Origin of the sequence: Pseudoalteromonas sp. JSTW (genome assembly GCF_013423925.1) — a bacterium.
Classification (GTDB): domain Bacteria; phylum Pseudomonadota; class Gammaproteobacteria; order Enterobacterales; family Alteromonadaceae; genus Pseudoalteromonas; species Pseudoalteromonas lipolytica.
On record NZ_CP058973.1, the window covers coordinates 57,672 to 173,014 of the forward strand.

The window sequence follows — 115,343 nt, forward strand, 5'->3', positions numbered from 1 at the left end:
AATCAACACTGAAATTATCCGAAAATTTAGCTCTTCCAGCTTATACTTCTTCGAGGAGCAATTGATTGCGACAGCATTTTTAATGCTGTCGCGCAAAATTTAAAAAAGCGAATTAAAATGGCAGTTGCCACGGCACTCTTTCTTTAACAAAGTAGTCTGCCTTTAACATTGCTAAATTTACATCTTTACGCTGATTTACTACGTCACCAATGATGACTAAAGCAGGCCCTGTAAAGTCTTTAAGTGCGTGTTCAACATTAATTTTTGCCAGTGTTTGGCAACATATTTTTTGTTCTGCTAACGTTCCTTTATCAACTATTGCTATCGGTGTATTAGGTTTCATACCGTGTTCAATCAGCTGCTTCACGATACTGTCAACACGCGTTAACCCCATATAAAACACTAAGGTTTGTTTTGCAGCAACAAGCTGGGACCAATTTGCTTGTTGTTGTTCATCTTTGAAGTGGGCGGTAACAAACTGCACCGATTGCGAACATGTTCTATCAGTTAAGGGGATCCCGGTATAAGCACTACAAGCACTCGCAGCTGTCACACCCGGTACAATCGCAAATGGAATATGGTGTTCAGCAAGCGCATTTGTTTCTTCTGATAAGCGCCCAAAAATAGAAGGATCCCCACCTTTTAGACGAACAACTATTTTATTTTCTTGTGCTTTTTCAACTAATAAACGACTAATACTAGCTTGTGGCATGCTATGGCAACCTTGCCTCTTACCTACAAATATAACCTCCACATTTGACGGGAAATACTGCTGTAACTCGCTACTGACTAAACAATCAACCAAAATCACATCAGCATGTTGAAGTATGCGATGTGCTTTCATGGTCAACAGCTCTGGATCGCCAGAGCCTGCACCAATCAAATAAACTTGTCCCTTTTTACAACCCTGGATGTTTAAACGTTTTGTTTGAGTATGTGAAGCGGCCAACTTAACTTTGTTAAGAAGTTCATTATGTACATTCATTACCCTTTTAAATGCCGTATTGGTAAAGGTAAACATGTGAGAAACCATCTCATTCTCCTAGGTGCTTCTGAAAACTGTTTTCAGTTAAAGCAACACTTCAATTTTATTGCCATTAATACGTGCGTCATATACTGGCAACTTGATACTGTCATCATCTAAACAGCGGCCATCACTGAGCAAGTACCGTTGCTTATAAAGCGGTGATGCGACAAAAATTTGCTCATCAGTACACCCAACTAAACCACGATAAAGTACATTTGCTTTACCAATCGGATCATAATTACCAACAGCATAGACCTGCTTTTTCTGCATTTCACAATGCATATAAAACAGCGCGATTTGTTGTTCTTGTAGATTACTATCGCGCACGAGAGCACACACGCCTGAATCCATAACCAGATCTGAAACCTCACAAACAGGTTGCCAATTTTGATTGCTATTACTCATAATTATTTCCTATGCTAACTCGCGTTTTTCTTCTAATTTCGCTGGACGAATTTGCCCTCGCTCTTCGACAAATTGAATATTTACATCTTGTTTATCGCTATTTACGAACTGACGAAAACGTTTTAATGATTCAGGGTTTTCGAGTGTCGTTTTCCATTCACACTGGTAGGTATTAACAACTCGTGCCATTTGTGCTTCAAGCTCATCTGCAACTAATAATTCATCATCAATTACCACTTTTTTTAGATAACATAAACCGCCCTCCATATTTTCTAGCCATACAGAGGTACGTTGCAGTCGATCGGCTGTTTTAATATAAAACATCAAAATGCGGTCGATGTATTTGACTAACGTGACACTGTCTAAATCGGTGGCAAACAGATCTGCATGACGTGGCTTCATTCCACCATTACCGCATACATAAAGGTTCCAGCCTTTTTCAGTTGCTATAACACCAATGTCTTTACTTTGCGCTTCTGCACACTCGCGAGTACAGCCAGAAACCGCAAATTTAATTTTATGTGGCGCTCGTAACCCTTTGTAACGATTCTCAAGGTTTATCGCCATTGTGACGCTATCTTGCTGACCATAACGACACCATGTGCTACCAACACAAGATTTAACGGTTCTGAGCGACTTACCATAGGCATGTCCTGTTTCTAAGCCTGCGTCGATTAATTGCTGCCAAATAAGAGGAAGTTGATCAACCCGAGCACCAAATAAGTCAATTCGTTGTCCCCCGGTTATTTTGGTATAAAGACCAAATTGTTTAGCGACTTGACCGATTACAATTAACTTATCAGCTGTTATTTCCCCGCCAGGAATTCTTGGTACAACCGAGTAAGTGCCATCTTTTTGCATATTGGCAAGGTAGGTGTCATTGGTATCTTGCAGCGCTACATGTTGTGGGTTTAGGACGTAGTCATTCCAGACAGAAGCCAGAATAGAGCCGACCGTTGGTTTACAAATTTCACAGCCTTTACCTTTTCCATACTCAGCTAATAAGTCAGAAAAACTCTTAATACCTTGTACTTTTATAATGTCGAATAATGCTTGGCGACTGTACGCAAAGTGCTCACAAATATCTGTCTTGATTTCAACGCCTCGTGCAGCAAGCTCACTATCAACCACATTTTTTAAAAGATTCGCACACCCCCCACAACCTGAGGCAGCTTTAGTACACGACTTCACCGATGTAATATTTGTCGCACCAGTATCAATCGCGCTGATAATATCGCCTTTAGTTACATTCAAACACGAGCAAATAGAGGCTGAAGCAGGTAAGGCATCTGCACCTAAACGCGGCTTTTCTCCAGATGAAGGTAAAATAAGTGATTCGGGGCTCTTCGGTAACTCAATATCATTAAGCATGTACTGCGATAGACTGTCGTAGTCTGATGTATCACCAATCAGCACCGCTCCCAACAAACGTGACTTATCAGCACTAACAACCATTTTTTTGTACACACCAAGAGGCTGATTTTCATAGGTATAAGTTAATGCCCCGGGGGTACGTCCGTGGGCATCACCAATTGAACCTACATCAACGCCCATCAGTTTTAACTTTGTACTCATGTCTGCGCCTGTAAAATACTCATCAGACTCATCACCAAGCACAATGTGGTTCGCAACAACTCGAGCCATTGTGTAACCTGGAGCTACTAGGCCAAATATAAAGTTATTCCAAAGCGCACATTCGCCAATTGCATAAATATTCTTATCTCTCGTTTGGCATTGGTTATTAATTACGATACCGCCACGTTCACCTACCTCTAAAGCACACTCTCTGGCTAACGTGTCGTAGGGTCTAATGCCAGCAGAAAATAAAATAAGATCAGTTTCAAGTACGTCACCATCGCTAAAGTAAAGTTGATACCGACGTTCTTTACCCGCTTGAATTTCTTGCGTTGCTTTAGAGGTATGCACATGCACGCCAAGCTCTTCTATTTTTTCTTTAAGTAATTTTCCGCCTCCAGCATCAACTTGCACCGCCATTAATTGAGAAGCAAATTCGACAACATGAGTTTCTAAGCCTAGTTGCTTTAACGCGTTTGCAGCTTCAAGACCAAGCAACCCACCCCCAATCACCACACCAACTTTACTCACTTTTGCTGACGCTGAAATAGCGTCTAAGTCATCGATAGTACGATATACCAGACAGTGTTCTTTATCTTTACCAGGAATAGGCGGTACAAATGGGTACGAACCTGTAGCAAGTACTAACTTATCATAACTATAGATGTCACCTGATACTGTAGTCACCGTTTGTTTATGACTATCAATTTGAGTAACTTTTGCACCTAAGTGAAAGTTTATACCCCAGTGTCGATAAATATTTTCGCTGGTCATCGCTAAGTCATCAGCTGTTTTTCCCGCAAAATACTCAGATAAATGCACGCGATCATAAGCAAGTCGGTTTTCACCGCTGAGTACTGTGATTTCAACAGGTTGAGCTTCACTGTTTAAGCTATGTAATTGCTCGACAAAGTGATGCCCAACCATTCCATTGCCAACAACAACTATCTTTTTTGGTGTAGACATAAATTTTCCTCAATCATCTCGTGTTAGTAGGGTTTGCTAGAACGTTGCTGCAACCCACACCCAAAACTTATTTGTATCGACTTTCGCAAAAATCTCGTCACCGGCCATATAAGTTGCATACTTAACGCCGACACTATATTGCTTACTGAAAGACGTGCTATACATGACATCAAATTCTGAGCCTAGGTCGTCATAGCCAACGATTGATTCATCTGAAGAGTAGGCGTGATAAATAAGGCTCCATTTACCATTAAGTGCGTTACCAGACACACTGGCATAAAAATCTTGCAGCCCTATTGATGGTGTCACTAAGAATTGATCTGTCCAGCCATTAAATTTATGCAAGGTAGCAAGGGGAGTTTGAAATGCTTGTTCGCCGTTATCCGAACCTAACGACTCATAACCAAGTTTGTAAGTGATATCACTTATTTTTACACCGCTCTCAAGGAGTAAATAAGTCGTATCAACACTATTTGCGCCACTTTCATTAGTTTGCAACGCATATTCTGCCGCATAAGAAACAGGGAGTTTTGCTAACATCTTTTTACCGACTAAGCGCACACCGTATGTATCCAGTGCATTATCAGTATTATTATCACTCTCTAGCAAATACCCATAAGCCGTTAATTTACCGAGCTCTGTTTTTAATGATGCATTGAGCAGATGATCTTTCGAATCAACATCTTTTTCATCCGCAAAAATACGGTTGCGTTTATTTATATATGCATAGCTGACGTTGATAGCGTCTTTTTCGTATTTAGCACTTAGCGCATCAAATGTTTGCTTATCTTGCCGCCAGCCTACATGGCCAACAAATCGATGGTTATCTAAGGTAATAACTTGTCGACCGAACTTAGCTGCAAATTGCTCGCTATTATATGCCAAGTATACTTGATCAATTTCTGTTGATTCTGGGTCCGCAATCACTGAATATTCAGTGCCTTCACCAATCCCATTATTGTAATCATCAATGAGGGCAAGTGTATTCTCCAACTCAATAAAAGCGGATATGCCACTCACCGCTTTGCTTTTAAAATTAGCTAAACTGCGCAGCGTAAGTGCTGATGAATCCTTTAAGGCGTTGTCTTGATTAACCGATTCGTAGCGTAACCTAAAGTCTGTGCTCAGAGTGCCCACTTCGGTTTCAACAGCTGCGTAAGTTTGGTTTGCAAACACGGCGACTAAAACAGGCAACGTTAATTGCTTTAGTTTCATTTTTATTACTCTTGTTGTTATAAATTAATCACAAAGCCGCCTAAAAAAGACGAACCAATCCGTTGCCTTACCGAGCTTTAAGCAAAAAAAAACCCACTCAATAACAGAATGTTCGTTTCTGTTATTGAGTGGGCTTCTTTGCCGTAGCGCTATTTAATGAATGTTAAATAGCCGGATTTTGTATTTCATGTTCATTAATACATATTGTGTGCCAAAAAAAATAACCAATATAAATCAGCAAGATAAATTAAAACATCGATTTTAGTGTTATCTAATTCACCATTGCGGTGCAATCAGTTCACAAAAATAGGGCAGGGTGTACGGTGTGAGCTAAAAGTATGCTCATTGGGTTTTAATGGTATGTTTTAATCAAACTCATAGGCTATTGCCAATTCACTCTTAACGCGTTGAAACACCTTATACTGTAGGCGAAAAATAATAACCAACGTTATTAATAGTGGCTTGAGCCTAGGCTTTCATCTATAGCAACTCGAACCTCGTAACCTGTAACGGGGGTTTACAGCTTGCATAAAAAAGCCGCAGTTTAAGTTATTAAGCTGCGGCTTTTACTAAAAGCTGAATTACGGCTTGAGTAAATGCTTTTCAAAGAAGTTAGCCATCATCGTGTGATAATGCAGAGTCGTGCCTTCACCTTCACGCAGGCTGTGAGACCGGTTCGGGTATGAGAAAAACTCGAACTGTTTATTGTGCTTAACTAATTCGTTAATTAAACGTTCTGAACCTTGGTAATGCACGTTGTCATCGCCAGTGCCGTGGATCAGCAACAATTTACCTTGCAAGTCTTTGGCAAAAGTAATTGGCGAGGTATTGTCGTAACTTTCAGGATCCGTATTTGGATTACCAGCATAACGCTCTTGATAGATAGTGTCGTACAAGCGAATATCAGGGACTGGGGCTGAAGCAATGCCCACTTTGTACTTGTCGCCATGGCGGAATAACAAGTTAAGTGTTGAGCTGCCGCCTCCTGAGTGACCCCATACGCCAACACGGTCGGTATCAATTACATCCCAGCGCTTTGCCATTGCATCAAGTGCATCCACTTGGTCGCGCACAGTGATTGAGCCAATTTTTTTGTAGATTGATTTACGCCAATCTCGGCCTTTCGGCGCACGTGTACCGCGATTATCAACCGAGGCAACAATAAAGCCTTGTTGTGTTAAGTACGACTTATACAAGTAACTGTTGCCTTCCCAGCGGTCTTGAACTGTAGAACCCCATGGCTCACCGTATACATAAAATACGATAGGGTACTTTTTGCTTTTATCCATATTAGCAGGGAACATAATGTAACCATCAAGCTCAACACCATCACGGGCATTTACTGTAAAGAACTCGTGTGTTGGTAATTGTTCAGTTGTAAGCTTTTCTTTTAGCGCTTTATTCTCAACTAAGGTTTTCACATTGCTGTGATCACTTACTTTGATGATTTCTTTCATGGGGGGTGTGCCAAACTTAGAGTAGGTATGCATTGCCCATGATGTGTCTTTCGACATGTAGTAGCTATTAGAGCCATCAAATGACTCTGGCGTTACACGCATCGGTTTTGTGCTTCCATCAAGCGATGTACGAAATAAATAACGCTGGCCCGGATCATCAGGTGAAGCTGTGAAATACATCACATTTTTATCTTCGTTTAACGCCAACATATCAATAATGTCGTATTCGCCCGGCGTTAAATCAATGATACTTTTGCCATCACGAGAAACACGATAAAGATGACGCCATCCATCTCGCTCACTGTGCCAAATAAAGAATGTGCCATCTTTTGACCAGTTAGCTTTATAGAACCACTCAATGAATGCATCGTCTTTGTCTTCAAGAATTTTAGTTAGCTGTTGCTTTTTCCAATCAAATAACCACACTTTGTTGTGGCTTTGCGGGCGATTAAGATCTTGGATCATTAATGATTCTCCCGTGCCAGCCCAGCTAATACGTGGGATATAACGGTCACGGTTATCGCCACCCAGTTCTGCCCAACGCGTTTTTTTATCACTTAAGCTTACCACACCGACTTTTACGGCAGCGTTCATTTCGCCCGCTTTTGGATACGGAAACTCTTTGAGTGTCGGATAAAGCTCGTCGGTGTTATTGATCATAGTGAAATATTTCACACCACTGGTATCAAGCTGCCAATAGGCGATAGATTTATTGTCAGGGCTCCAACGGAATCCATCTCGAATAGTAAACTCTTCTTCGTATACCCAGTCAAAGTTACCGTTAACGAGGGTGTCATTGCCATCGGTAGTTAATGCAGTAACCGCTTTGCTGCCTACTTTTTCCATGTAGATATTGTTATCACGCACATAGGCCACTTTAGAGCTATCTGGTGAGAACTTTGCGAACATTAATTTTTTAGCTTCAACGTTTTCACCACCTAATTGATACAGCGAGTCTGTCTCTAGGTTTAAAAGCCAAAAGTCACCACGGCTACGTGAACGCCAAACTTGCTCACCATTGGTAAACACCATCAGCCACTTGCCATCTTTTGACCACTGATAACTTTCAACGGTTAACGGCTCTTTTTCGCCTTCTGGGATCAGTTTTTCGTAGCTAACAAGCACTTTTCGATTTGTACCATCGGCATTATAAAAAACAATGTCGTTGCCTTTTACACCATGTTCATCGTCTTTGGCTTTATCGTCTTGTTTGTTTTTATCGCTTTCACGCTCTTCAAGCACTGTGTAACCCGTGCCGTCGTCGAGCCATGTGAAATAGGTGCTACGTTGTGCTTTAAAGTCTTTGTCTTTGTATATTTGCTCAAGCGAAAGAGGATTAGAGTTTGCGCTCACTGTTGTGGTTGTATTGGCTTGCTCAGTACTTGAGCATGCTTGTAGTCCCAAACCTGCAACAACGGCAAACGCGAGGGCTGATGTTTTTATTAAGTTCATTTTGTTATCCCTTGGTTTTAACTAACCTAGCGTAGCAAAATAAGTTAATAAAATCTGAGTTTTTATCGTATAAACAAGGGGGTTGAACTTAATCATCCCACAAAAACATACTGGCATGTTTATTAGCAATACGCAGTTCATATATATCACTACATGGTCGACTAGCGGCTCCGTAACACACATGCAGTGGTAACAAATGCTCCTCACGAGGATGATTAAAGCGTGCTGCTGGCGCCATTTGCCATTCTAATAACTTAGCGTGACGCTGTTGTTCTGTAAGCGATGTATTACCGCACACATCAACAAGCCACTGCTCAAAAGCGAGATTTTGCATTTTGATTTCGGCTGTTTCCGGTGTAAAAAAAGCGCGCATATTATGGAAAGTAAACCCTGAGCCTATAATCAATAGGTTGTCGTAATGCAGGTTTTGCAGCGCTTCGCCTATTGCTAGATGCACGTTTGGTAATAGGCTAGGGTGCAACGACAACTGCACGCAAGGTATATCTGCGTCTGGGTACATTATCTTCAAAGGGACATACATGCCATGGTCGAAGCCTCGAGTGGGGTTCAACTCACTGTCAATATGTGCAGTTGTGAGTGCTTGATGAACTTGCTCAGCAAGCGCTGGCTCACCGGGACATGGGTATTCTATAGAGTATGCAGAATCCGAAAATCCATAATAATCATATATAAGCTCAGGCGCAGTGGAAGAGGTAATATTTATTGGGTTGGCTTCCCAATGGGCACTGATCATCAAAATAGCTGATGGCTTTTTAATTTTTGCTGCAACAGATTGCAAACAGGTAACCATATCAGCATGACTGGCATCGCCTAATAGTGGCATTGGGCCGCCACCATGAGAAACAAAAAAGACGCGTGGCTTTTGCATAAACGGGCTCCTTACTTACGTTGTTATGTATAGTGCACGCACAGAGGTGCAATAGCCAGCCACATAAATGCACAGCTTAGGTGTGATTTTACACACCAACAGTTTGTAAGTACTAACTTAACAACCATGCAGCATTCATTGCGGGTATTTTCCCTTTAAGCCCCCCTTCTAATGGCTCTCGACAAAGTAAGGTTAATTGATAATACGCGTCGTAATGCTGATGAAGCTCGTTGGCAGTAACGTTAAATGGAGGACCTGAAAACTCACTCTGTTGATACTCAAACACCACAACCAATTGCTGCGCTTTATTGGCTAACTGTAAAATGTGTTGCGTGTAACGTACTCGCATTGATAATGGCAATGCCACTAATGCCGCTCTATCATACACAGCGTTTACCGTACCAAGTTGTTCAGGAGTCAATGTAAATATATCTCCCACCCACACAGTTAAATTAGCGCTCTGATAACACGTTAGTGTGCCATGGTTAGTAATCTCTGGTGTGAGGTTTAATTCTTGAAAAAGCTGCTTAATTGCAATTTCACTTAACTCAGCGCCCACAACTTTCATGCCGCTGGCTAACAAAAAATGAATATCGTGCGTTTTGCCACATAGAGGCACAAATACGGTATCGCCAGGTTGCAAACTCAAGTTGGTAAAATACTGATCCAGGTAACGATTAACATCCCCTTCATGAAATCCTATTTCATTATTTTCCCAACGATTATGCCAATGTTTTGCGTCCATCAATAACTCCTAAATAAACAACACAAATTGAGCTGATAAATATAACCCTACACCAAATAGTAAATGGGTGGTGAGAGTTTTCAAACGTGCTTGGTTTGGCTTAGCTGTATTAACAGCCATAACTCCTAATCCTAAAGCAGGTTGCATAACAAAAAATGGCATGACCGTGCTGAACAATCCGAATAAACAGGCAGGTAAAAATAGCGGTGAAGTCATCCATTCCTTACCAATCAATAACACAAAAAACAGAGAAAATAGGGCGCCGATGATGTAATGCAAAATCCAACCAACAACACATTCGCGTTCTTTAGCTTCACTGGCAGCAATATCGACATGTTTAAATTGCCCCGATGCCATAGTAAGGGCCCAACGCCCAACAAAGCAAAAATTTAATGTAGTCTGGTTAAAGCACTTTTTAAAAAAATAACTCCATATATCAATTAAAAACGTGGCAACAAGGCCAATAACTATCGCCTGAATAAATTGAAGGAAGGTCATATTTATACCAAGTAGTGAATCATAAAAAACATGATAAACAATTACAAAAATGCTAAAAACAACAATATAAACAAACTATGATTGCATAAATGAAATGATTATTGATGACATTGCACTGTTCATACATATCGTTAAACAAGGCGGAGTTACAGCAGCAGCCGATTACCTATCTGTACCAGCAGCAACAGTTTCAAGGCGATTACAACGGCTTGAACAGCGCGTTGGTGAAAAACTATTAAATCGTACTGCAAGGCAATGTACATTAACCCACGTTGGCGAAGTGTACTTTCAAAGTTACGTAGAGTTAGTGGAGCAATTTGAGCAGACTCACCATCAATTAAACGATCAAAAAGCGAAATTAACGGGCAAGCTAAAAGTACTCGCCCCCCTGAATATTAGCCATGGATTTTTAAAACCTATGTGGCTTGCCTTCACGAAACACTACCCAGAAATTCAACTTGAGTTACTGCTAAACAACCAACGTGACGATCTCAGTAAAAACCAAGCAGATATCGCTATTCGTATTGGTCCGCAAACTGATTCACACTACCAACAAAAGAAACTAGGCAGTGTCGATACATTATTTGTCTCGACAGAGCGCTATTTAAGTGACGCTCCCTCACTCAGTACCCCAGCAGATTTAAGGCAACACCGGCTTATAGGCACGACGCTCAGAAATAAATGGCAACTAAACAACCTAAAAACAGGCGAAACACAGACTTACATGTGCCGGTTTGCTAGCACATTTAACGACACCGGGTTTGTGAAATACTTAGTCTGTGATGGCCAAGGTGTGGCGTTGTTACCACGCTTTGAGATTATTGATGAGCTTAAAAGTGGACAACTCAAGCAAGTGATCCCTTTATGGCGTGGTGAAAACAGAGAGATATATGCAATTTGGCCAAGCGGGCGATTACTTAGTAAAAAAGCGGTTTGTCTAAAACAGTTCGTAACACAGTTTATTTCTGAAACACTATAGCCATGCGTATTCCATTTGTTTTGCTGTTAATAAAGCGTGCTCTTTATTTATCAGCTCTGCCACTAACGCTAAGCTCATATCAATGCCTGCAGAAATACCACCAGACGTTGTAAATTTTCCATCGGTTACCCAACGTTTATTGGCAATCACTGTCAAGTCTTTAAACATAGCAGCGAGATCACTTTGATCCTGCCAATGAGTTGTGACATTTTTTTTGCATAACAGCCCTGTTTTAGCTAACAAAAATGCGCCTGTGCAGACACTCGCAACCCGTTTTGTTGTTGATGCGGTGTGGGTTAACCACTCAATCACTGCGCTTTTTTCAAGCTCATGCGTATGGTCGCCACCAACCACTATAAACACATCAAGTTCTGGGCAATCAGCAAAGCTGTAATGGGGGTTTACACTGAATCCGCCACGCGCATTCACAGGGCCGTTAGTCTGTGCTATTAAACTTACTTGCCAATCATTGTTAGCTAAACGCTTTGCGGTGCTGAACACTTCAAACGGACCCGAAAAATCAAGCACTTCAGCATCATCATAAATGTAGATCCCAATATTCATACAATTGTTCCTATTATGTGGATTTATTTCTCAAGTAAAAAATCGTACTATGCCATTTTTGCAGAGCGTTAATAACATATTATTAAATTAGTACTGTATACAAATAAATCTTTAAGGCATTGTTAATGCGTTTATTATTATTACTGTGTGGCCTGCTTGTTGGGTGTAAATCAACAGAGCAAACAGTCACTGAAATCAGTGAAATATCGCCAGGTACCGTTTTGTATCAAGGCGAGACATCAAGACAAAATGTTGAAATGTTCGAAAGCGTGCTTGTGAATAGCAAAAACAAAATCGATACCCTAGTGATCAACAGTGAGGGCGGCGATGTTATGGCTGGTCTCCATTTAGGCGGCTTAGTTCACGAGTATCAATTAAAAGTGATCGTCCGCGAATTGTGCGCCTCATCATGTGCAAACTATGTGATAACGGCAAGCCCAGATGTTCGCGTTGAAGAGCAGGGGATCATTGGCTGGCATGGAGGAGCTTTGCAACCGTTATATGTGCCAATGGAGAAAAATACGCAAATAACAAATTACATTGCAAAGTGGCAAGAAGCAGAAAAACAATTTTTTGAAACGATTAATGTAGAACAGGCGATAACCATTATTGGGATGATGCCTGGCATAACCGAAAAACGTGATGCCCCGATATACAGTTATGATGTAAACACATTAAAACGCCTCGGTTTGCATATACAGTTTGAGGGGGAGCAAACTGGGCTATCTACCAAGGGTGAAAAAGTAGTGCAGATCTTTGAGCTTGAAGAGGCTGTGCTTAGCCATTTTTTAATGCTGAACAGAATCGTCTCGGCAGAACTAATCAACTAACTAAAAAGCCAACATGCTGTTGGCTTTCACAAACGCATACGTGCGGGATATTTACGGGATTAATCAAGCTCTAACTGCGCTCTCTCGACACTGTCACTCGGGAGCTCTTTTTGCACAGATACACCCAACTCTTTAAACTCCGACGCTTGCTTAATTAAGTTTCCTTTTCCGCGATAAAGTTGTGAAAAGGCCTTATCATAGCTTTCTTTAGCTCGATCGAGCTGTTTACCAACGCCTTCCATACTGGTTAAAAAGCCATTAAGTTTGTTGTAAAAGCGCTCAGCACGGGCGGCCAATTCTTTTGAGTATTTTGTTTGCTCTTCAAATCGCCACAGTTGCTTCACAATATTTAAACTGGTTAGCAGGGTCGTTGGTGTCGCCACCAAAATATTCTTTTCGATCGCTTGCTGATATATATCACTCTGATATTTAAGCGCTTCAACAAATGCAGACTCAATGGGGACAAACATAACGACCACCTCGGGGGAGTTAATTCCTGGGAGTCTGTCGTATGCCTTACTGGCCAATTCATTGATACGCGATTGCACCGCAGTTACATGCTCTTTAAGTGCTTGTTGTGCTTCAAGGTCATTGTCGGCATTAACGTAGCGTGTATATGCATTGAGCGAGGTTTTAGCGTCGATCACTAAATGTCGTTCTTGAGGTAAATAAACCACAACGTCGGGGCGCAGACGCCCGTCTTCAGTATTAAATGACACTTCTCGCTCATAATCGATTCCTGCGCGAAGCCCCGCGCTGTCTAAGACGTTTTCGAGCATTAACTCGCCCCAATTACCTTGTGTTTTCTTTTGCCCCTGCAAAGCGGTACTGAGCCTGTCAGCTTGTTCTGTTATGGCCTGGCTTTTTGCCTGTAAATGTAAAAGCTCAGTTTTTAATGCGGCACGTTGTTTTAAGTCTTCAACATGAATTAGCTCCATTTTATCGCGGAAGCCTTTTAACTCACCTTGAACGGGCTTTAATAACTGTTCAATACTTTCTTGGTTGAGCGTTTTAAATCGTTGTGATTTTTCTTCAAGAATTTGATTTGCTAGGTTTTCAAACTCTTTTTTGAGCTGTTCTTTACTGTCTTTTATATGATTAAGTTGTTCTTTAAAGTGCAGTTCTTTTTGTTCTAAGGTGCTGCGTAAAGTACTTAAATCGACATCGCGTTGATTTAGCATTGCTTTGGTGTCAGCGAGTTCTGCTTCAACTCGTCGCCAAAATTGATTAAATTGCTGCGCTTGCTTTTCTTGCTCGACAAAGCGGGTTTTAAAGTGTTGAGATTCATCACGTTGCTCTGCGTAATCTTGCTGTAACTGCGACAACGTTAACTGACTTTCTTGTAACTGTTGTAGCTTCTGCTCTAATTGATTCTGCTGTAACTGATGGCTATTTTCCAGTGCGACTAACTGGCTTTTTAAGCGACTCTTTTGCAACGAAAGCACAGTACCTGCAGCCAATACTCCTAGTGCACAACCGCTTGCAATCTGAAGCCAATCAATGTGGCCTAATAGCTCTGTAATCATAATGAAAACTCAATAACTTAAAGACACTTCATCATAACGAATTACATGACAGCAGAGTAGGGGAGTAGGCATAAAAAAAGCCAGCTCAAGGTGAGCTGGCTCTAACATTACTAAATTTAGTAACCAAATGGGAAATCAACATAATGCTCATGTAAACTGCAATTTAACAACAAGCATAATAATAGACGCCACTAAATTTGATTAGTTCAAAAAAAGTTTAAAAAAATTTAATTTTTTATCAGCGCCAACATCTGCTCTTCATCAAACTGAGTAAAACTCATTGATTTATCAGTAAATAATGCATCAACTAACGCTTGTTTATGCTGCTGCATTTTAAATACTTTTTGTTCAACAGAGTTGGCCATAATCAATTTATACACAAACACAGGGTTGGTTTGACCTATTCGATATGCCCGATCGGTTGCCTGTTTTTCAACTGCAGGGTTCCACCATGGGTCAAAGTGAATCACGGTATCTGCTTGGGTTAAATTTAACCCGGTGCCGCCGGCTTTTAGGCTTATTAAAAAGACTGACGATTCACCTTCGGTAAACTCTTCAATAACACGACTGCGATGTCGAGTTTGACCCGTCAACATACTAAAGGTAATTCCCAACTCGCCTAAACGTTCTGCAATCACATCTAAAGCGGTCGTAAACTGGCTAAATATAATGACTTTACGACCTTCACTTAACATAACGGGTAAATGCTTAGAGAGCCATTCAAGCTTTGCACTACCCGCCTGAGTTGTTGGATCAATAAGTTTGGGATGACAACAAATTTGTCTTAATTTTAGTAACGCGTCCAAAAACGCAAGCTTACTCTTTTGCACACCTTGTTGGGCAAACAAGTCAACCAGCTTTTGCTCTAGCGATTGCGTTATACCGGTGTAAATTTCTTTTTGTTTCGCTTCGAACTCAAACTCTTTAACCAGCTCTGTTTTCTCGGGAAGTTCTTGCGTTACCTGCGCTTTTGTCCGGCGTAAAATAAAAGGCATGATCAGCGATTTAAGTTCATCGGCTCGTTTAACATCGTTATCGCGCTCAATAGGTGTTTGAAAATATGTTTTAAAGTGCGCTTGCGAGCCCAGGAGTGAGGGCATTGCAAAGTCGAGCAACGACTTAAGCTCAAACAGGTTATTTTCGATAGGCGTGCCACTTAAGCACAATTTAAAATCGGCATTAAGGCGCTTAACCAAACGCGATACCTGCGCAGCATCATTTTTAATGTACTGGGCTTCATCCAGAATGATGTTTTCAAAATACAGTGGCGAGTAATATGCAATATCACGTTTTAATAAAGGGTACGTTGTTAAAATGCAATCGGCCTGCGATAACTGCTGGAGTTGCTCGTTTCGTAACGAACCAAATACGGTGGTGATTTTAAGGTTACACGCAAACTTATTAATTTCACTTTGCCAATTTCCTACCAAGCTGGTCGGGCAAACAATTAAAGTAGGGCCAGCTTGAGGCCGTTGTTTGGCATTCGCTAAAAAGGCAATAACTTGTAAGGTTTTACCCAACCCCATATCATCAGCCAAAATACCCCCCAACTGATGACGTTTTAAAAAGTTAAGCCAATCAACACCGTGTTGCTGATACTCTCGAAGTTGTACACCGTCATTCAATCCCTGAATATCGGACTTTTTAACCACCGGATGGGTGTTCGTTAATTCAGTTAAATATGCATCAAGGGCATCATCAACAATACTGACTTTAATTGCTTTTTGGGCGATTAACTGGGGTAAAAATGACAATGGCATGAGTATTTCATCACGCGTTTTTATATGCTCAAAACGTTCGCGGTATTCATTAAGCTGAGTAATCGCTAACTTCTCAACAACAGCAAAACGTTTACCTACGCTGAAATAATAATAACGTTCACTTTGACGATTGAGAGACTGAAAATTGTTATCCGCTGTAAAAAGTTGCTGCGTTTTTACACCAGAGATCACGATTTTACTAACTATTTGATGACCTTTTCCTCGCTCAACTTGAAGCGATATTTGCTTTAATGCTTTACTAACATCAAGTTCATCATTAATTTTCCAGCCGCGTTTAAGCAGGGTAGGGATAATTTCGAATTTCAACCAGTGTGCATGTATAACTGATTGTTTATTAAATACAAACTCGGTTTGTAAAGCCCCTTTACAAAATTCAAACCCTAAGTTCGTTAGCTCATTAACAACGGTATTCTCAAGCGATTGATTAATAATCCCCTCGGGGGCTTGGCTTAGTTCATAAAGTGAATTTTGATAGTTAAATTGAAGCGATAGACCAATATTTCCCTCATCGTTGCGTATGCTTATAACGGGAAAGACAGAACGTGATTGATTCTTTTTACTTTGCTTAAATGCATGCGGAATAACACCCTCACCAAAATTGTCATTGAGTTGTTGGTATACACGATCAAAGTTTTCGTTGTGTATCGCAGGCATGTTAGCCAATAACGCAATTTCATCTGCAGTCAAAGGAGTACGGATACGGCCAATTTTAAGTGTGTCTGGATCTAGGTAAGTCGGGGGTGTCGTTTTGAGTAACAACCAATTATCTTGCCCTGCTAGTGACAAAGATAATGAGGTTAAATCACTATTTTGCTGCCAACTAAATTCTAAGGCTTGCATGGTATCTGCTTTAATAGCCTGGCGAGAACGGCCTAAAAATAATCGTTGTGTCGCTATGAGTTGTTGTAATGCCGAAAAGCCCCATGAGCCTTTCAACTCAAGCTTACCGAGCGCGTTTTGAGAGCGGATCCAACTATATAATCTAAAGTCAGTTTCGAGTAAATCAGTCGGTGTAACAAAGCTATTTAATTGTTGTTCTGTTAAATTACGGCCTAATGTGTAGTTATGCTCAGGATCATAATTAGCAATTTTAGGGGTAAGGGTAACAGCCGATTTTTCAACATCTAAAACAAATAATAAAACATGTTTCGCTGTGTCGGTTGTTGATTGCTTTAGCGTCTTTAGCTCACTAAACCAATCATTAATAATATAGTCCTCACCATAATCGCCTGAATGCTCAATTTTTAATTTAAGCAAAACCGCAGCAATATGACGGCACTTTGTTTTTGAACCACACGTACAATGTGAATCAACTGAAAATCCGGTTGATAATTTACTGATCTCGATATGCTGGGTAAAAGTATTCCCTTCGTTACCAAACATAGAAGCATCAATCACACTAAAGTCACTACTATGCTCAAGCCAATTGATTTGGCCGTTCTGATGGTACTCTTTTGCTTTACTTAGCACATGCGGCTTAAATAGCTGCTTGATGAATCGCTCTGACAGCGGAAACTGTGTTTCTTGCTCTTGTTTGATTTCTTCAAAGATAGCTAATAAGTCATTTTTGGATAAGTTAGCAGACATAACGCTTTTAACAGTAAAAACAAAAAATAATTCTGCCAGTATATGATCTATCAGCGCCCAGCTAAAGCACTATTCCTTTATTTCGGACTGGTTGGAGCTGATTAGTTGGTAAAATTATGTTTTTGTCTAAAAAAATACAGCCAAAGAAGAAGGCTCGACTATTTAACGAACAACAAACGCACAAGATATAAACAACTTAATAACAAGGCAGGGCCTTTACAGATCACTTTTTTACTAAGGAAACAGTGAAAAGGCTTAAATAGCCTGTAAAGGGGCAGATAGTTAGTAAAAATCTGATCTATGGATGCGAATTGAGCAAATTTTAAGATATTTAGATCAGTATTTTACTAACAAAATAGGGGAAGAGATCACGCTTTTACTAACAATAAAAGCGTGACAGATCGCTATTTTACTAACTAATTAAAGCTATTTAATAACTTAGTAAGCTGCTCTAAACGCTTGTCAGTCATCACTTTATTATCGATTTTTACCGATAAATCACCGCTTTTAATGTTTCGCTGTACGGTCACAAATTCACTTTCTATGAGTGATTCACGACGGCTTGGCGTAGCGGGTTCGACTGTTAAGTACTTAGTAATGGCTAGCGCACGCTTATCATCACTGCTTATGGCGTTTATTTCGCTGTCAGTGCTGATTTCACTTACAAGGCGAGTGAATGCCTGTTCGTCACGCTCTTTCGCCGCAATAAGTTTTTTAGCCACTTCTCGGCCAACATGATTCGCTGTTGGGTAGAGGCTCAGTACAGAAGCGGGTAAATTTTCATAGGCTTTAATGGCATCCGCTATTGCTGTATGTGATACCCCTTCAATTGCTGCAATCTCACGGTACGAGCCCTTTTTGCCTTCTGCAATTAATTCATCACGGGTTTGCTGATAAGCTTGTCCAAGCTCCCACAGACTGGGGGCAATGTATTGATCAGAAGAGACCGCAAGTATTTTTGCATCTTGTTCTGTGAAATCTTCTGAACTTAGCACTAAATAGTCCGAACCACTTAAAATACACGCTTTGCGACGACGTGAGCCGGCTAAAACAAGCATTTCAGTGCCTTTATCCCAGCAAAGGGCAGGGTGTTGGTTTCGTCCGTCTTCAGCGATAGCCGGTAAAATATCAGCCACCGATTTTTCATTCAGTAACGACTGAACTCGACGGTTCTTGCCATACACTTTAGTTTTAGATTCGATTTCAGAACTTGGAATGACTTTACATACCAGGGTAATTTGGCGCGTAGGATCACTTGGCGCGGGCATGCTAATAACATCGCCAGCATTGGCTTGTTCAAGTAAAGCATCTAGACTGCTGCTTTCAATTGACGTTGAAAAAGGATCTAAGCTGGTATCATTTTTACGTTTTTTAGCCATCTTAATCATTTACCTTACTTAGCTGTATTCAATTTTGATTGGGTTGATTGCCAGTTAGAACGAATCAACATTTCAAGCTCATCAACCACATCTTTAATATTCTCTTGAGCACGTAGTAATGATTCTCTACTTGCGAGACTGTCAGACGTTTTTTGGTCAAATATGGTATTAAAAGACGATGAACTCGCCGTGATAGCGGAGCTATGGTTTATTGGGTAACTCATAACTTGACGTCCAAAGGCACTGCGCACGTCTTTAACAATATCGCGTTGTGAATGATTGCCTTTCACGTAATTTGTAACGAGAAACTGCATAAAATCCCATCCTTGATGCCCTAAAGCAGCAACCGTGTGATAGATCTCGCCTAAACGTTTTAAGTATTTATTGTTTGCATCAAAATCAACAGCTTCAGGATGAACAGGAATAAGCATCGATGTTGAAGCCATTAAAGCGTTATAAAACATAAAGTTAAGTGATGGAGCTGTATCGATTAAAATAATATCAAATTGATCTTTTACAGGCTCAATCACTTTTTCTAATAATTTATGATAGTGACGTGTTTTATCGTAACTTGAACTATCTTTTAACAGTGTGGCTGTTTCATGTTCAAAATAAAAATCATCCATACCAGAAGGTAAAATACGAATATTGGGAATGTGAGTCGGTAAAAATGAATTAGTAACAAGTTCGTCCCACGTTTCATTTTCTTCAAGCTCAATGCAATCACGCATTAAGTCACCCACAGTAATTGGATCTGGTTCACTTGGCGGGAAGAAACTCGATGATGAGCCTTGTGGATCTAAGTCAATAATACCAATTCGATACCGTTTAATATTGGTTGTAGCGAGGGCCGCTGCAATATTAACCATGCTGGTTGTTTTACCACAGCCACCTTTCAAAGAGTTAATGACAATAACTTGTAGTTTGTCATCTGTTGTGCGGTGATCTGGCTTGATATCCATGATATCTGCCATAGCGAAAATATTGACTAGCGTATAGGCATAATGTCCATTTGCACCTCGTTTGATGTTTAATTCATCAAAGTCACCATTATCATGACGTCGCTTTAACGTTCTGTTATTACAGCCTAAAAGATCTGCTGCGGCTTTTTGAGTATAGGTGCGAAGTTCTTTTTCTTCCGATTTAAGATGAGCACGATAATGTTGGATACGTCCTTCTAGCGATTTTTCAGCAACTTCAGCTGTTGCTTTTAGTAACCGGTAAGTGGCTAGCGCATTATTATTAATAGACATACTTTCTTCCTCAAAGTTATGCTTTAAGTATAATGTCCATTCAAATTGCTGTAAACAACTATTTTGTACGACATGCCTTTTATTAATAAGACATTTAAGAAAAATTTGTAATCTAATTGAAGCTAAGTATAAATAAGTAAGATTAGAATTGGTTAAAGATATAGGTATATAAGGTTAACGTGCTAAAATAGCAATCTATGTTACTGATTAACCAGAATATTATCAAAAAAAGCAGATCATGTTTTTACTTGGTTAAGATCAGATCTCTTATAACTCGCAGATCAGCTTAATACTAACTAAAAAACCAGCTGCTTAGTTATGCACAGGTTAGTCACTAGTTTATGCACATTTTTACTGCTGTAGATCACGATTTTACTAACTAAATTAGAGAGTTATGCACTGAAGCAAAATCAGAATAGTGCATTTTGTTAGTATAGATCTGATCTATAGTTGGTATAGATCAGATCTATGCTAACTCAGTAAGCATTTATCCACATGCTTTTGTAAAAATGGATTTATGTGTCGTGTTTTTTGACCTGAAAATGAATTTTAACATGACATAATATTCACTGAGTTAGTAAAATTTTGACCCATACACTATAACTTAGTAAAAATCTGATCTGAAAAGTTCTAGAATTAATCTAGTTAGTATAAAACTGATCTCAAGAAAATATTTCAGATCGGATCAAGTTTATACTAACTTAAACATTTAACTTTTTAAGTTTTATGTGTTGTTATTAACTGTCGAAGAAAAATTGGAAATAAGAACAATGAGCCGAAAGGTCAACATCTCAGTGGATAACCTCCCCGATACATTACGCGGGCAAATCCATGGGGTGGAAAGTGCAATCGATAATGAAAGTCTTGCACTGTTTACAGACAACAAAGATGTGCGCGTTTCAATTGAAAATGCAGCACATGGTTTGAGAGCTTACTCAAATACCTTTAATCATTATGATTTGTGGGGACGTTTTGTTCGTTCAGGTCATAAAAAGCTTCCGGTTGAAGAAGCACCAAAAAAGACAATTGTTACAAGAAGAATTTCAGAAAAAGTTGATGGGATTCTCTATGACGGCGAAATTAAAATTACCCCAGCAGTTGTCAGCACACGAAAAGATGGTGAAGACATTGAATATTTAGTATGGCCATCCGATCGTGAAGAAAAAGTTGAACGTGCATTAATACGTTTGGCCTCTAAAGGTAAAATTGTAAAAATTAATTTTAAATCGGGTATTCAATACGCGGTTGTTTTTTCAATGAATGAGTTGGCACAAGAATTAAAAGCGGTTGGTCAATCAATGCCGTATCCGCAGATTAAAGAATCGCTTGAAGCTCTTCAAGGTTCTAAGTTGTCATTTAAATATTCTGCAACTGACACGCGCAACTCTGATATTGATGATTCATTTTACGAGTCGAACATGAACTTTTTATCGTCGCTTCACTTTAGCGGTAAAAAAGGACAAGGCGGTAATGTAAAATGTGTGGCATGTTTAAATGCGTTTGTTCATAACATGATCGATAACCTTGAGTACAAAGGCTATTATTTTAATAGTGCTCAAGAACTGAAGCGCGGCTTATCTCGCTGGATGATGTTACGTTTGTATCATCTTTGGCGTTATGCTGCGCCAGGTAAGACATATCATTTTAGATTGTTATCAATCATGGAAAAGTACGGCTCAATTTATTCGACAGATGAAATTACTGAGAATAAATTAAAAGCGTTACGTCGTGATATGACCACAACGATGAAAGATTTAATAGAAAAAGGCGCGATATCAGAATACAACATCACAAATGTGAAAGATGATAAAACGGGTAATATTATTGATTACACTTACGAAATGCATCCGTCTGATCAATTTTGTGATGAAATTTTAGCGCTCAATAAACACAATAAACGAATTGAAATTCAAGGCGGTAAACGTATCGTTGAGAATGCTGTGTTAATTGATGAAGATAAAATAGAAGAAATAGTCGAAGATTAAATTTATATTTCTTATCTCCAATACTGTTACATGTTAAAGGCCACTAAAGTGGCCTTTTTAACATAATCAATCTGTTACTTGTTCCAAATAAAGTCGATCTACTAAAAAGTCATATTCTTTTTTACGGGGATGACTCTCAGGTTTTTGATAATCATTTAGTGCTCCAAGTTTTACATCCGGTTCTGGATTTATAAGAATGAATGGTAATGCGGCACTCACATGATATCGGTTTTGAGCAGTGTATCGCACATTAACTTGTGGACTAACACGGGTAGGTCTTCGAATTCTTAATTTATCTTTATCATTTAAACTCGCAACACGGCTTTGTTCTTGTGCAACAAGAGATTGCCAAGTATGTTGATCTATCATTCTAGGGTTAGAGTAACTCGCCGATTTATCAAGCATGGCCAATGCCATTTTTTTGGATAAAGTTTTAGTTGCATGTTTGTGCATCCATGTGAACCTGACCGAGTAGGGTGATTCAGTTTCAAAATGAATTTTACGATATGCTGCAAGCGTAATTAAATTTGGTACAGCGTTATGCACTGCTTCAAATCGAGCATCATTATTATCGATAGCGAGTATACAGTTTTTAAAGTCAGCTTTTGCTTTATTCAATTGTTGAATGCGGGCTGTAAGTTGATTTTTATCAACATCATGAAGTACCAATAACCCAGGATGACGTTTTAAAACTCGACTACTAATCCCTGGTTTTTTATAAAGGTCTAAATACGAGTTAATAATTAATTTGTGCGCTTCATCACCTTCGAACTTTTTGACAGGAATCAGTGAGGGTATTTTTTTCTCATCGTTAATATCCGTTTCTGGTAATTGATAATAAAACGCTTTTTTAAAACCAACTTGTTTTAGATCATCGCAAAATAATTGGGTTAATTCGCTGACTAAATCAAATTGACTACGAATTTCTAATTTAGAAGTCATAAGAACACATCTTACTCTAACATGAGTTAATATTACCTCAGCATCTTTGATATTAAAAGGACTAATACTCCTTAATTGCTGACCTTACATTTATTTTAAATTAAGTATGATGTGTTCTTTATTATATCCATAGCATGCTTTTTTAATATTTCAATCTGCTGTTTATTTTTATCTAAATGCAGTGTAAAGCTGAGGTTACACTGTGCCTTGTTAAAAGTAAGATGTGTTCTTTATTTTATTGCTCAATCATATTATGCAAATCTAACTTAAGCTTTTGTTTTAATTGGCTATGATATAGTTGATGTCCAATCAATCAATGCTTTGGTTTATCAAATAACTAAATAATTGAAAATAGGTGAATATAGTCCTTGAACTTACCCTGTGCATTAAGTTAGTTTTCATTAACGGTCTATGTTAGGAATGAGGAAAGAACATGCAATCGTGGAACCCAGATAGCTGGAGAAACCTGCCGATACTTCAGCAGCCAGAGTACCCAGATAAAGAAGCCCTTAAACAAGTTGAAGGGCAATTAAAAAGCGCACCGCCTTTAGTGTTTGCCGAAGAAACGCGTAGCTTATTTAAACAATTAGAAGATGTATGTGAAGGACGTGCCTTTTTACTTCAAGGTGGTGATTGTGCTGAATCATTCAGTGATTTTAATGCCGCCAATATTCGCGATACATTTAAAACTCTATTACAGATGGCTGTTGTCTTAACCTATGGCGGTAAATGCCCTGTTGTTAAGATTGCACGCATGGCAGGTCAATACGCAAAGCCACGTTCGTCAGATTACGAAACCATTGATGGGGTTTCATTACCTTCATATCGTGGTGATATTGTAAATAATTTTGAATTCACCGAACAAGCACGAATACCCGATCCACAACGTTTAATGACTGCTTATCACCACAGTGCGGCTACGTTAAACTTATTACGAGCATTTGCACAAGGTGGCCTTGCTGATTTGCATCAGGTAAATCGTTGGAATATGGGCTTTGTTGCTGCAAATCCATTAAAAGAGAAGTACCAACAACTTGCAGATCGCATTCAAGATGCGCTTGAGTTTATGGAAGTGTGTGGTATTGACTCTACGGTTGCACCAAGTTTAAAAGAAACAGATTTATTTACATCGCACGAGGCGCTATTACTTGGCTACGAAGAAGCACTAACACGTCGAGACCATTTATCAGGTGATTGGTATGACTGTTCTGCGCACTTTGTGTGGATTGGTGAACGAACTCGTCAATTAGATCATGCTCATATCGAGTTCTTTAAAGGAATTAAGAACCCAATCGGTGTAAAAGTAGGTCCTGGCATGGACCCTGACGAGTTGATTAAGTTAATAGATGCAATTAACCCAGATAATATCCCTGGTCGCTTAACATTAATCACACGCATGGGTGCAGACATTCTACCAGAAAAACTGCCAGCGCTTGTTCGTAAAGTACAGCAAGAAGGACGCAAGGTTATCTGGAGCTCAGACCCGATGCACGGTAATACTGAAAAAGCGAGCTCAGGATATAAAACACGAAGCTTTAATAATATACTTCGTGAAATTAGCCAGTTCTTTGCAGTCCATAAAGCCGAAGGCTCATACCCTGGTGGTGTTCACCTTGAGATGACCGGCCAACATGTAACTGAATGTACAGGTGGGGCATATGGGCTGTCAGATGAAGATTTAGCTCAACGTTACCGCACGCAGTGTGACCCACGTTTAAATGCAGATCAGGTATTAGAGTTAGGCTTCCTTGTTGCAGACTTATTAAAGGATGCGCGCAAGTAATCACGCTTTACTTATTAAGTATTAAAAGGCTGCATAGTGCAGCCTTTTTTATGTCCGATACTAATTATGAAGATAAGTTGGTTAGTACTTACGACGCTCAAGTCCTGTGTCAGATATAATTTTGGCTGATATTTCTTCAACAGAGTGATGTGTCGAATTCAAATATTGAATTTTTTGCTTTTTATAAAGCATTTCAACTTCGCGGACTTCGATTCGACATTGTTTTAATGATGCATATTTTGAGTTCGCCATGCGTCGCTGTCGTATATCAGCAAGTCTGACAGGGTCGATTGTTAAACCAAATAGTTTATGTTTATACGACTTCAAACATTCAGGTAGGCTGCCACGCTCTAGATCATCTTCGGTCAATGGATAGTTTGCCGCTTTTATTCCATATTGTAATGCTAAATAGAGGCTAGTAGGGGTTTTACCACTGCGACTTACGCCCACCAAAATGATATCAGCTTCAGCATAGTTTTTTATATTAGCGCCATCATCGTTTGTTAGCGCGTAGTTAACGGCATCAATTCTAAAATCATAGCTTTTTTCATGCATAGAGTGTGTACGGTGAACTTTAGGCACAGGCGCAACTTTTAGCTCTTTTGCTATTTGGTCACTGTACTGAGATAAAAAATCGTAACACACCGCACACGAAGATTTAATAATTTCACTTAGCTCATGATTCACAAAAGTGAAAAATACCAAAGGCTGTTCACCGTCGCGCTGAGCTGTTGAGTTGATTAAATTTTTAACTTCGTTTGCTTTTTTTTCTGTCTCAACGAATGGAATTGTTTTGTGATTAAAATCGACAGGGAACATCGACAATGTAGCATGGCCAAACACTTCAGAGGTGATAGCTGTTCCGTCAGAAATATAGAATGCAGTTCTCATAATTAACCTTTTTATTACCTTTATCTGCAAAATAGGGGCTTCACGGTTTACGTGAGGTCTGTTGCCAGTGTAGAATGATGGCGACCTTTTTAGAAGGTTTTCTTTCTTAACTCTCACAGTTAGTACTACAATTTGTTTTATGGAGAAAGATCCGTGCAAGAATACGTTCTCTGGTATCAAGAGCTTGGTATGCAAGATGTTCCACGTGTTGGCGGTAAAAATGCCTCACTGGGTGAAATGATCTCAAACCTAGCTAACGCTGGTGTACAAGTGCCAGGTGGTTTCGCTACAACTGCCGATGCATTTAACGAGTTCCTTGAGCAATCAGGGCTAAACTCAAAAATCCACGATATTTTAGACACATTGGATGTGGATGATGTAAATACACTCGCTAAAGTCGGTGCCGAAATCCGCCAATGGATTATCGACACACCATTCCAACCTAACCTAGACCAAGCCATCCGCGACGCATATAGCCAATTACATGGCGACGCATCTCAAGATGTATCATTTGCAGTTCGCTCATCTGCTACAGCAGAAGACATGCCAGACGCTTCATTCGCAGGACAACAAGAAACGTTTTTAAACGTACGTGGTATTGATTCAGTTATGACTGCAATCAAACACGTGTTTGCCTCACTATTCAATGACCGCGCTATCTCTTACCGAGTTCACCAAGGCTATGATCACCGTGGTGTTGCTTTATCGGCTGGTATTCAACGCATGGTACGTTCAGACAAAGCATCGTCAGGTGTTATGTTCAGTATCGATACTGAATCTGGTTTCGAAGACGTTGTGTTTGTCACATCAAGCTACGGTCTTGGTGAAATGGTTGTACAGGGTGCAGTAAACCCAGATGAATTTTATGTACATAAACCAACGCTTGCGAGCGGCAAGCCTGCAGTAGTTCGTCGTAACATCGGTTCAAAAGCAATCCAAATGATTTACTCAAGTGATGAATCACATGGTAAGCAAGTTGAAATCGTAGATGTAGATACTGCATTATCAAACAAATTCTCAATCACAGATGCCGAAGTTCAAGAACTGGCTAAGCAAGCTGTGATCATCGAAAAACATTACGGTCGTCCAATGGACATCGAATGGGCTAAAGATGGCAACGACGGTAAGCTTTACATTGTTCAAGCACGTCCAGAAACCGTTCGCTCAAATGAAGATGCCAACGTAATGGAACGTTTCCAATTAAATGGCTCGAGCAATGTTGTTGTCGAAGGGCGTGCTATTGGTCACAAAATTGGTGCTGGTACGGTACGAGTTCTTAACTCTATTGACGAGATGGACAAAGTACAGCAAGGCGATATCCTTGTTACCGATATGACCGACCCAGATTGGGAACCAATCATGAAACGTGCAGCGGCGATTGTTACCAATCGTGGTGGCCGTACATGTCACGCAGCTATTATTGCTCGTGAACTAGGTATACCTGCTGTTGTGGGTTGTGGCAACGCAACTGATTTAATTAAAGCAGGCCAAGATGTAACCGTTTCGTGTGCTGAAGGTGATACAGGTTATATCTACGAAGGCATTCTAGATTACGAAGTACTTACTTCGCGCGTTGATGAAATGCCAGAACTACCAATGAAAATTATGATGAACGTTGGTAACCCAGACCGTGCTTTCGATTTTGCCCGTTTACCTCATGCAGGTGTTGGCCTTGCACGTGTTGAGTTCGTTATCAACCGTATGATCGGTGTTCACCCTAAAGCACTATTAAACTTTGATGCGCAATCAGATGAGTTAAAAGCAGAAATTTCAGACATGATGGCTGGCTATGAGTCACCGGTTGAGTTCTACATTTCTAAGCTTGTTGAAGGTATTGCGACATTAGGGTGTGCGTTTGCACCAGAGCGTGTCATTGTTCGTATGTCTGATTTCAAATCAAACGAATACGCAAACCTAGTTGGGGGCCAGCAATATGAGCCGGAAGAAGAAAACCCAATGATTGGTTTCCGCGGTGCTGCTCGCTACATTTCTGAAGATTTCCGTGATTGTTTCGCTCTAGAGTGTGAAGCAATTAAACGCGTTCGCAACGAAATGGGTATGACAAACATCGAAATCATGATTCCATTCGTACGAACCCTTGAAGAAGGTAAGCGTGTTATCGAACTTCTTGAAGAACATGGCTTAAAACGTGGCGAAAATGGTCTTAAAGTGATCATGATGTGTGAATTACCATCAAATGCGCTATTAGCTGATGAGTTCTTAGAATACTTCGATGGTTTCTCTATTGGCTCAAACGATTTGACTCAGCTAACACTTGGTCTTGACCGTGACTCAGGTTTAATTGCACATCTTTTTGATGAGCGTAATCCTGCGATTAAAAAGCTGCTTTCAATGGCAATCCAAACTGCAAAAGCAAAAGGCAAATACGTAGGTATTTGTGGTCAAGGTCCATCAGATCATGAAGACTTTGCAGCATGGCTAGTTGAACAGGGCATTGATTCTGTATCTCTTAATCCAGATACAGTATTAGAAACTTGGTTATACTTAGCTAAAAAGCTAGCAGACTAACTATTATTTATTAAAAAAATGCCAGCGATTATGCTGGCATTTTTGTTTACTCAATTAGAAAGTATCACGATGCACTTAAGTGTTATCGTAGATTGGCAATTATCTCGCTAGTTTTTTATCTAAATAAGCACATGATTTAGTGAGTGCTTTTTGACAATAAACCAAATAGCGACGTGCCAGTGGGTAATAAAACGAAAAGCACAGTAATCCCACTATAAAAAATAGTAATGATGGGCCGGGCACAATGACAAATATCAACCCAAGTAGCATACTTAAAATACCTAAGCTTACTAATAAAATCTTTTTCATATCCCTTACTCATTTGATGCTTTAATAAACAGTATAAAAGTATTGAGACTTAAATCGATTAAAAGAGTGTTACAAACTGTAAAATCTTCAATTTAACTTAGCTATTAGCATGATATAATTTACGAAATGCCTTAATTTATCACCGTCATGATAGCAACAATAAGTCAACAACAAGTCGCTTCTGAGTTAGTCGCTAACTACCTAGAAACTATTGTAAAACAAGGTTTTTCGGGTGACACAGACGCAAGTTATTCTACGCGATTAAGCTTATCGACCGATAACAGTGTTTATCAGCAAGTACCGCAAGGAGTTATTTTTCCAAAAACGGCGAAAGATATTCAACTTGCAATGCAAATCGCCTCTCGAGATCCATTTCTGTCACTGACTTTTGGTCCTCGCGGCGGTGGCACAGGGACAAATGGTCAGTCTCTTACTCCTGGTATCGTCGTTGATTTATCTCGCTACATGCGTGAAATATTAGAAATAAATGTTGAGGAAAACTGGGTAAGAGTGCAAACAGGTGTCATTAAAGATCAGCTTAATGACTTTTTACGGCCTTATGGATTTTTCTTCGCACCTGATTTATCAACCAGTAACCGAGCAACAATTGGTGGAATGATAAATACCGATGCATCAGGGCAGGGCTCGCTTGTCTACGGTAAAACCAGTGATCATGTTTTAGGTCTGACAACATACCTAATCGATGGAACTGAAATGTCTACCTCACCCATGCCTATCGAAAAAGCACAGTTAGTTGCTGAGCAAAACTCAACAGTCGGCAAGTTGTATAAAACGGTAATGGATATTGGACTCAATAATCGTGATGCAATTTTGCAAAAATTCCCACGATTAAATCGTTTTTTAACCGGTTATGACTTAGAACATATTTTTTCTGACGACTTACAAACTTTTGATATGAGTCGTTTAATTACGGGATCTGAAGGTTCTTTAGGTATAGTTACCGAAGCCAAACTTAATATTACCCCAATTGCTGAGTTTAAAACCTTAATCAATATTAAATACGATAGTTTTGATTCAGCATTGCGTCATTCACCTTTTTTGGTCGCCGCAAATGCAACGTCTGTTGAAACAGTCGACAGTAAAGTGCTTAACTTGGCACGGGAAGATATCATCTGGCATTCAGTATCGGACTTAATAACCGATGTTGATAATAAAGATATGCAAGGCCTCAACATGGTTGAGTTTAATGCTGTATCACCGGATGATATTAAAGAAAAAATAGACACGCTATGTAGATTGTTAGATGACTGCGTTAAAAACGAAACACATGGTGTGATCGGTTATCAACTTACAAATGATAAAGCCGATATTCTAAAAATTTATGCCATGCGTAAAAAGTCTGTTGGTTTACTAGGCAATGTTAAAGGTAGTCAAAAGCCGCTCGCATTTGCAGAAGATACTGCCGTACCTCCAGAAAATTTGGCAGATTTTATTGTTGAGTTTCGTCAACTTCTTGATAGTCATCATCTTCAGTATGGTATGTTTGGCCACGTTGATGCGGGTGTTTTACATGTGCGTCCAGCCCTAGATATGTGTGATCCTGAGCAAGAAAAATTACTTCGCCATATTTCAGATGAAGTTGTAAAACTTACCGCTAAATATGGTGGTTTAATGTGGGGCGAGCACGGTAAAGGTTATCGTAGTGAGTATGGACCAGAATTTTTTGGTGAGCATTTATTTACTCAACTACGAAAAATTAAATCAGCTTTCGATCCAGACAATCGCATTAATCCCGGTAAAATATGTACACCGCTTGAAAGTAAAGACTCCCTCGTTTCTGTTGATGATCAAAAGCGAGCATGGTTTGATAAAGAAATTTCTATTGACGTTAAAACAGAATTTAATAACGCCATGACTTGTAATGGTAATGGACTTTGTTTTAACTATGATCAAAATTCTCCAATGTGCCCTTCATATAAAGTAACGGGTGACAGACGCTACTCACCTAAAGGACGTGCAGGTTTAATGCGCGAATGGTTGCGTCTTCAAGAATCAGAAAATATTGATTTAATACATGTTGAAAAAGAACTTATCAATGGAGAAGTAATCACGTGGTGGGAACGTTTTCAGCATAGCCGAGATAAGAAAAAAGGCGTTTATGATTTTTCGCATGAAGTGAAAGAGTCAATGGACGAATGTTTAGCATGCAAAGCATGTACAACAGCCTGTCCTATAAAAGTAGATGTGCCAACATTTAGATCGCAGTTTTTAAATTTCTATCACAGTTACTACGCGCGGCCATTAAAAGATTATTTAGTGGCAGGTATCGAACAAACGGCACCTGTCATGGCTAAATTTGCGAAGGTAGTGAATCCAATTGTAAATACAAAACTGGTTTCTAGTTTAATAAAAAATACAATTGGCTATGTAGATACACCAACGTTAAGTGTTCCTCAACTTTCGAAACGCGTAAACAAAAATGACATGTTCAATTTTGAATTACTTAAATCACTTACCAGTGATGAACAAGCTGAGTATGTTCTTATTGTTCAAGATCCATTTACCAGTTTTTACGAAGCTGAATTGGTTGAGAGTTTTATAAAAGTAATAAAAGCGCTGGGTAAAAAACCAATGCTGTTACCCTTTAAACCAAATGGAAAAGCCCAGCACGTAAAAGGTTTTTTAAATGAATTTAAAATTACAGCAAAAAATTCGGCTGAGTTTTTAAATTCACTTTCTGAAATAAACTCTCCATTGGTTGGTCTCGATGCGTCACTTGTTATGTGTTACCGCGATGAGTATGTATCAATACTAAAAGAAACGCGTGGTGATTTTAAAGTTGAACTTGCTCATGAGTGGTTACAAACACAAAACTTTAAAAACGTATCACTGTCGGCAAAAAGTGCTGTGCCATTTAAATTATTAAGCCACTGCACTGAAACGACAGCGATGCCAAATGCCTCAAAAGTTTGGCAAAATATTTTCTCTGATTTAGGTTTATCTTTGAGTACAACAAGTACAGGTTGTTGTGGTATGGCTGGCACTTATGGTCATGAAAAACAAAATCAAGAAAACTCACGCGCATTGTACGAAATGAGTTGGAAACCACTTATTGAAAATAGTGAACCCGAAACTATTTTGGCTACTGGATTTTCTTGCCGTAGCCAAGTAAAGCGTTACGAAAAATATAAACCAAGACATCCACTGCAATTAATAGCAGAACTGTTATAAAAAAGGCGCTTTAAGCGCCTTTTTATTTATAGCTATTCGCAATAGGCTTGGTACTCATGCCATGAATAAAAACACTGAAAAGAATTGTTGTTAACGTTACTGTCGCAATTTGTTCTTTGTTAGCAATTGTTGTATCCATAACCATTAGTGTAAATACAATTGACGCAAGACCTCTTGGTCCAAACCAGGCAAACGTCAATTTATCTTTTCTATTTAAGTCTGTGAAAAATAAAGAAAGTAATACAGGTATGATTCTAAATAAGGTCACGCTAAGTAATGCATAAAAAACAATAGGCCAAGTAATATCATTAATTATTAAATGTCCACAAACAAACCCAAACAAACACCAAATGAGTAATGCTATAAATTCTGCGATATGCTCCGAGTCTTTAACTAAAGTAAGACGAATTTTTCTTGGTGAAAAATAGTCAAACAATAACCCAGCGACAAATACGGCAATAAATCCACTACCATGAAAGTTTTGCGTTAACGAGAAGATCGCCATTACTAAACCAATCAATAAAAATGGACTACTATTGTTTGCAAAATAATGACGCGCCAAAGCAGCCTTAAGGAATGGAATAAATATCGCTGTTGCAACTGCGGCAACCAAAAACGCAACTCCCAATTCTCTAATAAAAACAACGAGAGTATCTGTTGTTGTCACAGCACTATCTGGATTCTGAACTAGCAATAATAAAACTAAAAATATTGGCACACATAATCCATCGTTTAAGCCACTTTCAGTATTGATCCCTTCTCGAATTTTTTCAGGAACCGACGAGCATTCTAAAATACCTTTGCTTAACGCCGCGTCCGTCGGAGTTAAAATAATTGCAATAAGTGCAGATTGAAATAGTGATAGCTCAGAAAATATAAATAAACCACCGGCAACCCCTGCAAGTAATGTGAGTGGTAATGCTACAAATAAAAGCAGGCTAGGGTACTGAAAACTATGCTGCAATACACTTAACTTTGATTTAGCTGCATCGGTAAATAAAAAAATACTTAGCGTTAACTCAACTAAAGGTAAAATTTCATTGAGTCCATTTTCACCAAGCTTAAATTCACTGGGTAATAAGTAAGACATTCCAATCCCGACCAATACAAAGAACATTGGTCCGGTGATTTCGGTGCGCTCAAGTTGGCGGATTGTCATTGAGTAAAATAGCAACGCACAACCAACAATGGCCAATATGGTGTATTCCATTATACTTTCCTTTTCATCCCTGACTTTGCTCTTTCTTTAATATTAGTTTGAATATAAATTTGATCTGTTGTGGCTATTTTTGCATGACCAAGATCTTCAGATAAATGTTTTAAAGGGCGAGTTTGTGCATCGTGTGTTGCACCCGTATGTCGAAGCCAATGTGCTGTGGCAGCTTCAAGTTGTTCTGCATCATCTTTAAAACCATCATCAAGTAATGATTTTTTCGCCAAGTCAAAACTTTGTTGAACTAAACGTCTAATTTGTCTAACCGTCATACCACCTTTTCCACGAATTTTGTGAACTAAAGGTTCGGCTTCATCAACTCGGGGCAGGGCGGGTAACCCACGGTATAATCGGTAACGTTTTAGGTAAGTAATAAAATCCTCACTTAATGTTACATCCCGTAATTTATTGCCTTTACCCATGATACGTAAAAACCAGAACCCATCATTATCTTGCCAAAAATGTGACATTACCGGTGACCATTGCGGCCGTTCCGACAATTCAGAAATCCGTAGATACAATCCTTTTAAGCATGCAAGCGTAAATAAGTTTCGCTCAAGATCAGGTTGTTCTTCACATAAATCACGCGTTACACCGAATACATACTCCCACTGTATATCACTTAATGTGTCTGGAATTTTAATTTGAGATTGCACAACCAAATATGGGCTATTCTTTTTTACAACAGGTACAAAGTTAGCGAATGTTTTTTCTTCTAGAATGGCAAATTTATAAAATACATTTAATGCAGTAAACATTGCAGCTAACGTTTGTTGACTAGCAATATTTTCTCTTCCGATAAAAGGGCGCCAATTAGAATTTAATCGTCGAATACCTTGTTCATCTTTGTATCGCCATTGAACTGAATTTGATAACCACGCTGATTCTGGCTCAACCATAAAATCAACATAAGCTTCAATATCTTCACGTTTTAGCTCAAAAACTGATTTTTCAGCTATGAGCCAAGACCATAAACAAAAACGTTCAAGTTCATTTCTAAATCGATTAAATGTCGCTTCGGATTTTCGACCATAAACATAAAGAAACTGATACAAAAAAGCCAAGTCATTTTTTGATTCAGCAACAGTCAATCCAACCTGGTGTATAAATGTATCAAGTTCTGGATATTCTGTTGCTAGAGTATCATCTTCTAGGTGGGCAATTTGGTAACGAAGTTGTTTTATAGTATCGACTAGAGCAACGAGCATAATGTATAAATATCTTGTAAAATAACTAGTTATAAGAGTAACACAAAGTCCGATACTGTCTAGTATTGGACTTAAGATATCCTTAAATTAACGAGTATTTTAATTACTATCTTGCCATACAATTATTCAAGGAATATGTATGAAAAAGTTTATTGCAATCAGTTTAATCATATTATCAACCGTTTTGTCGGGTTGTGCTACTACCGGCAGTGCCTCTCCGAGTGAAAAACGGGCGCTAGTCCAGAGTATGAAAACAAACACTCTAAACACATTATATGCAGAAAAACCTGATGTGAAACAACAAATTGCTAACTCAGCTGGCTATGCTGTTTTCGATAATGCCAATGTAAATGTAGTTTTGGCAAGTTTTGGCGGTGGCTACGGTGTTGTTAAAAACAACCTAACAGGTAAATCAACTTACATGAACATGGGCGAAGCAGGTTTAGGCCTCGGTTTAGGTGTTAAAGATTTCAATGTTGTTATGGTTTTTCATAATCAGGCTGCTGTAAACCGTTTCATCGAGCATGGATGGGCGTTTGGTGGCAACGCAGATGCAGCCGCTAAATATGAAGATAAAGGTGGCGCTTTAGTTGCCGAAGCGATAGCCGATCAAGTTACCGTATATTCTTTAACCGAAAATGGCTTGGCGCTTCAAGCGGTTCTTAAAGGCACTAAATTTTGGGTAGATTCTGAGCTAAATCAGTAAATAAAAAACCTTCTATAAGTGGGCTAGTTAGTACATAACGCCCACTTTTATTTATTACAGCCTATTTAACATAACGTAATTTATGGGCTTAATTTAATTGCTATATCCTAATACACTAGCTTCTGCGAAATTTCAGATTTCTTTCTCAAATCCGAATATCACTTAAAATTATTGTATAACCTCCCTATCATAGTAAGCCATTTTAGTTAGGTATGCGAAAGCTTTCGCTGACTATAAATACACTCATTTTTATGACAATACTAAAAGGAAGTCACGTGAGAAAATTATTGCTACTAATCATTATTGGATTGTTTGGTTGGGAATATTATGCAACAAATTATGGCGGCATTTCGCCAATAGACACATTACAGAGTGAAGTTATTGACCCCATTCGGACAAAGTATACTCGTAAACGTAACGGACCCTATTTAACAGATGAGAGCAAATTTGTCTGTGATGGCAGGCAATACTGTAGTGAGATGACCTCGCTTGAAGAAGCACTTTTTTTTATTAAAAACTGCCCTAATACAGACATGGATGGAGACTATGATGGTGATCCATGTGAAAACGACACAAGACTCCGCCCCTAAATATAAAATCTAAGCATGGCGCACATGCTTAGCATTATAAAATAAACTATCCCAATATACTCTGATTTAAAGATAATTGATTCGGAATATTCTTTTTTATTATAGTGAGTTCTCTTTTTTAATCCCTTAAATAATTAAAAAGTATTTACCTTCCAAATACAAAAACAGAATTTTCCTAGTTATTTTTCACTGACTTAGCGCTAAATTGATCTAAGACAACAGTCAATTTATTGGTACTGGTTAACATCTTTTTTTTATAAATAATGTTTAAACTTCAACCGATAAATTGATGAATTTTATTGATAGCTAACGACACACTTGGATGATTTCTACGTGATAAAAGCAAAAATAACTAACAACGAAGTGAAATTTTCTGAATCAGATATTCTCCTTTCGACAACCGATCTTAAAAGTCATATCACTTATGCGAATAAAGATTTCTGCAAAATCGCCGGTTATGATTTAGATGAAATGAAAGGCAAGCCACACAATCTTGTTCGCCACCCTGATATGCCAAAACTTGCTTTTGCTGACCTGTGGAAACATTTACAAAATGGCCAATCTTGGATGGGACCGGTTAAAAATCGCTGTAAAAATGGTGATTATTATTGGGTTAATGCGTTTGCGACTCCTATCAGGGATGAAAATAATCGAACAATTGAATATCAGTCAGTACGTACTAAACCAAATGATGATGTTGTAGCACGTGCCAGCAGTGAATATAAAAAAATCAATGATGGACAAAAATCTCGCGCGTTATCAAAAAAGTATGATGTAACTTTATTTATTAGCATCCTTTTAGCCGCGTGTTTTGTTACGGCTTTAGCCTCTGTTTTGATCAATGGCTTTGAAATATTGAATACGGTATTACTCATCGTTTTAGCTACTATAAATAGTCTGATGTTCTTTTGGCGTAGGCGCTACACACAGCTAATTAGTAAAGCAAAAGACATATACAATAACCCTTTAATGGCTTACTTATACTCAGGAACAAATGATGACATTGGCTATTTGAATTTAGCATTTGAAATGCAACAAGCAAAACTTAAAGCGATTGTCGGGCGTGTTAATGACGTAACAATGGGAGTAAATAATAATGCAATACAGTGCGCTGAAACTGGACACCATGTTACTGAACTATTAAGTAAACAAGCTGACGAAGTGTCACAAATTGTTATTGCGACGGAGCAAATGTCAGCGTCGATAAATGACTTATCATCGAGTACAACAGACACAAGCCAAGCAGCCGAAACGGCGATGAAATCAACAGAGCAAGGGTCACAAGCTGTACAACAAACGATTAATTCAATAAACGAGCTGGACAAAAAACTTCACTCAGCCAGCGAGCAAGTTGTGAATTTAGTGGAGGGTAATAAGCATATTGTCTCCATTTTATCGGAAATAAATGCCATAGCAGAGCAAACGAATCTATTAGCATTAAACGCCGCGATTGAATCAGCACGTGCTGGTGAACAAGGTAGAGGTTTTGCTGTCGTTGCGGGTGAAGTACGCGCCCTCGCCTCACGGACTCAGCAATCAACCGAAGAAATTAATACTGTTTTAAATCGTCTCACTGGGGCATCTAAAGAAGCACAAAATGCGATGTCTGATGGCCTCAAGTTGTCTTCAGAAAGCGTGAGTTTAGCCCATAAAAGCGGCGAAAGTTTACAACATATCAACGCACAATCGGTTAAGTTAAGCGAACTTAATAGTATTATTTCACAAGCAATTAGTGACCAATTAGCAGCCAGTCAAGCAATTGCTGCCAATATATCAGCAGCGCAAGATTTTGCGCATGAATGTACTTCGCTTGGTCATTCTGCCCAGCAATTGTGCGAAGGATTATTATCGAAAGTAACGGAGCAAACCGCACTCATTAATCAATTTAAGTAATTATGTTTATTTTAAAATCGTTATTATTACATAGCAGATGAAATGTTTCTGCTAATCGTTCGGTTTCGCTAAGAACATGTTGCCAATACTTTATACGCGTGTCGGCATCAAGTACTGTGAAGTCTGTTCTGTCTGGTATTTTATTGTAGGGTAATGACGCTATAAACTTTGCTGAAGGTGTAACCATCACCACATTATCGTAATTACGCGGTGTGATCCCCCTGCTTAGGTTTTTATCAAACCACCCTGCTTTTGGCTTATTATTAAAGTGCGGATAAAGTATTAACCCTTCATTGTGAATTGTTAAATCAAAATGGTAATCAATAATACCGCCATCTCGGTACATACCTAGCGGTGTGCCTGGTATATTTTTAATGCCTTGCATTACTAACGGAATTGAGCCTGATGCAAGTAAAGCATCGGCTAGATTAGCTTCTGTAAGCTCAACTGTTTGAGTATTAAAGGTATTATTGTCACTAAAGGACAGATTACTATTCGCAGGTTGAAACACGAAACGTTCATATTGTTTGCTCAACAACCGTCTATTTACTCTGTTAAATAGGTAACTTTTTGATAACCCCATTAGCTGCATAACTTTGTTTTCTGAAGCCGTAAAACCATTTGATTTAGCAACAATAAAATGCGCCTTAAAAACGGGGTTATTAATAATTTCTTCAATACCGTTTTCAGCAAATACATAGTTCAGAAGCAATCGTGCTTTTTCTGTTATTTCAGTTGGCTTTGCTTTGTTAGAGGAATAGCGTGTTTCGGAGTACGATTTAGCTAAGCGTGATATTGCAGCCACAGGATCATTTTGCGCAAAACAGGCCGCACGAAAAGCGCCAGCACTTGAACCTACTAAATTTAAAGGCTGTGTTCGCTGTTTAAAAAACTCGCCGAATAGGTACTTATCTAGACCGAACAAAGTAAACCATTTAGGTCCACCACTCGCACCTAAAAATGTACTAAAAAGATCTGCAGAGAGTCCCTGCTCTCGTATTGTTTTTGCAGCGGTTGGCCCTGCGTAAATATCAATCATGTACTGCTTTTCTCATCATTTTTGTTTTTGACGCCAAATACCCGGCTCAGTGTGTCCTTGTACTTTAACATGTTCGGCGTTAAATACGGGGTCTTTTCCTTCGGCACATTGCGTGTTGTAATCTTTGGTCACTGCCAATATAGTGGGTGTTAACTGTATGATAGCGATAACATTTACCACTGTCATCAACCCTAAAGCGATGTCGGCTAAATCCCATACTTGTTTAAGAGTCGCTGAGGCTCCCCAAATCATCATCGATAAGTAAAGGCCGGTATACACTGTTCGCCCAAATTTATTGTCTAGTTTAAATAAATGAAGGTTGCTTTCTGCGTAGGCGTAATTTGCAACAACTGAGGTAAATGCAAACAAGCAAATGGCCGCAGCTACAAAATAAATTCCACCAGCAGCCATATGTGCTGTCATCGCAGATTGCGTTAGGCGAATGCCTTCCATTTCGCCAGTTATATCAATATCAGCGAGTAGTATGATCACCGCTGTGCAACTACACAGCACAATTGTGTCGAAAAACACACCAAGCATTTGAATATAACCTTGCGTTACAGGATGGTTAGGTATTGGCGATGCACAACCTGCGGCATGAGGCACACTGCCTGCACCGGCTTCGTTTGAATACAGTCCTCGTTGTATACCATTTTTAATTGCGGCGCCCATGGCCCCAGCGCCCGCTTCTTGTAAGCCAAATGCAGAAAGTAAGATATCCTCAATCATTTCAGGTACCTTGCCTAGATTTAATAGAGTAATACTCACCGCAGCCAGTACAAATAAAATGCCCATTACGGGCACTACACGCTCTGCAAATCGGGCGATTGCTTTAAAGCCACCCAAAATAATGCTTCCCGCTAAAAGTGTGATCACAATCCCTGAATACAGTGTGGGGATTTCAAAAGCGTAGTTCAGAGCATCTGTTATGGTATTAGTTTGCATCGCACTAAATGTGAAGCCGTAACCAAGGAATAAACAAAAGGCAAAACACACGGCAAGCCACCGACTCGCAAGGCCTTGTTCAATGTAATAAGCAGGCCCGCCTCTAAAGTCGCCATTAGCGTCTCTTACTTTATATACTTGACCTAAAACACTTTCTGCAAAACCTGTTGCCATTCCCAGTATCGCGATAACCCACATCCAAAAGATAGCACCACTACCGCCTAACGATATTGCTACCGCAACACCGGCTAAATTACCTGTCCCTACTCGCGCAGATAACCCGGTGCACAATGCTTGAAACGAACTGATAGAATTTTTATCTGTGCTGCTGCTAGTTTTTAATAAACTGAACATATGGCGAAATTTAAGAAGCTGAATGGCTTTTAGCCGTACTGAAAACCAAATACCAGCAAACAGAAGAATATAGATGAGGAGCTGGCCGTCTCCCCACAATAGATTATTAATAGCACCGACAGCAGAATTGAACATGGTTAGCCTTTTATTGTTATTTTTTAGAATAAAAAATCACTAAAAGTGAATAGTTAGCTAACCACTTTAACTTTATTTACAAATATCTCAAGTAAGTAATGTGTTTAATTGCAGTGCGTACCCTCTAAAAACTTACGGCCTGCTGCTAATCCTAATTTATGATCAAATCGCAAGTCAGAGTCTGTGCTCCCTAATAATTTACTGCGCAGTTTGTCGCCTGCGAATATTTGCGTAATACGCACATCGCTTGGGGGATTGGCTATAAAATCAAGTTCATCTTGATACGCTTGTTCATGTTGCAATAAATAATCGATTGTTTTTGGGCAATAGCCAGACACACTCACGAGTGACCTCAATTTAGTGACCCATTCAGATTGCACTTGAAAGTCTTTATCAACCGTTCTTATAACCACAATATCGCGAGCGCCTCGCTTATAAGCTTCTTTAACAGGCAGTGGTGCAGCTAAGCCGCCGTCTAAAAACACATTATTTGCTAAGTCAGTATTTGCACTTTGAATAATGGCATCATTAGCAGCTTTGGTCGTAAACCAAGGCGTTAAGTTAACCCCATCTCTATATAAGAATGGCAGTGCACTAGACGCTTTTAGTAATGCAAGCCACTGCGTGTCTTCACCTGTCGGTGTTAAGTAATAGGGCTTACGATCAATTGCATGAGTGGCTGTTATTAACAGCTCTCGTTGGCCTAAACTTTGTGTTGCTGTTTTGAAATCAAGGGCGCGGTTTACTTCTTTGGTTTTATCAAAATACCAATCAAGATCAACAATACTTTTGCCAATTAAGCCACGCCCCAGTTGAAAAAAACGTTTATGCCGCGACAGCCCTCTAATAAGGCGTTTTGCGTAACCCTTTTGTCTGGCTAGATAACTGGTTAAGTTTTGTGAACCTGCTGATGTGCCAATAAATAAATCGAATGGATCGTAGTTTTCTTCTAACCATGCATCTAATACACCTGCGGTAAAAATCCCTCGTTGCCCGCCCCCCTCAGCAATTAATGCTGTTTTTGTTTGTGGCTCGACGTTGGCAATTGTTTGAGATTTCACGGTGCACCTTCCTAGGGTTGTAGTTAATATTGACAGTGTATTGGGTTTATTTAAATCCTTAAAATAGAATAATTAAATCAGTTCAATTCAAAAAACCGTTTAATTATGAGAAAACAGACACACAGTGTGGTGCGTAATTTACGTCATTACGCACCGTAACCGATTAACTCATTATGTTCGCAAGTATCGTCAGCGCGTGTTGTCTGTCGCTCAATTCGTACAGGTCGTTAGTAAAAATAAACTCATCAACCTGTAGCTCTTTTTTAATCATACTCAACTTATGCTTAACGCTCGCTTGACTACCTACAACAGCAAGCCCTAAAAAGCTTTCAACTTGCATTTTTTCTTGAGGTGACCACAGTCCATCCATACTTGCAATCGGCTCTTTTAACCACAATGCTTGACCGCGCATTAAGGCTAATATTCGCTGCTTTGAAGTTGTAGCCAGAAACTGTGCTTGCTCATCAGTATCAGCAGCCACAACGGGTAACCCAAGCATCACATAAGGTTTATCTAATACGTCTGATGGTTGAAACTCGCGTCGGTACAACGCTATAGCATCATGAACAAATCGTGGCGCAAAGTGACCTGCAAATGCATATGGCAACCCTTTTTTCGCTGCTAATTGAGCGCTGTATAAGCTTGATCCTAATAACCAAATAGGAACATTTGTATTTTCACCGGGAATAGCCCTAACAGGTGAGTCACCTTTATAGGGGCCTAATAAACTTTGTAACTCGGTGACTTCGTCTGCAAAATGCTCAGCACGCTGCTCATCGCGTCGCAACGCGCGACTTGTAATGGGGTCGCTACCGGGTGCACGTCCTAAGCCTAAATCAATACGACCAGGATATAGACTTTCAAGCGTGCCAAATTGCTCAGCAACAACTAAAGGAGGATGGTTAGGTAACATGACCCCGCCCGCACCGACACGGATACGCTGCGTTTTTCCTGCAACATGACCGATAAGTACTGATGTCGCCGCACATACGATGCCACGCATATTATGATGCTCAGCCATCCAAAAGCGATTAAAGCCTAGCTCATCGGCAGTTTGTGCATAGGCAACACTATTAGCAAGGGTTTGTGAAACTGTTTCGTTCTCTTTCATTGGGCTCAGTTCAAGCAATGAAAAAGGCATACCGCTTAATTCAGACATAAGCTCTCCATAATGGGGTTGATAACGTTATAATGAGTGCGAATGTGCTTTTTTCAAATGCTAATTAAGCACGGCTTTGTTGCTGTTTTTCCACTTTTAGTCCATCTGCATCAATACCACGTTTCCAGTATGCAGATGCAACAATGTGCTCACGCGCTACAGAAAAGCGACTGGTTACTAAGCGTTTAATCTCTTTAACAAGATTTGCTTCAAGCGCCATAAAAACCAAAGGCTGGGTGTTATACCCGCCACATAATTGTGCTACTTGGTCTAAAAGTTCTGTTTCTGGCTTATTGGTGACAAGCCAATGAACACTGTGATTAATAGCCGCTTTGTTTTGCTCAAGCTCAATAATATCGTCTTTATCTTCAATATGAATGAGAACATCAACATGCGCACTACTTGGAAGTACGTGCAGATAACCATTGATAGCATTGATAGATGTGAGGTCTGCAAGCATTAAATATTGAGCCTGTTCAAAATCAGTCAATTTTTTAGGACCTGGCCCAGCAATCCCTACTTCATCACCAATACATGCGTTCTTTGCCCAATTTGTCGCAGTTCCCTGATGTTGATTAATAACAAAATCCAGTGTTATAGCACGTGTTACAGGGTCAATATCACGAATTGTGTAAGAGCGCATAATTGCAGGATGCTCAGCGTTTAGATCTTGTTCTACGTGGTATTCACCTGGATGCGGAAATAACACTTTTACGTAAGCGCCTTTCGCATCGAGTGGAAAATCGACAAAGTCTGGTGAACCAACCGTGATCCGTTGTAAGTGCGGCGAAATGCGCGTGGTATTTAATACATTTGCACGACGAACTTTTTTTGCCATGTTTGTCTCCTATAAAGTTTTACACTGCCCCATTAGTTGATATAATCAACTATATACTTTTAATTGACTTTGTCAACTAACTAGGTAAATCATGTCACAAACATCACTTTCTTCAGCTTTATTTACACTGGCGCAGAGCTACCGTGTCACAGTACGTAATGCGATTAACGCGAATGAATTAGGTTTAAATGCCCTCCATGTGCGCTGTTTACACATTATTGCTGAAACCAACCACTGTACTGCTAATCATATAGTCGCTAAAACAGGCCGTGACAAAGCACAAATAGCACGGCTTATTAAAGAACTACTCAAACTCGCATTAATTACAAAATGCGCTGATGAAAATGATAAACGCTGCTTAATTTTATCATTGACAGAACAAGGGAGTGCTTTGTTCTCACGCCTAGAGGTCGCCGAGCAAGAGGTAGACAAGACTCTGTGCCAAGGGTTAACAGAGCAACAAATCAGCGAATTCATTTCGACAGCCACAATCATGATCGAAAATATTAACCGTATCGACCGTTAATCACATTGGCAAGATTACGATAAACCACTATACTGTACAAACATACAGTATAGTGGTTTTTTTATGCGTGTTATTCCTATTTATATTGAAGCAGGCGTATGTGGTTTCGAATCACCTGCGGCTCAATACAAAGAACTTGGCTTATCATTAGATCAGCTGTTAATTAAGCACCCCGATGCGACTTTTATTGGTATTGCGTCGGGAGAATCAATGCAAGGTGTCGGTATTTTTGATGGCGACTTATTGCTTGTTGATCGCGCTGAAGATGTTAAAAATGGCGATGTAATCGTCGCAAACTTAAACGGTTTATTTGTTTGTAAATTACTCGACAAACACAATGCACAGTTATTGTCAGCCTCTGCCAAGTACCCCGCAGTGCAGTTAAGAGATTCTGATGAATTTCAACTCGAAGGTGTTGTTACCCGCTCTATTCGTATGCACCGCAGTAGCAAAGAACTACTATCATGTACGCCTTAGTTGATGCAGTGGCGTTTTATGCCAGTGCAGAAAAAGTTTTTGACCCGTCGATTCGTCGTAAACCCGTTGTGGTTCTAACTAACAACGATGGCTGTATTTGTGCTGTGTGCCCTATTGCTCGCAAGCTTGCGATCCCAAAGTTTCAACCTTATTTTCAAGTTAAACAATACCTCTTTGATCATCAGGTTGTGATCCGTTCTTCTAATTATGAGCTTTACGCAAATTTAAGCGAGCGTATGATGAATGTGATAGGTCGCTTTTGTGATAACCAACACATTTATTCGATTGATGAGTCTTTTTTAAATTTTAACGGTTTTAATCCACTCATAACTGATTGGTATCGTTATGGGCATACCATTCGACGTACAGTCTGGCGTGAAACAAAACTGCCCGTGGGCGTAGGGTTTGGTCCTACGGCAACACTTGCAAAGGCAGCAAACCATGCGGCCAAAAAACTACCGGGGTTTGATGGTGTTGCCGTCATAGATTCTGAGTCTTCACGGGTCAATATTTTACGCGCCATGGATATACAAGATGTATGGGGCGTGGGAAAACGGTTAGCTAAAAAGCTAAAGTTAATGAACATTAACACCGCACTTGATCTTGCACAGCAAGACCCCCGAAAAATGAAACGCTTATTTAGTGTAGTACTTGAGCGTACCGTTAATGAACTATGTGGCAAACGCTGTTTGAGCTGGGATGATGTACGCCAAGATAAAAAAGAAATTTTTTCAACACGTAGCTTTGGTGAGCGCGTAACAGATCCCATAACGCTAAAAACCGCATTGATTAATCACAGCGCTATTGTAGCGCGTAAACTACGCGCTCAAGGGTCGCTGACTCAACGTTTACTGATATTTGTCGCCAGTTCACCACACCAACAAGGCTACTACAAAAAATCGTATATTTATGAGTTCAATATCGCCACCGCCGACAGCCGTGTATTTGCTAATGCAATTAGCGAGGTATTCGAGCAGTTATACAAACCCAATGTGCTTTTTTACAAATGTGGTGTTGGCGCACTAGAGCTTACAAGCCACATGTTCCAACAACCCGACTTATTTCAAGCCTCCATCGATAACCCCAAGTTAATGCAATGCTTAGACAAAATAAATGCCCGCTTTGGCATCGGCACATTAGCCATAGCCAGTGAAACGTCTAGCGCTGACTGGCATATGAAACGAGAGTATTTATCACCCCATTACACAACACGCTGGTATAACTTGCCAAAAATACACTGTTAAAAGTAATGCAGTAGCTGTAGTTTAAATTGCTGCTCTGATACTTGCCAATCTTGATATACAAAAGAGCTTCTGAATCCCCAATTTTGCGCTAAGGCAATTTGCCAATGCGCAGAAAACTCAATGTGCTTGTCACTGCGGGGCTCATTGAACAGCCATAATGCTTGGCCTGATAAAGCTAACTTTTGTGACGCTGTCACTTGCCATATAGCACCGGCCTCGCTGCCTAAAGCAAATGAAAGCGAATCAATTAACGAACCTGTTTGCAACAAAGACGACGCTAAAATATAGCTTTGAAAATGGTTGGCATCACCAAAGGATTTACCGTATCCACCTTGAATAAAGCTACGGCCAGCTCGCTTTTTTAACGTGGGTTGGCGGTCATAACCAACGCGGACATTCCAAGACCAAGAATCAAAAAGTCGATTGTCAGGTGCTAAAGACATGGCATCTATCACATATAAACGCTCTAAAAAAAGGCGCTCGTTGTTATCAATACTCGCCTCTACATCAAAAAAGCTGATTTGGGCGCCGGGTATAAAGCCCCCTGCATTATCTAATAAATCGTGATAAGCAACACGATAACTTAAACCAACACGGTTGGCGCTATTTTCATAGTGGCTAACCACAGCACCAATACGCGCAGAGCCATGTCCCTGCTCGGGACTAACGCGCGGTATTTGGGGTGGCTCAAAGGGTGAAACAACATGATATTGGCTTCGTTGATGAAGAAGTCGCGTTAATCGTGGGGCTATTTCGTCGCGAGCAAGACCTTGATCATAGTACTGATAATTAAGCCATTCATAGGCCATTTCGAGTACTGGCACAGCATCTTTAGCCGAAAGTGATAAATCATGCAAAGGTTTTCCATCACGTAATGCTTGTGCCATGACAAGTTGTTCATCGGTTAACTGGCTTTCATAATTAAGTAACTTGGTGCCCGACGCTGCGCGATATTTAGGGGGCTGTAATAACCCATATTGCTTTAATGCAGCAACTGTATCTGAGGGAATTGCGTGTGTAGAAAACTCCGAGGTTAAAAACAAATCATCACGCGCTAGCTGTAACAAGGCTAATAGCTGATATGAGCAATTCTCATCAATAAAAAAATAATCAAATGTAGCCCACTGCATCTCCCATAAATGAAGCAAGATACGCTGAATTTCTGGCTCTGATAAGTTAAGCGGATACTCCCAAATATCACGCGATTCGAGATCATTATATTCACGCACCTTTCTATAGTAAGGCATTAAGGTGAACTTACCGGGGTATTGACCAATAACGCCTTTTAAAGCGTAAAGCGCCGCATTATCTGTTGCATCTGGTTCAGCAGCGAAATTTACCGCAAAAGCTATTAGTTCACGACTGCGAGTTTGATCCCTTGCGTCTATGCGCAGTAACGTATGACCAAACATAGATGAGGGATCATTCATAAACGCAGTTGGAAACACCAAGGTTATACCTTTAGGGTTTATAAGCTGTTGCCAAACATCTATCTCAGGGCACAAAAGTTCAGGCCACTGCGGAAAAAAATGATCCTTCAGCCACCTATAGCGAGCAGGAAAACGACATTGAGCCTCATTATTATCAGCCAACTCAAATGCTTTTATCGTGGCAATAAGCTCAGCATGAGGATCGCTCTTACCTACAGGCGAAAAGAAAAATGCATTACTGTCTACTTCACTTTCATACGAAGAAAAACGTTGCTGATTATAATGTCCTAGTTTAAGCCAGTAAGGGTTATAAGCGATATCTTTTGTAACCGTACTAGAAAAAACAGCGCTGCTAAAGAGCACTAAACAGAGCAATAAAAGTCTATGCATAAGAGAATAAAAGCCCGTAAAGGGCTTTATAAAGAAAAACGTCAATTAAGACAAAGTGTAAGATGCAAGTTGTGCATCATTTGCTACAAGTGTGTTTAGATTTTCAAGTACAATTTGAGATGTCACATTTTCTGATGTGAAAACATGCGAAAACTGTGTTTGCACTAATTTATTGAATGCCGCTTTATCTTGGCTTTCTACGCCCCAAACTTCAGCAAGTGTTTCAAGTGCTTCGCCTTCACCGCGAGACATATCACGTGCAAGTTGTTCCATATTGCCATCAATAAACGTTGCAACTTTCGTTGATGCAGTTACTGTGCCTGTGCCATCACAGCCTAGCGTACCAAATGTAATACCGAATGTTTGGTTACCAGAAATACCATTTGTTGTTGCACCAAGTACTTTAACAACTTTACCGTCTTTACCTGCAAATAACATTGAACCGAAACCACAACCAATATCTTGGTCGGCCATTGCAGTTGAAAGTGGAAGTAGTGAAAGTGCAGAAATAGCAATTAATTTTTTCATATCCTGAATCCTTTTAGATAAACCGTTATTAACATTAATAAGGCAAATTAAGCTTATACAGAATGCACTCTATATCAAATAAAAAATACCTAAAATAGAGAAAAAACAACAGACATGTTCAAAAATCAACCAACTTAGCCCCTGTTAAGCGACTGAGGTCGTGAACAGAAATCGAAACCTCTAAACCACGTTTTCCTGCAGACACGTACATAAGCTCACAGTTTGATGCACAATGGTGGATAAACGTAGCAAGTCGCTTTTTCTGACCAAGCGGGCTAACTCCTCCAAAAATATAACCTGTGCTATTTTCAACTTTTTGCTGAGCAGCCATCTGCACCCTTTTTACACCGGCCGCTTTGGCTAACATTTTAAGGTTTACTTGCTGCATAACTGGCAACACCGCAACAAGCAGATGATTGTCGTTATCTTCAAGTACCAACGTTTTAAATACTTGCTCTGCCGGTAAGCCTAACTTTTCAACCGCTTCAAGACCGTATTGTGTGTTATTGGGGTCATGGTCGTAGCTAAGAACATTAAACTTAATTCCCTTTTTTTTGAGTAAGTTAATTGCAGGTGTCATCTATTAATCCTTAAAAAACCAATGCTGTTTCATTAAAAAGTATCATAACTGTTTGTTATAGAGAAAGAAGCAAACACATTAAAAACCGTTCTTTAATGACCAATAAAAATTCCTGCATACGCTACACTAAAGGTATGAGCACCAAGCAAGGTCAGTATCATGTCGAAACACACCTGCTTCTATCTTATAAAGCAGTGCATAGTTATCATTACATTACTAAGCACCATAAACTTTATCTGCAACGAATACACAGCTTGGAATGCGTATATTGCCTGTCAAAATAAGTGCCATACCCTAGGGCTTGATAAGGGAAAAATTCAAAAAACTGCATTCTCAGAGGATGTAACTCTGTGTCGGTGTCTTGCCGATACAGACTACTATGTGGTGCTAAACTAATGTTTTGTATAAAAATAGAAACTAGGAAAAAATAAAATTTAACGTATTATAAAATTCTACTAACGAAAGAACGAAGGAAAGTACATGTTTTTAGACTACTTTGCACTAGTTATGCTGGTGTTTGTTACTGTAGTAATATTTTATGGCGTAATAGCCATCCATGATATTCCCTACGAGATTGCCAAAAAACGTAATCACCCTCATCAAGATGCCATTCATTATGCTGGCTGGGTCAGCTTGTTTACACTGCATGTGTTATGGCCTTTGCTGTGGGTGTGGGCAACCTTATGGCGCGACGACAGAGGCTGGGGGTTTAACCAAATTCAAAAAGAACAAGAAGAACTTGCCGAAAAAGTCGCTAGCTTGTCAGCGACCGTCGCTGCATTACAGGCACAAATAAACGCCCAATCGAATAATAAAGAGAAGTAAAATATGGATTTACTATTAATACTATCTTATACCGCACTATGTATTGGCATATTTAAAGTATTCAAGATCCCCCTAAATAAATGGACAGTGCCAACCGCTGTACTCGGCGGTGTCATTTTAATTGGCACACTCATTTTATTGATGAATTACAATCATCCACACTCGAACATGGCAAGCAGTGTCTATGTAACCACCCCCATTGTTCCAAATGTTAGAGGCACTGTTGAAGAGGTTGCGGTAAATGCAAATCAGCCGGTTAAAAAAGGTGATTTACTCTTTCGCTTAGATGATACCTTATATAAAGCAAAACTAAATGAGGCAATGGCTGGATTGCAAGATGCGACGCAATCAGTATTAGGGTTAGAAGCCGCATATAAGTCAGCACAAGCAAGTACTCTTATGAGTAAAGCAGAATTCGAGCGAAGTAAAAAAGAATACGAACGCTATGAAAAAGGGGCAAAAAGCGGTGCCTATTCAAAAGGCCAAGTTGATAATAAACTAGGAGTCTACCTCGCAGCGAAAGCAAACTACGAAGCGTCACAAGCACAAGAGTTACGTCAGAAGCTTGCGTACGAATCAGAAATTAATGGTGAACAAACCAAAATAGCCGCAGCCAGGGCCCATTTAGAACAAGCACAGTTTAACCTTGATAGCACTCGTGTTTATGCACCGACAGACGGTTACGTTACCCAATTAACTCTTCGCCCAGGGATGATTGCCGTCCCTATGCCATTGCGCCCGGTGATGACCTTTGTACACAAAGAAGACACTCGTTACGTGGCCGCATTTAGACAAAATTCATTACTTAGATTAGAGCCTGGCTATAAAGCTGATTTTATTTTTAAAGCCATTCCCGGCAAAACCTTTGCAGGTGAAGTCGTTGATGTACTACCAGCAATAGGTGAAGGACAAGTTCAAGCACAAGGTACACTAATGGGCAGTGAGTTTTTTGCACGTGAAGGGCGGGCAATCGTGACACTGAAAATTACCGACGATATGAGTGAATATCATCTCCCACAAGGCACAAGTACCGAAGTGGCCGTGTATTCAGAACATTTTGAGCATGTTTCTGTTATGCGAAAAGTGTTAATCAGAATGAAAAGCTGGCAAAACTATTTGTTCTTAGATCACTAAAACAAGCATAAAAAAGGCGCTTACAAGTAAGCGCCATTTTTATATTCAGCTAACTAAAATTACTTAGTTAAATCATCGAAGAATTTCTTCACACCGTCAAAGAAACCTTTTTCTTTTGGGCGATTTTTAGAACCATCTTTACCCATGCTTTGCTCAAGTTCTTCAAGCAGTTCACGCTGACGTTCATTAAGATTAACAGGCGTTTCTATCACGACTTTACAGATTAAGTCACCTTGAGCACCACTGCGTACAGACTTAACGCCTTTACCACGCATACGGAACATTTTACCCGTTTGGCTTTCTGCTGGGATCTTCAGTTTGGCACGACCGTCTAACGTCGGCACTTCAATTTCACCACCTAATGCTGCCGTTGTGAAACCAATTGGTACTTCACAATACAGGTTATTGCCATCACGTTGGAAAATTGGGTGTTCACGAACAGAGACTTGAACATATAAATCACCCGCAGGGGCACCATGCATCCCCGCTTCACCTTCACCTGAAAGACGAATACGGTCACCCGTATCTACACCCGCTGGGATTTTAACTGATAATGTTTTAGTCTTTTCGACGCGGCCTTGACCATGACAGCTATCACAGGGATCAGAAATAATCTGACCAGTACCCTGACAGGTAGGACATGTTTGCTGCACAGCAAAAAAACCTTGGCGCATTTGCACTTGGCCTGCACCATGACACGTTGTACATGTTTTTGGTTTAGAGCCGGCTTTTGCGCCACTACCATCACACGGTTTACAACTTACCCATGTCGGTACTTTAATTTCTACATCTTTACCACGAACAGCTTCTTCAAGGCTTAAGTCCATGTTGTAACGTAAATCAGCACCGCGCTGTTGGCGAGATTGACGACGACCACCGCCACCGAAAATATCACCAAACACATCACCAAAAATATCACCAAAGTCACCGTGACCACCACCAAAGCCACCGCCATGACCGCCACCACCTTGTTCAAAGGCAGCATGACCATATTGGTCATACATTTGACGTTTTTGGTCATCAGTAAGTACTTCGTAGGCTTCTTTTACTTCCTTGAATTTCGTTTCAAGTTCTTTATCGCCTGCTGTACGGTCTGGATGATATTTCATCGCTAAGCGCTTATACGCTTTTTTGATGTCTCGTTCGCTGGCATCTTTGCTAACGCCGAGAACTTCATAATAATCGCTTTTTGACATATCTATCACACTACTCTTTTTACTGCAGTTTTCACTGCATGAAAGTAAACCGATAAAGGGTATCGCTTTACCATCCATATACATGCAAAAGGCGCGTCAAGCGAAATCGCCGGCGCGCCTCAATCATTCATCCTAACTTAATTGGCCTAATAAAGCAGCCTCTTTTAAGCTAGGCAGAAGCGGTACGAACAATTACTTGTCGTCTTTCACTTCTTCGAACTCTGCATCAACAACATCGTCGTCTTGCTTAGCAGAAGATTGTTGTGCACCTGCGTCAGCACCACCTTGTTGTTGTGCTTTAGCTTGTGCAATTTCCATAAGCTTTTGTGACTTTTCAGCAAGCGCTTGCGTCTTCGCTTCGATCTCTTCTTTCTTGTCACTCTTAATCGCCGCTTCAAGTTCTGAAACTGCAGCTTCGATTGCTTCTTTATCTTCTGCAGGTAATGCATCGCCTGCTTCTTCGATTTGCTTACGTGTACCGTGAACCATTGCATCAGCTTGGTTACGAGTCGCGACTAGCTCTTCGAATTTCTTGTCTTCTTCAGCGTGAGCTTCTGCATCACGTACCATTTTTTCAACTTCTTCATCGCTTAGACCTGAAGAAGCTTGGATAGTAATCTTCTGCTCTTTGCCTGTATCTTTGTCTTTCGCAGATACGTGTAAGATACCGTCAGCATCAACATCGAAAGTAACTTCGATTTGTGGTGTACCACGTTGCGCTGGACGAATACCTTCTAGGTTAAATTGACCTAGTGATTTGTTATCGCTAGCACGCTTACGCTCACCTTGTAACACGTGAATCGTTACTGCAGACTGATTATCTTCCGCTGTTGAGAACACTTGTGATTTCTTAGTAGGAATCGTCGTGTTTTTCTCAATTAACGCCGTCATTACTTGGCCCATCGTCTCGATACCAAGTGATAACGGAGATACGTCAAGAAGTAGTACGTCTTTTACGTCACCTGCAAGTACACCACCTTGAATCGCTGCACCTACTGCAACCGCTTCATCTGGGTTAACGTCTTTACGTGGTTCTTTACCAAAGAACTCAGCAACCGTTTTTTGCACTAGTGGCATACGTGTTTGACCACCAACAAGGATGATGTCATTAATGTCGCTAACTGATAAATCAGCATCAGCAAGTGCACGCTTAAGTGGCTCGATTGACTTAGTAACTAAGTCTTCAACCAGTGACTCAAGTTTTGCACGTGTTACTTTCACGTTCATGTGCTTAGGACCTGATGCGTCAGCAGTCACATACGGTAAGTTAACTTCTGTTTGCTGTGCAGAAGAAAGTTCAATCTTCGCTTTTTCAGCTGCTTCTTTAACACGTTGCATCGCAAGAGGATCATTTTTAAGGTCAATGCCTTGATCTTTCTTGAACTCTTCAACCAAGTAGTTGATTACACGGTTATCAAAGTCTTCACCACCTAGGTGTGTGTCACCATTAGTCGCAAGTACTTCAAATGTGTGCTCGCCTTCAACTTCGTCAATCTCAATGATTGAGATATCGAAAGTACCGCCACCTAAGTCGTAAACTGCAACAACGTTTTCACCTTTGTTTTTGTCCATACCGTATGCAAGTGCAGCGGCTGTTGGCTCATTGATGATACGTTTTACTTCAAGACCTGCGATACGACCCGCATCTTTCGTTGCTTGACGTTGTGAGTCATTGAAGTAAGCAGGTACAGTGATTACCGCTTCAGTAACCGCTTCGCCTAAGAAGTCTTCTGCTGTTTTCTTCATTTTCTTCAGTACTTCAGCAGATATTTGTGGTGCAGCACGTTTTTCACCGCGTGCTTCAACCCATGCGTCACCGTTATCAGCCTTTACAATTTTAAAAGGCATGATGCCGATATCGCGTTGCACTTCTTCATCTTCAAAGCGACGACCAATTAGACGCTTGATAGCAAATAATGTGTTAGTTGGGTTTGTTACTGCTTGGCGTTTTGCAGGTTGACCAACTAATGTTTCACCGTCTTGCGTGTATGCAATGATCGATGGTGTTGTGCGATCGCCTTCCGCGTTTTCAATTACGCGTGCTTTATCACCGTCTAGTACTGCTACACAAGAGTTAGTAGTACCTAAATCGATTCCAATAATTCTACCCATGAATCTTCTCCAACTTCAAAATTCGTTAAAACGTTCGATGACTAGTAAATAGGGGTGCAGCAAACTGAATTCAACTATAAAAATGAAAAAAATTTACTTTTTTTTGAAATATTTTCTAAATGCATACTTTTTCCGCAAAAACCGCCAGTTTCTAAGCCAAACGGCGTGCCAAACAAACTGGTCTGATGACTTTTACTGTGCTATAACCAACGACATAATAATAAATGTTAAGGATATTTATGCATTTTGAACAATTACTCGCTAAAGCCAGTGAGCTTGGTAAAGATAAAACCAAAGTCATGCAATTCCCCGAAAACTGGTGTCAGGGTCGTACCGCGTTTGGGGGGTTATCGGCCGCTTTATTATATCAAGCTATGCGTCAGCATATTGATGGCTCGCGTCGTTTATTATCACTGAGCACCAACTTTGTAGGGCCATTATTGGCTGATACTGATTTTTCCATTGATGTTGAGGTATTGCGCGAAGGTAAAAACAGCGCACAAGTACTTGCCAAAGTCATTCAAAATGGTGACGTATGCGTGATTACCCAAGCCTGCTTTGGAGCCAATCGAGAATCAGCGGTACGCGTTGATGTGAGTAAAATAATGCAACTCAAACCGGTAGATGAGCGATTCATCCTCCCTTATAAAGAAGGAATGATGCCTGCGTTTTTCCAACACGTATCGCTGTGTTTGCAAGATGGTAATATGCCATTTTCTGCTGCCGATACCTCACACCTTGGTGGCTGGATGAAGTTTAAACAGGGGCCTTCGCAAATGGCTGAGGCACATATTATTGCGCTAACAGATGCCTGGCCGCCGACATTATTACAAATGTTCAAGCAACCTGCACCTGCCAGTAGTATGTCATGGTACATTGAATTTTTAGATGAGCCCGAAGTTGCACCTGATGCATGGGTTGGGTATGAAGCAATCACCCATCACAGTAAAGGGGGTTATGGCTTAGAAGATGGCTGCATTTGGCGTGAAGATGGCAAGCTTATCGCACTCAGTCGCCAAACTGTCGCTTTATTTGCTTAACTTATCGGTGCTGAGCTTTGCGTACTCAGTACCATCAAGGCGAATAATCGCTTGATATTCGCCTGAATCAATTATTTTTCCAAGGCCAATATTAAAGGTCTCTTTAAGTGCCTTATTGTTGAAAAAAGCGGGTCTTGGCGCACGTTGGAAAATAGGGTGGACCACAAAAGGAAGATGCTTGGCTGATTGCTTGTATTTTTCTAGATAATATAAGAACACACGACGCTCTAGAATAATGACATCGACCCAGCCTTTCATTAAATGATCAACCTGTGCCTCTTGGTTTATCACTTCGTCGTAAGAGCGTAAAATATGAGTAATTGATTTAAAGGGCGGTTCGATAAAGTTTGTCGCATTTTGAAAAGCCAACACACTTTTACCTGCAAGGTCGTACACGCTATTAATTGTAAACTCGCTGGCAGCTAGACTAATCGCAACATTTTGATAATAAAGCAATGCCTCACTTTTATATACGTCAGCATGTACCGTGGCAGGAAAATTTAGGGCGATGTCTATTTTGCCTTGAATAAGCTGCTGCTCTATACGCTTATTCGACATGTAGTGGATATCAAGCTGAGTGATGCCCTGTGATTTAAGTGCCGCTTTGACTATTTCTAATTGAATACCGCTGTTGGTACGCTCCATCATATAAGGAGGTAGATAGGCACTTGCAGCAATCACGAGCGCCTTCTCAGTATGCTGAGAAGATAAGCAGTAAGCTTTAAAATTAATACACAGCATTAAAAAGAAAAGTAATTGCTTCACCGCTCACCTTAAACAACATATTGCATAAAATACACTCAAGATTTGTACATATATTAACTTATTTAAAACAATTCTGCATTTGTATTTAAGCCTTAATTGATGCAGAATTAACTAAGTTCTTGTTTAAGAGACCCTTAGTTTGCAAACAGCATGCCCAAGTTGTGATCATGTCATTGAGATCCCAGACCTTAAAGCAAAACAATTAGCAGTCTGCCCGCATTGCAATACAAAGCTGTTATCTTCACAAGCAAATCAAGATAGCCACATTGTTGCACTGAGCTTAAGCGCCATTGTGATGCTATTAAGTAGTATGTTTTACCCATTCTTATCATTTACCAGCAGTGGCATAACGCAAACAATTACGCTGCCTGATGCTGCGCGAATATTATTTAATTACGACAGTGACTTTCTAGGCCTCTTTATCGATGTAAGCATCATCGGCTTACCGATGTTTTTACTTTTACTGATTATTCCTCTGCACTTAGGGTTACTAAAGGCATTGCCCTATTTATGGGGTAAACGACTGTTAAAAATGACCTTTGCTTTAGAACCTTGGATCATGTCTGAAATTTTCTTAATTGGTGTCATGGTCAGTATGGTTAAAATAATGTCGATGGCTGATATTGAATTTGGTGTCAGCTTTTACTCGTATGCCGCCTTTGTTATCTGCTATGTAAGTGCGACAGCAAAGCTCAACAAGCACGCTTTATGGCAACAAATCAAACCCCCAGTTTACATCAAACAAACAAAGCCTAACACCAGGGCCATCGATCAAGGCTTGCGTGCATGCCATGTTTGTGGCCAGTTAGGAGACACAGATATTTGCGTGCGTTGTGAATCTAAAACCTTCACTCGTAACCCGTATAGTGTTCAAAAAGCGGCAGCTTGGTTAATAACGTCTATCGCGTGTTATATTCCTGCCAATATTTTTCCCATTATGTACACAACGAGCCTAGGTGATGAAACCCCGTCGACATTAATTGGCGGTGTGATGATTTTATGGAACAGTGGCTCCTACCCTATTGCAATGATTATATTTTTAGCCAGTGTAGTCGTGCCTTTGGCTAAAGCATTGGTAATGAGTTTTTTATGTTTTATGGTGGCACGGCCAGCGAATAGGCAAACAAAAAGTTACACTCGAATTTATCAATTAACTGAGTTTATTGGTAAATGGTCAATGATAGATGTATTTGTTGTCGCTATTTTAGTAGCCTTAGTACAACTAGGAAACTTAATGTCAGTGACACCCGGTATCGGCACCGTCTTTTTTACAACCATGGTGATCTGCCAAATGTTAGCAGCCCATGCATTTGATCCACGACTATTGTGGGATAACCCTGAAAACTTAAAAACAGCGAAACAAGAGACCTTGGTATGAGCGAAACCGCTAAAATAAAAACAGCGCCCAATATATCGGCAATTTGGATCATTCCCGTTATTGCCTTGCTAATTGGTGCATGGATGTTATATCAATATCAAGTAAATAAAGGGACAACCGTCTTTATTAAAATGCCCCATGCGGAGGGGATTGTAGCTGGTAAAACAGAGATTAAAGTTCGCAGTGTAAAAATAGGCCAAATCGATCATGTTAGACTCTCAGACAAACAGAACAGTGTTATTGCTCGCGCTCAAATAGATAAACATTACGAAGACTTACTCACCGAAGATGCCAAAATTTGGGTTGTAAAGCCGCGCATTGATGATACGGGTATCAGCGGCATGAGCACGCTACTTTCTGGCGTTTACTTAGAATTCTCTCCTGGCGAAAGTAAAAAACTCACTGAAAAATTTGAGTTACAAGAAGAACCGGCATTAATTGGCAAAGATGTCAAAGGCGGACGTTTTACTTTACTGAGCTACAACGCTGAAGTGCTTGATGTGAGTACGGGCATCTATTTTAAAGATTATAAAATAGGTCAAATAGAAACAGCCACATTTGACTGGAAAAATCAGGCAATGAAATACGGTATTTTTATTAACGAACCGTACCAGAACTTAATAACACTCAACTCCATTTTTTGGGTTAACTCAGGCATTGAAATTGACCTTTCTGCCGATGGTATAAATGTTAACACCGGCTCTTTAAGTAAACTGCTAAAAGGCGGAATCTCTGTCGGTAGACCAGAGCAACAAGCCCCCGGTGAAGTAGCCAGCAATGGGCATAGCTTCTCGTTAAGTGATAGCTATAAAGCCGCTTTAGAAGAGCGTTTTTATGATTTTGATTACTACTTAATAGACTTTGAGCAATCAATTCGAGGCCTTAGAGCCGGCGCTCCAGTAGAATACAGAGGAATGCGAATAGGCAGTGTGGTTGAGGCACCCGCCAGTGTCATCATAAACGGTAAACCTGCCCACTTTCGAACCGATAACACAGCCGTTCCTGCGCTCATAAAAATTGAATACGGGCGGCTTTATCATGACAGTGCAGCGGCACGAGAGTTTTGGCATTCAAGCCTCAACGGCTGGATTAAAAATGGTCTGCGAGCTTCCTTAAAACCAGGTAACTTACTAACGGGTGCGGTGTACGTTGATCTTGATATTTACGACAACGCGAAGCCTGCAGAACTCACAACGATTGCTGAGTATACTGTTTTCCCGAGTGTATCGAGTGGTATCACGGTGCTTGCAGACCAAGTGTCTGATGTGCTTAATAAAGTGAATAATTTAAAAATTGAAGACAGTTTAGCGCAAATGCAAGAGACCTTTTCAGAATACCAAGCGCTCGCTCATGACATGCGGGATCTTCTTAATAAACAAGATACCCAAGATTTACCCGGTGATATTAATCGAAACTTTGCTGAAATGACCAAGAGCATGCAGCAATTTGATAAAACCATGAAACAATTCGAAAAAACAATGGCAAGTTATGAGCAAGGCTCAACATTCCACCAGCAATTACAAACAACCTTGTCAGAATTTAAGCGCTTAAGTGAAGAGCTACAGCCACTTACCCGAGGTTTGAATCAACAGCCTAACATGCTGATTTTTGATAAAGAACTCCCAGCTGATCCCACTCCGAGGAAACAATAATGAACAATAAACATCTCGCTTTATTTAGTTTAGGCGCAGCATTACTGTTAGTTGGTTGTAGCCAAACGTCATTCTCAACCATCGAGTATTATCAGTTTTCGCAGCCAATCGTGGCTATGAAGCGTTCGAGTGACAATACACACGTTCAGCTAAGAGTTAATACTGTTCAATTGCGAGGCGCACTGAATAATCGCGGTATTGCAATGGTTCTCGATAATAACCGTGTTAACGCAGCAAATTATCACCTGTGGAGTGAATCGCCTGACTTAATGCTGACAGCCAGTGCGCATCAGCAACTATACACACAGCTGACAAACTGGATGGTAATAAAAGGATTACCGGTTATTACCGATGTCGATCAACAACGTTACTACGAGCTTGAATACGAACTTCATCACTTTAATGGCGACGAAAAAGGTAACGCAAATATCGCAGGTCTTTGGCGTTTATATTACACAACACCAGAGACTGGTCGAAAAATAAAGGCTGTTAACTACTTTAACGAGCTAACACCTTTACACGATAATGATTATGAAGGGCTCGTTGCAACACTTGAGACGACGTGGCTTAAAGTGAATCAACAAGTAGGCAATGAACTCTCAAAGCTTGCTCTTTAAAAGTAAAGTGAGTGGTTGGTGATCGTCATTAATAATGACATCACCCACCTGCTCAAATCCGAGTTTTTGTAGTACTTTTTGCGATGCACTATTTGTTTGTGACGTAATTGCCACCAATACTCCAAGTGCCTTAACGTGCGTTTTTGCTAACAATAAACCAGCCGCACGGGTGGTAATTCCCTGCCCTTCATACTCTGCTAACAAAGCAAACCCTAAATCTGGAATAGCCAGTGCGTCACGCTGAAACAAGCCCACCATTCCTATCGCTGTGCCATCCGCTAAACAAACAACATAACTGCCAAAACCGAACTGCTGGTGGCTGTTAATAAAGGTCTGTTGAATATAATGCTGTGCTTGTGCCAACGTTTTAATCTGCTTATCACCGATGTATTTGATAAAAGAGGGTTGATTTAAAAGACTGAGAATAAATTGCTCGTCACCCGGTTGCCCAGCACGTAAATGGATATCAAACATTTAAGTTCCCTTAAAATACTTTACTGACTACATCTGATGTAAAATTTAAACAATCCAGAACACGCTCTTTCTGAACGGTCGACAAGGCGTCTATATCAAAATAATCATATTCTGTATGTTCGTTACTGAGCATAATTTCCGCATTTTCAGGTAAATAGGCACGAAATATAAATGCGTGAGAGTTAAATGCAGTGTGGTAATAAACCCCACTCAGATAGCCAATTTGAATGTCGCAGTTGAGCTCTTCTTTACATTCACGCACTAAAGCCTGATGTATTGTTTCACCTTGGTCTAAGGCACCGCCCGGTAATCCCCAACTTTTTTGCCCATAGTCTGCTTTAAGTAATAATACTTGGCCCTGATCATTCGTGATCACAGCATGACTACTTAACCTGTATGTATCTGAAAAAGCCATAAAAACCCTTCGTTAAATTTTACTTAAGCCTAACATGAATACACTGCTTAAATTAATTAAGATAAGATAAAAATTCTTATTGACTAAATTAAAATTCAGGATTATTTTTCACGCGATGTTTTGGGCAAAACAATAGCAGTATATCCTCTATACTGTCTGGCGCCAGCCAACGCAGGCACTTACCGTAAAGCGGCCTTAAAGTGTGTTCGCGTAAAGCAGTGACATGAGTTGAAAAAACAACTTTTGATTTATGTAAGCAAAAGACTTTTGCTTAACTGTGTGAAAATTATAATGCAAGAACCTTCTGCGTTAAGTTTACTACCGCCAATATTGGTGGTGGTTTTGGCCGTATTTTTACGCCGCCCTATTTTATCTTTACTTATAGGTGCCCTCTTTGGTTTAGCCATGTTGGGACCTACCGCTATATTAGCAAACTTTGCTGATATTTCTCTTAAGGTGATGCAAGATGAAACTATCGCTTGGCTTATTTTAGTCTGTGGTGGCTTTGGTGCATTAATCGCTTTGTTAGTCAGGACCGGAGGGGCAACTGCCTTTGCCGAGTTAGCACTTAAGTTTGCAAGAGGACAACGCTCTTCTTTACTTATGACGTTTGCTTTGGGTGTAATTATATTTATTGATGATTACCTAAATGCGCTGACTGTTGGCGAGACAATGAAACGCATTACTGATAAATTTAAAATCAGTCGTGAAATGCTCGCGTATGTCGTTGACTCGACAGCAGCCCCTATCTGCGTACTTGTGCCATTATCAACATGGGCCGTGTTTTTTGGTGGGCTTCTAGTCGACAACAATGTTGCCGCTGAAGGCCAAGGCATTGCCGTGTATATCCAAGCGATTCCGTATATGTTTTACGCTTGGTTTGCCGTTATTGTCGTATTGCTCGTTAGCTTAAATGTGATCCCTGCATTTGGGCCAATGAAAAAAGCACAAAGTCGTGCCATGCACAACGAAATAGCCGTGTCGAGCAACCAATATAACGACGTTCATACTGCGGATGAATACGCAGTAAAGGCAGCTGAAGAAAACTTCGAAACAGCGGCTACTAACGGCAAATTGTATAATTTCTTGGTCCCTATCATCTTGCTAGTTGCTTTTACCGTGTACTTTGATATCGATGTATTCAAAGGGTTGCTGGCAACGTTTGCTGTGGTACTACCGTTTTATATGTTGCAAAAACTTATGTCATTAGGGGAGCTTATTGAGCGAATGCTTGATGGTTTTAAAAGCATGATCCCAGCTATCGGCACAGTCGTGGCGGCATTTATATTTAAAGATGTTTGTGACCAGCTTATGCTTCCACAGTATGTGATAAATACTTTAAGCCCCTATATGACAGCACAATATCTACCTGCGGTGGTCTTTTTAGCAATGGCTGTACTTGCCTTTGCCACGGGATCTAGCTGGGGAATATTTGCAGTGACAATCCCTATAGTTATGCCATTAGCATACGCAATTGACGCCAATATTCCATTGGTGATTGGGGCATTACTGTCGGCTTCGTCATTTGGTAGCCAAGCATGTTTTTACTCTGACTCCACTGTACTAGCAGCACAAGGCTCGGGTTGCGATTTAGTCAGCCATGCTGTCACACAATTACCGTATACCCTTATAGCAGCAACGGCAGCCTTTATCGGGTTCTTACTCGTTGCCTAAAATTACAAAGCCCAAGCAAATGCTTGGGCTTTTGTAATGACAACCAGAAAACTTACTTTTGAAATTTAATTCCTTTGTAATAGGTTTCTAGATTAGTCACTTTAGTTTGATTTTCGAAGTCGGCGAATGGTTTGTCTGCAAACTTACTACCACGCATTTGCACGCTTAAACGCGGCGCCTTATCATTTAACATGGTTTGCTTGTAATAGTCTTTCAAGTCAGCCAACGTCACTTTTTCAACTTCAGCAATTAACTGCTCTTTTGAATCAAAGTTAAAGTTTTCACGGTACCAATCGTTAATAAGTGGCGACATTTCATCACTGAGATTCTTTGGTTGCTCTTTTAGCGACACGAGGGTGGCATTTTTAAGCTGAGCAAATGTCTCTTCTGTCATGCTATCAAGCTCTACCGCGTATTGTTTTTTAAACTCATCAAAACGCGTTTGCATCTCTTTTGGCCCTTTAACAGGTGTTTGAATGTACAAACCAAGCGCAGAGTAATCTTCAATAGGTCGAGCCAATGCACCCACCGCATAAGCTAATTGCTCTTCGGTGCGCAGTTTATCAAAAGCAACAGTTCTGAAGTGGTTTTGCAACACTTGTGCTTGTGCTTTTTGTTTATAACCCGGCGTTGGATGAACGACCATATCGATGATCGCAACATCAGCTACATCAATATCTTTTTGTAATACTATGCGCTCACCTTCTTGTGGTAACCACGCTTTGCTGCGCGCAAACTCCGTCGTTTTATGACCCTTTGGTAAAATGGCTATCAATTTATTTGCAATTGACTCAACATCTTTTTGATTATAATTACCGAATGAGAATACACGTAAGTCATTAGCTGCTAGGGTTGATTGTTTAATACTTTCAAAGTCAGCCAAAGTGAGTTCATCTGCTGCGGCAATTAATGTCTCAGTATCAAACTTACCACTGCGAATTAATTTAGAATACTCACCAAAAGCTTGATAAAACGGAAATTGCTTTTGCTGGTTTAATAAATCGCGCTTAAAGCGGTCAATCGCTTGTGCAAACCCTTCTTGAGACACGTCTAATTGCAGATTTTCTAACGCTTGTGCGAGTAAAACGTCTTGCTTATCGGTAAAGCCACTGAGTGATAAAATCAATCCATTACTTGGCTGTAAGCCAAGGCTCATCCCCGCAACAGCAGCTTCAGTACTTAGTTTACTTTGTTGTAAATTATAGACATCAGCCCAAATTGAGTAGAGAACCTGTGATTTTGCGTCAACTAATGCATCGGGTGTATTGATATAAACTTCGACTAAGCCTTTAGGTTGCTCAGTAAATTGCTGACTTGCTTGACGCCATACTTTTACGCCTTGCTTATCAAACACGAGTTTAGGATGATCTTGCTGCTTAAATTCACCCGTTTTAATAGCAAAACTTTCGGGTAATAAGCGATTGACGGTTGGTAAGGCAAGTGCAAATTCACTTGGTTGACTCCAACGTTTAATTTCATCTTCACTAATATCTTCAATACGGTATTTACCATCATAGAAGTGTAACTGTGAGTCTGTTTCTTCTTGCTTAGATATATACCAAATACGCAAAGTATCTTCATTGAGTTGAGACAGCACATTCTGCACGGCTTCAGCATCAAATTGAGCGTAGTAATAAGGTGCATTAATTGCATTATTAACAGGGAACTTTTGCATGCTATCAGTTAGATTACTTACATAACCAAACTCATCGCCTTTTTCTAAAAACTGAAATTCATTGTTTAAAGAAGTGCGGATCTCATTAAAGTATTTACTATCAACACCCTGCTCTTTTATCAATGCAATGTATTGCATGATGGTAGCGACAATTTCCTCGCGGTTTTGCATGCCTGCATCTGTCAGCTCAACGTTCACAGTTAGACTGCCATAGTTACCATATTGTGTCGGAGCAGCAGACGCTGTTAATTGAGAAACCCAACCTTTATCTCGTAGAATCTGAGCGGGGCTACCTTGCATTTCATTACTCAGCAGGTAAGAAACAAAACGGTTTGGCTTAACGGCAAACTGATTACTGTTATCAGCAATCGTAAACTCTAACTGAAGTTGCTTAACATCTTCATTTGGCGAGTAATAAACGCGTTTGCCACCGGCTTGGTCAAAGTCTAACTTAGCTGTGACAGTGGGTTTCTCTATATTTTTGTTTTCAATGTCTGCAAAATATTGCTTAGCTTTAGCTTCCATTTCAGCAAGCGGACGATTAGAAATCATTGCAACTTTCATGATGTTAGATGAGTAGTACTTATTATAAAACTCAACTGTTTGCTGATGTAAGTTACTGCCTTCTTTATCCCCTAAAGTTTCAAGGTTTCCGATTAAGAAACGATTAGCTGGGTGTGAACCCATCATTTTACGCGCTAACTTAAATTGCCCAAAAAAATCCATTTCGCGGCGCATTGACCATTCCGCATTTACTGCATTTTTTTCTTTATCGGTGTATTCAGGATATAGCTTGGGTGATTTAAAGAAATCTGCAAAACGATCTAATGCTTCATCGTATGCATCATTATTCACTTTAAACATGTAGTTGGTAATATCTAACCACGTATAAGCATTATGTGCCCCACCGTTTTTAGTCATAAAGTCACTGTACCCTTTAGTATCCGGGTAACGATCGGTTCCTAAAAATAGCATGTGCTCTAAATAATGTGCCATCCCCTGTTGTGACATAGGGTCATGCAAAAGACCAACACCCACACTTAAGGCTGCCGCTGATTTTTCAACACTGGGATCTGAAATTAAAATAACATCTATTTCGTTGTCTAATTTAAGTGTTTTGTATTCACGGCTATCGTTTGGGCTAACAACCAACGAGTCTGGGATCAGGCTGGTATTAACACTCGGTGGTGTAGAAGTACAAGAACAGCCTGCTAATACTGCAAATGCAATCGCACTAAGCCCTATTATTTTTGTCATTTTATTGTATCCATTAGATATTACATTAATTATTATTTATCATGAGTTTTCATAGGTCGCAATTCAATGCTTTTTAGCGTAACAACCCTAAAAGTTTGTAACACATTGTGAAAAAAGCAGGACTAACGACTTAAACTTTACAACTATAACTATAACAAAGGATGAACTATGGAAAAGTGGCTAATTGTAGCAATGTTCACACAGGTCTTACTTACGTTCATTATTATGTTCATAATGGGTAAACGCCGTTTTCGTGCTGCAAAGCAAAAAACAATTGAAATGAAAGATTTTCTTACCATGGAGCTCGAAAAAGCCGGCTCAGATGTGCGTGTCGCAGATCGAAATTTTATTAATCAATTCGAAATGCCTGTGTTGTTCTTTATTGCCTGTTTAACAGCCTTACAGTTAAATGCGGTAGGTTATATGTTTGTGGCATTAGCGTGGGTTTATGTTTTGCTGCGTGTTTTGCACAGTTATATTCATTTAACATCAAATACGTTAAAAGTGCGTTATTACAGTTTTGTTATTAGCAGTTTAGTTATGCTATCTATGTGGGTGGTCATTTTAACTCGCGTTTTTTAGCGTCCATACTCGGTAAGGCGAATTAAACGCCTTACCGAAATAAGTGTTTATTTTTTAAAGCGACTCACGCCAGCAAAGGCAAGAAGAGATAGTAGCCATGCCATGCTCCCTGAACTTCCGCCACTGGTCCCATCCCCAGAATCAACATTCTCAATTAAGGTGTTTTCTTTAGGTTGCAGCGATGCAGATGAGTTAGGGTCGTCATTTACGATAATAACACTGTTAATCGTCACTAAGTCCTCAGCATTAAAACCCGATGTCGTATCAGGACACTGATCTTTATTAAGGCCTACAACGGGAATTTCACCACAATGGACCAAAGACGTAATTGCATCAATTGCCTGTTGGCTATCTGCTGTAATTTCACCGAACACAGTAAAACCACCATTTTGTACGTCTAAATTCGCGCTGTTATCTTTTAAGTTAAAAAACCATTGGCTTGTTGCACTATTCGCATTGCCGCCTTGTTTGGCCATCGCTATTGTGCCTTTCACATTTGATAACTCAGGTTCGTTTTTTATTGCAGGCTTCGTTTCAATCTCTTTAAAATCAGTATCATAACTAAAGCCACCGCCTTGCAAAACAAAGTTATCTACAGAGCGATGAATAACACTGCCATCATACGCGCCATCGCCAACGTAGCTTAAGAAGTTTTCAACTGTTACCGGTGTTTGTTGATCATATAAGTTGATAGTAATAGTGCCGTGATCGGTTTGCATTTCTACAACCGTTGCATTTGCTTGGAAACACGCAGCAAATAACAATGAAGATACCAAGTGCTTTTTCATTATTAATCATTCCTGATAATTTTTATTATAAAACTGCCAAGAGACTAAACAAAAAACAGCTGTCGTAAAATAGCAGACCAAACAGTTACACAAAACACATCAAATCAATCACAACTTAGTTACACTTATTTACATCGCGTATTCATTTTAGTTATATAAAAATTGCTTTTAAAAGCAAAATCGTCTTATCAAATACACTGAGTTTGTTAGTATCTACACGACAACAATGAACACATAGGAACACCACTATGGCTAATGAAGAAACCGCAATCTGCGATTTTGGCTTACACCAAGGTGAGCCATACAATAAGCTCCCAGCAAGCTTCCTTAACTGGATGGTTGGTAATAACCACCAAAAATCCCATTATGCTGAACAAGAGTTACAACGTAGACAATTAGCGGCGACGGGACAATTAAATACACAAATGAGCAATAAAAACGTATAAAAGTCATTTAATTTAAACCTCAGTCGTTTAAACTAAGCGCATAATTAACCTCATGCTTTTATCAGGCAACATATTATGCGCTTTTTTATTTTATCTTCACTACTTGTCACACTCACTGCATGTAGTAGCTCTTCAAATCATACTGATAGTGTTCAATACCTTACACTTCTCCACACGAACGATAACCATGGCCGTTTTTGGCACAATGAACAAGGTGAATACGGTATGGCTGCTCGTAAGACCCTTATTGATCGATTAAAAGCAGAAGCAGTCAACAATGGACACGCCGTATTATTATTGTCTGGTGGCGATATTAATACTGGTATTCCTGAATCTGACTTACAGCACGCTGAACCAGATTTTAAAGGAATGTCTGCAATTGGTTATGATGCAATGGCAATTGGAAACCATGAGTTTGATAACCCATTAGCTGTTTTAGATAAACAGCAACAGTGGTCAAACTTTCCATTCTTATCTGCCAATATTTTTGATAAAGAAACCGGAAAAACGGCCTATCAGGCTTACGAAGTATTCGAAAAAAATGGCCTTAAAATAGCCGTCATTGGTTTAACAACCACGGATACGGCAAAGATTGGTAATCCGCAATACATTGGCGGCCTAGATTTTCAAGATCCGGTCACTGTGACAACCCGCTTAGCCCCTAAAATAGAGGCGCAATATAATCCCGATATTACAATTGCTGTTACGCATATGGGCCATTATGTCGATGCAAACTATGGTATTAATGCACCCGGCGACGTGACAATGGCGCGCAATTTACCGAAGGGTATGATTGATATTATCGTAGGCGGCCACTCTCAAGAGCCTGTGTGTATGTCAGAAGAGAATGTCGCAGATGTTAATTTTGCACCAGGAAAGGCTTGTAAACCAGACCAACAAAATGGGACATGGATTATGCAAGCCCATGAATGGGGTAAATATGTTGGTAAAGCCGAGTTTAAACTAGAAGGTGACGAATTGACTCTCCTTAACTATTCACTTATTCCTGTTAACTTATATGTTGAAAATAAAGAGGGTAAAAAACAGCTAGCAGGTGATTATATAGAGCCCGATAAGTCACTCAAAAACATGCTTGCTGTATACCAAGAAAAAGGCGCAGCCCAAATTGCAGGGAAAATAGGTGAAGTTGATAGCAAGCTAGAAGGAGATCGTAATAAAGTGCGTTATCAACAAGTAAACCTAGCTCGCGTGATTATTGCGGCACAAATGCAATCTGTCGGAGCTGACTTTGGCATAATTAGTGGCGGTGGTATCCGAGATAGTATTCACGCAGGTGATGTAAGCTACAAAGATATTTTAAAAGTACACCCGTTTAAAAATAGAATTACGTACATTGATATAACAGGTAAAGACCTGTTTGATTACCTTGACGTTGTGACATCATTCCCGCCCGACTCAGGTGCGTATTTACAATATCATAAGCTTAGTTTTAAACGCGAAAACAATCAGCTATCCGATGTTAAAATTAATGGTGCGCCAATTGAAATGACTAAAACCTACCGTATGAGTATCAATAGCTACAATGCCTCAGGCGGTGATGGTTATCCAACGCTTACCAAAAAAGCCGGATTCGTTAGTACTGATGATACCGATGCACAGGCATTGAAACGTTACTTCGAACAGAACAGTCCTCTAAAAGCGGCTGATTACGCGCCTAATTAGGGGCAAAGTAAATAAAGCAAGGGAAGTCAGTAACATGCACTTCCCTTTTTTATTTCTTATAAGCTACTTTGTGGTTGTTATTTTCCAATGACTTCAATGTCATCTAGCGTAATGCCCTTTAAACCATAATGGTGTAGACGAGAGCGAGACCCTTCCCCATGTGCTTTAGGTGGATAATAGGTGTCTTTAATTTCTGGGAGTTCCTGCCAAACCTCATCAAGGGCCGCGCGTATTTCACTTAATGTTTTTTCTAAACTATTCGTGAAATTTGGTCGTTTGCGTATGGTGTGACCAAGTTCTACTAACCGGTAAAAATACTTATTAGCCAGTGCTAACAACTCTTCGGGAACATCTTTATTTTGATTAAGTATGACGTCTGGGTTTTCAACACAAAACTCAACTAGGGCCAAATAAAAACACAGCGGCTTATTCGCTAAAGCAACGGTTTTTTCTTTGTCGCAATTTGCTGACAATGTTTTACTTTTAAGGTCAACAATCAGTTTTGGTTGCAATTGAGTATGTTTTTCAACATCAGGGGTATGTTTCGCAATTTTTATCTTAGTGCGCTCACTCAAAAAGAGTAAATAGGTAAACAATCCTGCAAATCCAAAAACTAAAATCAATACAACAATGTCATTTTTTTCAAATATTGAGGAGTCTACGACAAAACTAACACTGAGAGATTTTTGTGGTGTATGCAATTGTTTCACAATCAAATCTGCACGCGCAGGGTATTCTGAAATTCCCTCAATAGAGTAAACAAACACATCAGAGGCAGATAACTGGCTATTTAACTGTTCAATATAATTAAGCACCATGTCTTTACTACCCGAATGTTTAAGAAAGTCATCGGGTAAATTTAAGTAGTTCAGGTCAAGTGCAATCCGATTTTCTATTTTAACGATTGTTAACGCATTATTCGCACGGTTATCACTATATTTTGCAGAAATATAACTCGCAAACATCATAATACTTGCGACACAGAAAACCACTGCATAAGCAAACTTTACTCTAGTTGGCAGCATTGTTTTCCCCTGTACTGCGTTTTATTTGCTTTTCAGCATCACATTCCCAAAATGATTCTACATGATTAAAGTAGTGTGAATTCTGGCTGCGCGCTAATTCTGTTAAGCGTAATTGCACAGCACAAAGTAGATCAGTATTTTCATTTTCCATTTTTAAGTACCAGCGACTACCACTAATATTATCGCTAATCGGGGTAATATAATTTGCGGAAAACTTTGCTTGATCCGAATCTTGCCAATATGAAGAAATCAAATCGACCTGACCACTGGCAAGTAATTCTCTCAGTTCAGAATGAGAGCTGGCATAAACAATGTTTAAATTCTCAAGGTTAATATCTAACTTTTTGAATAATTGCTTCGGTAGTATATGACCAGAACGACTTGTCGGATAATCTAACAGGCCAATACGTTTATCAAGAAAGTAACTTTTTTCTACACGTGGTTTTTCAGTACTTGAAATTAAATAAGCGGTGTAATTTGGAAACCCAACTACAGCTTGGTAGTTATAGGTCGATTCTGCCATAAACGCATTTATAAGATTCTCTTTAGCGAGAATAAGGTCAGCAATTCCTTTACCTAAAAACTCGATTGTGTCTGAGGTTTTATAGCCCCAGTAAGAAGTAACCGTTCCATATTGCTTACTAATAGTGTCATCACTACACAGTACTTTCGCAACGTCCTCAGCAAGCACTTTACCTGATGAATAAACAACAAGTTCATTAAGATTAAGATCTGACTTTGTTGCACATTGATACGAAGTTTCTATGAAAGCGTCAATATCAGAAATCGGTGCTTTACTCTGCATCGTTCCGATGCAAAAAAACAAAATAAGAGACAGAAACAAAAATGTAACAATCGATGATTTTTTTATTAGTATTGTTTTCAAATTCAATTTTAATAGCCAACAACGCACTGTTGTCTCTATTTGAACAATTATTCTTACTCATTGCAATAGGTAACTTTACTTAAACATTGTAACCTATTGATTTTATGAATTTATGAACAAGAAATTATGAATCTTATTGAGTCCTTTCTATTTCAGCTGAAATTCAGGAGAATTGACATTATGGAATCGTGCTTAATAACGCATTTATTCGGACACTGACTCAATGTTACAAAAAACAAAAACAATGTTGCTCATATCAACTGGCATTTTATCTATGTCAATGAGCTCACCTTCTCACGCATGGGGGCAAAACGGCCACCGTATTGTAGGTGAAGTAGCTGCAAACCATATTACCGACACCACTCGCCAGGCTTTAACTCCCCTATTAGACGGTGAATCATTACCTCAAATTGCTACCTGGGCCGACGAAATGCGCTCAGCACCTGAAACATTTTGGCAAAAGAAATCATCACGCTGGCATTACATAAACTTTGATGAAGGCGATGCAAAGCCAAAGTACGATGAACACGCACACCATAATAAAGACTCTGTTACAGATATTTTAGAAGGCATTGAATACTCAATTACAGTCTTAAAAAATGACAATGCATCTATTGCTGAAAAGCAGTTCGCTTTGCGCTTTTTAGTTCATTTGGTCGGCGATAGTCACCAACCTTTTCATGCAGGTAGAGGCGAAGACCGCGGCGGAAATAATATTTCTGTCACATTCTTCGGTCAGAATACAAATTTACATAGCTTATGGGACACAAAGTTAATTGAAAACGAAAACTTGTCCTATAGTGAATTTGCGCAATTTATAGACACAAAAAATGAAGAACTTATAGCAGATTACCTCTCAAGCTCTCCAAGCGATTGGTTAATAGAATCTCATAATATTGCAAAATCAATCTATAAAGAAAATGAAACAAACATAAGTTATAGTTATATCTATAAAAATGTACCAGTTATAAAAACTCGCCTACAACAAGGTGGGATCAGATTAGCCGGTTTATTAAATTCGTTGTTTGATAAATCAGCAAAACCGTTAGTAAAGGCACTAAAGATGCCAACTGACAGCAAACTATAAATGAAACATAACCTTTAACACGGGAAATAACATAATGAAAATCCAACTCCGCAAAACAGCCCTGTCACTTGCTATTGCAGCATGTGTTGGTGTAAGTGGTGCAGCGTTAGCAAATGAAACAACATCTGCTATCAAGGGTCAGATTAAAGGGCCAAACGGTAATCCTGCTGCTGGCACAAAGATTACAATCGTACACTTACCGTCAGGTTCAACAAAAGAAACTGAAACGAATGATGCGGGTTACTTCACAGCGAAAGGCCTTCGTGTAGGTGGTCCTTACCGCGTTGTTGTAGATTCTGACGTTTTTGCAGATCAAACGTTTAACAACATTAACCTACAAGTTGGTGCTGACTACCCTGTTAATGTTACGTTAGAAAGACAAACTGATGTAGAACAAATCGTTGTTACAGGTCGTCCTATCAGCCGTATGTCGGGTGGTACAGGTCCAGCAGCGACGTTTACACTTGAAGATTTAGAAAACCAACCAGCAATCAACCGTGACTTACGTGACATCGTACGTATTGACCCACGTGTAACAATAGATGATAGCCGCGGTTCAATTAACTGTGGTGGTGGTAACCCACGCTTTAACAGCTTAACGCTTGACGGCGTTCGTATGAACGATAACTTCGGCCTAAGCTCAAACGGCTACCCGACAATCCGTGCACCTTTCTCGTTTGATTCAATTGAACAGGTTGCAGTAGAACTTGCACCTTTTGACGTTCAATACGGTGGTTTCACATCATGTAACATCAATGCCGTTACTAAATCAGGCGGCAATGAAGTTCACGGTGGTATGTTCTTCGATTACACCAATGACTCTATGAAAGGTGACAAAATCGAAGGAAGAGAAGTTGACCCAGGTAACTACACTGAAAAACGTTATGGCTTTAACGTAGGTCTACCACTTATTAAAGATAGCCTTTTCCTTTTCACATCTTATGAAAAGCTTGAAGGTGTTAAACAGTATGAATACGCTGGTTTAGATACAGGCAGTGTTTCTGCTGCAGATCTTACTCGTGTTCAGCAAATCGCTCAAGATGTATACGGCTATAACGCAGGCGGTATGCCATCAAGCGCTCCAGTAGAAGATGAAAAAATCTTAGTAAAACTAGACTGGAACATTAACGATGCACACCGTGCAAACTTAATTTACAACTACAATGATGGTTTTACACTGTCTCAGTCTGATGCATACAGCGATACTGTTGCTTTAGAAAATCATTTCTTCAAGCAAGGTGCTGAGTTCACATCATTAATCGGTTCAATCTACTCAGATTGGTCTGATCAATTTTCAACAGAAATCCGCGTTGGTAAATCTGAATTAGATGCGACTGTACAATCTTTAGATGCAGCAAGCAGCTTCGGTGAAATGCAGATTAGTACGTCTGATGGCGGTACAGTTTACATTGGTCCAGATGATTCTCGTCAATCAAACGATTTAGACTACGAAACAACAACAGTGAAACTTGCGGGTACTTATTACCTAGACCAACACACTATCACTGGCGGCTATGAATACGAAAAACTTGACGTGTTCAACCAATTCGTACAGCACACGCAAGGTGAGTGGCGTTTTAACTCAGTAGATGATTTCGAAGATGGAATTGCGAGTGGCTTGTACTACAACAACGCGGCATCGACAAATGATCCAACAGACGCTGCAGCAAGCTTCTCGTATGCTCAACATACTTTCTATGTACAAGATGAATACAGCTTCACTGATTTAGACGCAACATTAACATTCGGTCTACGCTACGACCGCTACACAAGTGATGATGAGCCAAACTTCAACGAAAACTTTACTAATCGTTACGGTTTCAGCAATCAGTCAACATTTGATGGTATTGATTTAATTCAGCCTCGTGTTGGTTTTGAATGGTATGCAACAGATGCATTAGAAGTACGTGCAGGCGTTGGTTTATTCTCAGGTGGTAACCCGAACGTATGGCTATCTAACTCGTATTCAAACGACGGTATCACGAACATTAGTACTGGTATTAAAGACGTAGACGGTGTTTACTTCCTAGATGAAGCGAAAAGACAAGCACGCTTAGACTTATTTGACACACCAAACGTCAATGGCGGCACTCCAGGTTATGAAGTACCACAAGATTTATTTGATAAAGTTGCTAACACTCAAATCGGTGCAGGCGATTCATCAGTTAATGCCGTGGATCCTAACTTTGAAATGCCATCTGAGTGGAAATACTCTATTGGCGCAACGTACACAACTGAAGACGAGTATGTTTTCTCTGTAGATTACTTATTCACAAAACGTAAAGATGCTGCAATTGTACAAGATATTGCGTTACGAGATTCAGGTGAAACTACATTTGATGGTCGTCCAGTGCTTGAGTCTATTGAAGGCCGTAGCGGTGACTTATTACTAACAAACGTTAATGGCGACAGCGGTGAATCACAAATTATCTCTGCGGCTATGAGCAAGCGTTTTGATAACGGCATTAGCATGCAAATTGCGTATGCTTATACAGACTCTACAGATGTTAACCCAATGACAAGTTCTGTAGCGAGCTCGAACTACGGCAACATGGCAACATTTGATCCTAAAAACCCAGGTGCCCGTACTTCTGATTACGAAATCCCGCATCGTTTTACTATGACTCTTGGTTACACAACTGAGCTGTTTGATGGTTATAACACGCGCTTCAACTTATTCAGTGAAACATACAAAGGCTTACCTTATAGCTACACGTTTAACGGCAGTGACTCTGTATTCGGTGACAGCAACTCAAACCGTAGTCGTCAGTTAATGTATATTCCTGAAGTTGATGATCCAAATGTTGTTTACGACATGACACCAGAAGAAGTTAATGAGTTTAACCAATGGATTTCTGCAAATGGTTTAGAGCGCGGTACTATTTCAGCTCGTAACCGCCAAAATGCAGATTGGTTCACTAAAGTTAACTTCAAAATGACTCAAGAAGTACCTGGGTTCATGGACGGTCATAAAGGTGAAGTGTTCTTCGTTATCGATAACTTAACAAACCTTCTAAATGATGACTGGGGTGTACTTAAGAAAGGTAACTTTGTTGGTAACCGTATGATTAAGACATCAATCGATGATCAGGGTCGTTATGTTTACTCTGACTTCAGCCCTAACAATGGCAAAACAGCTACGCAAAGTGGTGCTTCTGTTTGGGAAATGCGTGTAGGCGTTCGTTACACATTCTAATAACAAGTTAGTCTTGTTATAAAATAAAGCCTAAAGCCCGCCCCTACTGGCGGGCTTTTTACGTTTTAAACATTATTCTTGCTAGTTACTAATTTATAAATTTGAGAGCGTAAAAGAAAGTTAGAGCAATTAGCTTATACCATTGCGCTTAATTAAATGAGCTATTCTGAGGCAACAAGCCTCGATGATAACAAGGCAAAAGTTTCGTTATTTAGGTGTTCTCGGCAATTGCTCCTGCATTGCTCTACCTCCTGCATCCATGCAGTCGTAGAACACAAATTTTAACCTAGGTAGCAACGGTTTAACCCATCAAAATGATTAAGTATGAGTGCGAACAAGTATTAAATAGAATAGAAAAGAGAAGTTGCAGGCCTTAAAGACCTGCATAAATGATTTATTTAAACTGCATAGACCGCAAGGGGGTGAGTGGTGTTGATTGACACATGAACTTCATCATCTGGGCGGACAATCACTTCGTGGCTTACGCGACTCGTCACAACCGTATCACATGCAAGTTTCACTGCACATAAACGGCTGCCACCTTCATAGCGCACCCATGTCACCTTACCATTGGTTGAACTGGCATTTTGAATAAGATGAACATCATCAGGGCGCAAAAGTACATCAACATCGGCTGAGTCATGATCTATTTTAATTATCGGCGCATTCCCTAAGTCAGTTGTTGCGATATCACCTAACGACTTTCCAGAAATAAAACTTGCCTCACCAAGAAAACGAGCAACAAAACGATTACTAGGTAAACTAAAACAACATTCTGGTGTGTCGAGTTGTTGAATAACCCCTTCTTTCAATACACCAACTCTATCACCAATAGATAATGCTTCTTCTTGATCATGCGTAACCCAAATAGCGGGAACACCCGCTTTTTTCAATGCATTGCGAATATCCCATCGCAACGTATCTTTTAATGCCGCGTCAAGGTTTGATAAGGGTTCATCCAATAAAACAAAATCAGGTTCATGCGCAAGTGTACGTGCCAGTGCAACACGTTGCTTCTGACCACCTGATAACGTGGCCGGTTTCTTGTTGCGAAACTTTTCAAGACCCAATAATGCAATCCAATGATCTCCTTTAGCTGAATCTGTCAGTCTAAAACAAATATTTTCTTGCACTGTTAAATGCGGAAATAACGCAAAGTCTTGAAAAACCATACCCACTTTGCGCTTTTCAGGCGGAACTTTTTGTTTTGGCGTTGCACGCCACGAACCTAAGTTAATTTCACCCTCGCTGATAGGGATAAGCCCTGCGAGTGCTTGTAATATTGTACTTTTACCACAGCCAGTTGGTCCAACTAGCATGAGGATCTCACTTTTGCCTAGTGACAAGTTAAGATCACTTACCACTCGATTGCTACCATAATCGATAGACAGCTTACTAACTGATAGCATTAAACTGATCCTTAATGTTCTAATTGACTGCGTTTTTCACCGGACAGCATTATAGCTAAACCACATGCTGATATCACGACAAGAAGCAAACCTGGAATCGCTGCGCGACCAAAATAGCCCGCTTCATAAACACGCCATAAATACGTAGATAAGGTTTCAAACCCTGTTGGGCCAAGTAACAACGTCGCCTCAAGCTCACGCATCGATTCTAAGAAAACAAGCGCAGCCCCGGCAATAATACCACGTAAGGTTAAAGGCAACGTAATGCGTAAAAATGCTTCACGAGGACTTGCTCCTAACACCCTGGCAGACTTAACCAAGCTTGAATCTAAGTGCTCAGTACTGGTGCGGACAGAACCAACTGCAAGCGGTAAAAAACGTAATACATACGCAATGACTAATAAAGCAAGAGTTTGATACAACATTGGTAATTGCAATCCACCATACACCAGCGCAGTTCCCATTACGATACCCGGTATACCAAAACCAAAATAAGTCACGCGCTCCATAATACGTCCCGCTTTACCGGTCAGTGCGGCATGCGCTACAGGCACAGCAACTATTACAGCAACAATGGCAGCTAGGCCCGAGGCGTACGCTGAGTTCCATGCAATACTGAAGTCAAAATTAGCAAAGCCATCACGCGCTAACCACACGCAAAAAATACCGAGCGGTAAGCAAATCGCCAAAATCAAAATGGGTGCAAAAGTTAATAGCATCATGCACTTTTGACCATTCGTTGGAAATAACATTAATGGCCGACCATGACGCTCTGAGGCCGTTTTTATTTGCGACTCCATAAACAATAAAAAGCCGACAATTACCATTAGTTGCAGTGATAACATTGCCGCGCGACTTAAACCAAACGCGTTATATTCGACATAAATCACACGGGTAAACGTATCAAGTCGCATCATAGCTGGCGTGCCAAAGTCCGACAACGTATACAGAGCCACCAGTAAAGAGCCGGCAGCAATCCCATTAACTACTCGCGGTAATACGACTCTAAACACACTCATTGTCATCGACATACCCAAGGTGCGTGCAGCGTTAACCATGCTCGCATCAAGACTGAGCAATGATGAACGTGTAGTCAGCATTACAAATGGAAAGGTATACAGCGTCATCACAATCGCTGCACCTGTTAATCCATACATAGGTGGGGTTTCAAACCCTAATAGCTGGTTTATCTCACCACCTGGACCAAACGCTGCGTAGAGCGTAAATGCACCGATGTAGCTTGGTATTGCAAGCGGCGCTGCAAACAACACCAGCCAAAACTTCTTAAAAGGAAGCTGCACATAGGCACTAATAAATGCCAGAGGAACACCAATTAAAATTGAGCCTATTACGGTTAACACCATGAGGGATAAGGTATTACCAAGAATTTTTAAATTATGACTATCAAAAATAGCTGTTGCATCACTGGCTAAGGTGATCAGAATATAAACAGGCGCTAACGCCAAAAGCGCTGCAAGCAGCGCCATAGGATATGAAGCAGGTATGCGCATTATAGAACACCGCTACTTCGCATAAGGTCAAGTGTTGGCCTTAAATCTGCCAATTGTGTTAAATCAACTTTCGGTGGTGATATTGCTGATAAAGCAGGTAAGCCAGAAGGCTGTTCAATCCCTTGAATAAGCGGAATTTCATAGGCCTCGCGAGCAAGGTAGCTTTGTACTTCTGCACTTAATAAATAGCGCATAAAGTTCATTGCATTCGGGTTATCGGTTAATGAAAGTACACCCGAGGCATTAACTAAGCAACCCGCGTCTTGATTTGTGAAGGCAAGATCGAGATTTGCATCAGGTTTGCCCGACTTTAATCTAAGTGTGTAATAGTGATTTGCAAAACCAATATCAACCTCACCACGCTCAACAGCCATCACTACACCTAATTCACCGGCATACGTTTTAGAACGTTTCTGGACTTTTTTAAGCCACTTAGCGGTTTTATCATCGCCTTCAAGAATGCGCATTGCAGTTACAAATGACTGGAATGATGCATAGGCGGGTGCCCAGCCAATTGATAAATCGCTATCGGCTATCGCCATAATGCTATCTGGAATTTGCTCTTTGGTGAGGCGCTTCGTGTTATAGGGTAAGGTACGGATACGCCCTGTCACGGGTGCCCAACCTGGGTAGCGAAATTGCGGCTGTAATTGCGATTCTAAATCGCCTGGTAACGGTTTGGCGAGTCCCGCATCGGTAATTAAACCAATTGCACCTGAGTCCACAGCCCAAAATAAATCAGCCCGTTTCACGCCTGCTTTTGCTTCAGCAACAATCATATTTCCAAGCGCTGCTGTCGGCCCGCGACGAATCGATAGGTTAAGTTTTGGATTTTTCTTTTCGATTGATTTCAATACGTTTTCGTATAAACCACCTTCACCACGGCCTAGGTATAAAGTCAGATCGCCCTCTAGGGCTGGTAGGTCATTCACTGAAATTGGGCTTACTGGGCTTGCGGCAAAAGCACGAGAAAGAGGTAATGGCATGCTGCCCACTACCCCTAACGCAGCCAGCCCTTGAATAAAGGTTCTGCGTTTCACTAAAATACATCCTTACGTGACTTTTCAGCTTCTTCTAATAGCACTTTAGCGCGATCAAGTTTTTCTTGCATATCAATAACCACATTTCTAACTTGGTCAACGTCTTTTTTGTCTGAAATGGCTTTTGGAAGTGTGACGTTAAAATCTTTTTCAAGTACTTCCACAAGTTTTGCGTCTTTTTCAATAAGAGTACCTTCTACGCCTTCAAATAAGTGAAGGTAAGTATCGTGTACAATTTGAGTCGCTTCGTCGCTTAAACGCTCAGCATATTTTGCCACAACGCGGTCTAACTTATGTTTAATTTCATCAATAGTGGCGCTTTGCGTCATGTTTTCAGAGGCCGTCGCTTTTACCGCTTTCAATAAGCCTTTTTGTTGAAAATCAGCGGCTAATTTAACAGCCCCTAGCCCCTGCCATAGAGCCGCATCTAGTGCCTGCTGGTGTTGACGTACTTCGCTTGCAGGTTTTTTATCATCGATGGCCATTTTAATACCATAAATGCTTTGCCAAATAGATGCATAAACTGGAACGTAATTAGTTTCGATGGCACTGTGAAACTTTACTGATTCCCAATACTCAATTAAATCATCGCTTTTAACAGCCTTAGCGCCATTTTTTTCATACTCTGTCACTAAAGCATCCACTTTTGCTATCATCCACTCAACATCATCAGAATAATCTTTTAAGTTTGCTTTAAGGTGATTAACGTGCTCGCCAATTGGGCCATTTGCCAATACTGGTTGCGTAATAAATGCTGATGCTAATACAAGGCTAAGGCCAAAAGTCTTCATTGTGTTTAACGCTAATTTCATAGGGAGAGCATCCAAATTTCTAATTGTAAATGATATCGATTATCATATCCGTATCGATTCACTAAATCAATATGTAGCAGCGCTAAGATTACAGAATTAAACATTTTTATTGAGGCTATCGTAAACTTTATTCAGCGTTGAGATAAAGTTTTCATATTCATGTTCATCTATGTCTTTTAGCATCTCTGCTTGCCAATCTAATGCCACCGGACTAATTTTTTCGACCATATCGCTGCCATCACGTGTTAATGACAGTAAGGTTGCTCTTTTATCGAGTGGATCAGATTGGGCGCTTATAATGTCTCTTTCTAATAAGCGTTTAACCGCTCTTGATACCGTAGACTTATCCATGTGTGCCAAATCACATAACGATTTTGCACTTAGCTGACCGTATTGGGCTAGATTGGCAATAATGCGCCATTGTGGCACGGTTAAGTCAAATTGGCTTTGATATAGCTCACTAAATTGTTCACTCATTTGCGTTGCAATATTGTTGAGTGTGTAGGGCAGGAAACTGTTTAAATCAAATGTCGCTTTCATCTCTTTTGTCATGGCATTTTTACTGTCAAAAAATATTTACAGAGTTAAATTCTATCCTATTTGAATTTACTCTCACATGAGAGTATCTTACCTAAAACCTTTCAGGAGTCTAGTGATGAATAACAACGAATTACAATATATGACAGGCTTTGGTAATGAATTTGAAACCGAAGCACTGCCGGGTGCATTACCAATTGGTCAGTTCAGCCCACAAAAAGTAAACTACGATTTATACGCTGAGCAATTTAGCACAACGGCTTTTACAGCACCGCGTGCAGATAATCGCAGAACATGGTTTTATCGTATTCGTCCTTCGGTTGTTCAAGGCGACTATACAGCAATTGATAATGGTTTAATTCGCACTGCACCAATCACCGAAGTACCAACACCACCGACGATGCTACGTTGGGATCCGATTGATTTCCCAATAGAACCGACTGACTTTATCGACGGTCTCGTCACAATGGCGGCAAATGGTAGCGCAAATGCACAAACAGGTATTGGTATTCATATTTATGTCGCTAACAAGTCTATGGATAACCGTTACTTTTACAATGCAGATGGCGAGATGTTGTTTGTTCCTCAACAAGGCGAACTACTGCTTAGAACTGAGTGCGGCAAGTTAACAGTGCGTGCCGGTGAGATTGCCGTTATTCCACGAGGCATTAAGTTTGCAGTTGATTTATTAACGGAGACTGCGCGGGGTTATATTTGTGAAAACTATGGCCATGCGTACATATTGCCTGAGCGTGGTCCAGTTGGTGCAAACGGTTACGCTAATGACCGTGACTTTCACTACCCTGTCGCTGCATTTGAAGATATCGAAGGTCACTTTGAATTAGTTGCGAAATTTAATGGTAACATGTTCCGTTGTGATATTGGTCATTCACCACTCGATGTGGTCGCATGGACGGGTAATAGTGCGCCCTATAAATATGATTTAGCGCGTTTCAATGTCATGAACACCGTAAGCTATGATCACCCAGATCCATCAATCTTTACTGTCCTTACGTCACCTTCAGGTACTGAGGGTGTCGCAAATATAGATTTTGCTATTTTCCCTCCACGATGGATGGTAGCAGAAAACACTTTCCGCCCACCCTATTATCATCGCAATATTATGAGTGAATTTATGGGCTTAATTGAAGGTGTTTACGATGCCAAAGAGCACGGTTTTGTACCGGGCGGCTCAAGTCTACATAATTGTATGTCACCACATGGGCCTGAAGCTGATGTATTTGAAAAAGCGTCGAATGCAGATTTACAGCCACAACGCTATGAAAATACACTCGCATTTATGTTTGAATCACGTTACGTTATTTCACCAACAAAATATGCCCTTGAAGGTAAAGAGCGTCAAGCAAACTACACAGATTGTTGGCGAACTATTAAAAAACACTTTACAGGTAAACAGGACGTATAATGAAACTTTATAGCTATTTTCGCTCATCTGCGGCGTACCGCGTTCGTATCGCCCTTAATTTAAAAAACATTGATCATGAACTTGTAACCGTAAATCTATTAAAATCGGAACAGCAAAGCGACGCCTATTTGGCAAAAAACCCACAAGGCCTTTTGCCAGCGTTAGAAACCGAGCACGGGGTTTTAGCGCAATCATTAGCTATTTTAGAATGGCTTGAAGAAACCCATACAGAGGTCCCTTTACTGACGGGTGATGCATGGCAAAAAGCACAGATCCGTAACCTTTGTTACGCCGTAGCCTGTGATATTCATCCAATTGATAACTTACGCGTTTTAAAATACTTAGCCAATGATCTTGGTGTCGATGATGAGGCTAAGAACACCTGGTATAAGCATTGGGTTGAGGTCGGATTCGACAGCATAGAAAAAATGTTAGATGAAGGTAATCGTTTTTGTGTAGGGAATGAGCCAACCTTAGCTGATGTCTGTTTAGTGCCTCAAGTATTTAATGCACTGCGTTTTAACGTTGATATGAAAAAATATCCAAAAATCGCCGCTGTGTATGAACACTGTAATACACTTGATGCATTTATTGATGCAGCCCCGCAGAATCAACCCGATTCAATATAAATTAAAAGGCCCGATTTAATCGGGCCTTTTGCTGCAAGGATTAGTTAACGGATGATTTATCTTTATTAGGTGAAAGTATCGTATAGTTTGTTGAACTGCTGGTTGTATTAAACAAGCTAGGTGCTCCACTCGACTTCATCGTCTCTGGCATCCAATAATTTTCAGGAATTGTTTCATAGATATTAATCCGTGGAGCAATCAATATAGAAGGCGCACCTTGGCTATTGTACCAACCATTTTCATCTAACAAATAATAGTCTTTTTCTTTTACGTATAATCGTTCACCGGCAACACCCGGTTGAGATTTTAATATCTCCCATTCACGTTTGCGACATGGTTTAGACATATCATCACTGCATGAAAAATTACCAAAATAGTTAATCGTGACGTCTCTAGATTCTTGCATCCAACCTACATTTACGCCATCTAAGGTATAATCTTGCTCGGTGCCATTGACTAGATTTAAACGGCGACTATCCGTTTTTGTTAACTGAAAGCCAAACACATTAAAGCCATTATCGCTGTTACCTTCATAATAAAACTCTAGCTTGCCATCTTTCCAGTTTGCTTTTGTCCACTGATTTATCATAGTCTGCCAGAAATTGCCGGGCTCATTTGTTACATCAACGGCGGCTGCACTCGTTTCGTCAACCTTAAAGCCATACATAACTTCAGTTGCGATAACAGCGCCCTCTGCGGAGTATGCAACATTCAGTAATTGTAAATCACCATTTAACTGGTCAATAATTCGGCTTTCTTGATATCGCTGATCAGGGAAAGTAACTTTAAGAACACCTTCTTCGATTTGCCACTGAAGTGCTGTCTCTGCATCTTGTAATTTACCCGTATTATCAGCAGAAAAAACGTATGGGTCTAAAACAAATCCGACAACCCCATCATCACTATCACTTTGATAATGTTGTATTGCCCAAGTGCCTCCCATATCTTCAGCTTTAAACGCAAGGTCAGAGCCTGAATATGGCTTTCTCATTGAGACATCTGATTCATTTGAAACGCTAAATTCAGGTGTTTCAATCACATTTTCGCCCAAGTAAATAGGTGTCATTTGAGCCGTTTGTGACATTGTTAAGCGATAACTATCAATGCTCTCACCTTCGACAATCCTTTTAAGTGTCGCTGTTTGAGGTGAGTAGGTGACTTCAACTTGATAAATCCCTGCATTGAAAAGATCATCAACTTGTTGCTGAGAAAGCCCAGCAACGCCGACATCAACAGAAAGGAACCCGATAATGCCCTGACCACTAGTAAAATCAAGTGTGATAACACCTTCAGTAAGTGCCCAATTGTAATTAACAGCGCCACTACTATGAACATATTTGCCCATACCGTTTTCTTCAAATGTGTATTGCTGGCCACCACGTGAAAGGAACCCTGTTGCTGTAGGGTATGTTCTTACATAGTAAGCAGGTAGAGATGATTCATCGACAGGTGGAGTTAGCTCTGGATCTGCTATTATTTTTGCAACTTCATTTTCGATTGCGCCTGGGTTTGATTGCTCAACAGCGGCGACAAACTCGTTATAAGCGTCTGGGTTTTCAATAAGATCAATTAAATTTTCCGTTCCTTCTGGAAGGGTCACTTCATTTTCGGTCGCATATTTCACGACGGCTGCAGCTTCAATCAACACATCTGGATCAACCCCTTTTTCTACCAATGAAAAGCTTTCAAGGTCAGCCGGTGGTATCCCCTCATTTGCCGCTGTAATAAGCGCAACTAACGCCGTAGAAACAGCGCTTAAACTTACCGTATTAGCGCCTTCATCACCATGGGCAAAATTAGCCTTAATTTTGGGTGCTGCTTGTACTTGGGCATTGGCAGTTAAATCGGAAACAAATGCACTGTATTCAAGACTCGAATTAGTCGCAGATATAGCATTAATACGACTAAACAGATTCGTTTCATCATCGTCAACAGTAAACGTAAACGTAAAATCACCGTTAGCATCGCTCGTTTGTGTGTAATTAGTACCGAGTAAAGTTGCATTAACGGTCGCATTACTAAACTTATCACCCGTAATTGAACCCGCTAAGGTATACGTGTTATCGATACTCGCTATAATGAAACTTTGTTCTAATTCGGTACTATCGCCTGAATCATCTGTAACTGTTACTTTGAATTTAAGCTCGGTATCTTCGGCAACACTTGGTAAAGTAAATGACACTTGTTGTTCAGTCGCACTGCTCAACGTAACTGTGGGCCCTGCTGTTTGCTCCCAGTTATAACTGCTAATACTGCCATCGTCATCAGTCGCATTTACTGAGAGTGTCGCCATCGACTTTTCTTGTGCAGAGCCAAAGTCTGCAGAGACCTTAGGGGCAACATTATTCAACAAACTCACCGTAATTGATTTTGATGTAGCTTGGCCTGCTGAGTCCGTAGCCGTAAGCGTAAACATAGCTTCTGTGTCGTTATCAAGTGCTGGCGCAATAAAGCTGATAGAGTTTGTGTCTGCTCCCGTTAGCGTAATATTCGGGCCTGAATCTTGTACCCAGTTGTAGCTAATACTCGCGTTATCATCGGTAACCGTTGCTGATAATTCTGTGCTTTCACCCTCTTTTACACTCGCAGTGCTATCAAGTTGAATGACGGGGGGAGTGTCGACGACTTCAGGTTCATTTTCATCATTGTCCGAACCACAGCCAGCTAATAATAAAGTAATTGTACTGCTTAGAAGTGCAAGTTTGAGTTTATTCGTTTTCATCACGAGTCCCTTTATTTAAATAAAATGAATTTAAATGAATGAAAACTGAATGATAGTATGGTTTAGTGAATTTGCCAGTTGACTATTAGCAAAAAACTAATAATAAACTGGCTAAAGTGGGCAGGATTTAGGCTTATCTAAGCAGTTGTGGCTATTTTAAAGCCGAGTGGATCAATGTAACATGTTCTATTAAATCAAGACCTAAATCGGTTAGGTAGCCTCCATCGCTGCTATCAGTAATTCCTTTATCGTATAAGCGCTTCGCTGCATCAATCAGTGAAGAATCTGCATCAGAATGAATCTTAATACCTTGCATTTTTGAATTTCGCGGGAATTTAGCGAGGAGTGTTAATTCGTCAATCATATTTTTATCAAATTGCATATGTTCACCTTTTTATTATTTCCATCATTGTGTTTTTATAGCATATAGACTTAAGCTTAGTGAAGATATTAAAAACTGCTACTGCGGGGTGAAATTTGCTTACACGTATCTCAATCTTTTTATTATTTTTTTTAGTGTTTTCTCATATAGCAACAGCGAAAGACACTCCGTTAGTGGTGCTAGATGGCGACAGTGCATTAACCAACGCAAAGGTATGCTGGTATGAAAATAAACGCTATACCGAGGGTGCGATTATTGCTGTCGCGAACAGCATGCTTATATGCGCTACAAAAACAGACCATCTGTCTAATAGTGATCTCATGTGGTATCGATTGAATGAAAACGGCGATATTATTTACCCTAAGCAGGCGAAAACAATTCGTGTCAATTAGCATCTAGTGACGAGATAGGTTACTATTGCGCGGTAATAAGTAACCTAAGATTTAGTATGGATAATCAACCTAATAATCCTTTGCATGGCGTAAAACTTGCCGATATCGTCACTAAGCTACAAGAAAAATTTGGCTGGGAAGGCCTCGCTGCGCATGTCGATGTTCGCTGCTTTCAAAATGATCCCAGTGTAAAATCAAGTTTAAAATTTTTACGTAAAACGCCCTGGGCACGTGAAAAAGTAGAGCAACTTTATGTCGATACGTTTTTCAATACCCAAGAGGACGATATGGCAACTTTCCAGTGGAAAAGCATTAAAAAATAATTATTCTTCTGCCATTATCACCGAAAGCGATTTCGGTGATATTTCTACAACGATTTCATCAGCTGTTTTCACCTCGCCATCAATTACATAGCTTAATTCATTTTCTGCCGTAACACAGACACGCATAGCATTTGTGTGATGGCTGTTAATTGCAAAACTTGTCTGAGTAATGCTCGAAAAAACCAACTCAGCAATACTCAAGGTACTGGCTTTCGAGTCTGCACTTGGGGTAAGCCAATTAACATCTAGTAACCCATCTTTATGGTCGGGCTGCCCTGCTGATTGCGCTAACAAGGTGGTGAATGGTGCTGCGTTGGCGATAATCAGGCTTGTGGTATGAATTGACTGCGGTTCATTGTTATCAAGTTTTACGGTGTAATCTTGAGCTTCATGCTCGCCGAGCGCGTGCCAAAAACCTTGTAAATAGGCCAATTGCCCCGATTCATTTTTTGCATCACGATGCGCTTTTTCTATCATCTTTTGCTCAAAACCTATCCCTACAAGCAATAGCATACGTTCGCCATTACACAGTGCGGTATCAATACGACTCGCCTGCCCTTCAATAATGAGCTCACAGGCTTGTTCGACAGGAATTATTTTTGACCGAATGCCCATTAAAACATGCGCTAACGCATTTGCTGTACCTAATGGAATGATCCCTAATTTACAGGGGGTATCAACTAACACACTTGCAACCTCTGTCACAGTGCCATCTCCCCCACATGCAATGATTACATCGGGCTGTGATTTAATGGCCTCTTTTGCTAAATCAATGCCACTAATTTCGGCCGTTGTCGTGTGTACTGTTAAATCGTAGTACTGTGATAAACGGGCGGTAATTTGTTTATTTTTAGATTCCCATAATTTCGTGCCCGATACAGGGTTAGCAATAAGTACAGCTTTATTTTTAATTAATAAATCACCGGCTTTATGACGTCTTATTAAATGACGTAATTGACGTTTATTAAGATTTGCAGTCTCACGTGTTTCTTTAATTTGCTCAAGTATCGTGTGCACATCTGCATCTTTGTTTTGACTCAATAAATAAGCAGCCATGACAAATACGGAACGACCACGTCCTAATGCACAATGCACTACAACGCGTCTGTCTTCTTTAATCTGATGATGTATCCAATTAATGGCTTGATTTAATTGTGCGCGGGTTGGCACGCTGTGATCAAGTACTGGAATATTTAGATAACGGATATTTTCTTGAGTAGACGACCATTCTAAGCCATCAAACTCACAGGTTACATCTAAAACGGCTGTGATCCCCATTTCTTTCATACTGTCTATGTCAGATGGAAATAATCGACAAGCCAAAAACAAATGCTCGTTTATTTGTTGAAGTGGCGGCACTTTATCGTGTTTTCTAGACCACGCGTTATAAAGTTGTGCGCCAAGTAAAAATGGAATAAACGCCCACCGTATATACATGGGAATAATGCCATTTTCACGTTTACGGAATATTCGCGCGATATCAAAAAAATAAGCCGCGCTCACTAATAATAATGAAAGCGCTGTCCAATAAAAAAATAGCGCAAAGTACACCGTATCTACACGCAACGCAGCAATAATAAACGCTACGGCTAAAACTAAATAGGTTGATGCTGCCCACATAATCACTCCTTGTTATTGTAATTATTTATACATAGCAAGTTTCACTCCAGAGTTTAAAGTACACCACGCCTTTTGATATACCTTAAATCAATAACTTAGCAGATTTACTATTTATATATAAATAAGTTTAGGACATTTTTTCAATAACATATGAATAACTTACACATTATGAATAACTTGAAACCTATAAATTTGCCAATAAGCACATCCCTGCTAACCTAATTAATAGAAAAGAGGTGGGTTAACATTGATTTCACATCCTTTTTTCTAAAAATAATGTTTCGTGCATCTAAACCGGTGAGTAAACCGTTACTTCTATACAACAAGAAAAACAGGAACTTTATGGACAACGATCAACTATTAGCGTTACTGAGTGCAACAGCGAAAGGTGACAAAAATGCCTTCGCAAGTTTGTACAAATCAACTAGCGCTAAGTTATTTGCCATTAGCTTAAAAATGCTGGGTAATCGGGCTCAGGCTGAAGAAGTATTGCAAGATGCCTTTGTAAAAATTTGGCACAATGCCAGTGACTATCAAGTATCAAAAGGGGCAGTTATGTCATGGATGATAAGCATAGTCAGATACCGTTGCCTCGATTTATTACGCCACCACAAAGTGCGTAAAGAACAGAGCTTAACTGATGAGCAAGAACAAGAAGATTTAACGTCTATTCAAGTTGCTTACGAAGATGATTCAAAGTTGGTCGACTGTATCGAACAACTTGATCCACAGCAAAGACAAGTAATTCACTTGGCTTATTATAAAGGGTTGACTCATCACGAGCTTGTTGATCACATTGCATCCCCTCTTGGCACAGTTAAAAGCTGGATCAGACGTGGGTTACAACAACTACAAAGGTGCCTAACGTTATGAATTATGAAAACCAAACACTTATTGATATGTTAGCAGCCGAGTATGTTCTTGGGACATTAAGAGGCCCCGCTCGCGACCGTTTTGCTCGTTTAATGTTAACCTCTACCCGTGCAAGAGAAGCAACATGGATGTGGGAGCAACATCTCAATAACTTAGCAAGTTCAATTGAGTCTGTGCCACCCGATGAAGCCGTATGGGAAAAAATTGCCAGTCGTATCGACCCCAACGTTGTGCCTTTGCAATTAAAAACCAAAAAGCCACGCTCAACGATACTACAAGCATGGTCGCTTATTGCCACCGCTGCGAGTATTGTCCTTGCGCTTATTATTTGGCAGCCTCATGAGTCGGTTACATCGCAAGCGCAACAAATTGCACTTTTTAAGAATCAAGCCGAATCTGCACTTTGGTTTATTGATGTCCAAGACGACAGCCTTGCAATTAAAGCATCGACAGCACTTATACCACGCACAGACAAAGATTATGAGTTATGGATGATTTTAAAAGGGCAAGAAGCGCCCATATCCTTAGGTCTACTGCCCAAGTCAGGCCGAATTGAGCTACCTAAAAATGCCCAATTTAATGCGAATGACATTGCACTCCTGGCTGTTAGCTTAGAACCCTTGGGAGGATCGCCTAATGGCTCCCCAACCGAGGTCTTATACACCACCGAATTGGTTATTCTTTAAATCTAAAAGCCGTGCATTGCACGGCTTTTTGCATTTTTGTTAAAAAATTTTCAAATTATTGCATCCAATTAAATTCTTCGCCCGTATTTCACTATGACTTAATTTAAAAACTAAGGAAAAAGTCATGAAGAACGTAACTCCATCTCTAATTGCTATTGTAGTATGTAGTACCCTGTTCAGCTTGCCTACAGAGGCATCTAGTCACCGAGAAGCACCGAACATTACACGCTTCCCAACATTAGACTCAACAGACTTTTACGCGTTTAATAGTTACGAAGAAGGCCGTGGCGATTATGTCACGTTCATCGCAAACTATATTCCACTTCAAGATGCTTACGGCGGTCCAAATTATTTTGCAATGGACCCAGATGCAACCTACAGCATTCATATTGATAATGACGGCGATGCTGTAGAAGATATGACCTTTGCTTTTAATTTCAAAAGCATGTTACCTAATGACAACATGGGTGTTGCTTTAACAGTCGGCCCAGAAGGCAATCAACGCACGGTTGCAGTGCCATTAAAGAATGTCGGCGGTGTAGCGGCCGGTAATAATGCAGCGGTTAACTTTAGCGAGTCATATACAGTGAGCATTGTAAAAGGCCCACAACGTACTGGCTCTAAAACAATGCTAACCAATTCAATGAATAGCAGTAATGAATTTTACAAACCGCTTGATTACATTGGTAACAAAACATTCTCTTCAATGAGTGCTTACAAAGAATACGCTGACCAGTACATTTACAGCGTGGCAATCCCAGGCTGCGACGGTATGGGTAAAGTGTTTGTAGGTCAACGTAAAGACCCATTTGTTGTTAACCTAGGTAAAACTTTTGACCTTGTAAATTATGTCCCTGTCGAAGGTGATAGTGCTCCGGGTGCTGGTGATGGCGGTGGTTTTCCTGGTGGCATCACACAATCAGCTGATAATGACGACCTAGCAATGAAAAATGTGACAGCCATTGCTGTTGAAGTACCTAAAGCCTGTGTGACAGGTGAAGGTAATGGCACGATTGGTAGCTGGACAACAGCAAGTCTTCCGCAAGCGCGTATTTTAAATCCAAATGCGTCATTTGCTAAAACAGCGGTTAACGGTGGCGCATTAACTCAAGTATCACGTTTGGGTAGCCCACTGGTTAATGAACTTGTTATTGGCTTAAAAGACAAAGACACCTTCTCTACCTCTGCACCTGCTGACGATGGTCAATTTGCTGATTATGTAACGCATCCATCACTGCCTGAGCTGCTTAACATCTTATTTAAAGATGCCGTGAACAGTACCTTAGGCACAAATATTGAAACACTCGCGCCGACTAATTTCCCTCGTAATGATTTAGTCACTGCATTTTTAACTGGCTTCCCAGGTGTAAACCAACTAGCCACAGTCACACCGTCTGAAATGCTGCGTCTAAATACAGCGATTGCGGCAACACCGCAAACTGAACAATCAGCATTTGGTGTTGCGGGCGATGACCTTGCAGGTTTCCCTAATGGTCGCCGTCCAGGTGATGACGTGGTTGATATTGCACTGCGTGTCGTAATGGGCCGCTTGTGTTACCCAATCCCAGTAAATGGCACTGACACCGACTTAGGCTTATGTACATCAGACGATGCGAGTGTAGGTAATGTACCGTTCACAGATGGTGCCCCTTTAGATGCAACCATGATGGATGCGAGCTTCCCATACCTTGCGACTCCAATTGCTGGTTCTAAATAAGGAGAGCTACGATGCGTAATTTAAAACGCTCTACAATCACACTGATGATTATGGCTGGTGTTCTTGCAGGCTGTAATGACAGTGATAATGATGACAAAGATGATATGAAGCCTGTTCCTGTTAACCAGGCACCCAGTGCAACTGATGCAATGGTAACAACGCAAACAGAGGTTGTTATCGAAGACATGCTAGAGGGCTCTGACCCTGAAGGTGATGCTCTTACTTACAGTCTTGTATCAGAGCCCACATTAGGCAGTGTGGTTGTGCAAAGTGATGGCAGCTATACCTATACCCCTAATGCAGAGACCACCGGCGCTGATAGCTTCGAATTTGCTGTCAGTGACGGTGTAAACAGCCAAGTAACTGCCACTGTCAGTATTACCATTGAAGCATTACAGGTTGATTTTGCTGCTATTGGCCGTGCTGCATTTAATCAAGCTGCTTCTGACGAACCATTACGCCTCAATGGTCGTGTGTTCTTAAACACCGGTGCTGAAGCAAACTTTGATGATTTAGTTACTGAAAACTAAGGTTTAGAAATTTGGCCATGGATGGCTTTTATAAGGAGCAACAATGAAACATTTAATCTGGTCGTTTATTTTTGTAAACACATTCGCTCACGCAGAACCTTACATTCCAAACGATAACGACGTTATTGCCACATCAAGTACCCCTCTTGCTGCTACCCTGACACTTCAAGAGCTTGCAACGTTATTTGAACAAACACAATACGCGGGCCAAACAGAAAGTAAGCAAGGGCTCCTAAAACGTTACTTAGAACAGCAAGTCAATACAAGCCACGATCCCGAAATTCTTTATTATTACGCGCGTGTACTGCAACGCGAGCATCAATTTGACGAGGCTTTAGCCTTTTTAGCCAGAGTAAAAGAGCTAAGTCCTCATCATGTGAATGCCGCATTATTAACAGCAAACATATTAATGGTGCAAGGTAAGTTCGACGACGCAAAGTCTGAGTGCTTAAACTTAATTGGCCATGCAAGTATTGAAACTGTGACCATATGTAGTTTAGATGCACAAAGTCAAACGGGTAAGCTTGAAGAAAGTTTTCAAGCATTAAAAAAGATCGCTCGCAAAGAGACGATGAGTCTAAATACCCGCCATGTACTTGCCGAGATGGCTTTTAGATTAAATAAGCCTGAGCAAACAATTGATTATCTTGCGACTGTGAATTTAAAAAACTCACCAGTGAGTTTGGTGGTGTTATGGGCTGATGCACACTTGGCAATGAATAATCTAGATACCGTATTATCGACTCTGAGTGCATTATTAGACGATAGCGCCAACCTTGAAGATGCCATTTTGCTGCGTCTTGCACAGGCAGAAAAATATAAGGTCGATAATCAATCGAATAAATGGCGACTAAAATTAAAAGAGCGCATTGTTTTAAGGGAATTACGCCAAGATCTATTTCATGCCAGCGATCTTGCTTGGTACTATTTAACAATTGAAGAAAATCAATCTAAAGCACGCTATTGGGCAAATATTAACTGGAAACACGCGAAAATGGACAGCGATAAGCAGTTACTCAAATTAGCAAACGATATCGATTAGGAACATAACTACGATGAAAAACATAATTTTAATTGCATTCTTAATCGTTGTTACTAGTTTTAATGTGTCTGCTCACCAACTAAGCACAGCGTACATTAACTTACAAAGCGACAGCAACGACACCGTGTCTTTATCTGGTTCATGGCAAGTTGCAGTTGCAGACATAGAGCAAGCTATTCCCTTTGATTTAAACCAAGATAACGTGATTATTTGGCAGGAAATTAGCGCAAAACAGGCTGCAATAGCATCGTACTTACTTAATCATATTTCAGCTCAGCAAGCAGGTGCCACCTGTACGGTAAGCGCTGAGGGGTCACTTAAACTTGATAACCACTTTAACCAAGCGTATATCGATGTTCCGTTACAAATTAACTGTCCTGAACAATCAGCACTGACGCTCAGCTACAATGCAATAATGCAGATTGATGCTAATCACAAAGCCATCGCAGCAATCAATAACACAAGTCGAGTGTTTAGTCGGAATAACCAGCAACAAACGCTTAATTTTTCTCAAACAAGTTATGGTCAAACATTTGTTGAATATGTGTATCAAGGTATTTTGCATATTTGGATGGGTGTTGATCATATTTTATTTTTAGTGGCGTTGCTTTTAACCTGCGTACTTGTGAGAGACAAAAATACGTGGCAAGGGATCCAATCAAAGAAAAAAATTGCCGTCGGCACAGCCTGGATAGTCACCGCCTTTACGCTTGCTCATTCCATTACTTTGACAGCCACGGCCCTTGAATTAGTATCACCCAATAGTCGTTGGGTTGAATTAGGTATTGCGCTCTCTGTTCTCTTTGCAGCGTTAAACAATATATGGCCATTAATCGTTCGATTAGGCTGGGTGACTTTTGCATTTGGTTTATTACATGGAATGGGCTTTGCCAGTGTTCTAGGGGAACTGGGTTTATCAAGTGATTATCAGTTAATGAGCATACTGGCGTTCAATTTAGGCGTTGAAGTAGGTCAGCTTGTGATACTTGCTATCTGTTTACCGGTATTAATCAGTCTAAGGAATCGTGATTGGTATCGTAAATGGCTGATGCCCGCGGGCTCATTAACCATTGCTGTTATAGCCTTACAGTGGTCAATTGAGCGCTTTTAAAAACGAGAATAAAGGCTAAATGCCTTTATTCGAAAGGCAATAATAAGGTCTGCATGGTAGGCCTTAATGCCTTTATTAACTGCTCGGTATCTAATGAAGGGTTAAGCATTTTGCGTAATAACAACCCGCCCATCACTGAAAACATGACTTCGATGCGTGCGTTTATTTCATCCAGTGCAGTGCCTTGTAAAGGACCTCGTTCACCAATTAATAATTCGCGCATTGAATCACGCGCATGAGCATCAGATTCTCTTAAAAGGTTTGCAATTTTCTCGTTGCGTGCAGCTTCAGCAAGCATTTCTAAATCAAGGGCGCCTTGATTTAAATCTGTGTGTCGCTCTACTCCTCTATTAAGGCCATCCAATAACACCGAAACACGGTCTCCAGGCTTGTCTGCAAACTCTCTAAAGATTGAGAACATTTCTTCCATGTCACGTTCGACAATAGACTCAATGATGGCTTCTTTACTGGCAAAATAGTTATAAATATGGCCTGCACTCATACCGGCTGTTTTCGATATTTCAGCCATACCAGCGCCATGATAACCTTTGCGACGAAAACAATCTGCCGCAGCACAAAGAACTTGATTACGTCTAGCTTCTGCGAGCGCAGGATCGCTGTGTCTTTTGGTTTTTTGCGTCATGTTTTCTCCACACTATTCGCCCGTATAGTTAACTATAATTTAAACAAGGTTTACATGATCTTAATCATAGCGCTAAAGCAAAACAACTAAGATCGTGTAAATCCTTGAATAAACAATGCAATTGCTGGCTTATTGAACAGCACCTTGTGCATTCCAACCACCGCCAAGGGCCTTATACAAATTAATTTGGCTTGCAAGATACGCTTGCTTACCCATAATTAACTGCTGGCCCGCACTGTACCAATTGCGCTGCGCATCGAGTACCTGCAAATAGCTATCAGCCCCTTTTTGAAAGCGTGCATCCGATAAGGTAAAAGACAGCTCATTGCTTTGGTAAAGGTCATTTAGCGCTGCTAATTGTTGCTTATAACCTTGACGGTCTGCTAATGCGTCAGACACTTCTTTAAATGCCTGTTGAATTGTTTGCTCATAACGCGTTAAGGCCACTTTTTGCTGCGTTTCAGCCACCTCTAAATTTGCTTGGTTACGACCCATATTAAAGATAGGCAAATTAATAGAAGGCACAAAGCTCCACGTGCCCGAGCCTGCATCAAATAAATTGTTTAAATCTGCTGATGCCGTCCCCGCATTGGCTGTTAAGCTAATACTTGGGTAAAAAGCCGCTTTAGCAACACCAATATTTGCATTTGCAGCACGTAAATTATGTTCAGCAGCTTTAATGTCAGGACGTTGTGTTAACAACTCCGACGGTAAACCAACCGGCACCTCGGGCATACTAAGTACGGTATCAATACTTTGATTAGGCAATAAATCGACATTGACTGATTGGCCGACCAAAAAATCTAACGCATTTTTATCACGCTTAAGTAAACGCTGGTAATTCGCTATATCTACTTTCGCTCTCGCAACCGTACTTTCTAGCTGCGATAACGTAAGTTGTGATGCTGCACCAAGCGCAAATGTTTTACGCGTAAGCGCAAGTGACTCTTGCTGCGACTTTAATGTGTCATTAGCAAGCTCTAACAGTGCTTTATCCGTTGCGTAATTTAGCCATGCATTAACCAGCTCAGAAATTAAGCTGATACGAACACTGGATAAACTATACTCAGCAGAATAAAGATTTTGCAAAGCTTGTTCAGATTGATTACGAACCTTTCCCCAAAGATCGAGCTCATACGCGGTTAACCCCACGGTAGCAGAATAGTTTTCACTGATAGCTGCCTCACCGGTGCCCGTTAGGCTCCCGGGTAAACGTTGACGTGTACCCGATGCATTCAAATCGATACTTGGATACAGATTTGAATCCTCAATTTGATACATCGCTCTCACCTGCTGCACATTAAGTGCAGCCGTTTTTATGTCTTTGTTATGTTCGAGCGTTAATTCAATTAACTGTTGTAATTGCGCATTACTAAAGAATGCTTGCCAATGCAGGTCATTAATATTTCCCGCATTGGTTTCATCTGCATAGTGTGGTGCAACAGGTAATTCACGCTGTTCAAGGTCAGGAGCCATATTACAGGCCGAAAGCACTAAGGTCGCGACTGAAATAGAGACCAGTTTAAGTTTCATTATGCTTGCTCCTCACTATTCACTTTTTGTTTGCCGGGAAATACGCGACGAACTAACACAAAGAATAACGGAACGAATAACACCACGATTGTTGATGAAGCAAGTGTGCCCCCAATCACTGCAATACCGAGTGCATTTTGAGCTCCCGAGCCTGCACTTGATGCTATCGCAAGCGGTAAAACACCGCATACGAACGCCATTGACGTCATAAAGATTGGGCGTAAACGTAAGCGAATAGCAGCAATTGCAGCATCAACAAGCTTCATACCTTCGTCCATTTTATGAATCGCAAATTCAACAATTAAAATTGCATTCTTAGAGGCTAAACCTATGGTTGTTAATAAGCCAACTTGCAAGTAAATGTCGTTTGATAAATTAAACACAAATGACGCTACACCCGCACCAAAGACACCCAGTGGAACAATCAGCATCACCGCAGCCGGCACAGACCAACTTTCATACAATGCCGCAAGACATAAAAATACAACCAGCAACGACAATGCATAAAGTAACGGTGCCTGACCCCCACTTAAACGCTCTTCATACGATATACCGGTCCACTCAAATGCCACACCTGGAGGAAGCTGTTTTACTATTTTTTCAACCTCAACCATTGCTTGCCCTGTACTGTAACCTGGCGCAGCGGCACCTTGAATTTCCATCGCCGAGAAGCCGTTATAGCGCTCTAAGCGTGGTGAGCCATAAGTCCAATATGAATGGGCAAATGCAGTGAATGGCACCATATCGCCGTTTGCATTGCGCACATACCATTTATCGAGGTCTTCGGGCACCATGCGTGATTCTGGAGTCCCTTGCAAATACACTTTTTTCACACGACCACGGTCAATAAAGTCATTTACATAGCGACTACCCCACGCCGTTGATAACGTGTTGTTAATGTCAGTTTGTGTTAAGCCAAGCGCTTCTGCTTTAGCTAAATCAATATCCAGTTCAAGTTCTGGTTTATCTTCTTGGCCATTAGGGCGAACACCTGAAAGCACCGGGTTTTTAGCCGCCATGCCTAAAAACATATTGCGTGCTTCAAGTAACTTATCATGACCAAGCCCTACGCGGTCTTGTAAAAATAAGGTAAAGCCGTTTGCTGTACCAAGTTCTACAACTGCAGGAGGTGGAAATGCGAACACAAACGCTTCTTTAATTGTTGAGAAGTATCCCATCGCTTTACCCGCAACAGCGCCCACTGATAAATCAGGACGTTGACGTTCATCCCAGTGTTTTAAACCAACAAAGCCAATCGCTGCATTTTGACCAGATCCCGCAAAGCTAAAACCTGTGACTGTAAAGATAGATTTCACTGCTTCAGATTGATCTTCCAAGAAGTGATGCTCCATTTTTTCAACCACTTTTAACGTTTGTTCCGTGGTTGAGCCTGCTGGCAAGCTTACTTGGTTAAACAATATACCTTGGTCTTCATCTGGTAAGAAAGCAGACGGTAATTGCGAGAAAATATACACCATGCCGCCGACAATCAAACCATAGCAAAGTAAGTAACGTTTACTGTGCTTAATCATGCGTGCAACAAACCCTTGCGCACCCGCATTGGTTTTATCGAAACCTCGGTTGAAGCCTAAAAAGAAACGACCAAATAGTGATTTATCATTGTGTACATGGCTTGGCTTTAGCATTGTCGCACACAGTGCTGGTGTAAGAATAAGTGCCACTAATACCGACAAGCTCATTGCTGTTACAAGCGTAATTGAGAATTGACGATAAATAACGCCCGTCGATCCTGCAAAGAAAGCCATAGGAACGAATACCGCAGAAAGCACCATGGCAATCCCCACCAAGGCCCCTTTAATTTCATCCATTGATTTACGTGTTGCTTCAAGCGGTGACAGGTTTTCTTCTGTCATTACACGTTCCACGTTTTCAACGACAACGATAGCATCATCAACAAGTAAGCCTATCGCTAACACCATCGCGAACATGGTTAAGGTATTAATTGAATAACCAAATACTTGTAATATCGCAAAGGTACCCAGTAATACAACCGGAACAGCGATTGTAGGAATAAGTGTCGCTCTAAAGTTCTGTAAGAATAAATACATAACTAAGAACACCAAAACCACGGCTTCAATTAGCGTACTAACCACTTTTTCGATTGATAAAGAGACAAAAGGCGTTGTGTCATACGGTACAACAGTCGTTAACCCCTCAGGAAAGAAAGGTTCAAGCTCAGCAAGTGCCGCTTTAACACCATCAGCAGTATCAAGTGCGTTTGCACCACTGGCTAGCTTTACCCCTAAACCCGATGCTGGTTTACCGTTAAAACGCGCAACCACACCATAGTTTTCACCGCCTAATTCAACCTTTGCTACATCGCTTAGGCGCACAACTGAACCATCAGGATTCGTTTTAACGAATATATCTCTAAATTGCTCTGGCGTTTGAAGGCGGCTTTGTGCCGTTACGGTCGCATTTAATTGCTGGCCATCTACTGCAGGTAATGCCCCAAGCTGACCTGCAGATACTTGTGCATTTTGAGCACTAATTGCTGCACTGATATCTGCCGGTGTTAATGCATATTTTTGTAGTTTTGATGGGTCAAGCCAAATGCGCATTGCATATTGAGAACCAAATAACTGAACCTCACCTACGCCATTAACACGCGAGATAATATCGAGCACATTTGATGAAACATAATCACCAATGTCGATATTATTCATACTGCCGTCTTCAGAAACAAAACCGACAACCATTAAGAAGTTACGTGCCGATTTCGCAACAGACACACCTTGGCGCTGAACTTCTTCAGGTAACAGTGGCGTTGCAAGTGACAGTTTGTTTTGTACTTGTACTTGGGCGATATCAGGGTCTGTATCAGCGCTAAAAGTCAATGTAAGTGTTGCTGAACCATTAGACTCCGATGTTGATGACATATACAACAAGCCATCAAGCCCTTTCATCTTTTGTTCTATAACCTGGGTAACCGTATCTTCTAATGTACGGGCAGACGCACCTGGGTAATTGGCTTGAATGCTAATGGCAGGTGGCGCTATTGATGGATACTGCGCAACCGGCAAACTTTTTATTGCAAGAATACCTGCCAGCATCACAACGATGGCAAGTACCCATGCAAAAATAGGCCGATCAATAAAAAATCGTGACATGTAGATTCTCCGTTACTGGCTGTTTGCTGTTGTTTCAGCAGGCATTGGATTGACTGGTGCACCTGGGCGAATTTTTTGTAAGCCTTCCACAATGAGCTTATCGCCGTTATTTAGTCCCTCAGTCACTAACCAGTTTGAACCGACCGTGCGGTCTGTTTTAAGCACGCGAGCTTCTACAGTGTTATCTTTACTCACCACCATCGCTGTCGGCTCACCTTTTGTATTGCGGCTAACACCTCGTTGCGGTGCTAAGATTGCATCACTTTTAACGCCTTCAACAACAACTGCGCGAACATACATACCTGGGAGTAAAAGCTTTTCTGGGTTAGGAAATTCTGCACGCAAGGTCACTGACCCCGTGCTTGGGTCAACGGTTACTTCTGAAAATTTAAGCACCCCTTTGTGTTGATAGGTACTTCCGTCTTCCATTTTTAGCTCAACGTTAGAGTGCAGTGCGGCATCTTTATCAAGCTCACCTGCAGCAATCGCTTTTTTAAGACGAGTAAGTTCACTGCTTGATTGTGTTAAATCAACAAAAATCGGATCAAGTTGCGTAATCGTCGCTAAAGCAGTTGCTTGGTTTGCACTGACAAGCGCACCTGCGGTGACATTTGATTTACCAATTTGACCACTGATAGGCGCTAAAACTTTGCTGTAATTTAAATTAATTTGAGCCGTTTTTAATTGTGCTTGTGCTGTTAGTAAGTCGGCTTTTGCTCCTTTGTAAGCAGCATCGGCTTCATCAAAGTCTTGTTGACTAACGGCTTTAATACTGAGTAGCTCTTTATAACGTTCAGACTTCGCTTTTGCGTTTGAAATACTCGCCTCAGCTTTAGTAATAGCCGCTTTACTGGTTGCAACTTGGGCTTCAAATGTAGAGGGGTCAATTTGATAAAGTGCCTGACCTTTTTCAACCTCCGCCCCTTCAACAAATAAGCGTGATTGAATAATACCATTCACCTGTGGACGGATTTCTGCGATACGTGATGCAGACACGCGACCCGGTAACTCTTTTGTTAGCGTAAGCGGTTTACTTTGCATCTCAATAACACCCACAGGAACAGCCTGAGCTGCCTGCATCTGCCCTTGAGCTGGTTCTGATTGGCCACAGCCTGATAAAAGCACAGCGGCAGCCAGTGCTGACACTGCAAAAAATGGAATGCGAGAGCGGTGCATGTTTATACCCTTAGTTTAGAATGAACGATCATTCTAAACTAAAATTGACACAGATCAACCCTCTTTAAATTAATTTACATTAAATAAAACCCTTGCTTTGTAGGATGAATTTTGAACAAAGCTAAAACAACAATTTTAGAATCAGCATTTAGTGAAATAAGTCACGGCTTATGAACACGCCATTTTCCTAGGTATCACCTAAGCATATGCCCATACTTCTGGCTGTTTTAATAAGTACATGCTCAAGCGGAATAGCCCGATACTGTGATGTTGCTTCTTTTAAACTGATTGGTTTAATTTCACCATTTTTATGAACCGGTATTAAACCAAATTTACCTTGTTTAACAAGCTCAAAAGCCAATACTCCATATTCTGCACCAAGCACCCTATCAAATGAATTAGGGGTACCACCTCGTTGAATATGACCCAAAACAGTCACACGAACATCTAACGGGAGTTGCGCTTTAATACGCATTGCCAATTGCTCTGCAATGCCTCCTAATACAGGGTTTTCGTAGCCAAATTCAGTAGACTGGTGACTCACAACTTCACCTTCAATTGGTTTTGCACCCTCAGAAATTACGATATTAGCGAAGCCATGCCCGTTATCGAAACGAGTCTGTAGCTTGTTAATAATCGTCTCTATGCAATAAGGAATTTCGGGAAGAAGCGCAACTTCTGCGCCTGCTGCGATTGCCGAATGTAAGCAAATCCAGCCTGCATCTCGCCCCATGACTTCTGTAATAATAACGCGATTATGACTTTGAGCTGTCGGGATTAACCGATCGATAGCTTCGGTTGCGGTGTCTACCGCAGTTTGAAAACCGATGGTGTAATCAGTGCCAAACAAATCATTATCAATGGTTTTTGGTACACCAATTATGTTTAACCAGCGTTCATATAAATGCTGAGACACTCTGTGGGACCCATCACCGCCAATATTAATAACCGCATCAAAGCCTAGTTCGCTAATTACGTTGATTAATTCATTGGATCGGTCGACCAACACACGCTTACCCTTTATGTCTGTCGGGAATGCAATAGGGTTGCCTTTATTAACCGTCTCTAAAATAGTACCGCCACGAACATGTATCCCAGCAACAACGTCATCAGAAAGATGAATAATATCGTGCGGTGTCTCTAACACTCCACAGTAAGCGCGTCGACTGCCATAGACTTGCCAGTTTCCATCATGTGCAGCCGCTTTTACAATGGCACGGATCACCCCATTGAGTCCTGGACAATCTCCCCCGCTCGTTAATAACAGTAATTTTTTCATCGCATTATCAACCACTCAGCTCTTTTCATTACAGGTTAGCTTAAATTTAATCATTACGCGTATGACTTACATCAATGAGAATGTCTTTAGTGTGTTTAAAACGATGTGTAGAAGAATTAAATAAACGTGCTAGATAGCTGTGCGACTTAGTTAAACGTAAGAAAAAATAACATACTGATTATGTTGAATTTTGTAATTATAAAGTAAGACCTTAGCCCATTTTCTAAACATGAAAATAGGCTAAGCTTCTGTGCATTTTAGTGATTAATTAAACGTTTTAACTTTAAATGAAAGGTTTTCGACGCCGCAACCAGAGCGACTTTTGTTAATTCGATAGTAATGAGTTTGCTCTGTAGCATCTAAGTTAAGTAAAAACTCATCTTGTTGAGCAACCGCCTGTTGTTCTTGTGTTAAACACATGGCTTGCAGTAATGAACGGAGTTTGGCTTCACTGAAAATACCGCCAAATCGTTGCAGTGGTAACGGAGGAATTGTCATACTTGGCAAGGCATTATCAACACTGCGTTTAGCAAAACTAAAGCCCTTGTCAGTGACATCAATAACTGCGCCTGCCGGCCAATAACTGAGTTTGCCGCTCAGCTTCCCCGCTGACTCAATATGAACAACGCCATTTTTACCTATGACGGTCATTAAGGCTGTGTCTGCTGAGCGAATCGACACTAAGGCCGTTGTTTCGTCAATCCCAAAGCCATATTTTTGTCCTGTGTCGGCAAGTAATCTAGCCAAGCGCATTGATCTGTTACGTTCACTAAAATGGCTATCAACAGTGCCATAGTCAAATGTCGCAAGGCCACTTTTAGTTGAATAAACTAAAACGTCACTCGCTTCTTTCATTTCACAACCAATGCAGTCATAGTTCGTACCACCTTGCCTAAGAGCAGACAGACTGTCACCTTGCAAAACCATCACCGATTTTTTCCCTTGTGCAGAAACTCCACCGTTTTGTAAGATACTGCCACTGCCCACCCCCATGATAACAGGGCGTGATTGAAGTTTTGTAAACCACGGATAAGCCTCGCCAGAACGAGTAAATAATACCTGCTGAGCAAGTGCTTGATCACCGTCGTTAAATATCACCGCGGTGGCCGTGTTTAACTGCTTATGTAATGCATTAATACCTTGCTGGCAAAAGGCCAGTTCGGTGTCGGTTCTATCTCTATACACCTTTTCTCGATTAAATAAGTGCATTTCGGTTTGGCGCAATGTATTGAGTTCATTACACTTATTATTAACAAGGGCATACGCTGACGCGGGCGTTAAAGGTAACCACTCTGCTTGAATACCTTTATGATTAAGTAATGACTCATAATAATCAGCACTCGCATAAGGATCGAGGCTAGATGCGGTGATCACCAAAACCTTCGGGGTTTGGCTGTTTACTTTTATACTCGCAGCAACAAAGTCAAGGATATCAGTGCTTGATGACTCCACATTATAAGCAGGAAACACACGTTCTTTTATTCTATTTTGCTGCTGATCGACGACGGCAATCTCTAGCATATCTAACACATAGTTGAATTCGCTGACATGTAAAACACTTAATAGCTCATTATTGGTATCACGCCATGCCCACAGTAACTGCGTTTTACGCATTGATTTAGAATGAGTGTCTACAAGTGTATTTAATAGGGTATTAACCGCTTTTTTATTCGCTTTATTATTAGTCGGCCATGATTGATTAACGGTTTTGATTGCTTCACGGGTAATTTTGAACAACCTTGATTGCTTACCTGAAATTGCCTCTTCACTTGTACAGTGTTGACTATTTGCACTTGAACACATAGCCAGCTCGCCCCCGACCATAACAAGAGTTTGGTTAGTAGGTTTTACTGCAAAACTAAAAAAAGATAATAGTAAGAAAAAAACAAGCAGTGCAGCACGAAAGGCACCATAAACATTTTTAAAAAGGCACATAGAAAGTCTTAAATTATAATAAACTGCCTCAGTATACAGACAATTAATGCCACTTTAAATGAAAGGAAAAGGCGCTTATGCGCCTTCACTGGATGATAATCGAGAAACAAGTAACTGCTCTACTTTCACCCCTTCAACATCCACAACTTCAAATTTATAGCCGCCATAATGAATAAACTCAGCGCGCTTAGGCAAACGTTTCATTGTGTAAATTAAAAAACCCGCAACAGTTTCAAAATGAGATTGATCAGGAAAATCTTCAAGCTCAAGTACTTTTGCCAGCTCAACCACTGGCGTAAGTCCGTCCACCAGCCACGAATTTGCATCACGCTTGATGATAAGCTCCTCACCTTGGTGAGATATTAAGTCTCCCATAAAGCCTTTCATAAGATCTTTTACCGTGACGATGCCAACCATTAATGCGTATTCATTAACAACAACAGCAAACGGCTCAGCGGCGGTTTTAAAAGTATTTAACGCTTCTGACAAACTGAGGGTTTCAGGTAAATAAAAGATATCCTTATTGATCAGTTCCTCATCTATGTCAGCATTTTGGCCTTTGAGTACCTTACGCAAAATATCTTTTGATTCGACCGAACCAATTAATTTATCTAAACTGCCATCGCACACTAAAAAGTGATTGTGTGGGTGTTCAATAATTTTTGTAGCGACATCATCCGCAGCGGCTTTCACATCGAAAAACACAATTTGATCTCGCGGTGTCATCACACTCGATAAAAAGCGAGCTTCTAAGTCAAATACATTACCAATAATCTCATACTCTTGCTGCTGTAAACTTCCGTATTCAGCACCTGCATCCATCATGGCAACAATGTCTTCTGTGGTTACAATGTCTTCTCGTTCTGCCGGCACTTTAAAAGCACGCAGAATAAAATTAGTGGTGCCATTAAAAAACATCACAAACGGTGTTAGCGCAAAAGTTACCCAGCGCATGATTGAAACAACATTCACTGCGACCACTTCCGGCATGATCATCGCCAAACGTTTTGGTAGCAAGTCTGCAAATAAGATAAAGAGCGACGTAATACAAAAAAACGAGATTAAAAAGCTTATCTGACTAAGCAACGGCCCTTGGTAGACCATGACCAAAATTTGTTCAATGTAAGGTGATAAGGCTTGCTCACCCACTATCCCGCCTAAAATCGCTATGGCGTTCAGCGCAATTTGAATCATCGCAAAAAAAGCACCTGGTTGCTCTTGCAGTGTTAAAACCGCCTGCGCTTTTTTACTACCTTCATCAACCATAACGCGCAATTTGATCTTGCGTGATGCAGCGATGGCTATCTCACTCATCGCAAATAACGCACTAATCAAAATTAATAACATAATAATGAGTAAATCACTCATTGCAGCTCCTAAATATAGAATCGCATTCAATCTTTTGAATACACAGTACTTTTTAGACGTTACACTTTTGCAAGAATGGTCAAAAAGCAGCTGATTATAGCGACTTTAATGCAATCAACAAGTGCTATTTTTTATCGTCAAATGCAAAGGCGTTGGTTAATTTTTCCAAGGTTGAATTGTTGATATTTTTATTGCAAGCAAAATACAATTCTTGGCTTCCCACTGGGATTTCATAAACAGGTTTTAATGACGAGAGTGAGGGGTCTTGCTGGAGCGCGAAGTTAAATTGTTCATCGCTGAGCACCACTAAATCGATACTATTACGACGGCTTTTTAATATATCGTATATGTTGTCAAAACTATTTAATAAGATGAGTTGGTTTTTTTCATTAAAACCATGTTCTGCTAAATAAATATGACTGTAATTGTCTTTTAAAACGGCAATACGGTATCGCTTCGCATCACCCAGATTTGCAATATTTATATGCTCAGGCTTGAAGCTATAAAACGAGACGGTAAAGTTAGACAGCTTGGAAATCCATTTAAAATGCGCTTCTCTGACTGGAAGCCTCGCCATAGAAAAGATACAGGTGTTACTGTCACGCAGTGCTGCATTGTATGAAATAGACCAAGGATTAACCGATAGTGTGTAGTTAACGCCGCTGCGCGTTAATGCTGCCTTTACTTTATCAACGACAGTACCAACAAGTTCGCCTTTTTCATTTTGATAGTGAAAATTTGGTAAGTTCTCAGTCACTACTGTAATTGCTGCAAAACAAGGAAATATTAAAAGCAACAAAGACAAAATTAGTAAATTGCGCATACAGCAACAACACCACAATATGATTATTAACTATCAATATAGCGTGATGTAGCCATTATTGAAATAGAATTAACAATTGTGACCAGAACAAGGGCCTAATACACAGGCCCTTGCATTATTAACGTATTATTTATTCATTGCACCGATTAAAAATGCTGAGATTTTTGCACCCTCTCTCAACGTTGTTTCTGAACTTGTTTGACCAATCAACGAACTGTCCGTAAAGGGGGCAATTTCCATCATGTCAGCCCCTGTGATCGGAAACTCATCGGCTAACGCCACCAAAATATCCAGTGCATGCTGAGGAGTTAATCCCCCCGCTTCTGGCGTACCGGTAGCCGAAGCGAAACTTTCATCAAGCGCGTCTATATCGAAGCTCACGTATAGCTCATCAATATTGTCTGCTTTAAGTTGTGCAATAACCTCATCTGCAACCGCTTTTGCGCCGCGTTCGATTATTTCATGCGCCCAATGCTGTTTCACACCGAATGTTGATTCCCAATGCGCTTTTGGTTTGCCACTTGAACGAATACCAAATTGGATCAAATTACGCGGAGCGGGTAAATACTCAAGAATATGTGTGCACCACGAGCCAAAACACAAATCAATCCCTAATCGTTCAACTAATAGGTCGGTGTGCGCATCAAAATGAATAATAGCAGTGCGTTTACCTGCATCGCGTTTTGCTTTTAAATACGCTTTGGTTAACGGGTAACTAATTGAATGGTCGCCCCCTATTCCAAAAATCCCTTTTTCTGGGTAGTGTGCATAAAAGCCATCACATACATCTTCTGTAATAGAAAGTGGTGAAACATGATATTCACTATTTTCGTCAGCATACAACGCTTTTTGACAGTTACTAATCGTTGCATCGTTCAAATATTTATCATGCAATAAATGTGGAATAACACGCACATCACCTAAATCAAAAGCACGTGCTTGAGGCTGTTGATCAATTAATGTCGAACGTAAAAATAGTGGTCCCCAATTGGCCCCACGTAAAATACCACCGCCACAATCTGAACTAATCCCTAAAATAACGGCTTTATGCTCAGAGTCTGCTAATGTCTCGAGTGATTCTTTCCACAGCACATCAACATTTTCTGTTTGGCCATAAAGCTTGGTACGAAGGGCATCTTTACGCTCTTTAGCTGTATTAACCGTAAAAACACCGTCTCCTGGTGGACAAAGGCAGTGACTTAATTTGTCGTGGAATGCTTTTTGTGTGTTACTCATATCTACTCCGCTGATAATTATCTGCATAATCATGCGCTAACAAAAATTTATGCATTTAGCACAAAGTTCAAAACTAGATAAGCCTAGTATTAAACAGCGTATGAAAATTAGAAAAAACAACTCATTGAATTTAATAGATTTATTTTCTCAAACAGAAAAGTTGAATTTGCTTATGAATTAAATAAACAATCTAATGAGGCAGGTATAACATGCGTTAAGTTAAAGTCAAATAGTGCAGCAATCGGTGAGATTACTGCACTAGATTTATATTCATGCAGAGTGAATACTCATTATTCGTAGCCTCGTGGTTTCTTAGTCTTGATCACCGCAATATACGCATGCCAGCTTGCATAGCTAAGTAAAGGCATAATGACAATAAAACCGGCCGTGCCAGTGATAAACCCGACAAATACCAAGCACAGTATTAACCCAGCCCACACAATCATTGCTGCCGCGTTTGTTTTAACGGCGTTAATAGAAGAGATGACCGCTGTCATTAAGTCCACACGACGCTCCATCATAATTTGCGGCGTAAAGGCCGAAATGGCAAACACAGTGACTAGTAAAATACCACCGACAATCGTACCTAGGGTTAAAAATGCCGATAATTGCTCAAAGCTTGGGTTCACAACGTTTGGATACAAGGCATGGATAAGTGCTGCTAATCGCATCCACACAATCATTATCACCATAAGTAAAAAAGCAAATCCCCATTCACCGGCAGGATTTCTAAACATTGATTTTAAGCTATGAAATAAAGTTGGTTTATGCCCTTTTTCAAGCTCCCAAGCAACATCATATAGGCCTGCCGCAAATGCAGGACCAATTAATGCAAAGGCAACAACAGCCGGTAAAATCACAAGATGGGTATCAAATTGATACACAAAGTACATAATCGTAGCGGGTATTAGGGTGAACACTAAACCATAAACTAAACTTAATATGGGTGCATTAGCGATATCTTTAAACGCCAAAGACAACCAGTGAAAAGGCGCCGAGGCTGATACGTGTGAACTTTCTAAGCAGCGGGCAAATTGTTGATGTTTACTCATAGAAGATGACGCAGGCATAATATATCCTCTTTTATCATTACATCTTTAGGTTTAGGTTATCTGTTCGATTCTTGCAACCTTCACCTTAAATAGGACATCTGTCCTGTACTTTACAAGCAGATGATTTAAGTATTACGCTTTAGATAAAAATAAGGTTCAAAAATGGAAAAGGTATTTCACTTAGGACTCTCACGTGACGACTTAAAAGGTGCCACTTTGGCAATCGTTCCTGGCGATCCTGACCGCTCAGCGCGTATTTCAACCTTTCTTGATAACCCTGAATGCTTAGCAAGAACCCGTGAATTTCATGTTTATCGTGGTGAACTAAATGGCCACAGCGTTGTGGTATGTTCGACTGGCATTGGTGGACCTTCGACATCAATCGCTGTAGAAGAATTAGCACAACTGGGTGTTGATACTTTTTTACGCATTGGGACAACCGGAGCCATTCAACCACATATTAACGAAGGTGACATTTTAATTAGCCAAGCGTCTGTGCGTTTAGATGGAGCAAGCCAACACTTTGCCCCGTTAAGTTACCCTGCGGTTTCTGATTTTTTTGCCACACAAGCAATGGTTAATGCCTGCGATAACTTAGCCATCAATTATCATATTGGTATTACGGCATCGAGTGATACATTTTATCCTGGGCAAGAACGCTACGATACCTATTCAGGTTATGTACCACGTGCTTTGCAAGGTAGTTGTGAAGAGTGGCAAAAACTTGGTGTCATGAATTATGAAATGGAATCGGCAACACTCTTTACTATGTGTGCTGCTTTAGGCCTCAGAGCAGCCTGTGTAGCTGGGGTATTAGTAAATAGAACTAAGCAAGAAATCCCTAATGTAGACCACGGCGAGATCGAGAAAAAGTCGGTCGCCGTCGTCATTGAAGCGGCCAAACTATTACTTAATTAAAGCCGCTGTAATGTATTCAAATGCTGGTGGGTTTTCAAAGCTTGCCAGCACTGCTTTCGCCACCTCTAATTGATTTTTCGCGTCTTCTGTCTCAAGTAAAGTGATTGACTTAACCGTCTGATCGTCAAAACTTAATCCACTAAGATAAAACTGGCTCAACGCACTTTGTAAAGGTGACAAACTGGGGCTATATGCCGCATTTTCTGCGTAACTGCCATAAAAATCACCGTCTTGATACGTACTAATTTTAACGGCGCTAAAATTCCCTGTATAAGGCACGTAGGCATTTAATGCTGTTTTAATGAGTGTTTCATCACACGCGTTACTAATACCTGAAAATTGATGCGTACTCGCTGACTGCGACATAAGACTTATTTCATTACCTAAGTCTTTAGGACCAAACGCATTAGGCAGTAAGTCATGCAAACTAAAGTGCTTTTCTGGTAGGAGTATCTCAAGCGAATCGGCTGTATCTAGCTCATTCATGAACTGGCGGCAATAACCACACGGCGCATCACTAATTGCAATTTTAATGACTGATTTTGCCCCATTTAGCCAGGCATTATTTATCGCTGACTGCTCTGCATGAACAACTAAACTTAATGCTTGATGGGTAAACTCAACATTCGCACCAAAATAGAACTGAGTTTCGCCTTGCTGATTAATACCCAGTGCAATTGCACCGACATAAAATTGCGATATAGGCGCAACAGAAAATAAACTCGCAACGGGTACACACGCTTTAAGTAACTGTGTTTCTGTGAGTTTATACTCATTACACAGAGCAATAATATCGCGCTGAAATAGAATACCGCGCTGCTGCTTTAACTGAGTAAAAAGCGCTGTTTTTTGCTCTAAAGAAAAACTAAATGACGCTAAATTTAGCGCTTCTTGGCTCAGTTCTTTACTACTTGCTGTCATAACAAATTATAATTATTAATTGGCTATACAGTGTAAAAGGTTATGCCCGTAATTACTAGACTCTAAGGCGTGCAAAGCTCAATTATGTCCCGATTTAATAGGCTAATTATCTGCAGCTTTAAAGTAGAACCGGGTGTGTCTGTCACATTTTGAGATTACTGTTCTATAAGCCAATTTTTTGCTGTTTGAAAACATTCGAAATTTTCTGCATGCACGTTATAACGCTTGGCCTTTTGCACAAACAGGTCATGCATAAACCCATCAAAACTGACCACAATTGCGATTACTGCTCGCTTTAAAGTGTTTGCAACAACGGGCATAATGGTAAATAAGTCTGCAGGCTCAAAGTTATGGGTTAACTCGGATACATCGACCAAAATTTTATCTGATCCATACAATAAAGAGTATTGATGGGCTATTTGGTAAAAATTTATCACATCCTGTGCACTTGCCATCCCTCTTAACGTCATCATTACAAGCGACGTCGATGCATCATATGTGATGCAAGTAGACACATTGGTCATAAAGTTACTCTAAAAGTCTGTGGGTAATTTTTAAATGGGCTTAATCTAGGCTGAATGAGAAAGCCGCGCTATTTTATTGATATCTACAACTGAGTCAACACCTAGCAATAAAATAGGTCAGACCAGACAAGAAAATAATAGTTTAGTGCTAGACAATAATTAAATATCTGTAGCGATTTTTCACGTTGTGTTTACTTGTTAGATACCTGTAATTTTTCCTAACCAACAATACGTTTTTTCTGATAATTCACATTACTAATAAAATATACAGTTTGTACCTGAACGAAATCGACCGTATGAACTATTCTGGTATTAATACTTTATTTTTTATCTATTGAGTTCATGCATGGCCAGAGTACTCATTACATTTTTGTTTAGTCTGCTGGTGTTTAGCTTCCCCGTTGCGGGTCAAGCTAACGTTAAAACAGCAGATGAGTTTGAAAAAATACGCAATACAATCAGGGAAAGCTACGCACACTCCCCAACCGAAGGGCTCAATTTAGTCAACTCTTTACTCGAAACAGATGACTTTTCACTCGAACAAAGAGTTATGATTACCAACTACAAAACCTGGTTTTTATTTGAAAACAATCAGTTCGAAGATGCGATGCAGTCAGTGGTAGAATACAAAAGCATGGTCTCTCGACTGAGTGAAAAGAGTTTAATGTATGGGTATTACAACCTTTCTGGTGGAATCTATTCACGACTTGGCCTTTACGAAGAAGCCCTCAACTACTATAACGATGCAATTCCCTTTGCGAGACAACGAAATCAACTTCTTGTTTATCAAGTCGAAAACAATATAGCGCTTATCTACTTAGAATTAGAACGCTTTAAAGAAGCATTAACCACATTCGAAAATTACAAACTCTACGCACAAACAAATAATCAAACACTCAACGAATCGTTTGCATCAATGAATATTGCGACCGCACTGGTTGGGCTTAAAAAATACGATGAAGCGATGGCAGTTTTAGATGCGCTACTCATTTTGCAAGAAAAGCATGACTACATCACACACCAAAGTATAAGTTTAGTCCTGAAAGGCAAAATTCTTCGACTGTTAGGTGACTTAGAAGCCTCTGAAAACGTGTTATTAAACGCCGTTGATTTAATAAAAGAGCATGATGTAAGCAGTGAATACATGAGTGCTATTTTAGCGCTTACAGCGACATATGAAGCACAAGGTAAAATTGAACACGCTATTAGTTTGATCACATCAATCGATCTCGATTCTGATAAATATACGCATTTTGAAACACAGCTAGAAGTCGCAAAATTCACGGCAAGTCTCTATGAAAAACAAGGCAATTATCAAAATGCACTGATAGCTTATAAACAGTACAACGACATACAAACGGTCGCTTTGAAACGTCAGGCAAGTGTTAATTTAACCAAAGCCTTAGCCGAAGCTGATTTAGCTGCAAAAGAAGTGAGAATTTCTGAACTCACCAAAACAGAGCAAATAAAAGCAACCAAAGCAAAAGCATTCCAAGATTTAACAATTGCCATCTCGATGTGTCTATTCTTGATTATTATCGGCTCATTTATAGCCATACGAAGTATTAACAGACAAAAACATAAACTCGCAGCCACGCTCAAACGCCTCCATGATACACAAAGCCATCTTATAGAAATCGAAAAAATAGCGTCGCTTACGTCATTAGTCTCAGGCATGGCGCATCAATTAAATACCCCGATAGGCACCATTGTGACAGCCAGCTCGCTAATAGATAAATACTTAACGGGCTTATCTGATAAGTTTGAAAACCGAAATTTAACCAGCAAGCATTTCCACGAGTTTATAAATGATACCAGCAGTGCAAAAGAGTTGGTGATCAGTAGTGTTAATCGACTCGCCAGCATTGTTGAAGAATTTAAATCGCTCAATGTCTCTATTAATCTTGATAAACCGATGTCAAATATTGTGCTTCTTGAGTATATGCACGACCGACTAGAACCGCTGAGTATCTATCTAGGAAAACATATTTATTACGAAGTGAGTGGTGATGATGTCACGATTATGTCTTACCCCTCTATTTTAGGTGATGTTTTAAAAACACTGGTGATTAACTCCTGCGAACATGGGTTTATTGACCGTGATGAAGGCAAAGTAGACATTGTAATTAAGCAGAATGCGCAGTGTGTTGATATTATCTATCAAGATAACGGTGTAGGAATTGAAGATGGAATTCTTAAAGAAATTTTCACCCCCTTTTACACATCCAATATGGGTAGCCAGCATTTGGGGCTGGGTTTAAATGTTGTTTTTAACGCAGTGCAGTACAACTTAAAAGGGAAAATATGCGCCGAGTCATCTGATCACGGCGCACGGTTTATAATTACCTTACCAATCGACGTACGATTAGTAGATGAAGAGTGATTAACCGGTATTACGCATACCCGCAGCAATCCCTGTCATGGTGATCATGAGTGCATTATCAATATCACCCGCTGAACTAGCATCTGCTTCACGCGAGCGACGTAGTAATTCGACTTGTAACAAGTTGAGAGGATCGGTGTACGGGTTACGCAAAGCAATAGACTCTTTGATCCACGGTTGATCAGCAAGTAAACTTTTTTGTGGACTCAATGATTGAACCAATTCAATTGCTTCATTAAGTTCTTGGCGTAACTTCACACCGAGCGGTTTATATTGATCTGTCACTAACGCATCATCATAGTGTGCGCTTAACCAGCTATCCGCCTTACTAAATACCATTTCTAGCATTTCTAAACGCGCACGGAAAAATGGCCATTGCAAACTCATTTCATGCAAGGTTTCAATACCGTACTTATCTAGTGCAGCTTGTAAACCTCTTAATGCGCCAAGCCAAGCCGGTAACATTAGGCGGTTTTGGCTCCATGCAAAAATCCATGGGATTGCACGCAAACTTTCTACCCCGCCATGTGGGTTTCGTTTCGCAGGGCGTGAACCCAATGGCAATTTTGAAAGCTCTTGCTCTGGCGTCGCCATTCTAAAATAGGGAACAAAGTTTTCATCATGACGAACCACATCGCGGTAATGCTCACATGACTCGGCGCTAATAAGCTGCATCACATCACGCCATTCACTCTTAGGCTCAGGAGGCGGTAACAAATTACTTTCAAGCACTGCACCAGCATAAATATTAAGACTTTGTAGCGCAACGGCAGGCAGACCAAACTTAAAGCGGATCATCTCGCCTTGTTCAGTAACACGTAGTCCCCCTTTTAATGAACCCGGTGGTTGAGAACGCAGTGCTTGCGCCGCAGGAGCCCCTCCGCGTCCCACGGTGCCACCTCGTCCATGGAACAATACCAACTCAATGCCACGTTGCTCAGCAAGTTGAACAAGTTTATCCATGGCTTCGTACTGCGCCCAGCCAGCAGCCATCATGCCCGCATCTTTCGCAGAATCTGAATAGCCAATCATGACATTTTGTTGATTTTGTATATGACCACGATACCAAGTGTTATCAAGTAGGCACTCGATAACATCTTTACCCGCATTTAAGTCATCCAACGTTTCAAATAAAGGAGCCACGGGTAATTTAAACTTACAACCACTTTCTTTTAGAAGCAATTGCACAGCTAATACATCAGACGCAGTGCGTGCCATAGAAATGATATATAAACCGAATGTGTGTGCATCTTGTGCAGCAATAACATCAAAGGTATCTAGTACTTCTTGTACATCGGGACTCGGTTTCCAATGCTTAGGAATAAGCGGTCTGCGCGAATTTAACTCAGCAAGTAAGAAAGCTTGCTTATCGTCCTCTTGCCATTGGTGATAATCGCCCAAGCCCAAATAGCGTGTTAACTCAGAAAACACATCACTGTGGCGCGACGAATCTTGACGTACATCTAGCTTAGCTAGGCGTAAACCAAAGCTATTTATGCGTCGTAACACATCAAGTAATAAACCGTCTGCAACCACTCGCATGTTGGTTTTAATTAACGAGCGATAACACACTTCAATGGGATGTTTTATTTGTGCTATGTCGGTAATTAAATCCTCAGAATCTGTACGTTTACGCTTAATTTTTGCACCAAGGTGCGTAACTGTTTCAGCAATCTGATTTTTTAAGTTTTTCAGCACCGCACGGTATGGTTCGAATTCTTGACCTGCCAGCGCAATGAGCTCATCACTTGCATCTGACATTGATAGTTCGTTACTCAGGGTTTCAATATCACGAGAATATAAATCGAGAGCCATCCAACGACCGTGGTCAAGCACTTGTTGCGTCACTTCAGCGGTGACAAATGGATTTCCGTCACGGTCGCCGCCCATCCACGATGTAAACTCTATCGGGCTGTAATCAATTGGTAAGCTTAAATCGAGTTCAGATTTAACCTCATCAGTAAATTCACGCAGAAAACGTGGCACAGCATGCCATAGACTGTTTTCGATCACGGCAAAGCCCCATTTTGCTTCATCAATAGGGGTCGGGCGTGAACGTCGAATATCATCCGTATGCCATGCTTGGCTTATTAGCTGCTCTATACGGTTAAGAAGTTCTGCACGCTCTGTAGGTAGATTGTCTTTGCGCTCTAATGACGCTAAGCAATCACTTAACTCAACGTGTTTGTTAATCATAGTACGACGCGTCACCTCTGTAGGGTGCGCGGTGAGCACTAAATTAATGTGGAGTTTTGAGAGAGTTTCGGCTAAATGATTAATATCAATGTGGCCTTGATTTGCCGCAGTTGCTAACGCTTTTAATGTTTGAGTGAGAGGATTAAGTTGGCAAAAGCCAACATCATTAAAGCGTGACACAGTGTGAAATTGTTCGGCAACATTAGCAAGGTTCAAAAAATGATTAAATGAGCGTGCAACCGGTAATAGTTCTTCGTCTGTGAGAGCGTGTAGTACATCAATAAGGGCCTGTCTGTCGGCTTCATTACCACTACGTGACGATTTAGATAAAGCGCGAATTTCTTCTACTTTATCTAAAATGGCTTGTCCTTGTGCATCTTTAATCGTTTGACCCAACATTTGTCCAAGCATGCTAACATTACCGCGAAGTGCAGCGTATTGTTCACTCATTCTCATACTCCTTTCTTTTACTAAGTTGAAAGTACTTACTGCACAGTATTTTGCTAAGCAAAACGCCTACAAAATACTGATCCTTTCTATTAATATCATTGTCAGCGTCAATTTAATAGATCGAATTTTCTAACATGTTCGTAAAAAAGAATAACCAATATATAAACATAAAAGCGTAATAATTATGCAGCTTAGCCTTAACAAACCATGTTTCATACATTCAATTGGTAAAATGGACTTACCAATATTTTAGGCAAAATCCGTGTAAATAAAGGCGTGTTCAAAAAACAGTTGGTAAGGCTTTTAGATGTTGAATTATGTCTGTCTTTTTAGTTTAAGAATAAAAAACTGCCCATTCTTAAGCGACTTTTTTATGTTGAACGAGAAAAAATATTTTTTAAAAAATTTAGAATTGAGCTAAAAATGCAACTAATTATTTTATCTGGCGCAAGCAGTGATATCGCAAAAGCCTACTTCAATGAGCTACACAATGAATTAACCGATGCCATCATTGTGACTCTGAGCAGAAGTGATTTTGACAATAGTTTTAATAGCACAACTCAACATAATGTGCGCCATCAGCACTTTATCACTGATTACAGTGATGCCAGTTTAGCCGTTGTGGCAACTGAGCTTGCACGCTACGACACTCCGTTGTCGCAACTGATGATATTCAATGGCATGCTGCATAATTCGGATCATGCTCCAGAACGTAAATTATCAGACATATCGCAGGCACACTTCATCGACAGTATGAAAACGAATGCGTTATTACCGATTGCCTGCGTTAATGCTTTTGTACCTTTGCTTAACCGTAAAACCCCGAGTGTTATCTGTGCATTGAGTGCCCGTGTCGGCAGCATTTCTGATAATAAACTGGGTGGCTGGTACAGTTATCGTGCCTCAAAGGCTGCACTTAACATGCTGTTTAAATCGGCTGCGATTGAGATCAAACGTCGTTTTCAACATAACCACTGTGTGCTCTTTCATCCTGGCACAACAGACACACCTTTATCTAAACCTTTTCAAGC

At 40.4% G+C, this 115,343-nt stretch carries 93 protein-coding genes (1 of these 93 only partly in view); 37 read left to right on the plus strand and 56 right to left on the minus strand.

Annotated elements, in window-relative coordinates:
• Positions 1–112 precede the first annotated feature (112 nt).
• From cobA to GZH31_RS16650, 8 genes are all read right to left on the minus strand, one after another.
• Complete coding sequence (gene cobA, locus GZH31_RS16615) at positions 113–985, minus strand: uroporphyrinogen-III C-methyltransferase (RefSeq protein WP_083422862.1); 873 nt, start codon at positions 983–985, stop codon at positions 113–115.
• An 84-nt stretch (positions 986–1,069) separates the two neighbouring features.
• Positions 1,070–1,432: a nitrite reductase small subunit NirD gene (nirD, locus tag GZH31_RS16620; protein WP_065979192.1), complete on the minus strand. Its 363-nt coding sequence runs from the start codon at positions 1,430–1,432 to the stop codon at positions 1,070–1,072.
• Positions 1,433–1,441: 9 nt separating this feature from the next.
• Positions 1,442–3,973, minus strand: coding sequence for a nitrite reductase large subunit NirB (nirB, locus tag GZH31_RS16625; protein ID WP_074988409.1), 2,532 nt, complete (start codon positions 3,971–3,973; stop codon positions 1,442–1,444).
• 36 nt (positions 3,974–4,009) lie between these two features.
• The gene (locus GZH31_RS16630; protein WP_074988408.1) at positions 4,010–5,188 is read right to left on the minus strand and encodes an alginate export family protein; all 1,179 of its coding nucleotides are present in this window, start codon (positions 5,186–5,188) and stop codon (positions 4,010–4,012) included.
• Positions 5,189–5,769: 581 nt separating this feature from the next.
• The gene (locus GZH31_RS16635; protein WP_180311829.1) at positions 5,770–8,097 is read right to left on the minus strand and encodes a S9 family peptidase; all 2,328 of its coding nucleotides are present in this window, start codon (positions 8,095–8,097) and stop codon (positions 5,770–5,772) included.
• An 88-nt stretch (positions 8,098–8,185) separates the two neighbouring features.
• A complete protein-coding gene (locus tag GZH31_RS16640; RefSeq protein ID WP_180311830.1) occupies positions 8,186–8,986 on the minus strand; it encodes a class III extradiol ring-cleavage dioxygenase in 801 nt (266 codons plus the stop codon).
• Between the two features lie 112 nt (positions 8,987–9,098).
• On the minus strand, positions 9,099–9,731 hold the full coding sequence (gene tmpT, locus GZH31_RS16645; protein ID WP_036972616.1) for a thiopurine S-methyltransferase: 633 nt from the start codon (positions 9,729–9,731) through the stop codon (positions 9,099–9,101).
• A gap of 9 nt (positions 9,732–9,740) precedes the next feature.
• Entirely contained in the window at positions 9,741–10,229 is a 489-nt protein-coding gene (locus GZH31_RS16650; protein ID WP_180311831.1) for a DUF2938 domain-containing protein, read from the minus strand.
• Between the two features lie 94 nt (positions 10,230–10,323).
• On the opposite strand from GZH31_RS16650, the gene GZH31_RS16655 reads away from it, so the two are divergent.
• Positions 10,324–11,208 carry a LysR family transcriptional regulator gene (locus GZH31_RS16655; RefSeq protein WP_180311832.1) on the plus strand — a complete coding sequence of 295 codons (885 nt, stop codon included), beginning with the start codon at positions 10,324–10,326 and terminating at the stop codon, positions 11,206–11,208.
• Here GZH31_RS16655 and GZH31_RS16660 read toward each other — a convergent pair.
• Positions 11,203–11,772 carry a DJ-1/PfpI family protein gene (locus GZH31_RS16660; protein WP_180311833.1) on the minus strand — a complete coding sequence of 190 codons (570 nt, stop codon included), beginning with the start codon at positions 11,770–11,772 and terminating at the stop codon, positions 11,203–11,205. The two genes, GZH31_RS16655 and GZH31_RS16660, sit on opposite strands and share 6 nt — an antisense overlap.
• 125 nt (positions 11,773–11,897) lie before the next feature.
• Here GZH31_RS16660 and GZH31_RS16665 point away from each other — a divergent pair, with 125 nt between their 5' ends.
• Complete coding sequence (locus tag GZH31_RS16665; RefSeq protein ID WP_074988395.1) at positions 11,898–12,602, plus strand: hypothetical protein; 705 nt, start codon at positions 11,898–11,900, stop codon at positions 12,600–12,602.
• 59 nt (positions 12,603–12,661) lie between these two features.
• On the opposite strand, the gene rmuC is transcribed toward GZH31_RS16665, so the two are convergent.
• The 4 genes from rmuC to GZH31_RS16685 form a co-directional block, all read right to left on the minus strand.
• Positions 12,662–14,128, minus strand: coding sequence for a DNA recombination protein RmuC (gene rmuC, locus GZH31_RS16670; RefSeq protein WP_118844977.1), 1,467 nt, complete (start codon positions 14,126–14,128; stop codon positions 12,662–12,664).
• A gap of 227 nt (positions 14,129–14,355) precedes the next feature.
• Entirely contained in the window at positions 14,356–17,496 is a 3,141-nt protein-coding gene (locus GZH31_RS16675) for a DEAD/DEAH box helicase (RefSeq protein WP_180311834.1), read from the minus strand.
• Between the two features lie 416 nt (positions 17,497–17,912).
• Positions 17,913–18,875 (minus strand): transcriptional regulator, encoded by a 963-nt coding sequence (locus GZH31_RS16680; protein ID WP_036972625.1) that lies wholly within the window; start codon positions 18,873–18,875, stop codon positions 17,913–17,915.
• Positions 18,876–18,889: 14 nt separating this feature from the next.
• Positions 18,890–20,128 (minus strand): AAA family ATPase, encoded by a 1,239-nt coding sequence (locus GZH31_RS16685; protein ID WP_036972627.1) that lies wholly within the window; start codon positions 20,126–20,128, stop codon positions 18,890–18,892.
• Positions 20,129–20,898: 770 nt separating this feature from the next.
• On the opposite strand from GZH31_RS16685, the gene GZH31_RS16690 reads away from it, so the two are divergent.
• Positions 20,899–22,113 carry a hypothetical protein gene (locus tag GZH31_RS16690; RefSeq protein ID WP_036972628.1) on the plus strand — a complete coding sequence of 405 codons (1,215 nt, stop codon included), beginning with the start codon at positions 20,899–20,901 and terminating at the stop codon, positions 22,111–22,113.
• 66 nt (positions 22,114–22,179) lie between these two features.
• Here GZH31_RS16690 and GZH31_RS16695 read toward each other — a convergent pair whose 3' ends face one another.
• A complete protein-coding gene (locus GZH31_RS16695; protein ID WP_065979184.1) occupies positions 22,180–23,055 on the minus strand; it encodes a DNA replication terminus site-binding protein in 876 nt (291 codons plus the stop codon).
• A 433-nt stretch (positions 23,056–23,488) separates the two neighbouring features.
• Here GZH31_RS16695 and GZH31_RS16700 point away from each other — a divergent pair, with 433 nt between their 5' ends.
• Positions 23,489–24,838 carry a class II 3-deoxy-7-phosphoheptulonate synthase gene (locus GZH31_RS16700; RefSeq protein WP_036972631.1) on the plus strand — a complete coding sequence of 450 codons (1,350 nt, stop codon included), beginning with the start codon at positions 23,489–23,491 and terminating at the stop codon, positions 24,836–24,838.
• A gap of 81 nt (positions 24,839–24,919) precedes the next feature.
• Here GZH31_RS16700 and GZH31_RS16705 read toward each other — a convergent pair whose 3' ends face one another.
• Positions 24,920–25,729, minus strand: coding sequence for a pyruvate, water dikinase regulatory protein (locus GZH31_RS16705; RefSeq protein ID WP_036972633.1), 810 nt, complete (start codon positions 25,727–25,729; stop codon positions 24,920–24,922).
• Between the two features lie 153 nt (positions 25,730–25,882).
• Between GZH31_RS16705 and ppsA the strand changes: the two genes are divergently transcribed.
• Positions 25,883–28,258: a phosphoenolpyruvate synthase gene (ppsA, locus tag GZH31_RS16710; protein ID WP_036972634.1), complete on the plus strand. Its 2,376-nt coding sequence runs from the start codon at positions 25,883–25,885 to the stop codon at positions 28,256–28,258.
• 99 nt (positions 28,259–28,357) lie between these two features.
• On the opposite strand, the gene GZH31_RS16715 is transcribed toward ppsA, so the two are convergent.
• Entirely contained in the window at positions 28,358–28,567 is a 210-nt protein-coding gene (locus GZH31_RS16715) for a PGPGW domain-containing protein (protein ID WP_036972636.1), read from the minus strand.
• Between the two features lie 147 nt (positions 28,568–28,714).
• Here GZH31_RS16715 and GZH31_RS16720 point away from each other — a divergent pair, with 147 nt between their 5' ends.
• Complete coding sequence (locus GZH31_RS16720; protein ID WP_180311835.1) at positions 28,715–31,759, plus strand: FAD-binding and (Fe-S)-binding domain-containing protein; 3,045 nt, start codon at positions 28,715–28,717, stop codon at positions 31,757–31,759.
• Between the two features lie 22 nt (positions 31,760–31,781).
• Here the strand turns inward: GZH31_RS16720 and GZH31_RS16725 are convergent, their stop codons facing one another.
• The gene (locus GZH31_RS16725; protein WP_075593356.1) at positions 31,782–32,969 is read right to left on the minus strand and encodes a sodium:proton antiporter; all 1,188 of its coding nucleotides are present in this window, start codon (positions 32,967–32,969) and stop codon (positions 31,782–31,784) included.
• On the minus strand, positions 32,969–34,180 hold the full coding sequence (locus GZH31_RS16730) for a tyrosine-type recombinase/integrase (protein WP_036972641.1): 1,212 nt from the start codon (positions 34,178–34,180) through the stop codon (positions 32,969–32,971). Before GZH31_RS16730 ends, GZH31_RS16725 begins: the two co-directional genes overlap by 1 nt.
• Positions 34,181–34,319: 139 nt before the next feature.
• Between GZH31_RS16730 and GZH31_RS16735 the strand changes: the two genes are divergently transcribed.
• The 3 genes from GZH31_RS16735 (at position 34,320) to GZH31_RS16745 (ending at position 37,369) form a co-directional block, all read left to right on the plus strand.
• Positions 34,320–34,886 carry a YSC84-related protein gene (locus tag GZH31_RS16735; RefSeq protein WP_036972643.1) on the plus strand — a complete coding sequence of 189 codons (567 nt, stop codon included), beginning with the start codon at positions 34,320–34,322 and terminating at the stop codon, positions 34,884–34,886.
• Between the two features lie 275 nt (positions 34,887–35,161).
• On the plus strand, positions 35,162–35,476 hold the full coding sequence (locus tag GZH31_RS16740; protein ID WP_244223171.1) for an excalibur calcium-binding domain-containing protein: 315 nt from the start codon (positions 35,162–35,164) through the stop codon (positions 35,474–35,476).
• A gap of 363 nt (positions 35,477–35,839) precedes the next feature.
• On the plus strand, positions 35,840–37,369 hold the full coding sequence (locus GZH31_RS16745; RefSeq protein ID WP_180311837.1) for a PAS domain-containing methyl-accepting chemotaxis protein: 1,530 nt from the start codon (positions 35,840–35,842) through the stop codon (positions 37,367–37,369).
• Here GZH31_RS16745 and GZH31_RS16750 read toward each other — a convergent pair.
• The 5 genes from GZH31_RS16750 to GZH31_RS16770 form a co-directional block, all read right to left on the minus strand.
• Positions 37,362–38,408, minus strand: coding sequence for a patatin-like phospholipase family protein (locus GZH31_RS16750; RefSeq protein WP_180311838.1), 1,047 nt, complete (start codon positions 38,406–38,408; stop codon positions 37,362–37,364). The two genes, GZH31_RS16745 and GZH31_RS16750, sit on opposite strands and share 8 nt — an antisense overlap.
• A 15-nt stretch (positions 38,409–38,423) precedes the next feature.
• Positions 38,424–39,842 carry a sodium:alanine symporter family protein gene (locus tag GZH31_RS16755; protein WP_180311839.1) on the minus strand — a complete coding sequence of 473 codons (1,419 nt, stop codon included), beginning with the start codon at positions 39,840–39,842 and terminating at the stop codon, positions 38,424–38,426.
• Positions 39,843–39,946: 104 nt separating this feature from the next.
• A complete protein-coding gene (locus GZH31_RS16760) occupies positions 39,947–40,903 on the minus strand; it encodes a patatin family protein (protein ID WP_118844969.1) in 957 nt (318 codons plus the stop codon).
• Positions 40,904–41,066: 163 nt separating this feature from the next.
• Complete coding sequence (locus GZH31_RS16765) at positions 41,067–42,062, minus strand: LLM class flavin-dependent oxidoreductase (RefSeq protein ID WP_036972660.1); 996 nt, start codon at positions 42,060–42,062, stop codon at positions 41,067–41,069.
• 64 nt (positions 42,063–42,126) lie between these two features.
• Positions 42,127–42,900, minus strand: a complete 774-nt coding sequence (locus GZH31_RS16770; protein WP_180311840.1) for a siderophore-interacting protein — start codon at positions 42,898–42,900, stop codon at positions 42,127–42,129.
• 91 nt (positions 42,901–42,991) lie between these two features.
• Between GZH31_RS16770 and GZH31_RS16775 the strand changes: the two genes are divergently transcribed.
• The 3 genes from GZH31_RS16775 to GZH31_RS16785 all read left to right on the plus strand — a co-directional run bounded on the left by GZH31_RS16775 (position 42,992) and on the right by GZH31_RS16785 (position 45,147).
• Positions 42,992–43,426, plus strand: a complete 435-nt coding sequence (locus tag GZH31_RS16775; RefSeq protein ID WP_065979176.1) for a MarR family winged helix-turn-helix transcriptional regulator — start codon at positions 42,992–42,994, stop codon at positions 43,424–43,426.
• A gap of 63 nt (positions 43,427–43,489) precedes the next feature.
• The gene (locus GZH31_RS16780) at positions 43,490–43,903 is read left to right on the plus strand and encodes a LexA family transcriptional regulator (protein WP_036972666.1); all 414 of its coding nucleotides are present in this window, start codon (positions 43,490–43,492) and stop codon (positions 43,901–43,903) included.
• Positions 43,891–45,147 (plus strand): Y-family DNA polymerase, encoded by a 1,257-nt coding sequence (locus GZH31_RS16785; RefSeq protein WP_118844967.1) that lies wholly within the window; start codon positions 43,891–43,893, stop codon positions 45,145–45,147. The genes GZH31_RS16780 and GZH31_RS16785 overlap by 13 nt, the downstream gene beginning before the upstream one ends.
• Here the strand turns inward: GZH31_RS16785 and GZH31_RS16790 are convergent.
• From GZH31_RS16790 to ybaK, 3 genes are all read right to left on the minus strand, one after another.
• On the minus strand, positions 45,144–46,967 hold the full coding sequence (locus GZH31_RS16790) for a DUF4105 domain-containing protein (RefSeq protein ID WP_118844966.1): 1,824 nt from the start codon (positions 46,965–46,967) through the stop codon (positions 45,144–45,146). The genes GZH31_RS16785 and GZH31_RS16790 overlap by 4 nt on opposite strands.
• A 45-nt stretch (positions 46,968–47,012) precedes the next feature.
• Positions 47,013–47,495 carry a DUF3015 domain-containing protein gene (locus GZH31_RS16795; protein WP_065979173.1) on the minus strand — a complete coding sequence of 161 codons (483 nt, stop codon included), beginning with the start codon at positions 47,493–47,495 and terminating at the stop codon, positions 47,013–47,015.
• Between the two features lie 118 nt (positions 47,496–47,613).
• A complete protein-coding gene (gene ybaK / locus GZH31_RS16800; protein ID WP_065979172.1) occupies positions 47,614–48,075 on the minus strand; it encodes a Cys-tRNA(Pro) deacylase in 462 nt (153 codons plus the stop codon).
• A gap of 480 nt (positions 48,076–48,555) precedes the next feature.
• Between ybaK and GZH31_RS16805 the strand changes: the two genes are divergently transcribed.
• Both GZH31_RS16805 and GZH31_RS16810 read left to right on the plus strand, forming a co-directional pair.
• Positions 48,556–48,900: a DUF3302 domain-containing protein gene (locus tag GZH31_RS16805; protein ID WP_036972677.1), complete on the plus strand. Its 345-nt coding sequence runs from the start codon at positions 48,556–48,558 to the stop codon at positions 48,898–48,900.
• A 3-nt stretch (positions 48,901–48,903) separates the two neighbouring features.
• Entirely contained in the window at positions 48,904–50,034 is a 1,131-nt protein-coding gene (locus GZH31_RS16810) for an HlyD family secretion protein (RefSeq protein ID WP_074989157.1), read from the plus strand.
• A 59-nt stretch (positions 50,035–50,093) separates the two neighbouring features.
• On the opposite strand, the gene dnaJ is transcribed toward GZH31_RS16810, so the two are convergent.
• The gene (gene dnaJ / locus GZH31_RS16815) at positions 50,094–51,230 is read right to left on the minus strand and encodes a molecular chaperone DnaJ (RefSeq protein ID WP_036972987.1); all 1,137 of its coding nucleotides are present in this window, start codon (positions 51,228–51,230) and stop codon (positions 50,094–50,096) included.
• 192 nt (positions 51,231–51,422) lie between these two features.
• Positions 51,423–53,342, minus strand: coding sequence for a molecular chaperone DnaK (dnaK, locus tag GZH31_RS16820; RefSeq protein WP_065979170.1), 1,920 nt, complete (start codon positions 53,340–53,342; stop codon positions 51,423–51,425).
• Positions 53,343–53,581: 239 nt separating this feature from the next.
• On the opposite strand from dnaK, the gene GZH31_RS16825 reads away from it, so the two are divergent.
• Positions 53,582–54,382, plus strand: coding sequence for a thioesterase family protein (locus tag GZH31_RS16825; protein ID WP_074989156.1), 801 nt, complete (start codon positions 53,582–53,584; stop codon positions 54,380–54,382).
• Here the strand turns inward: GZH31_RS16825 and GZH31_RS16830 are convergent.
• Positions 54,371–55,147: an ABC transporter substrate-binding protein gene (locus tag GZH31_RS16830; RefSeq protein WP_230236346.1), complete on the minus strand. Its 777-nt coding sequence runs from the start codon at positions 55,145–55,147 to the stop codon at positions 54,371–54,373. The two genes, GZH31_RS16825 and GZH31_RS16830, sit on opposite strands and share 12 nt — an antisense overlap.
• A 139-nt stretch (positions 55,148–55,286) precedes the next feature.
• Here GZH31_RS16830 and GZH31_RS16835 point away from each other — a divergent pair, with 139 nt between their 5' ends.
• The 3 genes from GZH31_RS16835 to GZH31_RS16845 are packed head-to-tail and all read left to right on the plus strand — an operon-like array spanning position 55,287 to position 58,794.
• On the plus strand, positions 55,287–56,525 hold the full coding sequence (locus tag GZH31_RS16835) for a PqiA/YebS family transporter subunit (protein ID WP_118844965.1): 1,239 nt from the start codon (positions 55,287–55,289) through the stop codon (positions 56,523–56,525).
• A complete protein-coding gene (gene pqiB, locus GZH31_RS16840; RefSeq protein ID WP_036972689.1) occupies positions 56,522–58,177 on the plus strand; it encodes an intermembrane transport protein PqiB in 1,656 nt (551 codons plus the stop codon). Before GZH31_RS16835 ends, pqiB begins: the two co-directional genes overlap by 4 nt.
• Positions 58,177–58,794 (plus strand): membrane integrity-associated transporter subunit PqiC, encoded by a 618-nt coding sequence (locus GZH31_RS16845; RefSeq protein WP_180311841.1) that lies wholly within the window; start codon positions 58,177–58,179, stop codon positions 58,792–58,794. The genes pqiB and GZH31_RS16845 overlap by 1 nt, the downstream gene beginning before the upstream one ends.
• On the opposite strand, the gene GZH31_RS16850 is transcribed toward GZH31_RS16845, so the two are convergent.
• Positions 58,777–59,268, minus strand: a complete 492-nt coding sequence (locus GZH31_RS16850) for a GNAT family N-acetyltransferase (protein ID WP_036972694.1) — start codon at positions 59,266–59,268, stop codon at positions 58,777–58,779. The genes GZH31_RS16845 and GZH31_RS16850 overlap by 18 nt on opposite strands.
• A gap of 10 nt (positions 59,269–59,278) precedes the next feature.
• On the minus strand, positions 59,279–59,683 hold the full coding sequence (locus GZH31_RS16855) for an NUDIX hydrolase (RefSeq protein WP_118844963.1): 405 nt from the start codon (positions 59,681–59,683) through the stop codon (positions 59,279–59,281).
• A gap of 291 nt (positions 59,684–59,974) precedes the next feature.
• On the opposite strand from GZH31_RS16855, the gene GZH31_RS16860 reads away from it, so the two are divergent.
• On the plus strand, positions 59,975–61,357 hold the full coding sequence (locus GZH31_RS16860; protein ID WP_118844962.1) for a Na+/H+ antiporter NhaC family protein: 1,383 nt from the start codon (positions 59,975–59,977) through the stop codon (positions 61,355–61,357).
• Between the two features lie 52 nt (positions 61,358–61,409).
• Here the strand turns inward: GZH31_RS16860 and GZH31_RS16865 are convergent, their stop codons facing one another.
• Positions 61,410–64,289, minus strand: a complete 2,880-nt coding sequence (locus tag GZH31_RS16865) for an insulinase family protein (RefSeq protein WP_180311842.1) — start codon at positions 64,287–64,289, stop codon at positions 61,410–61,412.
• Between the two features lie 168 nt (positions 64,290–64,457).
• Between GZH31_RS16865 and GZH31_RS16870 the strand changes: the two genes are divergently transcribed.
• Positions 64,458–64,871, plus strand: a complete 414-nt coding sequence (locus GZH31_RS16870; RefSeq protein WP_036972702.1) for an MAPEG family protein — start codon at positions 64,458–64,460, stop codon at positions 64,869–64,871.
• A 47-nt stretch (positions 64,872–64,918) separates the two neighbouring features.
• Here the strand turns inward: GZH31_RS16870 and GZH31_RS16875 are convergent, their stop codons facing one another.
• Positions 64,919–65,659: a peptidylprolyl isomerase gene (locus GZH31_RS16875; RefSeq protein WP_118844960.1), complete on the minus strand. Its 741-nt coding sequence runs from the start codon at positions 65,657–65,659 to the stop codon at positions 64,919–64,921.
• 248 nt (positions 65,660–65,907) lie between these two features.
• Here GZH31_RS16875 and GZH31_RS16880 point away from each other — a divergent pair, with 248 nt between their 5' ends.
• Together GZH31_RS16880 and ushA are read left to right on the plus strand one after the other, a co-directional pair.
• Positions 65,908–66,105, plus strand: a complete 198-nt coding sequence (locus tag GZH31_RS16880) for a hypothetical protein (RefSeq protein ID WP_036972706.1) — start codon at positions 65,908–65,910, stop codon at positions 66,103–66,105.
• Between the two features lie 75 nt (positions 66,106–66,180).
• A complete protein-coding gene (ushA, locus tag GZH31_RS16885) occupies positions 66,181–67,788 on the plus strand; it encodes a bifunctional UDP-sugar hydrolase/5'-nucleotidase UshA (protein WP_074989151.1) in 1,608 nt (535 codons plus the stop codon).
• A gap of 77 nt (positions 67,789–67,865) precedes the next feature.
• On the opposite strand, the gene GZH31_RS16890 is transcribed toward ushA, so the two are convergent.
• Positions 67,866–68,813 carry a hypothetical protein gene (locus GZH31_RS16890; protein WP_074989150.1) on the minus strand — a complete coding sequence of 316 codons (948 nt, stop codon included), beginning with the start codon at positions 68,811–68,813 and terminating at the stop codon, positions 67,866–67,868.
• Positions 68,800–69,705 (minus strand): hypothetical protein, encoded by a 906-nt coding sequence (locus tag GZH31_RS16895; protein WP_118845280.1) that lies wholly within the window; start codon positions 69,703–69,705, stop codon positions 68,800–68,802. Before GZH31_RS16895 ends, GZH31_RS16890 begins: the two co-directional genes overlap by 14 nt.
• Before the next feature lie 217 nt (positions 69,706–69,922).
• On the opposite strand from GZH31_RS16895, the gene GZH31_RS16900 reads away from it, so the two are divergent.
• A complete protein-coding gene (locus GZH31_RS16900) occupies positions 69,923–70,786 on the plus strand; it encodes a S1/P1 nuclease (protein WP_180311843.1) in 864 nt (287 codons plus the stop codon).
• Between the two features lie 34 nt (positions 70,787–70,820).
• The gene (locus tag GZH31_RS16905) at positions 70,821–73,982 is read left to right on the plus strand and encodes a TonB-dependent receptor (RefSeq protein ID WP_118844958.1); all 3,162 of its coding nucleotides are present in this window, start codon (positions 70,821–70,823) and stop codon (positions 73,980–73,982) included.
• Between the two features lie 398 nt (positions 73,983–74,380).
• Here GZH31_RS16905 and GZH31_RS16910 read toward each other — a convergent pair whose 3' ends face one another.
• From GZH31_RS16910 to GZH31_RS16930, 5 genes are all read right to left on the minus strand, one after another.
• A complete protein-coding gene (locus tag GZH31_RS16910) occupies positions 74,381–75,391 on the minus strand; it encodes an ABC transporter ATP-binding protein (RefSeq protein ID WP_118844957.1) in 1,011 nt (336 codons plus the stop codon).
• Positions 75,392–75,402: 11 nt separating this feature from the next.
• The gene (locus GZH31_RS16915; RefSeq protein WP_065979155.1) at positions 75,403–76,902 is read right to left on the minus strand and encodes an iron ABC transporter permease; all 1,500 of its coding nucleotides are present in this window, start codon (positions 76,900–76,902) and stop codon (positions 75,403–75,405) included.
• Positions 76,902–77,942: an extracellular solute-binding protein gene (locus tag GZH31_RS16920; RefSeq protein WP_118844956.1), complete on the minus strand. Its 1,041-nt coding sequence runs from the start codon at positions 77,940–77,942 to the stop codon at positions 76,902–76,904. The genes GZH31_RS16915 and GZH31_RS16920 overlap by 1 nt, the downstream gene beginning before the upstream one ends.
• A complete protein-coding gene (locus GZH31_RS16925; RefSeq protein ID WP_036972731.1) occupies positions 77,942–78,754 on the minus strand; it encodes a hypothetical protein in 813 nt (270 codons plus the stop codon). Before GZH31_RS16925 ends, GZH31_RS16920 begins: the two co-directional genes overlap by 1 nt.
• A 96-nt stretch (positions 78,755–78,850) precedes the next feature.
• Entirely contained in the window at positions 78,851–79,306 is a 456-nt protein-coding gene (locus GZH31_RS16930) for a MarR family winged helix-turn-helix transcriptional regulator (protein WP_230236330.1), read from the minus strand.
• 103 nt (positions 79,307–79,409) lie between these two features.
• Here GZH31_RS16930 and hmgA point away from each other — a divergent pair, with 103 nt between their 5' ends.
• Together hmgA and maiA are read left to right on the plus strand one after the other, a co-directional pair.
• The gene (gene hmgA / locus GZH31_RS16935) at positions 79,410–80,717 is read left to right on the plus strand and encodes a homogentisate 1,2-dioxygenase (protein WP_180311844.1); all 1,308 of its coding nucleotides are present in this window, start codon (positions 79,410–79,412) and stop codon (positions 80,715–80,717) included.
• A complete protein-coding gene (gene maiA, locus GZH31_RS16940; protein WP_180311845.1) occupies positions 80,717–81,346 on the plus strand; it encodes a maleylacetoacetate isomerase in 630 nt (209 codons plus the stop codon). The genes hmgA and maiA overlap by 1 nt, the downstream gene beginning before the upstream one ends.
• A 40-nt stretch (positions 81,347–81,386) precedes the next feature.
• On the opposite strand, the gene GZH31_RS16945 is transcribed toward maiA, so the two are convergent.
• Both GZH31_RS16945 and GZH31_RS16950 read right to left on the minus strand, forming a co-directional pair.
• Positions 81,387–84,068: a hypothetical protein gene (locus tag GZH31_RS16945; RefSeq protein ID WP_180311846.1), complete on the minus strand. Its 2,682-nt coding sequence runs from the start codon at positions 84,066–84,068 to the stop codon at positions 81,387–81,389.
• Between the two features lie 151 nt (positions 84,069–84,219).
• Positions 84,220–84,450: a TIGR02647 family protein gene (locus GZH31_RS16950; protein ID WP_036972742.1), complete on the minus strand. Its 231-nt coding sequence runs from the start codon at positions 84,448–84,450 to the stop codon at positions 84,220–84,222.
• A 95-nt stretch (positions 84,451–84,545) separates the two neighbouring features.
• On the opposite strand from GZH31_RS16950, the gene GZH31_RS16955 reads away from it, so the two are divergent.
• Both GZH31_RS16955 and GZH31_RS16960 read left to right on the plus strand, forming a co-directional pair.
• Positions 84,546–84,842, plus strand: a complete 297-nt coding sequence (locus GZH31_RS16955; RefSeq protein ID WP_051501899.1) for a DUF1496 domain-containing protein — start codon at positions 84,546–84,548, stop codon at positions 84,840–84,842.
• Positions 84,843–84,898: 56 nt separating this feature from the next.
• Complete coding sequence (locus GZH31_RS16960; protein WP_036972744.1) at positions 84,899–85,165, plus strand: VF530 family DNA-binding protein; 267 nt, start codon at positions 84,899–84,901, stop codon at positions 85,163–85,165.
• On the opposite strand, the gene GZH31_RS16965 is transcribed toward GZH31_RS16960, so the two are convergent.
• The gene (locus GZH31_RS16965; RefSeq protein ID WP_118844951.1) at positions 85,166–86,785 is read right to left on the minus strand and encodes a diacylglycerol kinase family protein; all 1,620 of its coding nucleotides are present in this window, start codon (positions 86,783–86,785) and stop codon (positions 85,166–85,168) included.
• 342 nt (positions 86,786–87,127) lie between these two features.
• Here GZH31_RS16965 and GZH31_RS16970 point away from each other — a divergent pair, with 342 nt between their 5' ends.
• The 6 genes from GZH31_RS16970 (at position 87,128) to GZH31_RS16995 (ending at position 92,744) form a co-directional block, all read left to right on the plus strand.
• Positions 87,128–87,658: a sigma-70 family RNA polymerase sigma factor gene (locus GZH31_RS16970; protein ID WP_036972749.1), complete on the plus strand. Its 531-nt coding sequence runs from the start codon at positions 87,128–87,130 to the stop codon at positions 87,656–87,658.
• Complete coding sequence (locus tag GZH31_RS16975) at positions 87,655–88,344, plus strand: anti-sigma factor domain-containing protein (protein ID WP_036972750.1); 690 nt, start codon at positions 87,655–87,657, stop codon at positions 88,342–88,344. The genes GZH31_RS16970 and GZH31_RS16975 overlap by 4 nt, the downstream gene beginning before the upstream one ends.
• Positions 88,345–88,468: 124 nt before the next feature.
• Positions 88,469–90,061 (plus strand): DUF4331 domain-containing protein, encoded by a 1,593-nt coding sequence (locus GZH31_RS16980; protein ID WP_065979149.1) that lies wholly within the window; start codon positions 88,469–88,471, stop codon positions 90,059–90,061.
• 11 nt (positions 90,062–90,072) lie between these two features.
• Complete coding sequence (locus tag GZH31_RS16985; protein ID WP_180311847.1) at positions 90,073–90,591, plus strand: Ig-like domain-containing protein; 519 nt, start codon at positions 90,073–90,075, stop codon at positions 90,589–90,591.
• Between the two features lie 43 nt (positions 90,592–90,634).
• Positions 90,635–91,633 (plus strand): lipopolysaccharide assembly protein LapB, encoded by a 999-nt coding sequence (locus GZH31_RS16990; protein WP_180311848.1) that lies wholly within the window; start codon positions 90,635–90,637, stop codon positions 91,631–91,633.
• Between the two features lie 13 nt (positions 91,634–91,646).
• The gene (locus tag GZH31_RS16995) at positions 91,647–92,744 is read left to right on the plus strand and encodes a HupE/UreJ family protein (RefSeq protein WP_180311849.1); all 1,098 of its coding nucleotides are present in this window, start codon (positions 91,647–91,649) and stop codon (positions 92,742–92,744) included.
• Between the two features lie 25 nt (positions 92,745–92,769).
• Here GZH31_RS16995 and GZH31_RS17000 read toward each other — a convergent pair whose 3' ends face one another.
• From GZH31_RS17000 to GZH31_RS17045, 10 genes are all read right to left on the minus strand, one after another.
• Positions 92,770–93,387: a TetR/AcrR family transcriptional regulator gene (locus GZH31_RS17000; RefSeq protein ID WP_065979145.1), complete on the minus strand. Its 618-nt coding sequence runs from the start codon at positions 93,385–93,387 to the stop codon at positions 92,770–92,772.
• Between the two features lie 129 nt (positions 93,388–93,516).
• Positions 93,517–94,920 (minus strand): efflux transporter outer membrane subunit, encoded by a 1,404-nt coding sequence (locus GZH31_RS17005; RefSeq protein WP_180311850.1) that lies wholly within the window; start codon positions 94,918–94,920, stop codon positions 93,517–93,519.
• Positions 94,920–98,051: an efflux RND transporter permease subunit gene (locus GZH31_RS17010; RefSeq protein ID WP_036972767.1), complete on the minus strand. Its 3,132-nt coding sequence runs from the start codon at positions 98,049–98,051 to the stop codon at positions 94,920–94,922. Before GZH31_RS17010 ends, GZH31_RS17005 begins: the two co-directional genes overlap by 1 nt.
• A 12-nt stretch (positions 98,052–98,063) precedes the next feature.
• Positions 98,064–99,227, minus strand: coding sequence for an efflux RND transporter periplasmic adaptor subunit (locus GZH31_RS17015; protein ID WP_036972769.1), 1,164 nt, complete (start codon positions 99,225–99,227; stop codon positions 98,064–98,066).
• 187 nt (positions 99,228–99,414) lie between these two features.
• The gene (locus GZH31_RS17020; protein WP_180311851.1) at positions 99,415–100,506 is read right to left on the minus strand and encodes a 6-phosphofructokinase; all 1,092 of its coding nucleotides are present in this window, start codon (positions 100,504–100,506) and stop codon (positions 99,415–99,417) included.
• Between the two features lie 264 nt (positions 100,507–100,770).
• The gene (locus GZH31_RS17025; protein ID WP_180311852.1) at positions 100,771–102,441 is read right to left on the minus strand and encodes a cyanophycinase; all 1,671 of its coding nucleotides are present in this window, start codon (positions 102,439–102,441) and stop codon (positions 100,771–100,773) included.
• A 75-nt stretch (positions 102,442–102,516) separates the two neighbouring features.
• Entirely contained in the window at positions 102,517–103,809 is a 1,293-nt protein-coding gene (locus GZH31_RS17030; RefSeq protein ID WP_036972771.1) for a hemolysin family protein, read from the minus strand.
• Positions 103,810–103,933: 124 nt separating this feature from the next.
• Positions 103,934–104,632 carry an ABC transporter substrate-binding protein gene (locus GZH31_RS17035; RefSeq protein WP_180311853.1) on the minus strand — a complete coding sequence of 233 codons (699 nt, stop codon included), beginning with the start codon at positions 104,630–104,632 and terminating at the stop codon, positions 103,934–103,936.
• A 126-nt stretch (positions 104,633–104,758) separates the two neighbouring features.
• Positions 104,759–105,868 carry an arginase family protein gene (locus GZH31_RS17040; RefSeq protein WP_180311854.1) on the minus strand — a complete coding sequence of 370 codons (1,110 nt, stop codon included), beginning with the start codon at positions 105,866–105,868 and terminating at the stop codon, positions 104,759–104,761.
• A 290-nt stretch (positions 105,869–106,158) separates the two neighbouring features.
• On the minus strand, positions 106,159–106,938 hold the full coding sequence (locus GZH31_RS17045; RefSeq protein ID WP_036972774.1) for a DUF2189 domain-containing protein: 780 nt from the start codon (positions 106,936–106,938) through the stop codon (positions 106,159–106,161).
• 144 nt (positions 106,939–107,082) lie between these two features.
• Here GZH31_RS17045 and udp point away from each other — a divergent pair, with 144 nt between their 5' ends.
• On the plus strand, positions 107,083–107,838 hold the full coding sequence (gene udp, locus GZH31_RS17050; protein ID WP_180311855.1) for a uridine phosphorylase: 756 nt from the start codon (positions 107,083–107,085) through the stop codon (positions 107,836–107,838).
• Here the strand turns inward: udp and cdd are convergent.
• Positions 107,827–108,759 (minus strand): cytidine deaminase, encoded by a 933-nt coding sequence (gene cdd / locus GZH31_RS17055; RefSeq protein WP_180311856.1) that lies wholly within the window; start codon positions 108,757–108,759, stop codon positions 107,827–107,829. The genes udp and cdd overlap by 12 nt on opposite strands.
• Positions 108,760–108,914: 155 nt before the next feature.
• Positions 108,915–109,232 carry a hypothetical protein gene (locus tag GZH31_RS17060; RefSeq protein ID WP_227006865.1) on the minus strand — a complete coding sequence of 106 codons (318 nt, stop codon included), beginning with the start codon at positions 109,230–109,232 and terminating at the stop codon, positions 108,915–108,917.
• Positions 109,233–109,629: 397 nt separating this feature from the next.
• Between GZH31_RS17060 and GZH31_RS17065 the strand changes: the two genes are divergently transcribed.
• The gene (locus GZH31_RS17065; protein WP_180311857.1) at positions 109,630–111,666 is read left to right on the plus strand and encodes an ATP-binding protein; all 2,037 of its coding nucleotides are present in this window, start codon (positions 109,630–109,632) and stop codon (positions 111,664–111,666) included.
• Here GZH31_RS17065 and ppc read toward each other — a convergent pair whose 3' ends face one another.
• A complete protein-coding gene (gene ppc / locus GZH31_RS17070; RefSeq protein WP_036972780.1) occupies positions 111,667–114,312 on the minus strand; it encodes a phosphoenolpyruvate carboxylase in 2,646 nt (881 codons plus the stop codon). It lies immediately after the preceding gene.
• A 423-nt stretch (positions 114,313–114,735) separates the two neighbouring features.
• Between ppc and GZH31_RS17075 the strand changes: the two genes are divergently transcribed.
• Positions 114,736–115,343, plus strand: partial view of an SDR family NAD(P)-dependent oxidoreductase gene (locus GZH31_RS17075; protein WP_180311858.1) — the 5' portion only. Its footprint extends 139 nt past the window's final position; 608 of the gene's 747 nt are visible here — the first part of the coding sequence; its start codon is at positions 114,736–114,738; the stop codon falls past the right edge of the window.

Excerpts from the sequence above, each read along its gene's own strand:
- rmuC (WP_118844977.1), bottom strand. The coding sequence starts at position 14,128 with ATGATTACAGAGCTATTAGGCCACATTGATTGGCTTCAGATTGCAAGC.
- GZH31_RS16950 (WP_036972742.1), bottom strand. The coding sequence starts at position 84,450 with ATGCAATTTGATAAAAATATGATTGACGAATTAACACTCCTCGCTAAA.
- GZH31_RS16650 (WP_180311831.1), bottom strand. The coding sequence starts at position 10,229 with ATGACCTTCCTTCAATTTATTCAGGCGATAGTTATTGGCCTTGTTGCC.
- GZH31_RS16665 (WP_074988395.1), top strand. The coding sequence starts at position 11,898 with ATGCGTTTATTATTATTACTGTGTGGCCTGCTTGTTGGGTGTAAATCA.
- GZH31_RS16875 (WP_118844960.1), bottom strand. The coding sequence starts at position 65,659 with ATGAAAAAGCACTTGGTATCTTCATTGTTATTTGCTGCGTGTTTCCAA.
- GZH31_RS16655 (WP_180311832.1), top strand. The coding sequence starts at position 10,324 with ATGATTATTGATGACATTGCACTGTTCATACATATCGTTAAACAAGGC.
- GZH31_RS16675 (WP_180311834.1), bottom strand. The coding sequence starts at position 17,496 with ATGTCTGCTAACTTATCCAAAAATGACTTATTAGCTATCTTTGAAGAA.
- GZH31_RS16990 (WP_180311848.1), top strand. The coding sequence starts at position 90,635 with ATGAAACATTTAATCTGGTCGTTTATTTTTGTAAACACATTCGCTCAC.
- GZH31_RS16870 (WP_036972702.1), top strand. The coding sequence starts at position 64,458 with ATGGAAAAGTGGCTAATTGTAGCAATGTTCACACAGGTCTTACTTACG.
- GZH31_RS16805 (WP_036972677.1), top strand. The coding sequence starts at position 48,556 with ATGTTTTTAGACTACTTTGCACTAGTTATGCTGGTGTTTGTTACTGTA.
- ybaK (WP_065979172.1), bottom strand. The coding sequence starts at position 48,075 with ATGACACCTGCAATTAACTTACTCAAAAAAAAGGGAATTAAGTTTAAT.
- GZH31_RS16970 (WP_036972749.1), top strand. The coding sequence starts at position 87,128 with ATGGACAACGATCAACTATTAGCGTTACTGAGTGCAACAGCGAAAGGT.
- GZH31_RS16765 (WP_036972660.1), bottom strand. The coding sequence starts at position 42,062 with ATGTCTGAATTAAGCGGTATGCCTTTTTCATTGCTTGAACTGAGCCCA.
- GZH31_RS17035 (WP_180311853.1), bottom strand. The coding sequence starts at position 104,632 with ATGCGCAATTTACTAATTTTGTCTTTGTTGCTTTTAATATTTCCTTGT.
- GZH31_RS16735 (WP_036972643.1), top strand. The coding sequence starts at position 34,320 with ATGAAAAAGTTTATTGCAATCAGTTTAATCATATTATCAACCGTTTTG.
- GZH31_RS16880 (WP_036972706.1), top strand. The coding sequence starts at position 65,908 with ATGGCTAATGAAGAAACCGCAATCTGCGATTTTGGCTTACACCAAGGT.
- GZH31_RS16900 (WP_180311843.1), top strand. The coding sequence starts at position 69,923 with ATGTTACAAAAAACAAAAACAATGTTGCTCATATCAACTGGCATTTTA.
- GZH31_RS16865 (WP_180311842.1), bottom strand. The coding sequence starts at position 64,289 with ATGACAAAAATAATAGGGCTTAGTGCGATTGCATTTGCAGTATTAGCA.
- cdd (WP_180311856.1), bottom strand. The coding sequence starts at position 108,759 with ATGACAGCAAGTAGTAAAGAACTGAGCCAAGAAGCGCTAAATTTAGCG.
- GZH31_RS16630 (WP_074988408.1), bottom strand. The coding sequence starts at position 5,188 with ATGAAACTAAAGCAATTAACGTTGCCTGTTTTAGTCGCCGTGTTTGCA.
- GZH31_RS16810 (WP_074989157.1), top strand. The coding sequence starts at position 48,904 with ATGGATTTACTATTAATACTATCTTATACCGCACTATGTATTGGCATA.
- GZH31_RS16790 (WP_118844966.1), bottom strand. The coding sequence starts at position 46,967 with ATGCATAGACTTTTATTGCTCTGTTTAGTGCTCTTTAGCAGCGCTGTT.
- GZH31_RS16730 (WP_036972641.1), bottom strand. The coding sequence starts at position 34,180 with ATGCTCGTTGCTCTAGTCGATACTATAAAACAACTTCGTTACCAAATT.
- GZH31_RS16795 (WP_065979173.1), bottom strand. The coding sequence starts at position 47,495 with ATGAAAAAATTAATTGCTATTTCTGCACTTTCACTACTTCCACTTTCA.
- GZH31_RS16685 (WP_036972627.1), bottom strand. The coding sequence starts at position 20,128 with ATGTCTATTAATAATAATGCGCTAGCCACTTACCGGTTACTAAAAGCA.
- GZH31_RS16925 (WP_036972731.1), bottom strand. The coding sequence starts at position 78,754 with ATGAAATTAGCGTTAAACACAATGAAGACTTTTGGCCTTAGCCTTGTA.
- GZH31_RS16960 (WP_036972744.1), top strand. The coding sequence starts at position 84,899 with ATGGATAATCAACCTAATAATCCTTTGCATGGCGTAAAACTTGCCGAT.
- GZH31_RS16965 (WP_118844951.1), bottom strand. The coding sequence starts at position 86,785 with ATGTGGGCAGCATCAACCTATTTAGTTTTAGCCGTAGCGTTTATTATT.
- GZH31_RS16700 (WP_036972631.1), top strand. The coding sequence starts at position 23,489 with ATGCAATCGTGGAACCCAGATAGCTGGAGAAACCTGCCGATACTTCAG.
- GZH31_RS16860 (WP_118844962.1), top strand. The coding sequence starts at position 59,975 with ATGCAAGAACCTTCTGCGTTAAGTTTACTACCGCCAATATTGGTGGTG.
- cobA (WP_083422862.1), bottom strand. The coding sequence starts at position 985 with ATGAATGTACATAATGAACTTCTTAACAAAGTTAAGTTGGCCGCTTCA.
- GZH31_RS17040 (WP_180311854.1), bottom strand. The coding sequence starts at position 105,868 with ATGAGTAACACACAAAAAGCATTCCACGACAAATTAAGTCACTGCCTT.
- GZH31_RS17000 (WP_065979145.1), bottom strand. The coding sequence starts at position 93,387 with ATGACGCAAAAAACCAAAAGACACAGCGATCCTGCGCTCGCAGAAGCT.
- GZH31_RS17030 (WP_036972771.1), bottom strand. The coding sequence starts at position 103,809 with ATGAGTGATTTACTCATTATTATGTTATTAATTTTGATTAGTGCGTTA.
- udp (WP_180311855.1), top strand. The coding sequence starts at position 107,083 with ATGGAAAAGGTATTTCACTTAGGACTCTCACGTGACGACTTAAAAGGT.
- GZH31_RS16775 (WP_065979176.1), top strand. The coding sequence starts at position 42,992 with ATGTCACAAACATCACTTTCTTCAGCTTTATTTACACTGGCGCAGAGC.
- GZH31_RS16680 (WP_036972625.1), bottom strand. The coding sequence starts at position 18,875 with ATGGCTAAAAAACGTAAAAATGATACCAGCTTAGATCCTTTTTCAACG.
- GZH31_RS16890 (WP_074989150.1), bottom strand. The coding sequence starts at position 68,813 with ATGCTGCCAACTAGAGTAAAGTTTGCTTATGCAGTGGTTTTCTGTGTC.
- GZH31_RS16755 (WP_180311839.1), bottom strand. The coding sequence starts at position 39,842 with ATGTTCAATTCTGCTGTCGGTGCTATTAATAATCTATTGTGGGGAGAC.
- GZH31_RS16910 (WP_118844957.1), bottom strand. The coding sequence starts at position 75,391 with ATGCTATCAGTTAGTAAGCTGTCTATCGATTATGGTAGCAATCGAGTG.
- tmpT (WP_036972616.1), bottom strand. The coding sequence starts at position 9,731 with ATGGACGCAAAACATTGGCATAATCGTTGGGAAAATAATGAAATAGGA.
- GZH31_RS16660 (WP_180311833.1), bottom strand. The coding sequence starts at position 11,772 with ATGAATATTGGGATCTACATTTATGATGATGCTGAAGTGCTTGATTTT.
- ushA (WP_074989151.1), top strand. The coding sequence starts at position 66,181 with ATGCGCTTTTTTATTTTATCTTCACTACTTGTCACACTCACTGCATGT.
- GZH31_RS16855 (WP_118844963.1), bottom strand. The coding sequence starts at position 59,683 with ATGGCTTTTTCAGATACATACAGGTTAAGTAGTCATGCTGTGATCACG.
- GZH31_RS16780 (WP_036972666.1), top strand. The coding sequence starts at position 43,490 with ATGCGTGTTATTCCTATTTATATTGAAGCAGGCGTATGTGGTTTCGAA.
- GZH31_RS17015 (WP_036972769.1), bottom strand. The coding sequence starts at position 99,227 with ATGCACCGCTCTCGCATTCCATTTTTTGCAGTGTCAGCACTGGCTGCC.
- GZH31_RS16905 (WP_118844958.1), top strand. The coding sequence starts at position 70,821 with ATGAAAATCCAACTCCGCAAAACAGCCCTGTCACTTGCTATTGCAGCA.
- GZH31_RS17065 (WP_180311857.1), top strand. The coding sequence starts at position 109,630 with ATGGCCAGAGTACTCATTACATTTTTGTTTAGTCTGCTGGTGTTTAGC.
- GZH31_RS16975 (WP_036972750.1), top strand. The coding sequence starts at position 87,655 with ATGAATTATGAAAACCAAACACTTATTGATATGTTAGCAGCCGAGTAT.
- GZH31_RS16640 (WP_180311830.1), bottom strand. The coding sequence starts at position 8,986 with ATGCAAAAGCCACGCGTCTTTTTTGTTTCTCATGGTGGCGGCCCAATG.
- GZH31_RS16845 (WP_180311841.1), top strand. The coding sequence starts at position 58,177 with ATGAACAATAAACATCTCGCTTTATTTAGTTTAGGCGCAGCATTACTG.
- GZH31_RS16945 (WP_180311846.1), bottom strand. The coding sequence starts at position 84,068 with ATGAAAACGAATAAACTCAAACTTGCACTTCTAAGCAGTACAATTACT.
- GZH31_RS16690 (WP_036972628.1), top strand. The coding sequence starts at position 20,899 with ATGAGCCGAAAGGTCAACATCTCAGTGGATAACCTCCCCGATACATTA.
- GZH31_RS16770 (WP_180311840.1), bottom strand. The coding sequence starts at position 42,900 with ATGGCAAAAAAAGTTCGTCGTGCAAATGTATTAAATACCACGCGCATT.
- nirD (WP_065979192.1), bottom strand. The coding sequence starts at position 1,432 with ATGAGTAATAGCAATCAAAATTGGCAACCTGTTTGTGAGGTTTCAGAT.
- maiA (WP_180311845.1), top strand. The coding sequence starts at position 80,717 with ATGAAACTTTATAGCTATTTTCGCTCATCTGCGGCGTACCGCGTTCGT.
- GZH31_RS17060 (WP_227006865.1), bottom strand. The coding sequence starts at position 109,232 with ATGATGACGTTAAGAGGGATGGCAAGTGCACAGGATGTGATAAATTTT.
- GZH31_RS16825 (WP_074989156.1), top strand. The coding sequence starts at position 53,582 with ATGCATTTTGAACAATTACTCGCTAAAGCCAGTGAGCTTGGTAAAGAT.
- GZH31_RS16715 (WP_036972636.1), bottom strand. The coding sequence starts at position 28,567 with ATGAAAAAGATTTTATTAGTAAGCTTAGGTATTTTAAGTATGCTACTT.
- GZH31_RS16705 (WP_036972633.1), bottom strand. The coding sequence starts at position 25,729 with ATGAGAACTGCATTCTATATTTCTGACGGAACAGCTATCACCTCTGAA.
- GZH31_RS17020 (WP_180311851.1), bottom strand. The coding sequence starts at position 100,506 with ATGAAAAAATTACTGTTATTAACGAGCGGGGGAGATTGTCCAGGACTC.
- GZH31_RS17045 (WP_036972774.1), bottom strand. The coding sequence starts at position 106,938 with ATGCCTGCGTCATCTTCTATGAGTAAACATCAACAATTTGCCCGCTGC.
- GZH31_RS16635 (WP_180311829.1), bottom strand. The coding sequence starts at position 8,097 with ATGAACTTAATAAAAACATCAGCCCTCGCGTTTGCCGTTGTTGCAGGT.
- GZH31_RS16785 (WP_118844967.1), top strand. The coding sequence starts at position 43,891 with ATGTACGCCTTAGTTGATGCAGTGGCGTTTTATGCCAGTGCAGAAAAA.
- dnaK (WP_065979170.1), bottom strand. The coding sequence starts at position 53,342 with ATGGGTAGAATTATTGGAATCGATTTAGGTACTACTAACTCTTGTGTA.
- hmgA (WP_180311844.1), top strand. The coding sequence starts at position 79,410 with ATGAATAACAACGAATTACAATATATGACAGGCTTTGGTAATGAATTT.
- GZH31_RS16985 (WP_180311847.1), top strand. The coding sequence starts at position 90,073 with ATGCGTAATTTAAAACGCTCTACAATCACACTGATGATTATGGCTGGT.
- pqiB (WP_036972689.1), top strand. The coding sequence starts at position 56,522 with ATGAGCGAAACCGCTAAAATAAAAACAGCGCCCAATATATCGGCAATT.
- GZH31_RS16850 (WP_036972694.1), bottom strand. The coding sequence starts at position 59,268 with ATGTTTGATATCCATTTACGTGCTGGGCAACCGGGTGACGAGCAATTT.
- GZH31_RS17005 (WP_180311850.1), bottom strand. The coding sequence starts at position 94,920 with ATGAAACTTAAACTGGTCTCTATTTCAGTCGCGACCTTAGTGCTTTCG.
- GZH31_RS16725 (WP_075593356.1), bottom strand. The coding sequence starts at position 32,969 with ATGGAATACACCATATTGGCCATTGTTGGTTGTGCGTTGCTATTTTAC.
- GZH31_RS16980 (WP_065979149.1), top strand. The coding sequence starts at position 88,469 with ATGAAGAACGTAACTCCATCTCTAATTGCTATTGTAGTATGTAGTACC.
- ppc (WP_036972780.1), bottom strand. The coding sequence starts at position 114,312 with ATGAGTGAACAATACGCTGCACTTCGCGGTAATGTTAGCATGCTTGGA.
- GZH31_RS16750 (WP_180311838.1), bottom strand. The coding sequence starts at position 38,408 with ATGATTGATATTTACGCAGGGCCAACCGCTGCAAAAACAATACGAGAG.
- GZH31_RS16720 (WP_180311835.1), top strand. The coding sequence starts at position 28,715 with ATGATAGCAACAATAAGTCAACAACAAGTCGCTTCTGAGTTAGTCGCT.
- GZH31_RS16930 (WP_230236330.1), bottom strand. The coding sequence starts at position 79,306 with ATGACAAAAGAGATGAAAGCGACATTTGATTTAAACAGTTTCCTGCCC.
- GZH31_RS16695 (WP_065979184.1), bottom strand. The coding sequence starts at position 23,055 with ATGACTTCTAAATTAGAAATTCGTAGTCAATTTGATTTAGTCAGCGAA.
- nirB (WP_074988409.1), bottom strand. The coding sequence starts at position 3,973 with ATGTCTACACCAAAAAAGATAGTTGTTGTTGGCAATGGAATGGTTGGG.
- dnaJ (WP_036972987.1), bottom strand. The coding sequence starts at position 51,230 with ATGTCAAAAAGCGATTATTATGAAGTTCTCGGCGTTAGCAAAGATGCC.
- GZH31_RS17010 (WP_036972767.1), bottom strand. The coding sequence starts at position 98,051 with ATGTCACGATTTTTTATTGATCGGCCTATTTTTGCATGGGTACTTGCC.
- GZH31_RS16915 (WP_065979155.1), bottom strand. The coding sequence starts at position 76,902 with ATGCGCATACCTGCTTCATATCCTATGGCGCTGCTTGCAGCGCTTTTG.
- GZH31_RS16995 (WP_180311849.1), top strand. The coding sequence starts at position 91,647 with ATGAAAAACATAATTTTAATTGCATTCTTAATCGTTGTTACTAGTTTT.
- GZH31_RS17025 (WP_180311852.1), bottom strand. The coding sequence starts at position 102,441 with ATGTGCCTTTTTAAAAATGTTTATGGTGCCTTTCGTGCTGCACTGCTT.